Raw genomic sequence first — 113,556 nt, 5'->3', positions numbered from 1 at the left:
ACTTAATCTAAAAGGAATGAGCCCGGTTAAATACCGAGCTCATCATATTATTAATTAAATTAAATTTGTCTAACTTTTCGGGTGCACTTCATTTTTAGAAGCCTTTTGTTTTATGTTACTTTGATTCAACCACTATCTGTCTTATCGTCAAATTGCCGTTGTTTGCATCCTGATTTGATTTAAACATCAAGAATATATTGTGATATTTTCCATCCGAAATAAAATCTATTGGAAGCGATAACTTACCGGGAATGTTCTTGCCAATAATCTTACCATTTTCACTATCCAGCCTCAATTCAATTTCGTAATTCACATCATTTTGTGCCCTGCCAGAAACAATTTCGAATGAACCGATATTTGTCAGATCAATAGCGGATAATTTTAACCAGCCTGTATTTTTAGTCAAATTAAGCGCTCCGTTATCGGCCTTGCTGAAACCGGAAAAACTTTTTATATCAGTGCTATTAATTACATTGTTTCTAAGATTTAGGGTATTTGTAATTGTTAAAGGTCTTAAACCCTTCGATCCAAGATCAGAATAGCTAGCCTTAAGTGTTAAAACTGATTTATTTTTGCTTACGGTTTCTGGTGGCACGATTTTGCCCGAAGTTGGAAGTGAGGCAATTGTGTTCGCCTTGGCAGACAAGCTTAAAATCCATTCAACAATTTGCTTAACCTCTGTTTCTTTCATCGCTGGGTGGGCAGGCATTGGCACCTCACCCCAAACACCACTACTACCTTTAATTACTTTCGATGCAAGGTATTCAACCGCTTTGGGTTCCGTTTGGTATTTAGTTGAAACTTTAGAGAAAGCTGGCCCTATAGATGCTTCAGAAACTTTGTGGCAAGTGCTGCAATCCGATTTCATCATTAACGATTTACCAATTAGCGTTTGCGCAGCTTGCTGATGCCCTAATTGCGCACCGGCCATATCGGTTCCTTCCGTGTAAGAGTTTGATACAAAAACACGATCTTTGTTAACAGTAGCTCCTTTATCTGAAACCAATACCTGATAGCTAACCGGTTTCCCAGGAAAATAGAAGCTTTTGTTTCCTGATACCACAATATCAACTTTTGGATGCTCATTACCTGCAAATACGGGCACGGTTGCGCTTTTAGCAGATGCCTTCGCATTGTCTGTCACCCTAACGCTTACCGGATATTCACCGGCCTTAGTGTAGGTGTAATGTAATTCAGGTACCATTGTCGTTTTTACAATCCCATTGCCTAAATTCCATACATAAGTTAATTTATCACCATCTGGATCTTTAGCCATAACCTTCGCATCCAGCCTGTAAGGAAGTAAGCCGCTTGGCTTATCAATTACAAGGTTTGTTACCATCGGCGGTCTGTTACCTTTAAGATAATCAACCCTGGCGATACCAGCATCAGGATTTTTTGAAAACCAACCTTTGCCGTATTCCAGAACATAGATTTTACCATCGGGACCAAGTTCCATATCAATTGGTGCAGAAAACGATAAATTGGACATTATTGGTTCCATGCTAAGATAATCGCCATTAGGAGCCATTGTCACCGCTTTAACCCAGCCTCTTACCCATTCATAAATAATTAGTTTTCCGTTGTAATAATCCGGGTAAGCTGAGCTGCCCGCTCCACTGTATAAAGTAGGGCCAGCCATGGCTGTTCTGCCGCCAGAGCCCACTTGTGGAAAATCTTTCGATTCACCATAAGGATACCAGATGAATGCCGGATTGGCAGCAGGAATATTTTCTAACCCTGTATTGTTTGGCGAATTGTTCACCGGATTTTGCGGGTCGAAAGCTGGGCCGCTTTTTCCATTGGTAAAATCGTAACTTCTGTAGGCATAATTATTTCCAATAAAATATGGCCAGCCAAAATTTCCGGCTTTTCTTGCCTGGTTTACTTCGTCATAGCCTCTCGGGCCACGTAAAGGGTCATCATTCGATGCATCCGGACCAACTTCTCCCCAATATAAAAAGCCGGTTTTCTGATCAACCGATATTCGATAAGGATTTCTATTTCCCATCACAAAAATTTCCGGACGGGTTTTATCGGTCCCAACGGGAAATAAATTACCTTTCGGAATGGTATAAGTGCCATCTGCTTCAACTTTTATCCGAAGAATTTTGCCTCTCAAATCATTCGTATTTCCGGCAGATCTTCTGGCATCGTATTGTTGTAATCCCTGCCTGTTATCCAACGGTGCATAGCCTTTGTTCACAAAGCTTTGCTTCGGAACGTCGAACGGCGTCGAATTATCACCGGTAGATATGTACAAAAGCCCATCAGGCCCAAAAGCCAAAGAACCACCTGTGTGGCAGCAAATCTCCCGTTGAGCGTAAAATTCTAAAACTACTTTTTCCGAAGACATGCTGAGCATATCGTTTACCATTTTAAATCTTGATAAGCGGTTAACCGACTTTCCAGCCGGGCTGTAGAATAAATATACATATTGGTTTGCCGCATATTTCGGGTCGATTGTTAAGCCGAGCAAACCTTCTTCTGCGTTAACATCTGCAACACTGGTTTTAAAATATACATCGAGTTTTGCAGATTGAATAAGCTTTTTAGTTGAATTTTTGTACATCAAAAGTTCTCCCCTGCGCTGTGCTACTAAAATATCGAGATTTGGCAACACGGACATCTCGGTTGGCTCGGTAAACTGTCCCTGAACAAGATTTACTTTTACAAACCTATCCTGGTCGGGCGTGTCAATTTTTAGTTCTTTAATTTTAGATTTCTCCAGATTGCTAGAAAAGCTAAACTTATTAACTTGTTTTGCAGATAAGAAAACTGTAAGGCCAATGCCCGAAAGTAGTATTGCAGAGGTGATTTTCATTTTTTGGTAAGATGATTATTTTCACTAAATATAGATGAATGTTTCAAAAATTGGTAGCAGTGACAGCATAAAAGTTTTTGAGCCATCTACTAAGTTTTAATTTTAATTATTCAGAAAGTTAATCTGCAGCACTTATCTTTGTAATATAAAAGCGGTGTGGTTCGTATTGTATCGTTTGTAAATTATCCTAATAATGAAGAAGTTTTATATTTTAATCTGTTTCGTTTTACTAGCTTTCTTTGCCAAAAGTCAGACTTTGATATTAGCGAAAGATGCCGCACAGTATGTAGGAAAAACCGTTACCGTTTGCGATTCTGTGTATGGTACGAAAGCTTTAGAGAAGTTAAGTCTGATTAATATTGGCGGCGTTTATCCGAAAGAACTCCTAACGATTGTAATCAATAAAGAAGATTTTCAAAAGTTCCCCTCCGACCCTTCCAGTGTTTATTTGGGTAATAAAATATGCATCACCGGAACAATTTCTGAGTTTAAAGGAAAGTATCAAATTGTAGTAACCGAACCGAAACAAATTGTTGTTAAATAATTTCAGTTTAACAAGCTGTCCGTTAACAAAACACCTTTTTCGCCACTTGTCGTTTCAATAGTATGAATGTGCTTGTACGAATGTGAAAAATTATCGTAGGCCCGCTTAACTGCATTTACCTGCACATCTTGTACGGGGAAACTCCTGTTCGTTTGCATGCAAACCAGTATTTTATTATCTAGCAAAAGGAAGTCGCAATCGTAACCCTTGTCATGCAATTCGATAACTTTTTCGGTTATAGAACCGTTCATCTCTAATTTTCCTTTTATCATAACATTTAACTTTATGGTTTTTAACAAACTTGTTGAAGCGAATTACAAAATACAGATTGTAAGTGTTTTACATATTTAATTACAATAATAAAGATTAAGCGTTTCAATAGTCTGTTCTTTTTGTTCATACAAACGATACGCTGTTTGCAGGCCCTAAACTGATAACAAACCTATTCTTCAATTGGATTCCATAAATCGTTAAATTTTTCTGGATGCCTTTTAAATTGTAAATGCACATATGGGCATAAGGGTACAACTTTTAACTTATTCTCTCTGGCATAGCTTGCCATTGCATCCAGCAATTTTCCCGCAAAGCCTTTCGTTTCGGGTTTCTGAACCACCTCGGTATGGTAAACAGTTAAATTGCCTGGCGATAAGCTGAAAATCATTTCGCCAACTTGCTCATCGCCATCCATAATAAAAAATTTGCCTTCCTGGTTTTCGTTTATCAATAGCTGAACATCATTCATAATGTATTTTTTTCGGGATAATTTTATTTTAAAGCTAAATAATAAAAAGCGAAAAAACCATTTGTACCCTTCCTTTTAACGGGAAGGGCTAAATGATGAGCTAGATAGATGTATGGGTCTTTTTGAAATTTAATTCGACATTGGGGCTTTGGCAGCCGGCAAAGAGGTAGCCTTGCCGACTGTTTAAGCGTAGATTTCCTATAATCTGTTTCGAAGATGCTAATTGGTGTTTATAAATGCTAATTAGTTATACAGAAAGCCAAAAATCCGTGATAGACAGCTAAAAATCCGTTATGAGTTTTCTGGTTGATTTAATAATTGCTTCAACCTTTTAAGATATTATTTGTTTATGGAAAAATCACATATCTAAATGGCTAGAGCCAACAAATCAATATTTAGTGCCTTGGCGGCAAATCTTTTAATTGCGGTTACAAAATTCATTGCAGGTGCATTTACAAATAGTTCATCAATGATAGCTGAAGGTATACATTCTACTGTTGATACCAGTAACCAGTTGCTATTGCTTTATGGCTTGAAACGAAGTACCAAAGCGCCCGATGAACTTAGGCCTTTTGGCTATGGCAAGGAACTATACTTCTGGTCGTTCATTGTTTCAATAATGATTTTTGGATTGGGAGGCGTTCTTTCCATCTCGCAAGGGATTGAACATATTCGCCATCCGGAAAAGCTGGAGAACCCCGGTTGGAATTACCTCGTATTGGTTTTATCGCTGATTTTCGAAGGCGCTTCTCTGTTTATCGCAATAAAAGAATTTAACAAAACACGAAACGGTGTTACATGGTGGAAAGCCATTATCAAAAGTAAAGATCCTTCAGGTTTTTTGGTACTATTTGAAGATGGTGCGGCCGTGCTTGGGTTGCTCATTGTATTTGTGCTGATGGTTTTTAGCCATAAATTTAACTTACCATTTCTTGATGGACTAGCGTCTGTTCTGGTCGGCTTGTTATTAGTTTTTGTATCATTTATTCTCGCCCGGGAAAGCAGGAGTTTGCTTATGGGCGAAGGCTTTTCAAAAGAAACGCAAGTTAAAATTAAAGAATATATTGAAAAAGACCCTGATGTTATAAGCCTGATCAGTCAGCTATCAACTTATCAGTCTCCGAAAGAAGTTGTTTTAATGCTTATCATTGAATTTGAAGACGAGCTAAATACAAAAGATATTACAACTGCAATTGAACGACTACGAGAACATGTGAAGAAGGAGTTTCCCTTGGTTAAGTTTGTGATTATTCAGCCCCAACAACTAACAAAACTGTAATATTTCTATGCGTTTTAAACAGGTTGAAATTTAAGTTTTATCTTGTCTGGCCAGTACCCAAATCATTATTCCCATGAGCCATAAAACTTACTTTAGCACACGATCATTATCTTTTAGGTTTTTATTCCTTATATTATTCAGTTCCCTGCTTGCAGTTTCAAAAAGTGATGCACAATCAAAATTGAATGTAGCCATTGCAGGCTTAAATCACGATCATATTTTCTTGATCATGAACAGCTATCAGAAAGGCGAAGTAAACATTATTGGAATCGCCGAGCCAAATGCGGAACTGATTGAGCGTTTCAAAAAACGCTACAAACTTAGTGACAGCCTTTTCTTTCCAGATCTCAAGACCCTACTGGCGAAACGGAAACCGGATGCTGTGTTAGCTTATAATGCAATTAGCGACCATTTAGCTGTAGTTGAAGCTGCCGCCCCACTTGGCATATCTGTTATGGTTGAGAAACCACTTGCGGTAAGCGTTAAGCAGGCAGAAAGAATGGTTGAACTAGCTACGAGATATAAAATTCACTTGTTAACTAATTATGAAACTACCTGGTATCCGAGTAATCAGGAAGCATTTTTGAACATTAAAGAACAAAATCGGATTGGCGATATCCGGAAAATGATTGTTCACGATGGGCATCAGGGACCGAAAGAAATTGGTGTAAGCAAAGAATTTTTAACCTGGTTAACTGATCCAGAAAAAAATGGTGCCGGCGCTTTAGTAGATTTTGGATGTTATGGTGCCAACCTAATGACCTGGCTTATGAATGGTAAAGCACCAATTTCGGTTTCCGCAATTACACACCAGATTAAACCCGAAATTTATCCAAAGGTTGATGACGACGCGACCATCTTACTGGAATATCCAGATGCAACAGGCATTATCGAAGCTTCATGGAATTGGCCTTTCAGCATTAAGGATATGGAAGTATTCGGTAAAACAGGCTACATCCAGGCAGTAAATGATAATAGTTTAAGGGTAAAGGAAAATGGCAAATCAGAGTACAAAATTTATAAAGCACAACCACTTGCACCGAAATATTCAAGTAGTCTGGCCTATCTTTCTGCAGTGTTAAAGAATGAAATCCAACCGCTTAACGACCTATCTTCGTTGCAAAATAATTTAGTGGTCGTAAAGATTTTAGAGGCCGCAAAACTTTCAGCAAAAACAGGAAAGAAGGTGCTGATAAAGTAGATTTGTAGCCAAAGCAGAATTATAAAAAGATTATTTTTGATAGCTTTGGTTTTTTTTAACGTCAAAAGTTATCATGCCGAAAAATCGAAAGCTCCTCATTTTAATATTAAGCATCTTAATAATCTGCTTCCTGGCGTTGAGCATTTTCATCGCTCAAAATCCAATTCTTCCGTTTGACATTGATTTCTCGCTCGCGATTCAAAAATATCAGGCTAAATGGCTTGATTACACTATGCTTGCCGTAAGCTTTTTTGGAGAATTGCCTTGGTCGCTTCTTTCGGTGCTGGTGGTTGCGGCTATTTTTTACTTCAATAAATTTAAACGAGAAAGCTACTTTATAACGTTGGTGCTATTCTCCGGATTGATAATTTTGGGGATAAAAAACACCATTAACAGGCCGCGTCCGACGAGTTTCTATGTTCGTTTGGTGGAAGTGAACCGATTCCAGAGTTATCCAAGCGGGCACGTTTTGTCGTACGTTTTATTCTTTGGCTTTTTAATTTTCCTGATGACTCAGTTAAAAACCATTGCTGAACTCTGGAGAAAAGCAATAATAACCATATCCGCTTTCCTGATTTTTGCCATTGCACCCTCCAGAATTTACCTCGGCGCCCATTGGTTTACCGACACTTTGGGAGGCGCTCTATTAGGGCTAATTTGCCTATTTCCCCTTTGTTATTTCTACTTGCAAAAAAAACGGACAAACAATTAGCTTACCGTTTAGTAGCAGCACCAAAAACTTACTTTGGCAAATCTGCTTCTCCTCCTTAAAAAGTGGTATGTAGGGCTTCCTGAAACGCATGATACCATAAAGCTATGCGCTAAAAAGCGGGCTTGCAATACCATATTCACGGTATTTATAAATCAGGTTATCACTTTTCCCCGAATTCTTGACAGGGTTTCCATCCTCATCCCCAAAAACGAAGCAACATATTTTAAAGGAATTCTATCTATTAAATTTGGGTATGATTGCAAAAACCGCGAATATTTTCGCTCTGCAGATTGTAAACGGCATAAAAACCCTCTTTCATAAGCCTGGGCATAATACATTTCAGTCATTTTACGGCCAACATAATTAGCGATTGGAAAGTTTTCGTACAGTTCTTTAGACATATGATGAGGAATGGCAATCGCCTCAATAGGTTCCAGCGCCTGAATGTATTCTTCGGTTTCCTCATCTTCCCATAAATTTCTTATCGTACCCACAAGTTCGTTCTCAATGGCTATCCAGGTAGTAATTTCTTTATTTCCATGCCGCATAAACCCTCGCACTACGCCTTTAAGTAATAAAAAAATATATTTATTTCGATGGAGCGGCGATGATATAAACTTACCTTTTTTAAATACTACCGGGAACGTAGCTTCATTAATAATGTGTTCGATTTCTGGATTTAGCGGATGAAAATGTTTGAAAACATTAACTAAGGGAGAAAAACCGTTGTAGGCAGCCCACTTGTTTTCGGCATAATTTTTCTGAGGATTCACAGCAAGTAAAAAATTTAGAGATGATTTGCAAAGAATATTAAAAATTTTAAAAAGGCGTAATTTCGTCGGTAAATTATTTAATGCAATGCATTTTTTTTGTGTGTTGTTACCACTTCGTTCTGATGTTGATTACTTATTAATACACAACGCAGGCTATACTAAAACCATTTAATACGGAAACTTTGGGTATTTGTACGCAATCTTTTCAGCAAAATTAATCAAGCCCGGAAATTAATGGCGAAATGGGGACCGTTACATGCATTTATAGACTATTATTGAATTTGGTTAAGTTAAAGTCGGTAGCTTAATGGTATATATTTTGATGAATTCGAAGTACATCTAACCCTATTAATCATGACTACATTCGAATTTAACCATTTGGTAAATGCGCACTCAGTATCTCTTAAATCTCACGCATTGAAATTTACAAACGATGTTGAAGACGCAAATGATCTTGTTCAGGATACCTTAGTTAAGGCCATTAGATTTTACGAGAATTTTCAGGAAGGCACGAATTTAAAAGGTTGGCTATTTGTAATTATGAGGAATACCTTTATCAATAATTACAGGCGTATTGCAAAAACGAGATCGGTAATCACACAAACTGATGAAATTTCTTCTGCTAATCTGGCGCATAGTGCAACAAGAAATAATGCTGAAGGAAAATTTATTGTGGGTGATATTAACAAGGCGCTCGAAAGTCTGCCCGAAGCATATCACACGCCATTCGTTCGCTATTTTGAAGGCTACAAGTATCATGAAATAGCAGAAATGCTTCAAATTCCATTGGGAACGGTAAAAACCCGGATATTTGTTGCCAGAGAAATGCTTAAAAAATTCTTGAAAACTTATGCAAAGGATCAACGAGAAGATTAACGGTCTTCTAAATCTATAGCGTTCAGGTTGCAAGCGCAACAAATCTTGTCTGTGGATCATCCCTATTTTATGATACAACCATTAGCTCAATCCCCGAAAGTTAGTCTTTCGGGGATTTTGCGTTAAGGACCTCAAACCCATTCTAATCTTCAAGCTTAGTTTAAAAGCTGAATTTAATTACAGGTAATTTTGAAAATTCCGGTAGTTTTTTACCTTTGCTTCACATCAAAAGAAACATGCAATTTAAGCCCAAAGCCCTTCTATTCGACCTCAACGGTACCATGATCGACGACATGGAATTTCACAATAAAGCCTGGTTTACAATCTTGAACGACCATTTAGGTGGGGATATCAGCTATGCTGAAGTTAAGAAGCAGATGTACGGGAAAAATGATGAATTGCTGAAACGGGTTTTTGGCGACGATTATTTCACTCAGCAGCAGATGGATGAAATTTCCATGAAAAAAGAAAAGATCTACCAACAAGACTATCAGCCGCATTTGCATTTGATTGCCGGTTTAGACGACGTTCTAAAACGTGCAAATTCGCTTGGAATTTTGATGGCGATAGGCTCTGCCGCAATTCCATTCAACATTAATTTCGTTTTAGATGGTCTAAATATCCGCCATTACTTTAAAACAATCGTTAGTGCAGATGATGTTGAGAAAAGTAAGCCAAACCCTGAAACCTTTTTAAAAGGCGCCAAGAACCTGGGGATTGCGCCAAAGGATTGCTTGGTTTTAGAAGATGCACCTAAGGGTGTTGAGGCGGCGCTTAATGCGGGAATGGAATGTGTTGTTTTAAGCACTGCCCATAGCGCAAAAGATTTTGAGCAATACCCAAATGTTCTAAAGATTGTGAGCGATTATAACGACCCGATATTTGGAGAGTTGATTCGTTAAATTTTCAATTGTAAAGGGTTAATGACAATATTTTAAATTGAAAAAAGCCGATTACCTTTGCCGAAATTCAATTAATATGAAATCTCGTCATTCGTTTTCGCTCATTATTTTAACGCTGAGCCTATTTTTAATTTCCTGGGGCTACACTGGTCACAGAACAATTGGCAAATTAACTGAAAATTATTTAACACCTACCGCAAAAAAAGCGGTACAGGATTTATTGGGAGATGAAAGTATTGCCGATGCCTGCACCTGGGCAGATGAAGCAAGAAAATACCCTGAACTGAAAGAAACGGCTAACTGGCATTTTTTAAACTTACCACTTGGCTTAAGCTTCAGGGAATTTAAACAAACGCTGGATACATTGAAGCAGGCTAATGTTTACAGTGCATTGATTAATGCCAAAGAAAATTTGCAAAAACCTGAGCTTTCGAGAAAACAAAAAACTGATGCTTTAAAATTTTTGCTTCATTTTGTTGGTGATATTCACCAGCCGATGCATATTTCCCGTGCCGAAGACAAAGGAGGAAATACGATCCAGCTCAATTTTGATGGCAAAGGAACCAACCTTCATAGCTTGATTGATACTAAATTGCTGGAGCGTGGCGGCTTAAAATATGATAGTCTGGCCCTTGAATTAAGCCATATTCCAAAAAGAAAGATAAGGAGATGGCAGAGAGAACCAATAATTGAATGGGCTTGGGAAAGTTATCAGATTAGTTCGAAGCTTTATAAGGAAGTTGATGAAATGAAAACGAGAAATATTGGCGATGAATATTATCAGGAACACATCGGCATGGTTAAAAAACGAATTCAGCAAACGTCGGTCAGACTGGCGGGTTTATTAAATGAGGTATTCCCTGAAGGTTATGTCGCTCCACCCAATCAATAAACATTCCAGCGTAGCAAAGCAATCAGGCATCAAAGTTATTAACAGTTTTCAACAGGTGTTTATAATTATTTTAGGTTGCAAACCTTTCAATGCATAACTTGTTATTGTAAAAGAAAACAACCGAAAATAAGTCCTGTGAGCGGGGTATCCGCGAAGGGCAGGCACACCATAACAACAAAACAAAGCATTGAACCAAACAAAAAGCCCCGCATTTGCGGGGCTTTTTGTTAAAAAAGATATGATTACTTCGCGATAAATACTGTTCCATCATGGCGTAATTTATAAAAGTATTGTTTCTGCCCTTTGTTACATACCACCTGTATTTTAACAACTTCGTCCGATTTTCCGTTACGCAGTACAATCCTGTCACCTTCACGAATACTTTCCAAATCGCGAACAGGTGTATGTTGATTAAGTTGTATCATGGTAATTGAGTTAATACAAATCTTAAAACCGGCCAACGAATAATTTAAAGAAAAAATTGCAGGTTACGTAGCAACCTGCAATCCTCTAAATTAATCATTGCTTCCAATCCTGATAAGCTTTGTAATGATTTAACTCCAAAGTAGAAATTTTGTTAAATTTTTTCCGGGTTTGAATAAAGTGAATAAAATAAGGCTTTTGAATTTAATATGAATTCTATGTGAATGAATAGCAACAATGTCGATTTAACAGATGCTGCTGTAGCAAATGTTACTTTGAAAGCAAGAAAACGGATTCTTAGACCATTATTGATACGCTCTTTTTAATCTTTGATATTCTGGCAGAAAACTCAATCACTGAATAACAAAAAGAACATTGCGATTTATACTCTACTTTGGAATTTCGATGTAAAAACTGCTTCCAACATTCTCTTCGCTTTTAAACCAAATTTTTCCGTTGTGCATCTCAACAATTGTTTTAATTATCGCCATGCCCAGTCCCCACGATTCTTCTCCATGTAAGCCATTTCTCATCGCAATACTGAAGCGTTCGAATAGATAAGGCTGTAAATGTTGTGGAATGCCAATTCCATTATCGGTTACACACACCAGAACAAAGTCTCCCCTGTCTTCAATCTCAACTTTAATGGAACCATTTATTTCGGTAAACTTAATGGAATTTGATATGAGGTTATTTATTACCTGCATAAATTTCATGCTGTCGGCACGTGCATACAGTTTGGTCTGCCTGCTTACAAATTGGAAATTTCTGAAGAGATTCACCTCAGCCTGCTGATAAAAGCCAATAACGGCTTTAATTTCGTGCACCAAATCAACCCGTTCCTTTCTAATTTCAACTTCCGACGAGGTTAAGAATTCATGATTTATCAAATTTCTGATTAAAAGAATATTCCGTTCGCACATATCTTTGATAAACGTAAGCGATTTCAAAACCCTTTCCTGGCCTTCAAAAAGCTTGTTATGCAATAAATCAGAAACGGCGAGACTAATCATTGCAAGCGGTTCTTTCAAATCGTGAGAAACAATTTCCAATGCTGTATTTTTACGGGCATTAATTTTTTCGATGTGAAAGTTATTGCGCTTAGAAACGGTAACATCCTCTGCCAAGCCTGAAATTTGAGTTAATTTGCCATTTAAAAAAACGGAATACGGACTCACCCTTATAAACTTTTCCTGTTCTCCAATAAGAACCCTGAACTCATATTTCCGCGAAACATTTTTTTCCAAACATTCTTCAAAACAATCTATAACGTGTTTTTTATCTTCAGGATGGACCAATTCCAGCAATAACATTGGATTGTTCTTTACATCATCTGCAGCGGTTTCGAAAATGGTTTCAAACGCTTTATTAAGGTATGAGAAGCAATTTGTTTCTACCTCGAAAATAAAAAACACATCTCTTGATGCATCGCCCAAATGGCAAAAAAGTTCTGAATTTAACTCAGGCATTGATTATTTTTTTTATGATTAGTTAGTGATTACTTATCGTTATTTACTTCAAGCCAATGTCCGTCGGGGTCTTTAAAATAGATTTGTTTAACACCGTCTACTCTTGTCGTAAACTCGCCCATTGCACCAGCCCAGCTTTCGAAGGCTATATTTCTCGACTGCAATTTTTTTATGAAATCGTCGATAGATAAAACACTGAAACATAAATGTTCATTTTTATCGTGATTTTCTGAGCTTTTTGCGCCTTGTATTAAATGTAACTGACCAGCACTACCAAGAGTAAACCAGGTATGCCGCCCATCATGAAAAGGTTCGGGTATTTGAGGTAAGTCGAAAACATTTTCATAAAAATCTGTTGCCGTTTTCAAATCTTTAACGTAAACAGCAATATGGTTTAAAACGGCGGCAGGCTGCTTTTTCTCTGTCTGTGCCATAACTTTATGCAATGGATTTAAAATAATAAATGCAAAAAAAATTGGTGCAAGAAATTTCATAGGGTAAAATTTGTCCAAACAAAGTGGTTAGAATTCCTCAATATACGGTGTAATAATTTCGAAAGCGAATTTCTGTAATTATAAGATAATTTAAAAATATTATTAGTCACTTTATCAGTGATAAAAAACAAAAAAAATATCCAGAAAAAGGGTCTTCCCCAGTTAAAATAATTCGCTGAAACTTCGCTTAGCAACTTAAAGCGTTGCCATTTAAAACGTAATTCCAACTCGTTGGTTTCAATTTATTAAAACGCGAAGCACAGCTATTCTGCCAGCAAAGTCATTTTAGTTTCGGCTAATTTGTTTTGCTCTTCTTCCTCTAAAACGGGGAATTTAAGATCTAAACTTTTCAATTTGTCTTCGATGATTTCACTTATCGCCAAACGGGCAAACCATTTTTTATCAGCAGGAATTACATACCATGGTGCGTCTGAAGTGGATGTTTCATTAATCGCTTCTTCGTAAGCTTTCATGTACTGGTCCCACAAAGCTCGTTCTTTAATATCTCCTGATGAAAACTTCCAGTTTTTTGTAGGGTCTTCTATCCTATCTAAAAAGCGCTGTTTTTGTTCATCTTTACTAACATTTAAAAAAAACTTTAGTATTACCGTTCCGTTGGCAATTAAATGTTCTTCAAAATTTCGTATACTTTGATAGCGTTGCTTCCAAAAATCTTTATTTACTTTTTTAACATCTTGATAACCCGGAATATGCTCACTCAAAATGTATTCAGGATGCACCTTGCACACCAAAACATTCTCGTAGTGCGATCGGTTGTGTATTCCGATACGGCCCCGCTCGGGCAAGGCTTTGTAATGTCGCCACAAAAAATCGTGCTCATATTCTTCTGTTGTTGGCACTTTGAAGCTAAACACCTGACAACCCTGAGGATTTAACCCACTCATTACATGCTCAATAGCGCTGTCTTTCCCTGCGGCATCCATTGCCTGAAATATTATAAGCAAAGAACGGGTACCTGCAGCGTAAAGTTTTTCCTGAAGCTCATTTACTTCAATCTTGGATTTTACCAAAGCATCTTTAGCTTTTTCTTTATTATAACCTCCCGTATAATCGGTTTCGGCACTTTTTATAGAGAATTTTTTCTCTCCGGTTACGGTTAGGTTTTTAAATTCGTTCTTCATATATGTATGGTAAAAATCAAAAAATGTCAATCATTTATTTAAATATAGACTAAAAAATAAGTAAATTAAATACGTTAATTTGCATTTAGAGTTTTTTATATTTAACGCCAAAGCTTTTACCAAATACATCATCTTAACCAATATGTTTAAAGAGATAAAAAACAAGTACTTACGTTATTCGGCAATTTGTGTTTTTTTTATAATAATATTTTTCTCTGCACTTCAACTAAATTTTTTATGGCTATTTGGTTACTCGCCAAGTTATCATGACATCAAAATCCCGACGCTGCGTGTGGGTTCAGAACTTTACACAGCAGACGGCAAACTTATCGGAAGGTATTTTAAAGAAAACAGAACGCCTGTAAATTACAATGAAATTGCGCCAAGTGTGTTAAATGCCCTGGTTGCTACGGAAGATGTGCGCTTTTATAAACATTGGGGTATCGATGTTCTGGCAGTTGGGCGAGCTGTAATCGGTTTTGGTAAAGATGGTGGTGCAAGTACCATTACACAACAATTAGCAAAGAATTTATACCGTACGCGTTACAACAAGTCGCAAGGCTTTTTATCAAAGATTCCTTTGGTTAGAACCATTGTATTTAAACTGAAGGAATGGATGACCGCTGTAAAACTGGAATCCAACTACTCGAAAAATGACATCATTACGATGTACCTGAATACGGTATCATTCGGCAATAATACCTACGGAATAAAAACTGCGAGTCGTATTTATTTTGATAAGGAAGCTAAAGAATTATCGACTAATGAATCTGCCTTACTTGTTGGAATGTTGAAAGGAACATCTTTTTACAACCCGACAAAAAATCCTGAACGGGCTTTAGTAAGGCGTAATACGGTGTTAAGCCAAATGAACAAGTACAAATACTTAAGTAAGGATAGCCTGGCAGAATTTTCAAAATTACCGATTAAATTGAAAGAGGGTAAAATGGAAGATGGCAGCGATGGCGACTCTTATTTACGTGCTGCCGTTGCAAAATACCTCGAAAAATGGTGCAAGGATAACGGCTATGATTTGTACGAAGACGGATTGAAAATTTATACAACCATCGATTCAAAACTCCAGAAATATGCAGAAGAAGCAGTTCAGGAACAAATGAAAACACTGCAACGCAGGTTTTATAGCGTTTGGGGTAACGAAGACCCGTGGTATGATTCTGAGAAACAAAAGGTTGATTATCCCGATAGGGCAATGAAGAACTTGCCTGTGTATGCTTTGCTTCAAAAGAAATTTCCAAACAACCCAGATTCTGTTACCGCCTATTTTAATAAAAAGAAAAAGATGCAAATCTTTACTTATAAGGGCGATAGAGATACATTATTTTCAACGCTCGATTCAATTCGGTATTACGGAAAAATAATGAATACTGGTATGATGACCATGGAGCCAGCCAGCGGAAAAATAAAGGTTTGGGTTGGCGGAATCGACCATAAATTCTTCAAATATGACCACGTTAACCAGGCTAAGCGACAAGCCGGCTCTACCTTTAAACCCTTTGCATATTTAACTGCGCTGGAACAAGGCATGAATCCCTGCGATAAATTTACCGACAAGCCTGTTAAAATTGCTTATCAGGATAAAGGTGAAACAAAATACTGGGAACCTAAAAATGCCGATTACAGCGTTACCTACCGGGAGATGAGTTTAAGGTGGGCTATGGCAAAATCGGTGAATACCATTACCGCACAAGTTACTGAGAAAGTTGGTTGGGATAATGTGGTAAAGTGGGCGCATGAGTGTGGCATCGATAGCCACCTCGAATCTGTACCGTCAGTGAGCCTCGGCTCCAACGATGTTTCTGTTTACGAAATGGTAAAAGCCTACAGCACATTTTTGAATAAAGGCCTTAAAACCGACCCGATTTTAGTCGAAAAGATAACCGACCAGGATAACAATGTAATTGATGACTTTAAACCGAAAACAAAAAGGGTTTTAACGGAAGAGATTGCGTGGTTGATGTTATATATGTTCCGCGGGGGCATGGAAGAACCTGGAGGAACGTCTCAAGCGCTCTGGGAGTGGGATTTATGGAAAAAGAACAATCAAATTGGTGGTAAAACCGGAACCTCTTCCGATTATGTAGATGCCTGGTATATGGGCATTACTAAGGATTTGGTAACCGGCGTTTGGGTGGGTTGCGATGAGCGCACTGCTCATTTTAAGAATGGCGAGCAAGGAGAAGGTTCGCGAACCGCTTTGCCTATTTTTGCCAAGTTTATGGAAAAGGTTTACCACGACCCTACTTCAGGATATACTTACGGCCCCTTCCCTAAAGCAACTGTAGATATTACGCGGACAATTAACTGTCCAAGTCCACGCATTGTAGAAGATACAACCTCTACAGATAGCGTTGTGGTTGATTCGACCGATTTTGCGGTACCTGAAAACCAGGAGCCGACTGCGCCAACGCCAACTACAGAAACAGAAATTAAAAAAGAAGAGAAAAAGCCAGACCCTGCTCCCATTCAACCTGCGGCTGTTGTACCCTTAACAAAAAAAGAAGAGCGTGAATTAAAACGGAAACAACGACAGGAAGAACGTGAAAAAAAGAAAAACGGAAATAATTAAGTTTTATTCCCATTCTAAAAACTTTTGAGATAAAAATAGTGATTCTAAGAATCGCTATTTTTATTTTTGGGTAAAATTCGAAAACTTAGTCCTTAAATATACTGCACACATTAAACCAAAACGTATGAAAATAAGCGCTACTATTTTAAAGCAATTTATACTGGCGTTGCTCCTGACCACTTTGTCTTTATCGGTTCAGGCACAATATTTTGGTCAGAACAAGGTGAGGTACAAAAACCTTGATTTTAAGGTTTTACAGACTCCACACTTTGAAATTTATTATTACCTGAAGAATGAAAGCTTGCTGAAAAAGTTTTCTCAGGATGCCGAGACTTGGTACAAAATGCATCAGGAGGTTTTTAGAGATACTTTTTTGAAAAAGAATCCTGTAATTCTTTATAACAACCACCCAGATTTTCAACAAACTACAGCGCTTAATGGCGAAATTGGTGTAGGCACAGGTGGCGTTACGGAAGCCTTAAAAAACCGGGTAATTATGCCGGTAATGGAACTAAACAGTCAAACAAGGCATGTTTTGGGCCATGAACTTGTTCATGCTTTCCAATATCATTTATTACTCGAAAAGGATTCCATAAGTCTGGAAAATGTTGGGCAAACTCCTTTGTGGATGGTTGAAGGAATGGCTGAGTATCTGTCTATCGGAAAGCGTGATGCATTTACATCGATGTGGATGCGCGACGCAATGTTAAACCGTGATATTCCTTCGCTAAAGGATTTAACAAATTCGAATAAATACTTTCCATATCGCTACGGACAAGCATTTTGGACTTACATTGGTTCACAATACGGTGATACAACCATTGTTCCATTATTTAAAAATACGGCGAAGTACGGATATGAAAATGCAATTCGATACACTTTCGGCTATGATGATAAAACACTATCTGGCTTGTGGAAAAACGCAATTGATGCGCACTACAAACCGATGTTAAAGGCAGATAGTTCGCAGATAAAAATCACCGGGACTAAAATTATCGACAATAAAAACGCTGGAAATATGAACGTTGCTCCTGCGATTAGTCCTGATGGAAAATACCTTGCTTTCATGTCTGAAAAAGACTTGTTTGGGATAGACCTATTCCTGGCCGACGCAAAAACCGGCAGGATAATAAGGAAATTAACAAGCCAGATTTCGAATGGCCACATAGACGATTTCAATTTTATTGAATCTGCCGGTGCGTGGTCGCCGGATAGTAAACAGTTCGCATTCAGCATTTTTAGTCACGGCAAAAATGAAATGATGATTATCAACGTTGATAATGGCTCGACGGTTTCTCAGACTGCAATGGGCGCTGTAGCACAGTTTGGCAACCTAACTTGGTCGCCAAATGGAAAAGATATTGCTTTTTCGGGCATGGTTGAAGGACAAAGCGATATTTTTTCTTACAATTTAGATAGCAAACAGGTTACGCAGATTACCAATGATGTATATTCAGACTACGCCCCGAGTTATTCGCCCGATGGCAGAAAACTCGTTTTTTCTTCGGATAGAGCAGCGATTCAGAATAATAATATTGCCGCTGTTAACCCAATAAATCTTGCCGTTTTCGATATTGAATCCAAAACGGTAAGCAACCTAAATGTTTTTGCCGGGGCAAATAATTTAAATGCACAATTTTCTCCGGACAGCAAATTTGTTTATTTCTTATCGAACAGGGATGGCTTCAGGAACCTCTACAAATATAGCTTCGCCGATAACGCTGTAGACCAGCTAACTGATTACTTTACAGGTATAAGTGGGATTACAGAATTTTCTCCGGCAATCTCCATTTCGAAAACTAATGACATTGTTTATAGCTACTATCGCTACCAACGGTATACGTTATACAATGCCAACCTCGATAAATTTAAGCCTAAAAGGATAAACAACCAGGAAGAAAACTTTGATGCCGCAATCCTCCCTCCAATGGAAAATATCGGCGTAAACATCATCAATTCAAATCTAAATAACTTCGATAGGTTTGAAAAGATTGTAGCCGATTCGATGAAAACTGTTCCATACAAACCTAAATTTAAGTTAGATTATCTCGCAAACAGCGGTGTCGGCGTGTCAACCAGCAGATTTGGAACAGGTGTTCAGGGTGGAATAATTGGTATGTTTAGCGATATACTTGGGACAAACCAAATCGTTGCAAACTTATCTGTAAATGGCGAAATTTATGATTTTGGAGGACTTGTTGGCTATATAAATCAGAAAAGCAGAATAAACTGGGGTGCTGCCGTGTCTCACATTCCATACGTTTCAGGTTTTAGTTCTTACGGATTTGAGCAATTGCCAACCGGCAGCACCACTACCGATGCAATTAATTACCGAACCGATATTATCCGAACTTTCGAAGACCAGGTTCAGTTGTTTGGTTCGTACCCTTTTAGCAAAATTCACAGGTTCGAATTAGGAGGTGCTTTTTCACATTACAGTTATCGAATTGATAGATATAGCAATTACTACAGCACAGATGGCTATTATTTAGGTTCAGATAGAGGGAAGGTTTCGAATGAAGAGGCATCTAAAGATTACGGAGTACCTTTTAATTCTTTCACACTTTACCAGTTAAACGCAGGATTTATTGGAGACAACTCCATTTTTGGCCTCACTGCCCCACTCGATGGTTTCAGATACCGCGTAAGTGGCGAACTCTATTTCGGCACTTATCGTTTTTCAGGCATCACAGCAGACTTACGTAAATACTGGAGAATCAAACCAGTTACACTTGCCGTTCGCTCTTATAACACCTTGAGAATTGGTGGTGATGCCGACAGGCTTTACCCAATGTATGTTGGTTATCCTTATCTAATTCGTGGTTACGAGGCCAATTCAATTTATAAAAACAACACCTCAACCATTGGCAACAACTACGACATAAATCAGCTAAGCGGAAGTAAGCTAGCTGTGTTTAATTTCGAAGTTCGGTTACCTTTCACCGGGCCGAAAAAACTTACCGCAATACCTTCTAAGTTCTTATTTACGGATCTGAACTTATTTTTTGATGCCGGCGTTGCCTGGACAAATGATACCAAAGTTGTATTTAAAAAAGAGCCCGCTTACACTACCACCCCAATTTTTGACGAAAACGGGCAAATCGTTGGTGCAAATCAGAGCTCAAATGAGCGGGTTCCGGTTATGAGCGTTGGTATCTCACTACGAGTAAACGTGTTTGGTTACTTTGTACTTGAACCTTATTACGCCATTCCCTTTCAAAGGAAAGATGTTAAAACCGGTGTATTTGGCTTAACCTTTGCACCCGGTTGGTAGCCTTGAGTAGATAAAAAAAGGCTTTGATATTTACAAAGCCTTTTTTTTTGTTTTATACTATGACATACTGCTGAATGACAATTTTACCTGATTGGTAACGTTTCTGTGCAGCAGGATATTTTCAAAATCTAAGCCAAGCGTAAGGTCTATCCAATCCGGGTTACAAGCTCTTACCAACCGCTCTTTTTGCATACGGGTAAATCTGCTAACCAATTTAAAGCGGCTTAAAGCTTGCGCTTCCGTTTTAAATTCTTCAAAATATACCAAACGGGTTAGTTGCTTTCCATTATCAAAAAACAGGTTTGGCATCTGCTTGTAGAAATCCAGTGTCTTGATCAAATCAGAACTCATGCCTACGTGCATACTTGTACGATTTCTGTCGGTAACGATGTAAACAAACTTTTTCATAATAACGTGTTTAAAATTAAAACTAAACTATTTAGTATACCTTCTTGCAAATCAAAATAATATTACTAACTTTATGAGCATAAAATTACTAACTATTTTAGTATTTCCAAATTTATTTTAAAATTTATTTTTATGTCGAATATTTCAAACAACTTAAAGTACCTAAGGAAGAAAAAAGGCCATACACAGCAAGGATTCGCTGATATTATGGAGATAAAGCGATCGCTTATTGGTGCGTATGAAGAAGACAGGGCTGAACCAAAATATGATTTACTAAAGAAAATAGCTGAATATTTTGATTTAACGATAGATGAATTCATCAATGAAAAGATATCAGACAGCTGGAAACCCAAACCAAAAAGTTCGGGTTCTAACTTGAGGGTACTCAGTATTTCGGTTGATGCGAACGATAATGAAAATATCGAACTTGTACCTGTGAAAGCGAGCGCAGGTTATTTAAATGGTTTTTCTGATCCTCAATATATAAGCGACCTTCCAAAGTTTCAGCTGCCAATTGCTGCTTTACGCCAGGGAACTTTTCGTGCTTTTGAAATAATGGGTGATAGTATGTTACCGGTACAACCAGGGAGCGTTATTATTGGTGAGTATTTGGATAACTGGAATGAAGTTAAAACTGGCGAAACCTACATAATTATTAGTAAAAACGAAGGTGTTGTTTATAAAAGAGCCGGTAATCGTTTCAGGGAAAATAAAGATTTAAAATTAATTTCTGACAATAAAGTATACGATGCTTATACAATAGCGGCAGATGATATTTTAGAAATCTGGCGGGCTAAAGCATACATATCAACTTCTTTACCCGAGCCAGCACCGGATCCAACCATCGAAACATTAACGCAGATGATGTCTCAAATGCAAAAATCTATTTCTCAGTTAAACAAGAATTAACATCTTTTAACAGGTTGAGATTAAACCGTTGTGCGTTTTTTATATCTATTAGTTTAAAACACATAGAGATGAAAAAACTAATTTTAACAATGGCAATTGCGGTAATGGGATTTACGGCAACTTTTGCACAAGATTCTGCCAAACGGGCAAAAAGACCAATGGCTAAATTAACTGTCGAGCAACGTGCCGAAAAAAGCACAAGCATGATGGAAAAAAGATTAAGCCTGACCGCCGATCAAAAGCAGAAAGTATATGCGATTGAATTGGACAGGGCAAAGAAAATGGAGGCTTTCAGAACCGAAGATAAGGCGGCAATAAAAGGAAAAATGAAAGAACGCAAAGCCGAATTAGAAAAAAGCAAAGCCGATTTAGATCAGATTTTAACCAACGACCAAAAATCAAAATTGGATGCCTTCAGGGCAGAGGCTAAAGAAAAAGCCGGGAAAATGAGAAGAGGAATGGGACGAGGAAGAGATAAAGCACCAGTTGTTTCAAGTCCGCCGGCTCAAGGCTAAAAATAAATTTTAAACAGAAAAAGCGCCCGAATATCGAGCGCTTTTTCTGTTTTATAATAAACTGCAATGGTAACTATTTCAGATAATCGTTTGCGTTGAGGTAGTCGGCCCAAACTTTATACCCTTCCGGAAGCAGGTGCAAACCATCTTTGGTAAGCTCGGGTTTTAGTTTTTTATCATCAGTTACAAAAACCGGGTATAAATCAACAACGGTAACTTTTTTCGAAGCAAATTTTCTTATCTCGTCATTCAGCCAAAGGATGTGATTATCCTTTCCATAATGATTCTTGAACTTTTCGAATGATGCATTAACAGGCAAAAGTGTATTAAAATAAATGTGCGTTCGTTTCGACTGACTTTCAACTCTTCTTATCATTGTTTTATAGTTCCGCAAAATAACGCTATCCGGTATATTCCTCGAAATGTCGTTTATCCCGATCAGGATGAATAGCTTAGCTGGTTTTCTGTCGATAACCTCCTGAAGTCTTTCTAAAATACCGAAAGTGATATCGCCAGAAATGCCCCTGTTTTTAGCCTGCGGTAAATTTAAGAGCGTTGCCCAATCCGTGCCTGCGGTAATGCTGTTTCCTAAAAAAATAAATTCCTTTTTCGTTTTTGGTTCTGCTTTAAACTTCTGCACTAATTCTGCGTATTTGCCCGGCCGATATGTACTGTCCCATTTAACAATTTGAGCCTTTAAACCGCCTAACCCAACGCTAAGAAAAAAGCAGGTAGCGAAAATTAATTTGTTTGGAAGCAGTTTCATAAATCATTTTTATTTAAAGATAATTATTTAGATTGAACCAGTAAATCCGGATAGTCAGAAATAATTCCATCAACGCCTAAAGTCCGCAGTGCATTCATGTCTTCAACTTTGTTTACTGTCCATGGGATTACTTTTACGCCGTCGGCATGTGCCTTTTTAATCATTTCGTCGGTTACCATTTGCCAAACCGGGCTTAAAATAAAAGGTTTATAGCCTAAGTCGGTAATGTTTTCTTCGTAAGTTTTTTTGTTTGCAACCAAAAACGAAGTTTTAACATTTGGATATTTCTCGTGAAGGATTTGAATGGTTCGCTTATCGAAAGACTGAATTACAACATACGGCGTTATTTTTTTCTTCTCGATAACATCCATAAGCTTTTTCACAAAAACGGCAGGTTCAGGATTTGTAATACCATCTCCGGCAATATCACATTTGGTTTCAATATTATAAAACACCTGTTTTCTTTTATTCGCTTTGATGTCTTTTTGTACGGCATCAATTAATTCTTCGAGCAAAGGAATGTAGGTTTTAATCTTTTGCTGACGAGGGAAACCAGCCAAAGGTTTTGTACCCAAATCAAACGCTTTTAAATCTTTATAATCCATCTGAAAAATTGGATATTTCTTAGCATCTGTTGCCGGGATATCTTCTCCGCTTGCAGTAAGCATAAAACCAGGACTAAGATAATCATCATGCGTTACCACAACTTTCCCGTCCTTTGTAATGTGTGTATCCATTTCGAGCGTAGTAATGCCATCAATTTTCATCACATTCTGCATGGCGATGATGGTATTTTCTGGCCACAAGCCCCGGCCACCACGGTGTGCCTCTGCACTAAAAGCCGGAAATTGTGCAATCTGGGCACTTGCGTTAACCGAAATACCAGTTATAAGGATTACCGATAGAGATTTCAAAAGTTTCATATTTAAGTTTTTTAAGCAGTAAAATCAGCCTGATATTTTACACCAAATCTATCTGTCGCCACAATCTTAACCTGTTTAACGGAGGGTTCGAAATGGGCTACAAATAAGTGATCAGTTTTACTCGGCTCGGGAAAAGTTCTTCCTGCCGGCAAAGTAGGACCTTTATATAAACTTACCGATAACGGATCGTAACCTTTCTGCTGTTCGAGAACGCCCATTGCCTTTCCATCTAAAAAGTATTCAACCTTCCATTTTGGATCCCAATTCCATACGTTTGCGATAAGCCGCTTTTGGTTGGTAAGTTCATCAACATAAATATGAACCTGTTCCTTTTGTGTAGAACCGGTTGGCTGATAGTACCATTTTAAATCCGTTCCATCAACCTCGTAAACGCCATAACCACGAGGTGTTCCGTCTTCGCAAATCGGGCCAGTCCACCATGCGCCACAAACCGCACCATGGTTGTGTTCAAAAATGCCGTTGGTTATCACGTTACGGTTGTAATGCGTGTGCCCCGACATAATGTGAACGTTATTAAAGCCAGCTAAAACTGCATAAAAATCGGCATTGTTTTTAACCGCATTGTGCACAGGAATATGAAGATTTATGATGACCAAAGCATCTTTCGATATAAATTTGAGATCTTTAGCCAGCCAGTCCAGCTGTGCCTGCGTAATAAAGCCATCATAAGTTCGCTCTACGCCCAGGTATCTAACATCATCAAGAACTACATAATGCGCCTTACCCCTATTAAAGGAATAATAAGTTGGCCCGTAATGTTCCTGAAAAGTTTTATCGGAGGTTTCATCGCCACCCATCCGGTAGTCCATATCATGATTACCCAGCGCCTGAAAAAACGGAATGCCCATAGCAGCTACTGCTGTATTGTAATCAGCGAATAGCTCATGGTTATCCCACACAATGTCGCCAACGGTAACCCCATGAACAGGGATTTTTGGGTCCATTGCTTTGATGGTTTTGATGGTATCAGGAACAGAGGTTTCCATCATTTGCTGAACGTCTTTTTTATTTTTTACCTGAGGATCGGCCCAGATTATAAAATTATGGCGGTTATCATCCTGCTTTAGTTTGCTAAGCTCGAAGTTTAAGCTGTTTGTACCCAGAGCGCTTTCGTAGTGTTTAGCAATATAACTTTCTGTTTTAAATTCGTATCCGGCCGGTGTACTTATCCAGATAAATTTCGCCATTGGATTTACCTCTATGATGTAATTGCCCGACTTATCAGTTTGTACTACATTAAATCCATCGGACACGACCACGTTTGCTATACCCTTGCCTTTGCTAATTACTTTACCCGAGATTTTACGCTCTGATAAACTTGTAAACGAAAATGATTTAAGGCTAACAAACAACGTGGTGCCTAATATTGCCGATTTCTGAATAAAGGATCTTCTATTCATTTTTTAGGATAAGATGATTTTTATCGGGCTTGCCAAAACATTTCTTTTATTTCGACAAGCCCAATAGAATATTATAACTGTTATGCTGGCTAGTTAACGATGGTGGTAAAGCCGGCCTGAGTTTCAATTGTGGTTAAAGGTGAAGTTGGAGTAAGCTGGATGAACTGTGCGGCCCTTCCCGTACTCCACAAACCTGTTTTGGCATCGTAAACACCTCCAAGCATTGTGAAATAACCTGCGGTAGATGGAAATGCAAATTTACTTGTATTTGTTCCGGCTCCATAAAACGCCACTGCTTTTCTGTTTTGAATCGTACTGTACTTATCTGTATTTGTGATTCGATAACCAGCCTCTGGCGGCCCTGCGGCATAAACCGCCCCGTTACCTCCGTACATAATTACATCCAGCGGGATACTGTTTCCGGTTACCACAAGCCCTTCGAAAACAGCAATGCCGGCAACATTGCCACTGTTCGCCAACAAGTTGGATGTGGCAGTTCCAAAATCAACACTGTTCACAGTAGAATATTGTGTGCTACTAATCCAAACACCAGATGCGATGTTAGTTGTGCCGGCTCCCCAAATATTTTTATTACCTCCTACATAACAAAACTGTCCTTTTTTAACTGAGCCTGTGTTCAGGTTTATTTTATAGGTTCTGATATCACCCAATGCCCATCCAGTGGCCGGAGCAGCTAAAATGCCTGCATTATTGCACACCACAACTGAATATGGTGTTGCGCTGAAATCGATATCTCTGGTTGCTTTAAACTGTATGTACTCGTAATTAGCGTCAGAACCACTTGGATCTGTTAAATAACCCGTAATTACCAGGGCCGATGGCTTAATTACCGCAAGCGGGAAAATATCATCAAAAGTACGTGGCCAAACTTGCGGACCGGTAGCAGTATTAAAAACAATACCAGTAAAATCTGCAAATGGTGTTATGGTTTCATTGGCGAATGTAGAAGTGGCTTCTGTATGAACAACCGCCGTTCCGTAACCATCATTGATGGTCTTATCACCCACAACTTTCGTAGTTGAAGTTGGTACCGGGTCTACATTTCCTTTGCTTATCGTAATTAATGTACTCTCGTAGAACCCAGGTCTGCTTGCCAGCGCTGCAGTATTTACAGCTCTTGTAATAATGGCTCTCCCCGATGCTTTTTTCTCTATGTTCGAGGCAAGCACGCCTGCCAACTGCAACATTCCGCTAACCTTTTTAAGTGTAGCACCTGTTATGCGCACATGCACAGAGTCGCCGGGAATGTATTTTGCTGCGTCGGCGCCAATATTGATTGCGATACCGCGTAACGAATCAATGCCACTGCCGGCAATGCGGCTATTTTGTAAAACCAGCAAGCCACTTGGCGCATTGCTTCCCGTTTGATTTGAAATTACCACACCTTTTATGAAATCGGCGCCGCCAAGATTTTCATTGTTTAACGTAATATCTGAATTTCTAAAAAGCTTCCGCAAATCAAAATTAGAAATATAAGGACTAACGGAAACGCCAATGTAATCGGTTTCACGCTTGCAGCCCATCCAAGTGGCACAAAATAAAATTAGTGCACTGATATAAAATATTGTCTTTTTCATATTAATTTTTGATATGATTAAGGTTTTTGCCACCAAACAAGTGTATTAATGTCATCAGCACCCTGCGATGCCACGGCATTTCTATAACTTGTTGGATTGGTTGATTGTGTAACTAAAGGATAATTTAACCGGGCAGGCATTCTACCACCATTTGCAAGTCCTGTGCCTTTTTGAAGAAACGGATGGCCGGTTCTGCGGTACTCAATCCATTGCTGAAAATCGACTAAAAACATTGCGTAATATTTTTGCAAATGAATCAGCTGCATTTTACTTGATGAGTTAGCTGCCGTATTTTCCAAAGGCAAACTGTTATTCCAGTTTATATCTGCAGCAATAACGTAGTTGGTAAAGGCTGGGTCAGAAACAGTAGTAAAGCGGGTGGGCAACCAATAATTAATTGCATCGGCAATGCCTTTTAAATAATAACTTTCACCGGTTCCGGAAATCCATCCTTTAGCTGCCGCCTCGGCCAGAATAAAATCAACTTCAGCGCAATTCATGATGATGCCGGTATACGGATCGGTTTGTAAGGTAACACCTGCATTTTGTGCGTCAGAATAGAAGTAAGATTGTTTTAGTATAGATGTACCTGCGTCATAACCACTCGGTACGCCAATTAAACCAGCCGGCCCCGGCGAAATGCCAAATCTGCTTACACCATTTACCCCGAAAGTTGTATTTACACGTGGATCTGCCCAATTGGCGAGGTTACCAATAAAAAAGCTGGTTATCGCTGGTGTTCTAAAATCCACCGCCCGTACATTTATCATAAAAGGCGACGAATAGACAGATGTACTGCTATTGGTTCCATTCCATAATATTTTCGCGGTGTGGGTATTGTTTTCCATTATTGGATAAGCTGATTTATTGGTTTCAGCTATTTCTTTAATTTTCGCAATCGCCTGAGCGCTAACCTCGGCTTTGCCGGAAATACGAAGTAACAGCCTTAAGTAAAGAGCGTTTCCGAATCTGCGCCACTTACTTATATCGCCCTGGTAAACCGGATCACTACTTGCGGCAATTCCCTTCCCTTCAGACAATAATTTATTCGCCTCCTCCAGTTTGCTAAACAAGTCTAAGTAAATATCTTTTTGTTTATCGAAAACCGGCTCAAAAACTCCATCCTTTCCTTGATTTGCCTGCGTGTAAGGTACATCGCCATAAACATCTGTTAACAACTGAAATACCCATGCTTGTGTTATTAGGGAAATCCCTTTGTAAGATGCATTTAAGGATTCCGGCCTGTTGGCGATGGTGTAAATATCACGAAGGTTTGTCAATTCAAGATACCAGGAATTCCAGGTATAATCTGCCCAGGTGCGCCTAACATCGTACCTAAAAACTTTTCCCTCTGAATCGCTAATGTCTACTGTAACCTGCATCAACTCATTGTTAAAGTTGCGGTTACGCACCATATTTGCCGATAAAACATTTACCAGCGCCGGTGCCAAAAGCTGACTGGCAGTTACCGATGATTTGCCAATCGGGTCGGTATTTACTTCGTTAAAATCTTTTTTGCAGGAAAGCGCCGTTACGCTGACTGCTGCAAGTAATATATATTTAGTTAGTCTATTTATCGTTTTCATACTATTTTTTTATAAGCCCACAACTAAACGTACACCATAAGTTCTGGTTGCCGGTAGCTGTCCGGTTTCAAAACCTTGAACAATATCGGTTCCCGACAAGGTACCAAACTCAGGATCGAAGGCTGGCCAGGGCGACCAGATAAACAGATTTCTTCCATAAGCGCCAATGGTTAGCTTAGTGAAACCAATTTTCTTCAGAAAAACCTGTCCAAAAGCAAATGTGATATTCGCTTCCCTGAACTTCAAATAATCTGTGCGAAAAACACTTCCTTCCGCCTGGTCTGAACCGTAAAGTGAAGTGTAAAAGCTCTCCAGGTTTGTTGCAACAACATCATTTGGTCGGAAAGTTCCGTTCGCATTCTGCACCACTCCGTCGCCAATAACGCCATTATATCTACCCGGCAAAGTTAAATTCAGTTTACCCAAAGCAGCCATTCTTGAAAATGTAAGGGAGTGTGCGACAGCACCAAGTTGAGCATCGAACAAACCGTTTACGCTGAAACGTCCGTAAGTTAGTGTTGTACCAAAACTGAACCTGAATTTTGGCATCGTATTGCCAAGAAAAACTAAACCAGTTGATGTTTTTGCATTACCGGTATTTGCGTCATAAATAATCTGTCCGTCTGGCGAACGCAAATAGCCATTTCCATATAAATCGCCCATGCTGCCGCCAACGTTTGCAACAATCTGACCACCGCCCAGGGCGCCAGTTCTTAATACAACCGAACTATCTGCAAGTTCTACAATTTTGTTGCGGTTTGCCGTAAAGGTTCCTGTAAGTTCCCACTTAAATTTACCGGCTTGTACCGGCGTACCATTTACCGCTATTTCGATACCCTTGTTCTCTACTTTTCCAACATTGAAAACTGCCACATTGTAACCAGTTGCTCTATCCACAATGCGACTTAAAATCTGGTTTTTCGTATTTCCCAGATAGGCTGCGAAATCAAAGTTCAAGCGATTTTTAAAAAGGCGTAATTCAGTACCTACTTCTATAGTTGTGGTTTTGAGTGGCTTAAGGTTTGGATTTGGCAAAATAGATGGATTAGTCATCGCACTATCCGGATAAATACCGTTTGAAGCAAGATTATAATTGTAAGCAGTACGATATGGTGTTGTACCACCGCTACCAACCTGAGAAATAGAAGCACGAAGTTTAAAGAAACTAATCTGGCTTGGAAGTTTCCAAAAATCTGAAAGGATGAATGATGCACTCGCGGATGGATAGAAAAAGCCAACATTGTCTGTTCTAAATGGCGTGGCTAGTGTACTGCTCCAATCCTGACGGCCTGTCAAATCAAGATAAAGGTAATTTTTATAGCTAAAAGAAATTGCCGCATAAAAACTATTAATTCTATAACGGGCGGTATCAGGAACTGAAACCAATGGATTTGCATTGTTCGTTAAGCTGTAAAGGCCCGGAACAACTAAGCCATCAGCTCGAAGCTCTGATTTACTGTATTGATTACGCATCTGACTTCCGCCAAGGTTTGCAGTCATACGTAAATCCTCCGTGATTTTCTTATCATACTTAAGGAGGAAATCTGCATTGATCTCATAAGAATCAATGTCTTGCAAACGATAAGAACCTTGTGCAAATTTATTTCCTGCAGCGTCCCATGGGCGTTGTGTTTCACGGATGTCATGATTGTAATCAATCGATCCACGAACTAATAAGCTTAACTCGTTGGTGAACTTATAATTCGCTTGCAGGCTACTCAAAATACCATTTCTACGTTGTTTATTGATGTATTGTTCAGAGATTGCGTACGGGCTTTCAGGATTAGTTGTCGTAATGTTTACGAACTGAACATTTTCCTTTCCGGGCGCAAAGTAGTCGCGGTACCAATCTGTATTTACATTTGGCTGTGCAAACATAAACCAATACATTAAAGATTGGTTTCCATATCCGGTGGCCGGCAGGTTGTCGCTATGTCTGTTGTTGTAAGCAGCTTTGAAATTAATATTTAGTTTTTTGGTCACATCTGCATTTGCAGAAAATGAGGCCGATGTGCGTTCTAAGCCGGTATTTGGAACAATCCATTCATTATCTCCATGACTTGCAGAAAAACGCATGCCCACTTTTTTGTAAGTACCATCTAAACTTACAGAGTTTGACGATTCAAAACCGGTTTGGAAAAAGGCATCAACCGGATTATCATAAGCAACCCATGGCGTTCTGGTTAAGCCACGGGTTTTTGTAATTGGATCATATTGGTAATACATCCCCCCATTAGCGAACGGTGCGCCCCAGCTTGCGCTTGTACCATTTGTACTCGGTCCATCTTCTGTTGCACCATAAGAAAAATAAGAAACCCCAAACTGACCCTGGCCGTACTGATTTTGAATGTCCGGACTTTTACTCACCTGCTCCCAGGTACTGTTTGAGGTAAATGTAATGTTAAGCTTTTTGCTGTTTTTACCACCAGATTTTGTAGTGATAATAATTGCGCCATTTGCGCCACGCTGCCCATAGAGTGCAGAAGCACCAGGACCCTTCAAAACGGTAACGCTTTCAATATCATCCGGATTTAAATCGTTTAAAGCCGAGCCAAAATCCGGTGGCATAATGTCGCCCGAAGTTCCGTAAACGCCGCCCGATGACGCCGCCGTACGACGGGCAGAGCTGCTGGCCACAACACCATCGATAACAATCAAGGCTTCATTATCGCCTGTAAGATTATTTTCGCCACGTAAAATTATTTTGTTAGAGGCAGCCGGACCACTATTTCTAACCAAATTTAAACCTGCCACTTTACCCGAAAGTGCGTCTGTCCAGTTACTTGCAACGGCATTTGTAAATGCCGTACTGTCTACTTTGGTTGTTGAATAACCTAACGATTTTTCTTCGCGTTTTATACCCAAAGCCGTTACAACAACATCATTTAACTGACTTGAGGACGATTTTAAACGAATGGTAATGTTAGTCTCGTTTTTTTCAAACACCCGCCTTACCGCTGTAAAACCCAACATATTAAACACAACTGTTGTGCCCTTTGGTACCGATACCGAATAAACACCATCGTTGTTGGTTGAGCCTAATGTTTTCTTATTGCCATCGGTAATGGTAACACCGATTAATGGCTGGTTATCATCCTCGTCGAGCACAGTTCCTTTCACAGTAATATTTTGCTGCGACTGCTGTGCAAAAACGCTGTTTGTGCAAAAGAATGTTATGAAGAGCAAAAAGCTCAGCAACTTAAGCAAGCGTCGATAACTAGTTAATACCTGATGTTTTTTGAGATTGTCGGGCTTGCTTCCAGTTACTGGCCACACGCATTGAAATCTGCATTTCTGTTGGGTAGAAATTTCATTCATAATTGTTAATATCCGGTTAGTATTATAGGAATAGTTAATTAAATTATTTTAAATCCGGACGTCGGCAAAATAACCTCACCAACATTAAATTAATATTAAGCAGTTGTTAAAATTATAAAAGCAATGGCTAAAATATTGCGTTTTATTAGCTTTATATTATTTAATGTTTCGTTAATTAAAATTAATAAAACAAATCGAAACTAAAAACAAATAATTGAAATGGGAAATAACAAATTAAAAAGAGCGGTATTGCTGATGCCAGTCGTGTGATAATAAACATCATAAAAACCAATAGACCGCAATTATAAACTATTATAGCACTATTTTTTAAGAATATCAATTCAAGATCCTAACTTTTATTCGGGTAAAATATTGTTACTGCAATGATTTATATAACGAACAATACGAAAGAACTCGATTGTAACAATTACGTATCGCTATATTTCGAAAGAAGTAGAAATCGCTCTTAGTTGGTGTGCGGATATTTTAACACGTATTTATTATAGAGCGAACGCAGCGCAATTGTGCGTTCGAGTACGATTAGTGCGGCAACTGGAAATATTAAGAAACCGAAGATACCAAAAGTGTAGAATGCGTACGCAAAAACGAAAATCAGCCTGAAACATTCCAGGTAATAAATCCACTTACGTTGCTCTAAAAGTGCACCGATATTTATAAGAGTGAGGATGGTAAATATTAATGCAGCAAATGCATCTAAAGATTTCATCTGCCCGAAAAATAAGGTGGTAAAAGTTAAAAGCGCCACCACTAAAATCATTTGAAAATTTACATAGCCCTTAAATCGAATTTTTGCAGCATTTTTCCGCTGAAAATATTTTGATTCGAGCTTTGGTCTTATTTCCTGATCCATAAGCGCCGGGCTTCCAAAAAGTGTATTCCATTTAGCTTTGAAACCACTTGCTTGTTTATAGGCTTCCAAAATTTCAAGGTAGTAATGAAAATGTTGCCACAAAAAACTATAACTCTTTATTGGATGGGTCAATCCATATTTTGGCAATTCTTCTTCAGTTTGAAATGTTCCAAAAATCTTGTCCCAAAAAACGAAGACATCGCCATAGTTTTTATCCAGGTACTTTTCGTCGGATGCATGATGAACACCGTGCAGTGATGGTGTGATAAAAACGTGTTCTAGCCACCTAATTTTGCCAATTAGCTGGGTGTGCGTAAAAAATGAATAAGCACCATGAGCAAGTAAAATCACAATGATCATATCTGGATGAAAACCCAACAGCGGCAAAATACACCAAAACACGTTTCTGAAAATAGCTTGTATTGTGGTAATTCTGGCTGCAGCAGATAAGTTAAATTCTTCACTCTGGTGATGGACAATATGTGCAGCCCAAAGCAAATTGATTTCATGCCCCAAGCGATGGTACCAGTACCAAACTAAATCTGTTGCAAGCAATAAAAATATCCAGACATACCACTTATCCGAAATTTCGAATAAAGAATAGTTAACATAAATCCAATTGTATAGCTGATAGAAACTTGCAGCAATAAATAAATTAAGCAACCGCTCTGCAATACCAACACTAAAATTAGCTATTGTACTCTGATATTTAAACACTGGGACACCCTTTCTTCGCCAGGCAAGTTTATATTCAATAAAAACAAATAAGAAAAATGCTGGAATTGCAAATGCAAGGTAATTTATGTCTGCCATAGCTTTTTTAGTGATAACGACACAAACTTAAAAATATTCTATTAATCTTATAGACTTAGTAGTTTATTTTATTACACATAAATTACTTCCATTATGGATTTATGTTTGTTGTTTTAATTTATTTGTAGAACTTCGATATCACAAAACGCATAATTATGGCAACAAAAAAACAAGCTGAAAATACCAATGTTTTATCTATAGATATCGGCGGAACCAGTATAAAAACTGTGTTATTAGATGAAAATGGCAACATGTTATCCGAATACCTGAAATTAAAAACACCTGATGGCGCTACGCCGAAAGATATTATTTCAGGGATTATCGAATTAATTAAGCCTTTCCCCGATACGTTTGATAGAGTTTCAGTTGGTTTTCCGGGCTATGTAAAAAACGGCATTGTTAAAACAGCGCCAAATCTTGCCAAAAATAAATGGGAAGATGTAGATTTAGGTCAGCGAATTGCCAATGCGCTAAAAAAATCAGTAAGACTTGTTAATGATGCAGACCAGCAAGGACTCGGCGTTGTTGAAGGAAAAGGCTTTGAGATTGTTTTTACAGTAGGCACCGGTTTCGGAACTGCCTTATTGTTTGATGGAAGCTTACTTCCTCACCTGGAGCTTGCACATTTTCCAATTAATAAAGAGGAAGATTATGACGATTATATTGGCAATAAGGCTTACGAAAAAATCGGCACCGAACGATGGAACAAGCGTTTGAAAAAAGTTATCGATATTTATAAAACAGTTTTTAATTACGATACCTTATATATAGGTGGGGGAAATTCTAAACAAATAGATTTTAAACTGGAAGATAACATCAAAGTAGTTTCGAACAGGGATGGTATTAAAGGTGGCGCGAACCTTTGGAAGTTATCAGATGGAAATAACATTACAACTTTGACCCCCGATAAGTGAGTTTGAGTAGAATGTTTTAAAACCACTAATGAGAATATTAATTTGTAAACCCTAATTTTGGGCATTTATTAAAATATAAAAAATGGCGACTAACGAATCCACACAATATAAACTGGGCATGATAGGTTTAGGCACAATGGGCCGCAACCTTTTGCTAAATATGGCCGATAAAGGCTTTTCGGTTACAGGCTACGATAAAGATCATAAGATGATTGCAAAGCTTGAAGACGAAGGCAAAAGCCACAACCTTAAAGGTTTTGATAATATCGAGAATTTTATTGCCAGCCTGGCTTCGCCGAGAACTTTAATTCTTCTTGTTCCGGCCGGGCCAATTGTAGACAGTGTTATTGCAGAATTAAAACCTTTGTTAAGCAAAGGCGATATCATTATCGATAGCGGAAACTCACACTTTACTGATACCAATCGCCGCGTTGATGAATTGGAAAAAGACGGTCTTCATTTTTTTGGCATGGGAATTTCGGGCGGAGAAGAAGGCGCCCGTTTCGGCCCGAGTATGATGCCGGGCGGCGACAAACAGGCTTACAATGTAGTTAAGGATGTATTTGACGCAATTGCCGCAAAAGTAAATAACGAGCCATGTGTAACTTACATTGGTCCGGGCGCTTCCGGCCACTTTGTTAAAATGGTACACAATGGTATTGAGTACGCAATCATGGAACTTATTGCGGAAGTTTACGGCATTTTAAAAAATGGTTTAGGCTACACAAACGAGGATATTTACAAAGTTTTTAAAAAGTGGAATGAAGGCCGGTTGCAATCATTTTTGCTCGAAATTACGGCAGAGATTTTTGTATTCAAGGATGGTGATACCGACATCGATTTATTAGATCAGATTAAAGACGAAGCCCGTTCTAAAGGTACGGGAAAATGGACTTCTGAGGTTTCAATGGAATTGCAGTTGCCAATACCAACAATTAATGAAGCCGTATCAAACCGCGATTTATCTAAGTTTAAACAACTACGCTTATCATTGGAAAATGATTTTGGAAAAAAAGATACGAAGATTGAGGTAACGGTTGATGAGCTTGAGAATGCCTTCTATTTTTCGATGATAAGTGCGTATGCTCAGGGCATGCATCTCCTGGTACAGGCTTCAAAAGAATACCAGTACGGGTTAAAACTTCAGGAAATTGCGAAAATTTGGCGTGGTGGCTGTATTATAAGGGCTAAATTTTTAGAAGATATTTACCAGGCTTATGAAAAAGACAACAACCTTGAACATTTGTTTGGCGATGGTAACGTTCAAAACGTAATCAAAGGCACGCTAGGCGGAATTCGAAAAACGGTTTCATCTTGTGTAAATTCTGGTTTGGGCATTCCGGCTTTTGCTTCTACCCTAACCTATTTCGATACGATAACAACCGGACGTATGCCTTCAAATTTAATTCAGGCACAAAGAGATTTCTTCGGCGCCCATACTTTTGAGCGTATCGATCAGGAAGGCGTTTTCCATGCCGATTGGAATAAATTATCATAATACTTTCGATTTTAAAAACATCAAAATGAAATCAAATACAGCGTTAAGTCCAACAATATTTGTAATATTTGGCGGAACTGGCGATTTAAATAAGCGTAAGCTTGCTCCTGCCTTATATAACTTGTTTATAGAGGGTTACATGCCCGAAAAGTTTGCCGTGATTGGCACTGGTAGAACTGAATTTACAGACGATAGCTACAAAGCCGCTTTAGAAGAAGCCGTAAATGAATTTTCCCGCTCAGGGAAAGTGGAAAAGGAAAAGTGGAATACTTTTGGGAATACAATTCATTACTGCCCTACCGATTTTGCTCAGCCAAAAACTTTTGAAAATTTAAAAGCCGCTGTAGAAAAGTACCAGAAAGAATATGGTGCGAACACCCAGGTAATTTTTTACCTCGCTGTGGCGCCTAATTTTTTCCCGGTTATTGCAGAATGTTTGCAGAAATACAAGCTTACACAGAACGAAGATAACAGCCGGATTGTAATTGAAAAACCATTTGGCCACGATTTAGAATCGGCAAAAGAGTTGAATAAGTTGTTGAGTACAATCTTTACCGAAAAACAAATCTATCGTATAGATCATTATCTGGGTAAGGAAACCGTTCAGAATATGATGGCTTTCCGATTTGCAAATGCGCTGTTCGAGCCGCTTTGGAACCGTTCGTATATCGACCATGTGCAAATTTCTGTAACCGAACAACTTGGCGTTCAAGACCGTGGTGGCTATTATGAAGGCGCAGGAGCCTTGCGTGATATGATTCAAAATCACCTGCTTCAGCTACTTTGCCTAATCGGTATGGAAGCTCCGATTACATTCGATGCCGACGAAATCAGAAATAGAAAGGTTGAAGTATTAAAAGCTATGCGGCCATTTTCTTCTGAAGATATCCGCTTCGGCACTGTTCGCGGTCAGTACAGTAAAGGTTGGGTAGAAGGTAAAGAAGTACCGGGCTACCGCCAGGAAAAAGGTGTAGATGCGCACTCAAATACTGAAACTTTTGCTGCTGTGAAATTCCACATCGATAACTGGAGATGGCAAGGCATTCCGTTTTATTTAAGAACCGGAAAACGTTTGAATCAGACATCATCATTAATAACTATACAGTTTAGAGACGTTCCACACCAGATATTTTCTTCGGATGTGACTGAAAACTGGCAGCAAAACCGATTGGTGATCAGCATCCAGCCAGAAATGAGTATTCGTATGCAGGTACAGGCAAAACGACCAGGTTTAGATATGGTTTTAAATCCGGTTGATATGGTTTTCGATTATAAGGGAACCTATGAAGGCGATACGCCAGAAGCTTACGAAACGCTGTTACTTGATGCAATGATGGGCGACCAAACCTTATTTATGCGTGGCGATCAGGTTGAAGCTGCCTGGGAGTTGGTTATGCCGATTTTGAATACCTGGGAAAGTAAGAAATCAATCAATTTCCCTAACTACCCTGCAGACAGCTGGGGGCCGGAAGAAGCTGAAGCACTTATTGCCAGGGATGGCTTCCACTGGTTTAACTTGCCTTTGAAAAATAAAGACTAAAATTTAATTTGTGATCACGGGGCGCTAAGCAATCTTATACTGAAAGAGCAATCGATCAAGTTTGCCTGGTGCCCCGAAATTATTTTACCCATAAATCATGAACCTACTTATTTACAAAACCATCGAAGAATTAAACCAGGATTTAGCGGACTATGTTATCAAAATTGCCGAAATGGCTATCGAGGAGAACGACTGTTTCAATTTTGTTTTAACAGGTGGCAACTCTCCAAAAGAATTGTATAGACTTTTATCAACAGATTGCAAAGACCGTATCGATTGGGAAAAGGTTTATTTTTTCTTTGGCGATGAACGTAATGTACCAGCCGATGATGAAAATTACAACGGCTTAATGGCCAAAAAAACTTTTTTCGACAACCTGAATGTTGCTGAAGACCATATTTTTTATGTAAACACGACATTAGCTCCGGAAAAGGCTGCCATTGAATACAAAAAGGAAATTGATAACCACTTTGGTGGAAGTGATATTGTTTTCGACTTAATTTTGCTGGGTATGGGTGATGATGCGCACACTGCGTCAATTTTTCCACACACCAGCCTTGTGAAGGATGAAGAGGTAAATGTGGCATCTGTTTTTGTAGAAAAGTTAAATACCTACCGCATCAGTTTTACTGCTCCACTAATTAACAAAGCTGAGAATGTAGCGTTCTTAGCGTTTGGAGAGAACAAAGCTGAGGCCTTGAAACATGTTATCGGCGATGAACAGAAAGATTTCGATACTTACCCGGCGCAATTGATAAATCCAATCGATGGAAAATTAACGTGGTTTGTAGATGAAGCTGCAACTAAACTGCTCGAAGATTAGTTAATATCATGTCTGAAGGGGAAGATTTATCAGCTTACCTGAACGGGAAAACGGAATACACTTTAGCGTTATTCCGTTTTTTTATAGCCGAGTTTTCCAAACTGGGCGATGTAAATGTGAGACCTCTAAAATCGATGATTGCTATTGAGGGAAATCATAATTATGCCCATATAACCAATTTAGGAAAAAACTACATTCATATTGTTTTCCACTTTAGCCAACCATTTACAGATAACCTTTGCTTTAGTAAAATTGCCCAGGTTCCGGGAACCCGGCAGTTTAATCATCACCTTCGCATTTATCATAAAGATGATCTAAACGAAGAGGTTAAAGCTTATATGAAGATGGCAGTTTTGGGTTTGGAGCGGGCTTAATAAAGTTTTTCTTCAATTAACAGGTTAATTATTCCGTCGGCCATACCAACTTTAGGCACATAAATTTGCTTTATTCCCGTCCACTTCATCAGCGTTAAATAAATTTCGCAGGCAGGAATAATTACGTCGGCCCTATCGGGATTTAATCCTAAAACATGAATCCGCTCCTTTAAAGAATAACTGGTTAACCGGTTATACAAGGAATTTAGTTTTTGTAGTGACATTGGCGCCCCATCTTTTTCTTCAGCCATGCGAAAAATCTTGTTAATATTTCCTCCGGTGCCAATTCCGGCAAGGTGTTTATAAGCTTTGGTATTATCCTTAACCCAGGTCTTCATTTCTTCCCAGGTTTCTTCTTTATCCTGGTTATCAAGCATTCTAATGGTGCCAATGTTAAAAGATTTTGAAGCCTCAGGAACCCCGTTAACAAAAACAGACAATTCGGTACTGCCTCCTCCAACATCAATGTATAGATAAGTTTTGTTCTGGTCTAAATCCTTTTCGATGTGGTTTGCATAAATAATGTTTGCTTCCCGCTGTCCTTCAATTATCTCGAGTGTAAGCGATGTTTCTTCCTTAATAAGCTTCACAATTTCCTGTCCGTTTGCAGCCTCACGCATTGCAGAAGTTGCGCATGCCAGATACTCCGTAACGTGATAAACGTCCATCAGATTTTTAAAGGCTGCCATCGTTTTCACCAAATCACCCGCTTTTTTCGGAGATATATTCTGGTCTAAAAAAGCGTCGTCTCCCAATCTTAAGGGCACACGAATTAGCGTATTTTTTTTGTATTTGTACAGGCCATCCTGTTTACTGATATCTGCGATGAGCAAACGAACTGCATTTGAGCCAATATCAATGGCTGCGTATCTTAACATATTATTGATGCTTGGTTTTCAAATAGTTATAAATATCCACTTGCGCCCTTGTTTTTTTACTTAACCTGTTTTTGTGGTATTTGTTGTTGTTTTGAGCATTTATCTGGCGTGATTTGGTATTGTCCTGCAATTGCAAATCAATCATGTCCTGAATTTCCTGCTTAACATCAGCATCTAATACAGGAAAGCCAACTTCTACCCTATGCTCGAAATTTCTGCTCATCAAATCTGCAGAAGAAAGGTACATATCGTTTTTTCCGTTATTGCTGAAAATATAAACCCTGGCATGCTCCAGAAATTTATCTATAATGCTAATGGCCGAAATGTTTTCGCTAAAACCGACAACGCCTGGCACGAGGCAGCAAATTCCCCTTACTATCAACTGGATTTTAACGCCGGCATTGCTTGCTTCGTAAAGTTTGGTAATAATGCCCTCATCGGCTAAACTATTAACCTTTAGTAAAATATAGGCTAATTTTCCTGCCTTGGCATTTCTAATCTCCCGGTTAATAAAGTTTGTAAGTTTCGAGCGGCTTTCTAAAGGTGATACAATTAAATGTTTGAAACCTTTGGTTACTGTACGTTTGGTTAACGCATCGAAAAGTTTTACCAAATCGTTTGTAATTTCCTTTTTCGCTGTGAAAATGCTGTGGTCACAGTAAAGGCCGGCGGTTTTTTCGTTAAAATTTCCGGTAGCAAGGTTTGCATAGTAAACCGCTTTATCTTTTTCCATGCGTTTAACCAGGCATATTTTGGAATGTACCTTATAATCGGTTAAGCCATAATTAACTTTTACGCCTTCCTCCATTAATCTGCTGGTCCAGAAAATATTTGCCTGTTCATCAAACCTGGCCTTTAACTCGAGTAATACAGAGACATTCTTGCCATTTTTAGCCGCGTTAATCAAAGCATTTATAACCTTTGAATTCTCTGCCAACCGGTATAAGGTGATTTGTATATCTGTAACCTTTGGGTCAATCGCTGCTTCCCTTAAAAATAGAATGATGTAATCATAAGATTGATAAGGCAAATTTACCAGGTAATCTCTCTGGGCAATCTTCGCGAAAACGCTTTCAGTTCGATGTAGTCCGTGTACTTTTAATGGCACATTGGGTGGATATTCCAAATCTTTTCCCCCCACATTCGGGAAGGCAATAAAATCACCAAATTTATGGTACCGGTTTCCGGGAATTAAGCTTTCTGCTTCCAGTTTTAATTTATTTACCAAAACGGTAAGCATATTCAATGGCATTGCAGAATCGTAAAGCAAACGCATTGGTTTACCTTTTTTACGCTTTTCGAGACTACTCTTCAAATCTTCAATAAACTTATCGTTTATGTTTTTATCTATATCCAGTTCGGCATCTCTGGTAAGTTGAATCGAGTAAGCTTCTAAATTATCGTATGTAAAAACATAAAAAATGTCATCGAGGCAATAACGGATAATGTCTTCCGCGAGGATGATAAATTTAAGATCATTGGTTTCTGGCAACACCAAAAAACGAGGCAGATTTGGAGGTATTTCAATCAGTGCATACTTTTCCCTCAGTTTTGTGTCTTGCCTCGATAGTTTTACAAAGAAATATAAGAACCTGTCCTTTAACTCCAGAAAAGGCTTATCCATATCCAGCATTATTGGCACCAGATTAGAGAGGATTTTATCTCTGAAATGGTTTTTCACAAACTCTCCGCGACTAACATTCAGTTGCGTATCGTTTAAAATAAAGATTCTGTTTTGTGCCAATTCATTTATAAGCGTAGCCTGAAAAAGCTGGTCGAATTTACGCTCTTGCCTAACAACAATATTTTTAATTTCGTTTAGAATTTTTTTGGGATTGAAACCCAACAGCGCTTTTGCTTTCTCGTTTAAGTTCGTTAAACGGGTCATCGTAGCAACCCTAACTCTATAAAATTCTTCGAGATTTGATGAGAAGATTGACAAAAACTTGATGCGCTCAATCAAAGGAACTGTTTCATCTGCCGCCTCTTGCAGTACGCGTTCATTAAAATACAACCAACTTATTTCGCGATTAAAAAAAGGTATCTTCTTCTTGCTCATTTAAAAAAATAAAAATCCCTGCCAAAACAGGGACGCTCAAAACTGCAAATTAATTTGTTAAGTGGATGTTAATTCGTAACCATATTAATGTTAACAAACTATTTAGTCGTTGTTGTTTTTGCAACCTTTTTTGCCACCGGCTTTGCTTCAGAAGCAATCTTTTTAGCTGTGGTTGCCGGCTCAGTTTCACTTGCTTTCGACGCAACTTTCTTAACGGCCTGTTTTGCAGCGATAACTCCTTTTGATGCAGAATTATCTGCAGCAGTTTTTACTACCTCCGTTGCGTTCCCGGCAGATTTTTCTGCTGCCGAAACTACCGCCTTAGCACTCGAAACAGCCTTAGCAATTGGCTTTGAAATCGCCTTTTCAGCCTTTTCTTCTGTCGCTATTGCAGCAACTTTTACACTTTGCACAACTGGTTTCGCTTTCGAAACCGCTTTTTTAACCACCTTTTCAGCTTTAGCTGCCGCTTTTTCTACTGGTTTTTTAATATCTTTTTTAACCGTCTTCGCTGAATGGAGTATGTCATCTATTTTATGTCCCACGTCAGCCTTTATAACCGTAAACTTTTTTGTCAGCTTCTTTGCCACTCTTTTGCTCGCTTTTGCAACCTCCGCACTAATCTCCGACGCGTCGTGACCTAAACTTTTAACGACTTCCAAAAACTGAGCCGTTAAAGATTGCTCCAACTGTTTCTTCGCATCTTTTTTTGTTGTTTTTTTTAGCGTCTTCGCTTTAGTGGTTTTCATAATATTTTTCGTTTTTTTGTAGCATCAGTAATGATGTACTAAATCTACTTATTTTTTTACTTTAAAGCTAAAACCATGCCTTCTTTTGATATTGTAAGTAAAGTTGATGCGCAAACACTCGACAACGCAATCAACAATGCTAAAAAAGAAATTTTGAACCGTTTCGATTTCAATGGCTCAAAGAGTACGATAGACCTTGATAAGAAAACCAACATCGTAACCATTGTTACGGAAGATGATATGCGTTTAAAAGCTATTGAAGGGTCGATAATTTCCAGGATGATGAAACAAAACCTCGATCCAAAAAGTCTGGACTTCGGAGATGAACAACAGGCATCAGGAAATATGATTCGTAAAGAAATAAGCATTAAAGAGGGTTTGGATAAAGAAGCTGCGAAGAAAGTTGTGGCTAAAATTAAAGCGAGCGGCCTCAAAGTACAACCGTCAATAATGGATGACCAGGTTAGGGTTACCGCAAAAAAAATCGACGATTTGCAAGCGGTAATTAACCTTTGCCGTAACGAGGATTTTGGCCAGCCACTACAGTATATTAATATGCGCAACTAAGGGTTCGAATTTTAGCGAACTATTTCGCCCTAATCTGTCCATGTATAAATAAAAAACAAGCATCATCCCATATGGAAATTAGTGAACATGGTTTTGTCTTTTCTGATAATAAAGACCTTTTACAACTCGATGCCATCCATCGTTATTTGAGCAAGGAATCTTACTGGGCCAAAAACATACCTAAGGCTACGGTTAAAAAATCATTAGAAAATTCGCTTTGTTTTGGTATTTATAAGGGTGATTTACAAATAGGTTTTTCGAGATGGGTAACGGATAAGGCAACTTTTGCATACCTGTGCGACGTTTACATTGAGCTTGAATACCGTGGACTTGGCCTTTCTAAAAAATTAATGTCTTTCATGATTTTCCATCCTGATTTACAAGGTTTACGACGTTATCAACTTACCACACTAGATGCACACGAGTTATACCGGCAATTTGGATTCTCGGAAATAAAAAATCCCGAGCGCCAGATGGCAATCGTAGTTAACAATGTGTACGACCCGCAGTAAACGCTTCGTTAATTAAAAACCTTTTCAACGCTTTCTTGTTTTTTAAGCAAACAAAAGAAAAAGCAATGAAAAAGATATTTTTAGGTTTAGCCCTTTCTACATTAGTAATTTTACAATCTTGCCAAACTGCTGATAAAAAGTCATCAACTACAAAAGACAGCGTAGGTGGCGATACTACAATGGTTAATGGCGTGCATGTTTCTGGCTCAGAAAGTACCGAAACTACATTGGATGATGATGGAGCGACATTTCTAAAAAAAGCAGCTGTAGGTGGGATAATGGAAGTTGAAGCAGCAAAAATAGCACTCAAAAATGCAAAAAATGGTGAGGTTAAGAATTTCGCCCAGCAAATGATTACAGACCACAGTAAGGCAAATCAGGAGCTTAAAGCGCTTGCTTCTAAAGCAAAAATAATTACTCCTGATGCGTTACCTGCAGATGAGCAAATACATCTGGATGAAATGAAAAAGATGACAGGCGATAATTTTGATAAACACTACATTGCGATGATGGTAGATGACCATGAAAAAACGGTAAAACTTTTTGAGCAGGGCAAACAAAATAAAGACCTTGATTTAAAAGCCTGGGCAACAAAAACCCTGAGCGTTATTGAAGGCCACACTGCAAAAGCAAAAGAAATTGCCTCAGCAATAAAATAACATCACATATATTATTTTAAAAAGCAGGACTTGTTTTGTAACAAATCCTGCTTTTTATTTATAAAATGTTCGGCGAACATCATTTTTATTAATGGGTTTATCTTTTGATGAAAATTAAAGCTATATTTTGCCGTTAAATACAAAAAACAGAAATGAATAAGAGTAAAATTTTTAAAAGGTTATTTAGTTTAGCAGCGATTATATCAGTGCCTTTTCTCGCAAATGCGCAGAAAGCGAACTGGCAAAATCTCGACTTAAAAACTGATTCGGTATTTGGAATCGGTACGGAAAAAGCATATAAAGAATTACTGAAAGGTAAAAAATCGACCAAAGTTATCGTGGCCGTGAATGATGGCGGCGTAGATGCGCAACATGAAGACTTGAAGCGTGTTATGTGGGTGAATACAAAAGAAGTGGCTGGCAATGGGAAAGACGACGATAATAATGGTTATGTCGACGATATTCATGGCTGGAATTTTATCGGAGGCCCAAAAGGTTCTGTAGACCATGAGACCCTGGAACTTACCCGTTTAGTTCGCAGAGACATGAAAAGATTTGCAAACACAACTGACGCAAACGTTACCGAGCAGGACAAAAAAGACTATGAAGCATTTAAAGTTATGCGCTCTGATTTGGAAAAGCAACTTGGTGAAGCAAACGCAAATCTGGCAGGTTTGGCTGGCTTTAAAAATGCTTTAGATGCTGTTGTGAAAAAGATAGGGAAACCGAATCCTACTGCTGAAGATTTTGTTAAGTTTAAACCTGAAACTAACGCTGATGCACGGATTCAGGAAGTTTTGTCTCAAGAATTGAAAAAAGGAAGCTTCAAAGATTTCTATGAGGACCAAATTACGGAAGGCGTAAAATATTATACCGAACAAGCAAATTACAACCTAAACCTTGATTATAATCCACGTGATATTGTTGGTGATGACCCTAACAACGACAACGAGAAAAACTACGGAAATAATGACGTGAAAGGCCCTGATGCGATGCATGGTTCGCACGTTGCCGGTATTATTGGCGCCGACAGAACCAACAAACTTGGCATAAACGGCGTGGCCGATAACGTCTTAATTATGGGTGTTCGGTGTACGCCTAATGGTGATGAACGCGATAAAGACGTTGCCAATGCGATTCGTTACGCGGTTGATAACGGTGCTAAGGTTATTAACATGAGCTTCGGAAAAGCCTACAGCTGGAATAAAGCTGTTGTAAACGAAGCGATGAAATATGCAGCCTCAAAAGATGTATTAATTGTGCAAGCGGCTGGTAACGAAAATAAAGATATCGACACCGAGAATAATTTTCCTAACCACAAAGACTTAGATGAGAAAACAATTGCATCATGGATTACCGTTGGCGCATCAGGGCCAAAAGACGACGAAACCCTGAAAGCGAGTTTCTCCAACTTTGGTAAAACCCAGGTTGATGTTTTCGCTCCCGGCGTTCAGATTTACTCTACAATTCCGGATTCGAAATACAAAAATTTAGATGGGACAAGTATGGCTTCGCCAGTAGTAGCAGGCTTGGCGGCTTTGATTCGCTCATATTATCCAAAACTTAGCGCAGCTCAGGTTAAAGAGATCATCGTAAAATCTGTTGTTAAAGTGAACCACAATGTAGAATACAAAAAAGGCGAAGGCGATGATGCGCCGAAAGCATCCGTTCCATTTGCAGATTTATCTATTAGTGGCGGAATTGTTAATGCTTATAACGCATTGAAATTAGCTGCTACATATGATGGCAAATCAACAGCCAAATAACATTTACATTAAAGAAAAACCAACAAAGGCGAACCAATCGGTTCGCCTTTGTTGGTTAACTGAAAATCATTAAACGCTCGCCAATATTTTGTCGGGTGTAATTGGAAGTGTTCTTATCCGCTTACCGGTAGCGTTGAAAACCGCATTTGCTACGGCCGCAGAAAAACCAATCAAAGCAATTTCACCCATTCCTTTTGCGCCCATCGGATTTATGTAGGGGTCTGGCTTGTTTATAAAATGTACTTCAATTTCAGGGATGTCCGCATTTACCGGCACGTGGTAGTCTGCAAAATTGTTATTAATATACCTGCCATAGCGATGGTCTATTACCGATTCTTCGGTTAACGCCATGCCAACACCACCCACGGCGCCGCCAACCATTTGGCTTCTGGCAGTTTTCGGACTTACTATCGTTCCGGAATCGCCAACTGAAACAATTTTATCTACCTTAACCACACCGGTTAGGCTATTCACTTTAACTTTCACAAAGTGGATGGAAAAAGAATACATGGAATAATCTTCACGTTCCTTGCCCGCCTGACTTTGCCTGATAACCTCAATTGAGGGCAAGCTGTTTTTCTTCAACACATCTACAAAATTTGAAGTGGCATCCATATTCGAGTTTGCGGCAAGCTCTGCTATGGTCGACTTTAAGCTTACGCAAACATCGTTTACAGCAGAACCGACGGTAGATAATGTTGCCGAACCACCCTGGCTAGGCGCAGGTGGTAACGAAGAATCGCCGAGCTCAAACTTTATCTTATCACCCGGAATGCCCAACAGTTTACTCGCGATGAGCGTCATACCGGTTCCCGTACCCGGACCAATATCACTTGTAGCACTTTGTAAAATTAATGTGCCATCGGCTTTTAGAATACCTTTCACGCTTGCCCTGCCCCTGTTCGCATTAAAAACACCGATACTTACGCCGTAGCCGCTTTTCCATTGGCCATCTATCAAACTGCCTGGCTTGTTCTTTCGTTCCGACCAGCCAATTTTTTCGGCGCCTATTTTATAAGCTTCCTTAATGTTTTTATCAGAAAAAGGTTTGTTGCGTTGCTGGTCTTTTTCAGGGTCATTCTTCGTCCGGAATTCCAGCGGATCCATATCTAAAGCATGCGCAAGCTCGTCAATAGCACTTTCGAGGGCGAAGGCACCTGTTGCTTCTCCCGGCCCACGCATCCAGATTGGCACGCCTAAATCTACAGGTACAACGGTGTATTGTGTATTTACATTATCGCATTGATACATAAATTTAGCCATGTTTACGACACCTTCGGTGAAATTTTCATAAGCAGAAGTTTCGCCAAAGGCTCTGTGCGTTATGCCTGTTAAGGTTCCATCCTTATTCGCCCCTAAACCCACGGTTTGCACTGCTGCCGGCCTGTTACCCACCATGGTAAACATTTGCATGCGGGTAATTACAAGCTTTACAGGTTTAGCGATATGCTTTGATGCCATAACCGTTGCTATTTCCAATGGCCAGGTTCTAAGGCCCATTCCAAAGCCACCACCCACAAATTCAGAATTTACCTGGATATTTTCTACCGGAATTTTAAATACGTTTGCAATGGTTCCCTGCGTTGCCTTAACGCCCTGCGTTTTCGCATAAACAGTTACCTGGTTATTTGGGCGCCAGTCTGCTATAATTCCCGCCAACTCCATCGGGTTGTGTGTTTCTATTGGCAGATGATATTGCGATTCGATTTGTACCTCTGCAGTTTTATATGCATTTTCTGTACCTCGTTTATAATCTGGCTGTCCCTGCAGCTTCTTCGATTTTGCATCCTTTACCGCTTTTTCAAAATCGGTATTAAATTCTTCTTTAGAGTAAGTCGCTTTCACCAGCGATGCAGCATATGTTGCTCTTTCGAAAGTGTTAGCAACTACAATCGCAATTGGCTGCCCGTTGAAAAAGATCTTGTCAGTATAGAAAATTTTGAAGGGTGAGCCACCCTCTTGCTCATAAGCCGGAGCAGATGGCTTATTTAAGTGCGATATTACTGCAATAACGCCAGGCGCTTTTTCAGCGGCCTTTGTATCGAGCGCAGTTATCTTGCCTTTTGTAATTGTACTCGTTACTAAAACGCCATAAGTTAAGCCTGGCAATTCATATTCGGCAAAGTATTTAGCTTTTCCCGTCACCTTGTAAATTCCATCTACACGGTCATTTGCATCTTTTGATATTCGATTGTCCATGTTTATGCTTTCGATTTTGCAATGGTTAACGCTTCAATAATTGTGTTAGGAGCCATCTGAAGTTTAAAATCGTTTTCTCCGAAACCTTTTGCACCACTCATGGCCAGTTTGGCAGCTTGCCCAAAATTTCCGAGGGATGGCTCTTTGCCTTTCAGAAAATCTTCTGCCGCAGTTAAACGCCACGGTTTGTGTGCTACCCCGCCCATCGCCAGCCTAACATTAATAATTTTATCATCCACAACCTCCATTCCTGCTGCTACAGAAACTAATGCGAAAGCATAAGATGCCCTGTCTCTCACCTTTAGATAATGAGAATTTTTAGCCATATTATTTGTTGGAATTTCCAATCTGATAATCATTTCATCAGCTTTTAAGTTATTGTCTATCTGAGGCGTATCTCCCGCAAGGCGATGAAAATCTTTAAATAAAACGTTCCGTTCGCCTTTTGCATTCGCGAGCACAACAACCGCATCCAACGCAACTAAAGCAACGCACATATCACTCGGGTGAACGGCAATACATTTGTCAGAAGTTCCAAAAATGGCATGCATCCGGTTGAAACCACCAACAGCCCCGCATCCGGAGCCTGGCTGCCGTTTATTGCAAGGCATTTCGATATCGTAAAAGTAGCCACAACGGGTTCGCTGCATCATGTTTCCACCTACAGTGGCTACATTTCTAAGCTGTGCCGAAGCGCCGGCATTTAAAGCCATCGCCAAAAGTGGCAGTTTTGCATTAACAATTTCGTTGTTTGCTACCGCGGTATTCGATGCCAATGCACCAATAATAATTTTATTGCCTACAAGTTCTATTTCTTTTAAAGGAACATGGTTTATGTCAATCAATTTTTCAGGAGCGGTAACTCCTCTTTTCATCAAATCAATTAGATTGGTACCGCCCGCAATGAACCTGGAATTTTTATCCTTTAGTAGTAAATTAATTGCTGATTTTGCTGAAGTTGTTCTTAAATACTGAAAATTTATCATGCCTTCATTCCTCCTTTCGAAACCTCAACAATTGCATCAACAATGTTTGGGTAAGCACCACATCTACAGATGTTTCCACTCATATATTCACTAATCTCTGCTCTTGACCCGGTATGGCCTTCATTAACGCAGGCTACGGCAGACATGATCTGGCCGGGCGTGCAATAGCCGCATTGAAAACCATCATGCTTAATGAATGCAGCTTGCATAGGATGTAATTCTTCGCCATTCGCCAGGCCCTCAATAGTTGTTATCTTTTTACCTTCGTTCATAACTGCCAAACTCAAGCAAGAATTAACACGTTCGCCATCAACATGAACGGTACAAGCACCACACTGCCCATGGTCGCATCCTTTCTTTGTGCCTGTTAAATGAAGTTCTTCCCGTAAATAATCCAAAAGTGTAACTCTTGGCTCAATTGAAGTCTTAAAGGCTTTGTTATTGACTGTAAGATTAAGGGGAATTTTTTCGAAAAGCTCGGCGAAACGTTCATCGGCCTGGTTTTCTGCCGCCTTTAGTGCTGCAGCTGGTGTTAAGGCGATGGCTGTTATCAAGGAACTTTTTTTGAGAAAATCCCTCCTCGAGTCGCCCGCGGTTGATTCCTTATCTGATGATTGCATAAAATGTGTTTTGAGATGTTGTTGTTTCTAAAGTTCGCTATTCTTAACCTTAAAACACCGCAATTTGGAAATTTAGAATAATTCTAATAAAGCATTGAAGAGTGGCAAAAAAACCTTTCACATTGCAGATTATCCCAGGGTTTTAGTGGTGTTTTTCTTTGGCATGGACATAGCGTTTTGTGAAAATAATTTCGAAAATGTAAACGCTATTTATACTTTTATCAAATGGAAGATATTATAGCCATCCCCAATTTATCTGCAGAAGAACAACGTGTTTTAGGATCATTGATTGAAAAAAGCCGGACTACGCCCGATTATTATCCAATGACATTAAATAGCCTGACCGGTGCCTGCAACCAGAAAAGTTCGAGAAATCCGGTGGTAGAGTATGATGAGGAAACCGTTACCCTAACCCTGAACGCTCTAAAATTGAAAGGCTTAATATCAACTGCTACAGGAGGTTCGAGCCGTGTAATTAAATACAAGCATAATCTCGGCATTGTATTTCCATTAGTTCCATCAGAACTTGCAATTCTTTGTTTGCTGCTTTTACGCGGACCGCTTACACCCGGAGAAATTAATAGCAATTCTGCCAGATTGCACGAATTCGAAAGTATTGAGGATATTGTACTGCAGCTAAAAAAATTGGCTGAAGAAGAACCTGCATTCGTAAAGTTGTTACCTAAAAAAGCTGGACAAAAAGAAGCCAGGTACATACATTTACTTGGTGAACAGGCAGATACAGCAGAAAATGAATCGCTAACTACGCAAACAATTTTCCAACCCAATGAAGCGTTGGAAAATCGTGTGGCAAAGTTGGAGCAAGAACTTGAAGAATTAAAAGAACTTGTTAATTTGTTAATGGATAAATAATTAATCCTGGTATTTTTTGAAAATTGTACTGGCAACGTGACCGCCAAACCCGAAAGTATTGTTTAATACGTAGTTGATTTCTTTTTTTATCGGCTCTGCCAAAACAATATTCAATCCTTGCGGGATCTTCTCGTCGAGTTTTTTAGTATTAATTGTTGGTGGAATAATGCCATCTCTAATTGCAAGGATGCTGATTAGACTTTCTACCGCACCGGCGGCGCCCAATAAATGACCTGTCATAGATTTTGAAGCGCCAATTACTACCGGCAAACCTTCAAACACATTATTAATTGCAATTAATTCGCTCAAATCCCCTAATCCTGTTGAGGTGGCATGAGCATTTATGTAATCGATTTTGTCAGCTGAAATGTTGGCATCCTTGAGCGCTTTCTTCATTCCGAGGGTTGCGCCAATACCATCTGGCGGCGTCCCCGTCAAGTGATAAGCATCTGCAGCCATACCGCCGCCAACAATCTCAGCATAAATGTGAGCACCGCGGGCCACAGCGTATTCCAGTTCTTCCAAAATCAGAGCGCCGGCTCCCTCGCCCATCACAAAGCCATCGCGACTTTCATCAAACGGCCTTGATGCCGTCTCCGGACTATCATTTCGCTTGGATAAGGCCTGGGCAGCATTGAAACCACCAACCGATGCTTCCGTAATGGCTGCTTCTGAGCCACCTGCAACCATAATACTCGCTTTGCCCAATCGAATGGTATCGAACGCACTTATAATGGCGGTATTGGATGAGGCGCAGGCTGAAACTGTACAATAGTTTGGTCCACGTAATTTGTGGCGAATACTAATTGCACCTGCTGCAATATCTACAATCATCTTTGGAATAAAAAAAGGACTAAACCGTGGCGTGCCATCACCCTGATGAAATTCCGCCAATTGTTCCTCAAAGGTGGAAATACCACCGTTACCAGTCGCCCAGATAACGCCAACTTCGGCCAGTTGCTCATCACTCATTGTTGTAAAATCCAACCCAGCATCTGCAATAGCCTGGTCGGTGGATGCAATGGCGTACTGGGTAAAAGTATCGAATTTTCTAGCTTCCTTTTTATCCAAAAAATCCTCTGGATTAAAGTCTTTTACTTCTGCAGCAAAATTTGTTTTAAATTTGCTGGTATCAAATTTAGTAATCGGCCCGACACCACTTTGACCATTTAAAATATTAGTCCACAGCGTTTCTACAGTGTTTCCAAGGGGTGTTATCGCACCCAGGCCAGTTACAACTACTCGTTTCATTTTATTATATTTTATAGTTTTTTCTCAAGGGTATAGTCAGCACAGAGATTCAAATCGACATATTCAGGTTCAAAATCATGTAATCAAAAAGTCGTTCTTCTAACAGCTATTTCAATTCTCGGTGTCCGGTAGTTATGCCCTAATTGCCGCAAAGGTGCCAATTCCAAGTGTGAAATTTGCTATATCAACGACAAAAGTTTTTCAAATCATTTTCTTAATTGGCTATTTAACCGATTCAACCCATTCCTTCCTATCTGCATTTAGTAAGTTAAGCGCATCATCAGGTGATTTCCGGAACAGTTCATAAATTTTAGCCGTGTCGCCCACCCTGATTTCAAACTCATCCTTTGCGAGTGCGGCGATAAAATCATCGGCGACAACAGTCGGCTTAATGCCGTTGTGGCCACCAATTTCTTTCGAAAATTCTGTATCAACCAATGGTGGCATCAATTCAAAAACCTTAACCTTTGTTGCTTCTAGACTTAGCCTTAAGGATGTGGTGTAAGAATGTAGTGCTGCTTTACTTGCTGCATAGGTAGGGAGTGTAATGCCCGGAACGTATGCAACAACTGAAGAAACATTTACAATTGCAGCTTCCGGCTGTTGTTTTAGAATTGGCAATAATTTTTCGTTTATCCTGATGATTGACAGATAATTCGTTAGCATTTCGTCTTCAGCGTTTGCAAAACTGTCCTGGTTAGCATCTCCCAAATTATAATAGATTGCACGACCAGCATTATTGATAACCATGTTTAGCTGTTTAAATTCTGAAGAAATACGTTTGACCAAACTATCTACATCTCCTGCTTTGCTTACGTCAAATTGAATTCCGGTAACATTGTTCAAGCCCGCCAATGCAGTATCGAGGCGCTCCTGGTCTCTACCTGTAACAATTACCCGATTATTTAATGCAGTTAATTGTTTAACAATTTCTAATCCGATTCCGGCAGTTCCGCCGATAATTAATACTGTGTTTTGTGAAGTTTTCATAATTTCTAATTTTTATACCAATCGGTATATTTTAAGTTAAAATTTTTTAGCCGAGGCTGTTTATATATTTTTTTAAAGAATTCATTATCGAATGCCAATGATCAAAGTTATTGGTAAGCCGGGAAATCATGATGGCGCCCTCAATCATAGCGATGAGTGTTAAAGCAACCTGCTCAGGATCTGTGCCGGCTGTAATTTCGCCATTGTTAATACCATCAGTAACCAAACTACTTATACCTTTTTTCCATGATAACACTGCTCGAAGAACTTTTTCCCTGAGCGCCGGGTGTGTATCATCAGCATCAATAGCTGTGTTTAATACCGGGCAACCGCCCACTGTGATCCCATCAACCAGCACACTTTCGTATACAGCTATATAAGCAAGAAGTTTTGATTTTGTAGAACGGCTTTTGCTAACCGCCGCTTCAATTTTCTTTACATTACTATTTAAATTGTAATCAAAAGCGGCCAAAGCAACCTCGTCTTTGTTGGCGAAATTACCGTAAATACTGCCTTTAGTTAACCCAGTTGCAGCTGTGATATCATTTAATGATGTACCTGCGTAGCCTTTCATATTGAAAATCGGCGCTGTTTTCTCAACAATATAATTTTTGGTCTTTTCTGCTTTTGTCATAATCAATAAAATCGACAGGACAAATATATACCGAATGGTATATTAAGTGCAACTATTTTTATCATTTTAAAGTACTTTTATTAGCTGCAATAACCGCCAGATATTGGACGTTTCAGGAGCTGATCTTTTTAATGATAGGTAGTAAATTACGAAAAAATTGCCGGCCAAAATCAGGCGATTAAAAACGAATTCTCAGTCCGGCGGCAATTACATTTTCACTTACAAGTTTGAATTTTGTAACTTTGACCTATGAGCAAATCAGAATCGATAGCAGATTTTTATAAGAACAAGTTTGATTTTTTGCCTGATAACTTACAAAAAGACATTGGCCATTTTAACGTCTTTCGTTTAGAAGATTGTCTCGGCGATGATAAGCCACCAATGAGTTACAGCAGAAGGGATTTTTACAAAATCGCGTTAAACCGTGGTCACAACATATATCACTATGCAGACAAAAGCGTAGAAATTAACGGCACGGCGCTCATGTTTTTTAATCCTCTCGTTCCTTACACCTGGGAACTTGCCAGCGGTAAAATGCAGGATGTAAAGGGCTATTTCTGCATTTTCACGGAAGCTTTTTTCAACGAGAAAATCAGAGGAAATATTGGTGATTTGCCGATGTTTGCCGTTGGCGGTAAGCCAGCTTACGTTTTAAATGAGCAGCAAGACGAGTACGTTTCATCGATTTTTGAAAAGATGCTTAGTGAAATTAACAGTGATTACTTATATAAATATGATTTGCTGAGGAACTATACTACGGAGATTACACATTTTGCATTAAAGACTGAACCGTCGGAAGGCTTGTACAAACACCCTGATGCAAACTCCAGGATTACTGCCGTATTTACTGAACTTCTAGAGCGGCAGTTTCCTATAGAAAATCCCGCTCAAAGGTTTACCATGCGTTCGGCCAAAGATTATGCCGCACAACTTTCTGTACACGTAAACCACTTAAACAGAGCAATTAAAGAGACTACCGGAAAAACAACTACGCATTACATTACCGAACGTTTGCTTAGCGAGGCAATGGCTTTGCTTAAACATACAGACTGGAATATTTCAGAAATTGGGTATTGCCTTGGCTTCGAAGAACCCACTCATTTCAATAATTTTTTTAAGAAATTAACTAACCATACACCAACATCCTACCGGATTGTTTGAATTTCGTAATCATTAGTTTGATTCGCGTAGTTATAAGTTTATACTTCATCCATACTTTTGTATCAACAAAAAGGATAAAATTATGGGACTTAAAAAAGTTTGGTTTATAACTGGCGCGTCCAAAGGACTGGGTTTAAGTTTAGTAAATCAATTATTACAAGCAGGCCAGTCTGTTGCAGCCACTTCCAGAACAGGAAGTGAGTTAAGCCGGGCCGTAAATACGAACTCGGAAAAATTTCTTCCGCTGGAAGTTAATTTAGCAGACGAAATAAGTGTTGAGCAAGCTGTTAATGCAACAATCGCGAAATTCGGGAGAATTGATGTAGTGATTAACAACGCTGGCTACGGCGTTGGCGGGAGTATCGAAGAGCTTAGCGACGAGGAAACTCGTCAGGCTTTTGATGTAAATGTTTTTGGGACTTTAAACGTGATTAGAAAAGCGAGCCCACATTTAAGAAAGCAACGTTCAGGGCACATCATAAACATTGCATCAATAGCGGGAATAGCTGGCGCCACCGGATGGGCAGTTTATTCAGCAGCAAAAGCAGCAGTAATTGCACTTTCGGAAGTGTTAGCAGAGGATGTTAAAGAATTTGGAGTTAAGGTGACAGTTGTGACACCAGGCGCCTTCAGAACAAGCTTCCTTACTCAAGAATCTTTGGTACTGGCGCAGCACCCAATTGATGAGTATGCGGAAGTCCGTAATGTGCATGCGAGATACCTTAAAATGGATGGCGCACAGGCTGGCGACCCCGAAAAGGCCGCCGCTGCAATGATTTCTCTGGCAAGTATGCCAAACCCTCCGCTTCATTTACTGCTGGGAAATGATGCTTTGCTACGGGCAAATGCAAAGCTCGACGCATTGACAAAGGAAATTCAGGATTGGAAGGCAATAACGATTTCAACTGATTATTAGAAGATTATCAGTATAAACCTAATGCAATCCTCGCCGCAAATGCCCTTTTTGTGCGTGGCAAGATTGAAAATTCACAATTTAGAAACAAGAATCATGGAAAATAAAAAAGTTTGGTTCGTTACCGGGGCATCAAAAGGCCTGGGACTAACCTTGGTAAAAAAATTATTGAGTAAAGGTTATGATGTTGCTGCAACATCGAGAAACGTAGAAGACTTATCAAAAGCTGTCGGCTCGTTTAGCAACTTCCTCCCCTTATCTGTTGATTTGATGAGCGAGGAAAGCGTTGAAAAAGCTGTAGGACAAACGATTAGCAAATTTGGACAGTTAGATTTCGTTGTAAATAATGCCGGTTACGGCATGCTTGGCGCTTTAGAAGAACTAAGCGACCAGGAATCTCGCCAGAATTTTGATGTGAACGTTTTCGGCTCGCTAAATGTAATAAGAAAAGTGCTGCCACAAATGAGGAAACAGCAGTCTGGCCACATTTTTAATATCTCGTCTATTGGCGGTTTTTCTGGCAACTTTCCAGGTTTTGGAATCTATTGCGCTACCAAGTTTGCTGTTGCAGGCTTCACAGAATCGCTGGCTGCAGAAGTAAAACCGCTCGGAATTAAAGCTACAGTTGTGGAGCCTGGCTATTTTAGAACATCGTTTTTAAATCCAGACTCCTTGGCAGTTCCTAAAAACCCGATTGATGCATACAAGGAAGTTCGTGATTCGCAGGCTGCGCACCAAAACGACATCAACAACCAACAACCCGGCGACCCGGAGAAAGCCAGTGATGTGATTATTTCCGTTGCGGAAAGCAATAATGCGCCGCTACATCTTTTTCTTGGGCCGGATGCTTATGAGCTTGCAAACGCAAAAATTGCCGATGTGCAAAGAGACATGGAAAGCTGGAAAGCCCTTGCCACCGCGACAAATTTCAGTTAAGGCCCATTAAAAGTGTACATCGCTCATATTAAGTAGCGCGAAAGTAGCAAATGCCATAATTGAAACGGTACTAAACGAAATTACGACAGTTTTCTTAATGAAAAGGGATGAGCGATTATCCCTTTTTCCATTTTATGCTACAACCGACCGCCTTATTTGATGCAGCTGATGTTTTTTTGTTGCAGATAAATCGCTTATTGCATTCTGCACATCGTTAATCTGTTCCTGACTGTCGGCCTTTTGCACTTTTATAATTTGAAAGCGAAACCATTTTTGAGTCAATGTTTTTGAGGAAAATCACTAACAAAATCGCAAAGATTACAACTCTTAGTTTGTGCTTTAACTAATACTGCATTCAGGATAAACCAATTAAAAACAAGTGCTTAATGATGTCTATTTTAGGTTTAACAGCGCATTTTTAAGTTCGGTTTCTGTGAATTCCTTTTCGTAAAATCGCCTTACCTTCTTTTTTACAAACAAAGTAGCCGGTATAGCACCAGACCATTTGCCCTCTATTCGTTCTATGTATTTTTGCTGGTCTGGCTCGTTTAAAAGAAAAACTTCTGTTTTAATGCCATTTTTAGCAACAAACGGATTAACTTCTTTCTGCAGTTTAGATTTAAAATCGAGGCTAATCAGCAAAACTTTAACGGGTTGTTTAGCATGTGCCACCCGGATTTTTTCAAAATTTGGCAATTCTGCCACACATGGCGAACACCAGGTAGCCCAAAAATTTACGATGTAAGTTGTATCCTTTCCCTTTGCAAAACGATTATCTAACTCATCAAGCGTAAGTAGTTTAACCTGTGCGTTTGCAGAGTAAGTAATTATAAATAAGGAAATTATAAAAGAGATACGCATAATTTACCGAGTTTAGTTTGTTAGCTTAAAACCTGATTGGAGATATTGTGTTGGCAAAAGGAACAATAAACAAGCAGTTAAGCGCATTCCGCATAACAGCTTAGTTAATTAACAGAGCCGGATTTTACCAGCACTTTTTGATATGCGGGTAGATTTAAATCATCAACAATTACACCACGGGTTGTGCTCGCGTGAACAAAAAAACCATTATTAAGGTAAACCCCAACATGGTCTACATCGTTACCACCAAAAGAAAAGAACACTAAATCTCCTTCCTGCAAAGCGCCGTAGCTCTTCTTTCTTGCAAAATTAGCCTGGTCGCGGGAAATTCGTGGTAAGCTTACACCATAAATTTCCTTTTCCAACAAAAATGCAAAGCCGGAACAATCAACACCACTTTTATCCAAGCCTCCAAAACGATATTTTACGCCAGTCCATTCGGTAATAAATCTGTAAAGCTGCTGACTTTTGAGGTTTGCCATAGCATCGGCTGCCTTAGAAGCTTTTGAATCACTTTTTACGGCAAGTTTCTTAGAACCACAGGCTGTTAATACCAGTGAAAGAAGCAAAACCAGCCAGAAAGAATATTTCGTTTTTATCATCTCTTTAATTTTTAAATACCCGCTTAACGATGAACAAAATGAGGGCATTTCAGTTCTTTGCCAATTCCTTCCATACTGTTTATGAAAGGGTTAATTCTTTATCAGGCGTTGTATTTCATCCAGCTTCAGCAATGCTTCAACCGGTGTCAGCGCATTTACGTCAAGGTTGTTCAACGTGTCTCTAATTTTAACTAAAACCGGGTCATCAATCGCGAACATTTGCAACTGGTAGGCCTGATTCTGAACTTTTTTTATGCTGTCTTTAATACTTTGTCCCTCAGTCCTGTCAATTTCCAGCTTCTTTAAAATCTCGTTCGCCCTGCCGATTAATTTTGGTGGCATACCAGCCATTTTTGCTACGTGAATCCCGAAACTATGTTCACTTCCGCCAGGAATTAATTTCCTTAAAAAAATAACCTTGTTAGTCATTTCCTTCACAGAAACATTGAAATTTTTGATACGGGGCATGGTATTAGCCAACTCGTTCAACTCGTGATAGTGTGTTGCAAACAACGTTTTCGGCCGGGAAGTTGGGTGTTGGTGCAAAAATTCGGCAATGGCCCAGGCAATTGAAATCCCGTCATAAGTGCTCGTTCCGCGACCAATTTCATCTAATAAAATCAAACTATTGTCTGAAATATTGTTCAATATACTGGCCGTTTCATTCATCTCAACCATAAAGGTACTCTCGCCAGATGAAATATTATCTGAGGCGCCCACACGAGTAAAGATTTTATCAACTAAACCTACATCAGCAGCCTTGGCAGGAACAAAACAGCCCATTTGAGCCATCAAAACTATTAAAGCAGTTTGCCTCAAAATCGCCGACTTACCAGCCATGTTCGGCCCAGTTATCATAATTATTTGTTGCGAATCCGTATCCAGATATACATTATTGGTGATATATTCCTGACCCACAGGCAATTGCTTCTCAATAACCGGGTGGCGACCCCCCTTAATATCAAGAACTTTTTCTTTATTTAAGCTCGGCTTAACGTAATGATTTTTCTCTGCAAGCTGAGCAAAACACAACAAACAATCAAGTTGGGCAATCAAAAATGAATCCAGCTGAATTGGCTTGATATAACTTGCCGTTTCGTACATCAATTCATTATACAAGCGGATTTCTATGGCCTGAATTTTTTCTTCAGCGCCTAATATCTGCTCTTCATATTCTTTAAGTTCGGGTGTGATATAGCGTTCGGCGTTAACCAAAGTTTGCTTCCGAATCCACCCATCAGGAACCTTGTCTTTGTGCGTATGCGTAACCTCCAGGTAGTAGCCAAACACATTATTAAAAGAGATTTTCAAAGATGGAATCCCCGTCGTCTCTGCTTCACGTTTTTGAATTTGAACCAGGTAATCTTTACCACCAAAAGCAATTTTCCGCAATCGATCTAAATCTTCGTCGATACCGTCATTAATTACGTTGCCTTTAGTTAACAAAGCCGGTGGCTCAGCTTGCAGTTCGCGTTCAATTCTTTCGCGAATGGCCAAACAAGGGTTAAGCTGATCTGCAATTTTAACAAGAAAAGGATTTTTTGAACTTGCAGCAAGGTTTTTAACAGCCTCAATATGTACTAATGCTCTTTTTAAAGCAACCAATTCTCTGGGTCCTACGCGTTGTAAACCTACTTTTGAAATCAACCGCTCTATATCGCCAATTTGTTTAATGTGGGTCAAAAACTGTTGCCGGATTTCTTCGTTTTTTACAAAAAAATCGACCATCCCCAGGCGTTCCTCAATAGGTTTGAGTTCCTTAAGTGGCATAATAATCCACTTTTGGAGTAACCTGGCGCCCATGGGTGTGCAAGTGTGGTCGAGAATATCAAAAAGCGTTACCGCATTATCATTTGCAGAACTCACCAACTCTAAATTGCGAATCGTAAAGCGATCCAACCACATGTATCGGTCTTCTTCGATTCTGCTAATTGAGGTAATGTGCTGTAAATTTCGGTGTTCGGTTTCACCCAGATAATGCAAAGCCACGCCTGCGGCAACAATCGCACTTTGCAGGCGCTCAATTCCAAAACCTTTCAACGAGGCAACATCAAAATGTTTGGTTAACGTTTCCTCTGCATAATCCGAAGTATATGGCCATTCGTCTAAACCAAAAGTATAAAACCTATCGCCAAACTGTTCTAAAAATGTCTGTCGCTTGGCTTTCTGAAACAGCACCTCCGATGGTTTGAAACCTTGCAAAAGCTTATCAATATAATCGCTGTTGCCCTGGGCAATCATAAACTCGCCTGTAGAAATGTCTAAAAATGAAACGCCAATTTGCGTTTTATCGAAAAAAACTGAGGCTAAGTAGTTGTTTGATTTTTGATTAATAATGTTGTCGCCATACGCAACACCCGGCGTAACAAGTTCAGTAACGCCACGTTTAACAATAGTTTTAGTTGTTTTCGGGTCTTCTAGCTGGTCGCAAATGGCTACACGCTGCCCTGCCCTAACCAATTTCGATAAATAATTATCTAAAGAATGATGCGGAAAACCTGCAAGTTCAAGCGCACCACCGTTTGGGCCGGTGCCGCGTCTGGTTAGCACAATGCCTAATATCTGTGCTGTTTTTATGGCATCCTCACCAAAGGTTTCGTAAAAGTCTCCAACCCTGAAAAGTAAAAGCGCACCCGGATACTTCGCTTTAATTGCGTTGTATTGCTGCATTAACGGCGTTTCTTTGTTCGTATCTTTAGCCAAAACTGAAATTAATTTGCAAAAGCTATAAAGATAGCACGATTACGCATTCTACAGCTGTTTTGTTGAAAAGTTGAAAAAATGTTTTTCAGTAAATCAGTTAGTTGTTATGCTTAGTAAATGAACAGTTCTCTACTTTTCGGATACTGCAGTCCTGCTATTCACTTTACTTCGTTTCACTTCGTGCTCGTTCCTATCAGGTTTATGAACAAAGTATGCTCGTATGCAGAGGGTTACTAAATTTAATGCTAAAACAAAAACGTTTCTGCATCTCAACTGTTAATCTAATATAATTTAACCTAATATCTTTTATTATGACGATTCAACTTAATACCGACAAAAATCTAACAATACACCAGGAATACGAAGACAAAATTCAAAGTCAGATTAATGATGCTTTAAGCAGGTTTGATGATTTAATCAGCCGTTTAGAAGTGCACCTGTCTGATGAGAATGGCAGCAAAGATGGCTTGGAAGATAAGCGTTGTTTATTAGAGGCCCGTATTTCGGGTAAAGAACCGGTAGCAGTTACCAACTTTGGTAATAATTACGACCTAGCGATTGCCGGTGCACTAACAAAATTAAAAAGTAAGCTGGAAACGATAGCAGGAAAACTGAAATCACACTAAAACAGAAAAAAGGCAATTTGAAAAAATTGCCTTTTTTATTTTAAACCGTTGTTGGTTCAAGCTGATCGATATAAGCTAAAAACATCTTTAATGCCTTAGTCCTCTCTTCGGTAACTTCGAATTGAAGCTTGTTATACAAATAATCCTCTAAATCAAAGTTTTCAGTTGGTTTCAAGGCTTTTAATACATCTTGTCTGTGTGCTAAACCAAGTTTCATTGCCGCGTTAAACTCAGCCTTAAATTCGGGAGAAATGTCTTTGTTCGCCACCCATGCAGCATACATAAAAGGCAGTCCGGTAAAATTTTTCCATTCCTCACCCATATCATATGCGTATGCATAATCGTCCTTTTTACCGAAAGTTCTATCACCAATTAATACAATGGCATCCGTTTTTGCTAATGGATCGGTAGTAAAATCGACTTCCTTTTTCCAATAAAATTTTAGGAGCACTTTGGCAAGGTTGTTCGACGTCCGGGAATGAGAGTCCAATTTCAGGCTTCTGATTTCTTCAACAGGCACATCACTAAAAATGAATACAGAATTCACTGCTCCATCACTTCCTATACAGTAATCGGCAACAATGTTTGCATTTGGCACCATTGCAATTGCAGCTACAGGCATTAAGCCCATATCCACTTCACCACTAATCACTTTCGCAGCACAATCTGATGGAATATCTAAACTTAAATCTATTTTATTGCGGATATCCGAATGTTCGAGTCCGTATATAAATGCTTTGGTGTTGGTGTAAGCAACAGCCGATATTTTAATTTTATCCAATGTATTAAACTGTTATTTTCAATTAAGGCCATCAATTTATGGCACTAATGTTTATCCCGTAACTAAGCCGTCGAGGTGAACAGCACTATTAAATTCGACAACCGAAAATTTACCATCCTCAAAGCCCATTTTATATAAAACGGTATTTTGATGTGGAAACTCAGTCATTTCATTTAACGGCTTTCCAAGCAAAAGACAAAGAAAAACCCGCATTGCTCTGCCATGCATGCAAAGTAAAACTGTTTCTTCCTGCGGTCTGCCTGCCAAAACTTCCATGGGTTGTTTTAGGCGCTCATAAACATCCTTAACGCTTTCGCCCCCTTCAAAATGAGCTGTGTAGTCGCCATCCTGCCACGCCTGTAACATATCACGAAAAGCATCTCTTGAATCTTCAGTATTTGGTTTACCTTCCCAAACACCCCAGGCCAATTCATCCAAACCCGAAAGCTTTTCCCAGGGAATCCCTGAATCAATGAATTTCTGAACGGTTTGCCACGTCCTCTTCAAATCGGAAGTGTAAATTTTATCGAAGGAAACGTCTTTATATTTTTGATAAAAAGCTTCAGCCTGAGCTCTACCCGTATCATTTAAGTCAGAATTTATGCCTCTACCCTGTACTATTCCCTGTCTGTTCAGTTCTGTTTCGCCGTGGCGGATAATATAGATAAGCTTCATTTAATGATTGAATTTGGAATTTAAGAAGGATTAAATTTTGGATAGCTACGAACGTAACTGTCACAAAACCCACCATTCACAATTTAATTTACAACGGGCAACTTATAATAGGCAGGCTTCTTTTCTTCTTCAAAAACAACATGCTCAAAATCCGTAACTACATTGTAAAGTGTATCACGTTCTATCGCTTTACGGCCAACTTGCTTAATTAGGTTAACCAATTCGCGGGTGCTCATCGCTGGTGTCTGCTCTTCGGCGCCAGCCATAGAATAAATTTTCGTGGTATCATCTAATGTGCCGTCAATGTCGTCGACACCATAGTTTAGCGATAATTGCGCAGTTTCCCTACTAATCATCGCCCAGTAAGCTTTGATGTGGTCGAAATTATCCATATAGATACGGGCGATGGCATAATTTCTTAAGTCTTCAATTACAGACGATTCTGGTACATTGCTCATCTGATTATGTTGATTCCGGAATTTCAACGGTATAAAGGTCTGAAAACCACCGGTTTTATCCTGAAGCGTCCTTAGTTTTTCCATATGATCTACGCGATGCCAGAACTGCTCAATATGACCATAAAGCATTGTGGCGTTACTTCTCATACCCAAATTATGCCACTCTTCGTGTATCGCGAGCCATTGTTCACCCGTACACTTATCTTTAGCAATCTGTTCACGAATTTCGGGATGAAAAATTTCTGCACCACCGCCTGGCATAGATTGTAAACCTGCATCTTTCATCAATTTCATACCAGTAGCATAATCAATTTTAGCCTTTTTGAAAATATAATGGTATTCTACAGGCGTTAAGGCTTTTACATGTAAACCAGGGCGATGTTCTCTAATGGCAGTAAATAAAGCTGAGTAAAAAGCAACATCGTATTGGGGCAAAACGCCACCAACAATGTGCACTTCGGTTACAGGCTCATCATCATATTTTTTAACAATATCGAGCATTTGCTCCATTGTTAAAGCCCAACCCTCTTCCTTCTGTTTAATTAAACGCGAATACGAGCAGAATTTACAATCGTAAACACAAAGGTTTGTAGGTTCGAGGTGGAAATTACGATTGAAATAAGTTTTATCGCCATGCTTTTCCTCTCTGATGAAATTAGCTAAAACGCCCAGATAACCAAGCTCAGCGTGTTCGTAGAGGTAAACACCCTCGTCAAAACTAATTCTGTTTCTATTTAGGACTTTGTGCGCAATATTTAATAGTTCAGTTGATAATGATGTATCAGCTAATATTTTTTCAACCTGCTCAGTTGTATTCATTCCTGATTTATTTTCCACAAAAATACGACATTGAGGCGATTCGAAAATCATTTTCTTGTAACAAACAGCCATGATGCCGGAGATTCGGTAACCTTAAACTCTAAATTTCATCTGGTGCATAGTCCAGTTGACTTCAAATTTGCCGGATATCCAGACTTGTAAGGGATATGATTAGATGAAGCGGAATCTTTAGGCATAAAAAAAGCACCTCTGTACAGAAGTGCTTTAATATTAGTTGTTTTGTTAATTTCTAATTTACCGCCGGAGAAAAAGTTAACACGATGTTAGCCGTTTTACCGCCGAATTCAATTGGTGATTTCAGCACCATGTTGCCTTTAGATAGTTGAGAAAGCACCAAACGATAGCCTTCAGTTACATTCTTGGCTTTATCACCTTCAAAAATTTTCTTGAATTGAAAAGTCTCTTCAGCTGGTGTGGCAGACCAGTAAATGGTTTGCATTACAGCGCCACAAGCACTTGATGCAGGCAAAGTGTAAGAGCCATTTCCGCTATTTGTTAATTTCCAGGTACTGCCCTGAAAGCATTTGTAAGATTTTTCGCCAAATAAACCTTGAACAGCCTGATCTGGCAATCCTTCTAAAGTGATATTGTTCAAAACCCAGGTGCCTGTAACGGTACCCCTGCCACCACTAATGCCGCTTGCAGCATTTTTTGTAGACGAACAACTTTGTAACATTACCAAAGTAGAACACGCTATTGCGATAGCTATAAATAATCTTTTCATTTTTGTTTAATTTAATTTTCGGGAAACTGGTTACATAAATCTTGCCAAAACAATTACGAACCTTAAATTAGCGGCAAATTATTAAATTGCATTCCCTTTAACACGACTAAAATTTTACCGATAATGAAACCCGAAACCCTTGCTATCCACGCGTCTAATATTGTAAAAAGTACAACTGGTGATGTTACCTCGCCAATAAATTTATCTACAACTTTTTTCCGCGATGAAAATGGAGGTTATCCCGGCGGGCATATGTATAGTAGGGTGAGTAACCCAAATCGGTCTGCTTTAGAAAACACCGTAGCTAAACTTGAGTATGGAGCAGCTGCTGCCGCCTTCGCTTCTGGTAATAATTGTGGAATGAGTTTGTTTCAGGCGCTAAAACCGGGAAGCCATATTATAGCACCCGACGATATGTACTGGGGCATTAAAAAGCAATTGCTAACCATTTTTAACGAAACGCTAGAATTTGATTTTGTCGACCAAACCAATCTTGCGTTAATCGAAGCAAGCATAAAACCCAACACAGCCTTAATTTGGATTGAAACGCCCTCTAACCCGTTATTAAAAGTTACAGATATTGAGGCAATTTCCAGCATTGCAAAATCCAGAAACATCACTTTGGCGTGCGACAGTACATTTGCTTCGCCAGTTTTACAGAATCCAATTTTGCTTGGTGCAGACATTGTAATGCATAGCAGCACAAAATATTTGGGCGGCCATAGCGATATTTTAGGTGGGATTTTAATCACTGCCAAACAGGATGCACTTTGGGAAAAAATCAGAAACGTTCAGCAAACGGGCGGTGCCGTGCCTTCGCCTTTCGATTGTTTTTTACTTTGCAGAAGCATAAAAACCCTCGCCTATCGTATGAAAGGCCATTGCGAAAATGGAAAACAAGTTGCGCAGTATTTAGCTAAGCATCCAAAAGTTGAAGCGGTGTTTTACCCCGGACTGGAAACCCACCCGCAACATGAAATCGCAAAAAAACAAATGAAAGATTTTGGTGGAATGATGTCTTTTTTGGTTAAAGGCGATGTAGAAGCTACTAGTAAAGTAGTGAATGGTGTGCAACTATTTGCGCAGGCCACAAGTTTGGGTGGTGTAGAAAGTTTAATCGAGCACCGTTTTTCAGTTGAGGGTCCGGATAGCAAAACACCAAAAAATCTTTTACGGATTTCAGTTGGGTTGGAACATCCAGATGATATAATCGCTGATTTGGAGCAGGCACTCGGATAGAATTTGCGTATGCGGATGAGCGCTAGTTAAGCTTGGGCATCCATAAATGCGTAATCGTGAATTGCAAGAGCGCACTTAGCGCACATACAGACAAGAATCTTTGTGTTTAAACCCGATTGTAGCGACAGCCCCCGATTTTTTTTCGGGGCTATAGCAAAAAGCGGGACTGCAATTGCCTAAGAATTACAATCCCGCTCATTTCCAAAACCTATTTTGGATTACAAACCGTTACTAACTTTGCTGAATAATTCGCATTTAATGGCTCGTTTGTTTGTGCCAATCGCTGTGAACCTGTATTCGCCGGGCATGCAATATCGCCTGCTGCATCATAAATCACCTTGTTTCCATTGGCTAACAATTCTTTGGGCACGTAAACCTGTACCTTTGTAACAGAATACCCTGCAGGAAAATAGCGGACATAATAGCCATCAGGATGCTTTGTCCATATGCCGCTCGGTACATCGGCCCTTGGCGGCGCCATGCCGGCAATTATAGCGTATTTTTCCATATCGGCATAGGTGTAGTTACCGGAAGAAACCAATTGGCGAATGTTATTTTCAGCCTCGAAAACGGCCTTGATGCCTGATGGAAGCTGGTCTTTTGCTTTCTCCATCACATCAAACGGTAAAACACCCAAGGCCCCACCTTCTAATTGTGTTAACTGCTTTGGTGTTAAAAGTTTTAGTGCTGTAAGTTTCACGGTTCCGGCATAATCGGCAAATTTTGTTCGGGCTATAATTGTCCACAACAAAATCTGAATGTCATGTTGCTCAACATCCGGATGCTTTTCAGCACTCTTCAAAATTGACACAACAATTTCTTCTTTCGGGCCCAGCACTGGTGCAAACATGTATCCATCGCCTTTTGAAGGCGCATAAGTTCCTGCTTTTAAACAGTAACTTTTATTTGTCATTTCATAAAAGCCTTCGCAAAGTACAAAACCACCCTCAGGATTTTTTGGCAACAGATACAATGGTTGAAATTTAGCGTTCGTGTTAAAGTCTGGCATTTTTTCACCGTCGCGATTTACATCCTCGAATGAGGTTGTGATGGCTGCTGGTTGCTTTAAAAATTTATCGACACCAAGTGCTTTTGCGCCCTGGGCAGTGCCAACTTTTAATAATTTGTCTTTTAAACCGCCGAACTGTGCCTGAGCGGTTAACCCTGAAAACGTAACAAGCAGAGCTAATGAGATAGATTTGATTTTTTCCATAATGATTAGATAGGTGATACAAACATAAAATTTTTAAGGTTAACTTTATGTTAGTTCATTTTATGTTTGTTGGTTAAAATTAATAGAGCTGATTTACAAGTGGTTCATAAAAATTCAAAATTTAATTTTGTTGTTTAAAATATAATTCAGACATTTGAAATATTATTTGGTGTAAGGCAAATAAAAGTCAATTCTTAAATCGGATTGATTTATAAAGAAGTGGCGAGAGACTGGCTCAATGACCCACTGGCAACCCTCAGAGAGAGAAGGTGCCAATTCCTGACCGGCTAACATGGTGTTATACGGAGATATAAATTATAAAGATGAAAACATTTAATCTTCAATCGCAAGGCGAACAAAATCAGAACCTTGAACACGTAGAATATTCTTCTATTTTATTGATTTGCAATGATATGCAAGCGATTACTTGTATGCGCTGTTGCATGCAGTAAGTCAAAAATCTTCCCTTTTTGTTTATTTTTTTCAAACTGGAAGGTCCCGGGAAATCGGGATACGCCCAAGCTAGAATATAGGTTTCTGTAATTAAAAGTTTAACGGAAGCCTGTTAAATTAACTATTTTATCATTTAACATTCAATTAATAAGAAAATGTCAACTACATATAAATTTGAAACTTTACAACTACACGCTGGCCAGGAAATAGACCCAACTACAGGTTCAAGAGCAGTTCCAATCTACCAAACAACATCATACGGCTTTAAAAATGCAGAGCACGGCGCTAATCTATTTGCATTAAAGGAGTTTGGGAACATTTACACCCGGTTAATGAACCCAACAACCGATGTTTTTGAAAAAAGGATTGCGGCATTAGAAGGCGGAATTGCGGCTCTGGCGGTAGCATCTGGGCAGGCAGCCCAATTTATTGCCTTACATAACATATTAGAGGCTGGCGACAGTATCGTATCATCATCGCATATTTATGGTGGAACTTATAACCAGTTTAAAGTTGCCTTTAAACGTTTAGGCATACAGGTGGATTTTGCGAACCCGGATGTTCCTGATGAATTTGAACAAAGAATTACAGGAAAAACTAAAGCAATTTACCTGGAAACGATTGGCAATCCGGCATTTAGTGTTCCCGATTTTGAAAAGATTGCTGCAATTGCCAAGAAATATGATATCCCTTTAATTGTAGACAATACTTTTGGCGCTGGCGGATATTTATTTAAACCCCTTGAGCATGGCGCAAACATTGTGGTAGAATCTGCCACGAAATGGATTGGCGGACATGGAACAAGTATTGGAGGCGTTATTGTTGATGGTGGTAACTACAATTGGGGCAATGGTAAGTTTCCTCAATTTACAGAACCTGCTGAAGGTTACCATGGTTTGGTTTTTAATGATGTTTTTGGAATTGGCGGCCCGTTTGGAAACATTCAGTTTATAATAAGGGCTCGGGTTGAAGGCTTGCGGGATTTAGGGCCGGCGCTTTCACCGTTCAATTCATTTCTTTTATTGCAAGGTTTAGAAACTTTATCACTTCGCGTACAGCGCCATGTAGATAATGCTTTGGAATTGGCCATCTGGCTGGAAAATCATCCTTTGGTTAAAGAGGTTCATTATCCGGGCCTGGCAAGCAGCAAATACAATAGCCTGGCTAAAAAATATTTAAGCAATGGTTTCGGCGGAGTCTTGTCATTCGAATTAAATGGCACCAAAGAAAATGCCACACAGGTTATTGATAATTTAAAACTGGTTTCGCACCTGGCTAACGTGGGTGATGCGAAAACGCTGATCATTCAGCCATCGGCCACTACGCACCAACAGCTAAGTGATACCGAACAATTAGCCGCGGGCGTAAAGCCAAACGCTTTAAGGGTTTCTGTTGGTATAGAGCATATTGATGATATTAAGGCAGATTTCGAACAAGCGTTTGCATCCATTGGCGCTCAAAAAACTGTCGAAAGTTTGCAATCCTAAAATCAATTATTACGAGAATACATATTATAATGAGCACATCAGCTACTTACAGTTATCCCAAACAATTTAAGCTAGAAAACGGAAAAAAAATCCGGAATCTAAAAATTGCCTATCAAACTTTTGGAAAATTAAATGCCGCTAAAGATAATGTGATTTGGGTGTGCCATGCATTAACTGCAAATGCGGATGTTTTTGAATGGTGGGAGGGTTTGTTCGGCCAAAATGCTTTGTTTAACCCGAATGAGCACTTCATCGTTTGTGCAAACGTTCTAGGTTCTCACTATGGCACTACAAATCCATTGAGCACAAATCCGGTTACTGGTTCACCTTACTATTTATCATTCCCACAATTTACCATCCGCGATTTCGTTTCTGCGCATCAGGTGCTGGCTAGTTACCTGGGTATTGAGAACATCAGATTGCTCATTGGCGGTTCATTGGGCGGTCAGCAGGCGGTGGAATGGGGCATTATCGAACCTGCCAGGATTGAAAACCTAATTCTGGTGGCAACCAATGCAGTGCATTCACCGTGGGGAATTGCCTTTAATGAAAGTCAGCGTTTGGCAATTACAACCGATAGAACTTTCTATGCCAATAAAAAAGATGGCGGTAGCAAAGGATTAAAAACTGCAAGAAGTATAGCTCTTTTAAGCTACCGGACCTATCACGCGTATAGCAACACGCAAGTTGAAAGTGATAACGACAAAACGGACAATTTCAGGTCTTCGTCTTACCAAAATTATCAGGGTGAAAAACTGATAAACCGCTTTAATGCTTATAGTTACTATTATTTAACTAAAGCAATGGATAGCCATAATGTTGGCCGAAACAGAAAATCTATTGCGGAGGCACTAAAACTGATTAAAGCAAATACGCTGGTTATCGGCATTGAGAATGATTTACTCTTCCCGATTTCAGAACAGAAATACCTGGCAGATAATATTACAGACGCAGAATTTGCCACCATTCATTCGGAATACGGACATGATGGTTTTTTAATTGAAACAAATGCTTTAACCAACATTATCGGGACGTTTATCAAAGAAAGCAGACATAAAAAAATTATTAAGCTACAACATACTGCCTGATGAGGTTGAGGTTTGGTTTCTGCAAGGTTTATTTAATTACCCGAGTAGCGATAACTGATTATAGCCATAGAAAAGCACATTAAAAATTTGAATTTAAATTACCAACGGGTGTTTTCATAGCACTACAAAATAAAAAACATTTGAATGGCGAGTCTTCAGGCACTCAATTTTAATACCTGAGCCTCGCTACTTGATACAATAAAAATCATGAGTAAAAATTTAAAAATTGGATTATTTGGTTTCGGAGTTGTGGGCCAGGGTTTATTGGACATTATTCAAAGCCAAAACCTGAACCTCGAAATCGTTAAAATAGCAATTAAAGACCCGAGAAAGAAACGGACCCTCAATAAGGAATTGTTTACAACCGATAAAAACGAGATACTAAATAACCCTGAAATCAATACCATTGTGGAGTTGATAAATGATGCAGACGCTGCTTACGATATTGTGACTAGTGCATTAAAAAATGGGAAACACGTGGTTTCGGCCAATAAGAAAATGATTGCCACGCATTTGAAAGAACTGGTAGAACTGCAACAGCAACACGGAACGTCGTTACTATATGAAGGGGCTGTTTGCGGAAGTATTCCTATAATCAGAAACCTGGAAGAATATTACGACAATGAGCTTTTCCATGCATTGAGTGGTATCTTCAATGGTTCTTCAAATTACATCTTATCAAAAGTTTTTAACGAAAACCAGAGTTATGATGCTGCTTTAAAAGAGGCCCAAGACCTGGGTTTTGCCGAAACTGACCCTATTTTAGATGTTGGAGGTTACGATCCGAAATACAAACTAGCCATTGCAACGGCCCATGCGTATGGTTTGTTTGTTAATCCCGATGCCATCTTAAACATTGGTATTCAAAATTTATCTCAACACGATATTAAATATGCACGCGAGAAAAATTTCAAAATTAAGCTTGTACCAACAGCAAGAAAGGTAAATACGAAGGATGTGGTAACTTATGTTTTACCAAAATTAGTGGCGAAAGACGATTTCCTATACAATGTCGAAAACGAATATAACGCAGTAACCGTTCAGGCTGCTTTCGCCGATAAGCAATTCTTTTTTGGCAAAGGTGCCGGTGGCCATCCAACTGGCGCAGCTGTGCTTTCTGATATTGCTGCCCTGCGTTACGATTATCGTTATGAGTATAAAAAATACCATTCCGAAAATGGTGTAAAGCATACAGAAGACATTCTACTGGAAATTTACCTGCGTTACAGCGATGAAGATTTAATAAGCCTTTTGGCTTTTGACAATATTAGCGAGCGTTATGCCGCAAGTGAATACAAGTATGTAATTGGTACTGTAAAATTGCATAATCTTATTACCAACCGAGATTTGCTTTTAGAAAAAGATGTTTTTTTAGCCTACACAGGTAGGCAAATATACAGGCAGGAACAGGTTGCCGAGAACGTTTATGCAGCAGAATTAGCTGCACTTTAAAATTTTTTAAGGTTAATTTTTTTATTTGTTTTGTTGTTAAGCACAAAGGTCGGAGCGATTCCGACCTTTTGCGTTAGTTGTGTTCTTTAACGTATTTCTCGATAATTACCCTGTCGATTCCCTCCTTTTCAACCTGCTCTAAACCAGTCTGGGTTAATGTATCATTTGCTAAAGACAGCTTGAAATTAAAAGATTTGCCTTCCCAGTTTTTATTCTTATAATATTGAAGTTGTTCGGTATAATCATTACCCTTGAGCTTATAAGTTCCACCTCCTGCATCAAAGCCCGAGCTGTCCTTCGGATTTTTGTTATGTTTAAGAAAAGCAAAGTGCGTTTCGTTAATAATCTTAATCATGCTAAAATCCATGGGATAACTGGTCGTTCGTCCTGACTTTTTATCGTTAATTGTTCCTGAAATTAATTTCCAGGTACCCTGAATGGCTGGCTGATTCTCTGCTTCCTGATGACTTTTGTTTTTGCATGAAAACAAAAATACAACCGCAATAAAAATTAAACATTTTGACTTCATATTCCTAAATTAAATTATCCCCGGCCTGCCATCTCCATTAATTTCTTTGCCAAATCTTTTCCAAGATAACCATCAATTATGGCATGTACAAGGTATAGAATGGGCGTCATCAGGATGGCAACAATAAATTTATAAGTGTAATTAACCAGGCCAATGGCCGCAACCATTTGCCAGCTGTAATGGTATTGGGGATTTAGGTAAAAGGCAATAAAAATTACCACAAAGCTGTCAATTAGCTGAGATACAACTGTAGAACCGGTTGCCCGCAACCAAAGCGACTTCTCGCCCGTTATCTTTTTAATTTTGTGAAAGATTAAAACGTCGGCAAGTTGCCCAACAATGAAGGCGATAATTGAGCCAACGATAATCCACATGCCCTGGCCAAAAATACCGGCGAAAGCATTATTCATATTTAAGTCTTCGCCATTAATGTTTTGATGAACCCAAAAATCGGCAGCACTCAAATGCATGGAACCCCAAACCACTAAAAATGCGAAAGCAATTAAAATAGAGGTCATGATAGACAAAAACCGAACTTGTTTAACACCAAAATACTCGTTGATAATATCCGTCATGATGAAGATAATTGGCCAGGTTAGCACGCCTGCAGACATTACAAACGAAAGGTTAGGAACGCCAAACAGGTTAATATCAAACTTCTTAAAACCAAGCGTCTCTTCAACGCTGAATAATTTAACACCAATAAACTCTGATAGTATTGCATTTGCCACAAAAAAACTTCCCAGAACGAGAAGCAAACGGCTTTCTTTAGTTTTAAAAGTCATAGACCATAAATCTAAAGATAAATCGAATCAGATTTACTTTTTAAGCATTAAATTTTAAAAACGTTACTTTTTACAATCCTTCAACCTTAAAAATAGTTTAAGAACTTAAATCTCCCAATCTTTGCGACTTCAAAAAAAAGGGTATTCTTCATGGCCAAAAAACAGCACTTCTATCTTATATTAATTTTGGGTTCTTTAGCGGCACTTGGACCATTCTCTATCGACATGTATTTACCGGGTTTTGTTGATATTGCAAAAGATTTAAAAAGTACAGAATCCACTGTGGCTTTGTCACTATCTAGTTTTTTTATTGGTATTTCTGCCGGTCAATTGCTTTATGGCCCTTTGCTGGATAAGTACGGCCGTAAAAAGCCCCTGTATTTCGGTTTGGTTCTCTATATCTTTGCTTCTTTTTTATGTTTAGCAGTTACCGATGTTAACCAGCTAATTATTTTGCGTTTTGTACAGGCAATTGGTAGTTGCGCAACTGCAGTTGCATCGGTAGCAATGGTTAGAGATTTATTTTCTGTAGATGAGAGTCCGAAAGTATTTGCATCGCTTATGCTTGTTATTGCCGTTTCGCCGATGCTTGCCCCCACTGCCGGCGGTTATTTAATTTCAGCTTTAGGCTGGAAATATGTATTTGTCTTTTTAGGCATTATGGCTATTTTGATGTTACTGGCTTCAGTTTTTAAACTTCCGGAAAGCTATAAACCAGATCCAAACTATTCGCTGAAACCGAAGCCGATTTTAAAAAGCTTCTTAAGTGTTTTGAAAGAACCGCAATTTTCAACCTATGCATTAATCAGTTCTATTACTTTCTCCGGTTTATTTGCCTATGTTTCTTCATCGCCACAGGTTTTTATGAAAATTTATGAGGTGAGCAAAACTGGTTACGGCTGGATTTTCGCGTTACTATCAGTCGCTTTTATTGGCTCAAGTCAGTTAAACAGTTTAATTTTAAGGTGGTTTGGCAGCAAGAAAATCGTTACCTGGGCTTTACTGGCTCAATGTGCATTTAGTTTGCTATTTTTAATTTTCGCATTAAACGATTGGCTTAATCTTTATTCCACAATCGGTTTTATCGCATTATTTCTTTCTTGCCTGGGCTTTATTAACCCAAATGCAGCGGCGCTATCGCTTGCTCCTTTTACAAAAAATGCGGGGAGTGCATCAGCCCTTATGGGCGCTTTGCAAATGGGCTTGGGCGCTTTAGCATCGGTAATGGTTAGTTTGTTTAGTGAGCATTCTGTTGTGCCAATGCCTTTAGTTATGACGGGAGCAGCATTTATCGCTTTAATTTGTTTGCTAATTGGCAGAAAATTTATTAGAACAGAAGTAGAGGCATCTGCAGATGCTGCGATGGTTGGGCACTAAACTCCGCCCTATCATACTATAATTGGTTGAATATTTAACAGCCACCAAAAATTATCTTGACTTAATAGTCCCACTGAATAATGGGATCTGCTTAGGATAAATAAATTTAGATGTAAGCAGCGGCTTTTCGATGCAGAAATCCCGGTATAGTAAATTCGCTTTTTGAAACCGCGAACTGCTGCGCTTTCTGAGCCATATAAACCCGATTGAAATGAAAAGCCCCAATTTTTCATTGGGCTTGCAATGCAAAGCGGGACAAACCCGAACCAGTTAACTACTGTAACTGCTTTTCAAATAACCATTTAGTAAAGCAATTATGGCGCTACCTAAGAAGCAAATTATTCTTTAAAGTTTTTTTGCTATTTTCGCTTAGAACATGTTAAATATACAATCGAAACTTCCTGGCGTAAGTACTACCATTTTCTCGGTAATGTCTAAGCTTGCGGCAGAACACAATGCAATCAATTTATCACAGGGTTTTCCTGATTATTCTTGCGATCCAAAACTTACGGAACTGGTAAATAAGGCTATGGCAGATGGTTTTAACCAATATGCGCCAATGCCGGGCAATGTTTTTTTAAAAGAAACGATCGCTGAAAAGGTTGAAAATTTATACCAGGTAAAATACAATCCTGATACGGAAATTACCATTACCGCCGGTGGAACCCAGGCCATTTTTACGGCTTTGGCTGCCATAATTAATCCTGGCGATGAAGTGATAATTTTTGAACCGGCCTATGACAGTTACGCACCAACCATAAGGCTTTTGGGTGGTTTGGTTAAAACCTATGAGCTTGCGCCACCGAGTTATGGCATTGATTGGGACATGGTAAAGAAGCTTTTTACCTCGAGTACGAGAATGATTATTTTAAATTCTCCACAAAACCCAACGGGAAGCATTTTAACGGAGAATGATATGAAATCGTTAATTAAACTGATTAACGGAACGGATATTTTAATCCTCAGCGATGAAGTTTACGAACATTTAATTTATGACGGTGAGCAACACAGAAGTGTTATGCTTTTTCCCGAATTGAGAGAAAGAAGCTTCGTTATTGCATCATTCGGGAAGCTTTTACATGCTACAGGATGGAAATTAGGCTATTGCCTTGCACCCGAACTGCTCACCAGGGAGTTTAGAAAAGTACACCAATTTAATGTTTTTAGCGTTAATAGTCCGATGCAGCAAGCTATTGCCAATTACATTAAAGAGCCGGGCAACTATACCGGTATCACTTCTTTTTTCGAAAAAAAGCGGAACTACTTTAGAAGCCTTTTGGCCGAAAGCCGGTTTGAGTTGCTACCTTGTAGTGGTTCGTACTTTCAATGTGCAGGCTACCGTAAAATCAGCGACGAGAAAGACACAGATTTCAGCATCAGGCTGATAAAGGAATTCGGAGTTGCCACCATCCCGGTTTCGGCATTTTACCAGAAAGCAACAGACCATAAAATAATAAGATTTTGTTTCGCCAAGGAAGATTCTACACTTGCTTTGGCTGCAGAAAAATTGAGAAATGTTTAATCATCCCGTAATACTAAACATATGGAAGCACCTGTTTATACTCAAATAGAAAACCTGAAAGTAACTGTTTTTCAGGCTTACCTTTTTTGGGAAAACATAGAAAAAAACTTACAAAATCTTGCCCTGCGCCTATCCATGGGTGTTCGGGAAAAAACCGACTTAATTGTTTTACCTGAGATGTTTAACAGTGGCTTTAGTATGAACTCTGAGACCCTGGCCGAAGAAATGGGCGGTTTTACCATGCAATGGATGCAAAAAATGGCGCATCAATACAACTGCGTTATAACCGGAAGCTTAATTATAAAGGAGAATGGAAAGTATTACAACCGTTTAATTTGGATGGAGCAGAACGGGGACTATAAACATTATGATAAGCGACATTTATTCGGTTTAGGTGAAGAAGATAAGAATTTTAGTCCGGGAACAGATAAACTGATCGTTACTTTAAAAGGCTGGAAAATCAGGCTGGCGATTTGCTACGATTTACGTTTTCCAGTTTGGTTGCGCAACGTTAACGAAGAATACGACATTTTACTTTTAGTGGCCAGCTGGCCTGATAAGCGATCTGCACATTGGAAAGCACTAATTCCGGCCCGGGCAATAGAAAACCAAAGTTATGTGATTGCTGTAAACCGTGTAGGCCACGATGGAAACCAGGTTTACCACAGCGGCCATTCGATGTGTATAGACCCCTACGGAAGTACAGTTTACTATAAACCTGAGGACGAAGATTTATATACCTTCAGCATTAACTACGAAGAATTGGTAAAGATTAGACGTCAGTTTCCTTTTTTAAGAGATGCGGATAAATTTACCATAGTTTAGCACCAAATTACAACTCATAAACTTCAAAATAAACCACAGTTAATCCAATATGTTCAATCGTCGTAAATTTATAAAAGCCTCTGCCCTTTCTGCAGGTTTGTTAGCCATTGATAAAGCTGCTATGGCTGATGCGATTCCGCCTGTATCCACTCGTGCTACCAATATTCCTATCGTAATTTCTACCTGGGATTTTGGCATCGCGGCAAATGCCGATGCCTGGAAAGTGCTTTCTAAAGGCGGCAAAGCCCTTGATGCGGTTGAGCAAGGTGTTTGGGTGCCCGAGGCTGATGAAAAAAACCAGTCTGTTGGTTATGGCGGTTTACCAGACCGGGATGGCAAAGTAACCCTCGATGCCTGCATTATGGATGAAAATGGAAACTGCGGCGCTGTTTTGGCGCTTGAACACATTAAGCACCCAATTTCTGTTGCCAGAAAGGTAATGGAGAAAACGCCACATGTTATGCTTGCTGGAGATGGTGCTTTACAATTTGCGCTAGAACAAGGCTTTAAAAAAGAAAATTTGCTTACGCCTGCAAGCGAGAAGGCGTGGAAAGATTGGTTGAAAACGGCTAAGTATGAGCCTGTAATGAATATTGAAAACAAACTTTACGATAAAGCCGCTCCGCAGAAACTGCCAGGAAACCAGTATAATCACGATACAATCGGAATGCTTGCATTAGATAGCAAAGGCAATATTTCTGGCGCATGTACAACGAGTGGCATGGCTTATAAACTTCACGGCAGAATTGGCGACAGTCCGATTATTGGTGCCGGCCTTTATGTAGACAATGAAGTTGGTGGCGCAACATCAACAGGTGTTGGAGAAGAAGTTGTTCGAAATGTGGGTTCATTTTTGGTGGTTGAGCTCATGCGCCAGGGTTATACGCCGGAGGCTGCCTGCAAAGAGGCAGTTATGAGAATTATTAAGAAAAAACCCGAAACGGCAAAAAATATTCAGGTAGGCTTTTTAGCCATTAATAAAAAGGGAGAATATGGTGCTTATGCAATTCAGCAAGGTTTCAGTTATGCCGTTTGCAATGCAGAAAAGCAAGATTTATTAATCAAAGGGAAAAGTTACTATTAGTATCTTTACCCCACTACAAACATTTCCAATTTTTAAGAATCAATTAAGTTAGTTTATGAAAAATGACGCTTCGCCTTTATTCCAAAGGAGTTCAGGTTTGGAGGTTTGTGCAAACGGGTACGAGTCTGCCTTAAATGCCCAGACTGGAGGCGCAATACGGGTGGAGTTTTGTGATAATCTTGCTGAAGGCGGAACGACCCCAAGTTATGGGCAACTTGCCTTGGCGAAGAAAAACTTGTCTATTGAAATCTGGCCAATCATTCGCCCACGCGGCGGTGATTTTCTGTATTCTGAGCTAGAGTTTGAATTGATGAAGGAAGATATAAGTGCTTGCAAATCATTAAACTGTGACGGACTAGTGATTGGAATACTTAAAGCCGATGGAACTATTGATAAACAGCGTTGTGCCGAACTGATTGAGCTGGCAAAGCCGCTACCTGTCGCCTTTCATCGTGCTTTTGATATGAGCAATAATATGGAACAAGCACTCGAAGATTTGATTGAACTTGGAGTTGTTAGGGTGCTATCATCTGGCGGGGCAAAATCGGCCATTACCGGTGCAGATAAATTAGCCGAATTAATTAAACTAGCAAATGGCCGAATTGCGATTATGCCAGGTGCGGGCATCAATAAAGAAAATATTTCTACGCTCATCAGCGCTACCGGCGCTACGCAATTTCATGCATCTGCTAAAAGTTTGGTTGCAAGTAAAATGGAATTTCGAAATGCAGAAACAAAGATGGGCAGCATTGAGGATGAATATCAATATGAGCAAACCTCGGTAGCGCAAGTTAAAGCCTTGGTTGAGGTTATAAGCAAATCTGTTAACAACGGTTAATTTGAGGTAGGTCCCTGATTAAAGAGGCGAAAACCACAATACTTGAAAATTCCATTTCAAAAAGTGGCAATTTTACGATAGTGGAGCGCTTTGACTTTAATTGCAATTAGCGGTTGATATTACCATTGATGCATAAACGCCTTGTTTTTTTCAGGCTTTTTTGGTTTCCCCACTCCCAGGAACATAACCTAATCCCGGCGTTAACCAATGTAATAAAATTACTCTCGAGTAACGATAATTAATTGGCGATAACAGAAGAACGCCGAACAAAATCAAACCAACATAATACCACAGGTTTTCGTAAATAAGTGGCAAACCTAACACATAAGATGCAACCCCGATGGTAATAATTTCCGCAACGTTCATCGCATAGCTAACAAACATAGCAACATAAAAAAAGCCAGGTTCACGCTCGAACTTTAAATTGCAAACCGGACAATTTATGTTTGTCTTTTGTAGTCTGAATGAATAAGCACTCCCCGTAAAGATATCACCTTTGCGACAACGTGGGCATTTACACTGTATAACCGCCTGAAATTTAGAAAGCTCTGCCATAACTATTTTATTGATGAAGCAAATTTACCATTTGAAATGTTGCTAAATTATGATTTGAATCATATTAGCTCAAACATTGCAAACTGCCAAAGGTTCGACTGAAATCAAATCTTCATAATTTTTCCTCCAGCCAGTTGTAATAAGCCTTCGTTGGCAAGTTGCTTCACGCCTCTTATCACAGTCTCAACCCGCAAACCGGTCATATCCGCCAAATCCTGACGGGTAACTTTTAGGCGCTCGCCAGATTGTAAGTCTAGAAATAAATAATTGATAATCGTTTCAAGCCGATGCGCCGCTTTTTCGCTTGCGAGCTCTTCTAACATCATCGATTTATAAAAAAGCCTGTTGCTCAATACTTTTATCAAATTTATACTGAAAGCCGGATCGGTTTCCAACAGACTGAAAAAAGATTTTCTATCAACTTGAATTATTTCAGCGTCCTTATTAACAATTGTATATGCTAAATATGGCCTGTTAAGTATTAGAGCGGGTTCGCCGAAGTACTGGCCAGTTTTAAAAATGCCCTGAATAAATTCTTTCCCCTCATCGTTAACCGTTACCATCCGCACCTCACCTCTCCTTATAAAATAGACAAACCTCGGTTGCATTCCAGGTTCATAAATGATAGAATCTTTCTCGATTTTTTTAACCGGGTAACCTTTATCGATGAGTAGCTGGATGTACATTTAACCTCGTTAAGGAATTAAGCTAAGGTTTCTTTCATCAAATCTGAATAAAATTGCTTTAGGGTTAAGCCCATTGCTGCCACCTGTTGCGGAATAAAACTAGTAGCCGTTTGCCCGGGAATGGTATTAATTTCGATGAAATAGAAATTTCCGGTTTCGTGTTCCAGGAAATAATCAATTCGAACAACTCCCCGGCAATTCAGCTTCTTATAAATATCTTTTATTACCTGATGAACCCGCTCATATTCCTCATCAGACATGTTGCCTGGAGTAATTTCCTGGGTAGCGCCCGGCGTATACTTTGCTTCAAAATCAAAAAATTCATTAGCCGGAATAACTTCTGTGGTCGGTAACACAGTTACAAAACCTTTAGCGCTAAAAACGCCTATAGAAAACTCTCTTCCACTAACAAATTCCTCAATTAATACCTGCGTATCTTCTTTAAAAGCTTTTTCTACCGCAGTTTCCAAATCATCGGCATGCTTTACTTTACTCATGCCAATACTGCTTCCGCCACTATTCGGTTTTACAAAGTACGGCAGCTTTAAATCCTGTTTAATCTGATTTAAGTTGTAGTTACCATCTTTAAAAATTTGGACCGACTTCGCTGTATATAAATGCTCAATTCCATCAACAATCGCTTTTGTATAGCCTTTATTCATTGTAATAGAAGACGTTAGCGCATCGCAGGTGGTATAAGGAATGCCGAGCATATCAAAATAGCCCTGTAGCTTACCATCTTCACCAGGAGAACCATGAATCGCAATAAAAACCCCGTCAAACTTAATTTTTCGGCCATCCAAGGTTAAAGAAAAATCATTTTTATCAATATCTATTTTAACGGAATCAGCAGGCTCGTAGAACCAGCCTTTATCGTTAAGCATAATTTTATATACATCATACAAATCAGCATCGATATTTTGAGCAATGGTTGCTGCGCTTTTTACAGAGACAACCCACTCGCCTGTAGTACCGCCGGTTAATAATGCGATTGTTTTTTTCATTGGAAAAATCCTTAATTATAAATAGAAAGTGAATGTAAATATATCTTCAAAAATATAAATATCTTTGAGCAAAATTTAATTAATGCATAATAGACTTGATAATTGATGGTATTGTATTTGCTTAAATATGGGCATTCAATAATTAAGCAATCGCCGATGCAATTATTAAATTAACTACATTTGAATTGTACGCATAAACCCAGAATTTTAGCTTCATGTCTAAATTTATAGATTATTTAAAAACCAAATCCTTCAGAAAGACGATCTTAGCAGCCATCATTACCGTTTTCGTATTGCTGCTAATCGCATTTTTCAGTTTACGTTTCTACACAAAACACGGCGAGGGACTAAACGTTCCTTCGGTTAAAGGCTTGTCTTTTGCTGATGCTGTTGTAAAACTCGAAGAAGCAGGACTGAAATACGAAGTAGATTCAGTTTTCATATTAGATCAGCCTGCAGGTATTGTAATTGATCAGGACCCTGACCCGAATACTTTTGTTAAGGATAACCGAACGATATACTTAACCATCAATGCAGGCAAAATACCAAATACAAAATTCCCTGATATTGCTTTCAAAACGCTCAGAGAAGCGCAGGCAATTATCGAAAGTTCCAGACTAAAACTTGGCGATACAACTTACAAAGCCGATGTAAGTCGCGATGTAGTTTTAGAAGCTACTTTTGGCGGTCAGCCTATCCAGGCCGGAGAAACTTTGCCCGTTGGTTCAAGAATAAATCTGGTTTTAGGCGATGGCCGCGGAAATCAGGATGTTGATATTCCTCAATTGGTAGGTTTAACGATTGATGAAGCCAAATTTAGTTTAAAAGGATCTGCCTTAACTTTAGGGAATATTATTTACGAAGGTGCGATTACAGACAGTGCAAACGCTGTAATTACCAAACAAGATCCAATGCCTGCAGATTCAGTTACCAAAGTAACTATCGGCACAAAAATTAACATTACCCTATCCAATAAGCAACAATAATTACGCACACTACGATAATGACTGAAATAGAAAACAAGCAAATGGGTAACGGAAAAAAAGCTGCAATAATAATAGCTGCAATAGTTATTTTGATTGCCGGGTATTTCGCTCTTAACTTTTACAAAGTTTACTTTGCGCCAAATGTTACCGAAAATCAAAAATACTTGTACATAAAAACTGGTGCCGATTATGACGCCTTGGTCGAAAACCTGAAAAGTAAAGACATTGTAAAAAGTATTTCGTCTTTTACAACGGCAGCTGGCAAAATGAACTTAAAAACCAATGTTAAGCCGGGGCGCTACTTACTAAAAAAAGGCATGACGAACCGCACCTTGATTAACATGATTAAAGCTGGAAACCAGGAACCGGTAAAGCTTAAATTTCAAAACATCCGCAAGAAAGAAAATTTCGCAGCCTATTTGGCAAGTAATCTTGAGGCCGATTCGCTAAGCTTTATAAATGTATTGGATTCAACTGCGTTGATAACGAAATATGGATTTAATCAAGACAATATTTATGCGATGTTTATTCCGAATACCTACGAAATGTATTGGAACGTTTCCCCTGTAGATTTTCTGGAGCGCATGCATAAAGAGTATGAAAAGTTCTGGAATGCGGAACGCAAACAGAAGGCTGCAAGTCTTAATTTAACTCCAGCCCAGGTTTATACACTCGCATCTATTGTTGATGCAGAAGCGCTGTACGACAAGGAAATGCCCATTATAGCGGGTTTATACCTTAACAGATTAAACAAAGGCATTTTATTGCAGGCAGACCCAACGGTTATTTTCGCGAATAATGATTACACGGTTAAACGCGTTACCGGTAAATTATTGCAGGTGCAATCGCTTTACAACACATACAAATATGCGGGTTTGCCTCCGGGTCCGATTATGATGCCGAGCATAAACGCAATTGACGCTGTTTTAAACCGCGATACTAACAACTACATTTACATGTGCGCCAAAGAAGACTTTTCTGGATACCACAATTTTGCAGAAACGAAGGCCGAACATGAGGTAAATGCCAGAAAATATCGCGAAGCGCTAAACAAAAGAAACATTTTTAAATAATGTATAGCCACACAACCAAGATAAGAGTGCGGTATGGAGAAACCGACCAGATGGGCTATATGTATTACGGCAACTATGCTCAGTATTATGAAGTTGGCCGGGTAGAAATGTTGCGAAGTCTGGGCATGAGTTACAGTTCTATGGAAGCTGATGGAATTATGATGCCTGTTTTGGAATTAAAATGTAAGTATATAAAACCTGCCCTTTACGATCAGGAAATTACCGTTAAAACGACAATAAAAACCCTTCCGGGAATTCGCATTTTTTTTGAATATGAACTTTTTAACGAAAGAGAAGAACTTATCAATCTTGGTGAAACGACATTGGTTTTTGTCGACATGAAAAAAAATAAACCAACCAATCCTCCCGCAAATTTTATGGAAAAATTATCGGCATTTTTTAATTAATCGCAAAAATGGAATGGTTACACAGGCAACTATTAAAACTTAAGGTCTATTCAGATTTTATTGAATGGACGAAACACTGCATTCTTCCCGGGTTTAGTCCACTCCCACTTTATACCGTTGCCACCTTTTTCTTCAAGGAAATTGGGAAAGAATCTTTGGTTAATAAGTCGTCTTCTTTGGCATACAGCTTTATGCTGGCGATATTTCCAAGTATTATCTTTCTCTTTACCTTAATCCCATTTATTCCGATATCGGGTTTTCAGGATAAACTTTTAAGCTTAATCGAGCTCATTTTACCACACAATGCCTTCGAGGCATTTGAAACCACGTTGAAAGACATCGTTAAAAATCAAAACAGAGGTTTGTTGTCTTTTGGTTTTCTATCGGCCATATTTTTTGCTACGAATGGTGTTAAAAACTTAATGAAAGCATTTAATAAGGCATCATTAATAATTGAAACCAGAAGCTGGTTAAAGCAACGGTTGATTGCATTGGTTTTAACGATGATAATCTTTTTATCAGTAGTATTTTGTATAAGTGCCATGGCAATAGGTGAAATATTACTTAATTACATTAAAACAGAACTGCATATAAAAGACAGCCTGGCAATCTATGCCATTCAGCTTACCCGGTGGATACTTTTGACAGCGCTATATTTTATCACGATATCGATTTTATACCGCTATGGTCCTTCTCACGCTAAAAAATGGAAACTTTTCAGTGCCGGTTCATGGCTGGCTACAATACTTGCTTTTCTAACCATTTGGGGTTTTGCGTTCTATATCAATAATTTCGGCTCGTACAACAAGGTGTATGGCTCTATCGGTACTTTAATAGTTGTTATGATTTGGCTTTATTTAAATTCACTAATTCTGTTAATCGGCTTTGAGCTAAATGCAAGTGTTGATGTGAGCAAAAGAAGCGTCAAAATCATCCGGCCAACCTTCAATTTATTTAAGAAAACGGCACCAATTGAGGAAAATATCACCAAGAAATAAAATTTTTCTCCCTCTGTGTTAAGCAATTATCAAGTTTATATAAAAAAAAGTACATCACAGTTTGCAGATTTAAACTGGATTTGTACTTTTGCCGATGGAAAGCTGGCAGAGTGGTCGAATGCGGCAGTCTTGAAAACTGTTGACTGTAATAGGTCCGGGGGTTCGAATCCCTCGCTTTCCGCTCCGAAAAAATAGAAATCCTGCATCGAAAGATGGCAGGATTTTTTCATTTTAACGCGTTTCAATCAAAAAGTCTAGTATCTGTATTTCCTTCCACATCTGGAAAATACCCGCTTGATTTACTTTTATGTCACTCCTTTTAAATTTTTCCAACTATCTTGCCGCAAATTGGTTTAATCAGAATAATTTTCTCCCCTATGACAAAAAACATCTTCATCGCTTCTGCAGAACCTTACACCGGCAAATCGGTCATTGCCTTCGGCATGATTAATATGCTGCTTGCCAAAACCCAGAAAGTAGGTTATTTTAAGCCAATTATCGCTCAAGACGATCTCACAAAAAAAGATGAACATGTTGAGGCAATGTTAGATTATTTCTCGCTTCCTGTAAAATACGAAGATGCTTTCGCGTTTACCCGACAAGATATGTTGCATCAATCGGAAAATAGCGGCGAGATTATAAATACGATTATCAGTAAATACAAAAAACTGGAAGACAATTACGATTTCACTGTTATTGAAGGAAGTGATTTTTTAGGTGAAGGCATGGCATTTGAATTTGAATCGAATGCTTTGATGGCGAAAAACCTTGGCGCACCGGTTTTGATTGTTGTTTCAGGAAAAAATAAAACTGCAAGTCAATTGTTCAAAACTGCGATTAATATCTATCGTAACTTTCTGCTTCGCGATGTACAGGTTTTAGGCGTTGTGGCAAATATGGTAAATCCTGATGAAGCCGAGCGCATAAAACAAGCACTATCTAACCAACTTCCGGCAGAGTTGCTTATTGCCGTAATACCTATAGAAAGTGGTCTGCAAAGCCCAACAATGAAGGAGATTGCAGCTGCTTTAGATGCAGAAATTTTGTTCGGAGCCGATTTAATGGATAACCAGGTTGATAATTTTGTGACCGGGGCAATGATGCTGCCGAATTTTTTGCGGCACATTAAAGACAACCTGCTAATTGTTACTCCTGGCGATAGAGGTGACATTATTATTGGCTCGTTACAGGCAAATCTTTCGGCAAACTACCCGAAAATTGCGGGCATCGTTTTAACTGCAGGTAGCCTCCCCGATGAGCCAATGATTAAACTTATCGAAGGTCTGCAAACCATTATTCCGATTATTTCCGTAAAAAAGGGCACATTTGAAACCACCACCACAATCGGTTCAATACACTCAAAAATCACGATAGATAATAAAAAGAAAATTGCTTTAGCGATAGAACTTTTTGAGAAATACGTAGATATAAAAGCACTTGATGATAAGATAATTACTTTCAGTCATGTGGGTATAACGCCCCATATGTTCCAATACAATCTTGTTAAATGGGCTAAGAGCGAGAAAAAGCATATTGTTTTACCAGAAGGTAATGATGACAGAATTTTAAAGGCTGTTGAAAAGTTAATCACTCAAGATATCGTTAACATTACGCTGCTGGGCGATGCAACTGAAATTGGAACATCGATAAAACGCCTCGGGCTGAATCTCGACATCAACCTTATTAACATCCACAACCCTTCGCAATCTCAACATTATGATGAATATGTGGAAACGTTGTATGAGCTGAGGAAAACAAAAAACGTAAATATGGAAATGGCAAGAGATATGATGACTGATGTTTCATATTTTGGCACAATGATGGTTTATAAAGGCGATGCCGACGGAATGGTTTCCGGAGCAGTACATACAACCCAGCATACAATAAGGCCTGCGCTACAATTTGTAAAAACCAAGCCCGGCGTTTCTGTTGTGTCGTCGATATTTTTTATGTGCCTGCCAGAGCGTGTGGCCATTTTTGGAGATTGTGCTGTAAATCCAAATCCTACTGCACAACAGCTTGCTGAAATTGCTATTTCTTCTGCAGAGAGTAGTGCCAAGTTTGGAATTGAGCCAAGAATTGCGATGCTTTCCTACTCTTCCGGAACTTCTGGCGAGGGCGAAGATGTTGAACGTGTACGTGAAGCCACAGCAATTGTTCGGGCACGACATCCGGAGTTAAAAATTGAAGGCCCGATACAATATGATGCAGCAGTTGACCCGCTTGTTGGCCAGCAGAAGTTGCCGGGTTCTGAAGTTGCCGGTAGAGCAAGCGTGCTAATTTTTCCCGATTTAAACACGGGCAACAATACATATAAGGCAGTTCAGCGGGAAACCGGCGCACTGGCAATCGGGCCAATGTTGCAAGGATTAAACAAGCCGATTAACGATTTAAGCAGAGGTTGTACGGTTGATGATATTTTCAACACCGTTGTAATTACAGCCATTCAATGTCAGGATATTAAATAATTTATGAATATTTTAGTTATCAATTCAGGAAGCAGTTCAATTAAATACCAATTATTTAGAATGCCTTCCAACCTACCCGTTTGCAGTGGCCTGGTTGAAAGGATAGGCATAGAAGGGTCTTTTATCAAACACTCGGTATTTCCTGATGGGGCAAAATTAAGTATCGAGAAGGATGCTTTTATTTCAAATCATGGGGAAGGCTTGAAACAGGTTTTAGCATTGCTGACCGAGGGAGAGCACGCCGTAATCTCTAGTCCTGAAGATATTGCCGCCGTGGGCCATAGAGTTGTACATGGCGGCGAGCACTTTTCGGGCGCTACTTTAATAACCGAAGGCGTTAAACAACAGATTAAAAAATTGTTTTCTTTGGCTCCCTTACACAACCCGGTTAATTATAAATGCATAGAGTTTGCTGAGCAAACCTTTCCGCAGGCAAAGCAAATCGCAGTTTTCGATACCGCTTTCCATCAATCTATTCCAGAAAAAGCATTTCGTTTTGCAATTCCAGAATGGTATTATAAGGAAAACGGGATTCGGGTTTATGGTTTTCATGGCACAAGCCACAAGTATGTGAGCGAAAAAGCGATCAACTGGTTTAACAAACCTAAATCAAAAATAATTAGCATTCACCTTGGCAATGGTTGCAGCATTACGGCTATAAATGATGGTAAATCAATAGATACCAGCATGGGTTTTGGTCCTTTAAGCGGATTGATGATGGGAACGCGTTCGGGTGATATAGACCCTTCGGTTATTTTTCATTTAATGGAACATGCCGGTTATAGCCTGGAGCAATTAAGCACATTGTTAAATAAACAGTCGGGTTTGCTTGGTGTTGGTGGCTCGAGCGACATGCGGGACGTAAACAAACTTGCAGCCGAAGGTAACGCGGCTGCGAAACTGGCATTAAGTGTTTACGCCTATCGCATCAAAAAATTTATTGGGGCATATGCGGCAGTTTTAAATGGAATAGACCTAGTAATATTTACCGCAGGCGTTGGTGAAAACGACTCGGAGATGAGGGCAGCCGTTTGCGAACAACTCGACTATTTAGGCATCGAGCTAGACCTCGGCAAAAACCGGAATTACAAAGGTGAATTGACTGATGTGAGCACCGATAGCTCGCCTGTAAAAATCCTTATTATCCCAACCAATGAAGAATTTGAAATTGCTAACCAATCTTTCAATTTGCTGCAATAACCACTGAGGAAAATTAGATCGTGTAACATTCACACAACAAACGATTCAAATCTCAATTTTGTGTTAAATTTATTCTCCCATCCAATATGGTTTGATATTGGCTAACCAGAATAAAAAATATGAAAAAATCAATTAGCGCAGTCATTGCTTTTTTACTGTTATCGCCAATAATTTTGTTGGCTCAAACAGGTAAGGTTTACGATAACCTTGTAGTTCCAAGCAAAATTTTAAAGAGTGATAGAAAATTTGCGATTTATCTGCCACCAGATTACGAAACATCAGGGAGAAGTTATCCCGTATTGTATTTATTGCATGGTGCCGGCGATGACCAGACCGGCTGGGTGCAGTTTGGCGAGGTATTAAACATCACTGATAAGGCAATTGCAAATGGTAGTTCAACATCAATGATAATTGTAATGCCGGATGCAAACACTGGTCGCCGCGGCTATTTTAACGACATTAAAGGAGACTGGAATTATGAAGATTTCTTTTTCAAAGAGTTGATGCCATTTGTTGAAAAGAAATACAGAACCAAAACCGATAAACGCTCAAGAGCGATAGCCGGCTTATCTATGGGTGGTGGCGGAACTTTTGTTTATGCATTACACCATCCAGAACTTTTTTCTTCGGCTTGTCCGCTAAGTGCCTACCTGGGTTTTCTGAGTTTAAGCGACGCACAGACTGCCCTTAAGAAGGCTAACCCAAATATGGATGATGCTGCGATAACAAATTATTATAACACACAAAACGTGTTGCCTTTGCTTAATAATATGCCCGATGCGCAAAAGAAAGCAGTAAACTGGTATATAGATTGCGGCGATGACGATTTCCTCTACGAAGGCAACTCGCTTGCACACATTGCTATGAGAAAGAAAGACATTCCCCACGAGTTTAGAATCCGAAATGGTGGCCATACCTGGACCTACTGGCGTGAGGCGCTGCCGAAGGTTTTGGAATTTGTTACCGATTCTTTTCATCAGCACTAAGCTTTTTAATGGTACAAATTTAACCGTGATTAAGCGATTATAACCCACTTAAAGCAGCAAGCAATTTAAAAATCCTCAAAGTTTTTATCTTAGCAAAAACCTTTTACTTAGCCGAATCAGCCCGAAATGATAAAATTTTCTTTAAGCCTTATTTACTCCTTTTTTATTCTTGGAATTTTAAGTTTTTTAAACCAACCGAAGGTTGCAGTCCCAAACCCGACAGCGCTCACAATTTCTACATTTGCCGGACCAGACATTACCCCTAGTCCTGCCTGCCTTGCTGTAGCCCCTACCGGTGAAGTTTATGTTGGCGTTGATATGATTGGCTCGCTGGGTAAAGACCCTGGAAAGGGTAGAATACTTAAGCTGGTAGATAAAAATAACGACGGCAAACTGGATGAACACATATCTTTTGCCGAAGTTGATAATCCCCGGGGAATTATTGTTCAGGGAAATAAGGTATTCGTTTTGCACACCACTTTTTCATCAGAAACGAAAGCTGCTACCGGAATGAATTTAGTTGTTTTTGAAGATAATGATGGCGATGGAAAGGCCGATGGACCCGAAAAGCCCTTGATAGAACACATCAGCAATGCCAAATACATCCGCGAAAGAGGAACAGACCATGCAACCAACGGAATTCGGATGGGTATTGATGGCTGGATTTATATTTCTGTTGGCGATTTTGGCTTTCATGATGCTGTGGACAGATCTGGAAAAAAATTGACAATGCTTGGTGGTGGAACTGTTCGCGTTCGACCAGACGGAACCGAGATGGAAATATTTACACATGGAACAAGAAATGTTTATGATGTAGCTATTGACCCTTACATGAACATTTTTACCAGAGAAAACACAAATGATGGTGGTGGATGGAACGTACGTTTCTCGCATCATATTCAAACTGGCGAATATGGATATCCTGTTCTATTCCAGCATTTCACTGACGAGATAATACCTGCGCTGGCAGATTTGGGCGGTGGCTCCGGAACTGGTGCATTGTTTATGAACGAGCCGAACTGGCCAGAAGAGTACAATAACGTGCCGATGATGGCCGATTGGGGAAGAAGCATGCTTTACATTCATCGGGTAACACCTGATGGGCCAACCTTCACTCAAAAAGATGAAGAGTTTATCAAAATCCCTCAAATAACGGATTTAGATGTTGACGGTTCCGGCCGACTTTATTTATCTGCCTGGGATGGCGCTGGTTATTCCGGCAGCCCAACAAAAGGCTACATACTCCGAACCGTACCAAACAACTGGGTTTATAAAGCCTTCCCCGATGTAAAAAAATCATCAATTAAGCAATTGTCAGAATTGTTGAAATCAAATAGTGCCGTGGCCCGTGTTTCCGCATCGCAAGAAATGTTAAGCCGGGCTAACAAACAGGCAACTTCGGCAAGTTTAAAAATTGCCGCCGACAAAAACCTTCCGTTATACGCCCGGGTTGCCGGTATTTTTACATACGCACAAATTGCAAAAGAAGCCGGGATAGCGGAATTAGTTGCGTTATCAAAAGATGATTCTGTTCGCGAATTTGCTTTAAAAGCACTGGCAGACCGGAAAGAATTTATCAGTAAAGTTCCATCAGAACCTTTTTTAACTGCCCTAAACGATGCTTCGCCCCGGGTGCGGGCAGCTGCAATAGTCGGCCTCAATCGTTTGGGTAAATCAGACGCAATTGCATCATTGTTAAAAGTGAAAGTTCCGCCGTCTTTTACAGCGCCGGAAAGAGACATTGAAGGGCCGCACGCTACTCCGAATGCTGCCATTATCCTCCCTCACCTTGCAGTGCAGGCGCTGGTTAATTTAAATGCTACTGACGCATGCTTGGCAGCTGTTGGATCCGACAATTCGGAACTTGCGCTATGGGCTTTGCGCTATATGCACAACCAGCAAGCTGTAAATGGCTTAATTAAAACTTACAATTCCACGTCAGACTTGAAATTAAAAAAACAAATTTTAACAACATTAGCCCGACTATACAAACAGGAAGAAAGTTATGATGCGAGTTGGTGGTGGGGAACCAGACCAGATTCTCATGGTCCGTACTACAAAGCCGTTACCTGGTCTGCCTCTCCTGTTATCGAAAAATTTCTTAAAGGCGAATGGGCAAAAGCAAACACGCAGGAGAAACAATTTTTTGTGGATTTAGATGCCCGGCACCGAATGGAAATTAAAGAGTTTGCTGCTGAAGAAAAATTAGCGGCAACAGAAGAGCCGAAAATAGATTTAGAAAAGATAAAAAATAACAAAGGTCAGGTTGGAAAATCATCTATCGAAGATGTGCTTTTAGCCATTAATAAGCTCCAGGGTGATCCGCTGAAAGGCAGAACGATTTTTAATAATCAAGGCTGTATTGCTTGCCATAGTTTAAGCAGAACAGAGAAAATGAAAGGTCCGTTTATGGGACAAATCGGGTCTATTATGAATCGGGAACAAATTGCCGAATCAATTCTTAAGCCTGATGCATCTATATCACAAGGGTTTGCTACCGTGATGATTACGGCAAAAGGCGACAAAACATATATGGGTTTTATAACCGAAGAAACGGCATCAAAAATCGTAATGCGCAATATTGCCGGCGAAGTTTTCAATATCAAAACGAGTGACGTGCTCTCGCGTAAGGAAATGGAAAATTCGATGATGCCCCAAGGTTTGGCTAATTCCTTATCATACGATGAGTTAGCTTCGCTTGTTACATTCTTGTCTCAGCAGAAAAAATAATGTAATACCTGAATATTGTTTTGGAAGTTGACGAGCATCAACCAAAAAACTTTTTCGACTTTCAAAAATATGACTTTCAGCGTTGCTTACATACGCCGGAAGAATTTAATAAAGCGGTTAGGCTTGATGACATTAGTGTTCATCTGCGAAACTTAAAAGGCAAGGTTGCCGAAAATTTAACATAAAAAAAGGAGGTAAAATTACCTCCTTTTTTTTATGCTCGTTTGCGAGTTAAGCTTTTTCAGCTTTTGCTGCCCGGCTTTTATCAATCAATGTATTTATCGTTTTCAAAACCTCATAAATATCAAATGGTTTGCTAATGTACGCATCCGCAAATGCATCAATCGCTTTCTGTTCACTATTATTTTGAGCAGACATCACAATTATTGGGATGTGTTTTGTAAAAATATCGGTTTTCAAATCCTCACAAATCTCGGCACCGTTTCCATCAGGTAGCATTACATCTAAAAGAAATAAATCCGGCATCGCATCCTGAATGTTCTTTTTTAGCTCTGAAAATGTTGATGATAATTGAAGTTCAAATCCTTCTTCTTTCAAAAGAATTTCAATCACGTTTCTGATTTCCTGATCATCTTCTAAAATGTGTATTCGCTTTTTTAACATAATTCAAATTATTGTTTTGGTTTTAATCGGGTAATTGTTCTATACGATAGTTACAGTAACACCTAAACTTTCCAAATGTTTTACTATTTGCTCAGAAATTCCCTTATCCGTTATGATGTGGTCAATTTCTTCCAGTCCACATATCTTCCCGAAACCCCTTTTGCCGAATTTTGATGAATCGGCAAGTACGATGGTTTTCTGAGAGGCACTGATCATTTTTCGGTTTAAGTGCGCTTCCATGGCGTTTGTAGTCGTTAATCCGAAATCAAGATCGATACCATCAACACCTAAAAACAGCTTATTAAAGTAAAAATCGCCAAGCACCTGTTCTGCGTAACTTCCCATAACAGATGATGAGCTCTTTCTTAAAATGCCGCCCAACTGTATAACTTCAATCGTGGGCTGTCTCATTAACTCCAGCGCCACATTTAAAGCCGAGGTTACGACCGTTAAATTTGATGCCGGCTGAATGTTTTTGGCAAAATAAAGTACTGTGGTGCCAGAGGCTATAACGATGGAATCGTTATCATTTAAAAGTTCGGCAGCGGCCGCCCCTATTTTGTTCTTTTCTGATGACTGAATTTTCTCCTTTTCATTAACTGGCCTATCCACCGTATAAGGGTTGTTCATTGTGGCACCGCCGTGTGTTCGAAAAAGTAAACTTTTATCTTCGAGCAGTTTTAAATCCTTTCTTATCGTAACTGATGAAACTTTCAATTCCTTACATAAGTCGACCACGTTGATGTATTGATCTCTTTGTAAACGGCTTAAAATTAATTGGTGCCTTTCAGCTAAATTCATCATAATATATTCTGCTTTTTTGCAATGCGACAAATTAAACAATTTGTTAAATGATTTGGATAAATAAAATAATAATTTTTTAACCTGGATATTATATTATTTCGATAATGATTACTTATAATTGCGTATTGTTTCGTTTTATTATCTTTTGACCCAAATGAACAGAATCCGTAACCTAGAACTTAACGAAAATACCATTTACGATATCGTAATCATTGGTGGTGGGGCAACCGGTCTCGGCACAGCTTTAGATGCAGCAAGCCGTGGTTACAAAACCTTACTGGTAGAACAATCAGACTTCGCGAAAGGTACTTCAAGCCGGAGCACAAAATTAGTTCATGGCGGGGTGCGTTATCTTGCGCAAGGGAACATCGGCCTGGTAAGGCATGCTTTGGAGGAACGCGGAATATTGCAAAAAAATGCTGCTCATCTCGTTAATAAAGAAGAATTTATAATTCCATGCTACAACTGGTTTTCTGTTGCGAAATACTTAACAGGGTTAACAATTTATGATTGGCTGGCCGGAAAGTACAGCTTCGGCAAATCGAAATTCCTTTCGGCTAAAGAAACGATAAAGCAAATCCCTGGGATAAAAGCAAAAGGGCTAAAAGGAGCGATTCGCTATTTCGATGGCAAGTTTGACGATGCCCGGTTGGCCATAAACATTGCCCAAACTGCGGTAGAACATGGCGCCACATTATTAACATATACAAAAGTGGTTGGGCTAACAAAAAATGGCGATGTGGTAACAGGCATCGACACAGAAGACATACTAACAGGAAAACGGTTAACTTTTAAAGCTAAGGTTATAATTAATGCAACAGGCGTTTTTGTTGATGACATTCTGAAAATGAATGATCCGAAATCGAAAAACATGGTACGGCCAAGTCAGGGCGTGCACCTGGTTTTGGATAGAAAATTTTTAAACAGCGAATCGGCATTAATGATTCCTAAAACATCAGACGGGAGAGTTCTATTTGCGGTACCATGGCATAAACATCTACTTGTTGGCACAACCGACACGCCTTTGGATGAACACAGTCTGGAACCCCGGGCTTTGAAGGAAGAAGTTAGTTTTATTCTAAATACCGCTTCCGAATACTTTAACCAAAAACCAACTGAGCAAGATATTCTTAGTGTTTTTTCAGGGTTAAGGCCGCTGGCTGCGCCTACAAAATCTGATGGAAACAGTACAAAAGAAATCAGTCGGGACCATAAACTAATCGTATCTGCGCAAGGCCTCATAACCATAACCGGCGGCAAATGGACTACCTATCGCCGAATGGCTGAAGAAACGGTGGATTTGGCGATAAGCCATGCGAACCTAAAACCACAGGCATGCAGAACAAAAAGTTTACAGATACACGGTTCTACTGAATCAACTGCGAACAGCAACCTCGATATCTATGGAAGCGATAAGACTGATATTGAGTCGCTTACCGCAGAACATCCAGAATTAAACGAGAAGCTTCACGCAGATTTTCCTTACAAAAAAGGCGAAGTGCTTTGGGCAATTAGAAATGAAATGGCCGAAACCGTAGAAGATATTTTAAGTAGAAGGCTCAGGGTTTTATTTATAGATGCAAGGGCTGCAATGGAAATGAGTAGAGCAGTTGCATCTATTTTAGCAAAAGAGTTACAAGCAGATAAGGATTGGGAAGATAAGCAAGTCGATATTTTTAATAAATTGGCTTCTGGTTATATTTATAAGCCCAACAATAAGAACTAAAAGCGGCTTAAGCCAAAAATAGCTAACCAAATTTTAAATTATGAGCAAATTTATTTTGTCACTCGATCAGGGAACCACAAGTTCGAGGGCGATTATTTTCAACCACGATGGCGAGATTGTAGCCATTGCACAAAAAGAGTTTACGCAGATTTACCCGCATGCAGGTTGGGTTGAACATGATCCGATGGAAATCTGGACGACTCAGTTATCGGTTTTGGCCGAGGTAATCGTAAAAGCGGGTTTAGCTGCAAGAGATATTGATTCGATTGGCATAACCAACCAAAGAGAAACCACGGTGGTTTGGGATAAAGAAACCGGAATTCCTGTTTATAACGCCATTGTTTGGCAAGATAGAAGAACATCAGCCTATTGTGATGAGATTAAGGCAAAGGGCCTTTCAAAAAAAATACAGGAGAAAACTGGCTTAATCATCGATTCATATTTCTCGGCTACAAAAGCGAAGTGGATTTTGGATAATGTTGATGGCGCAAGGGAAAAAGCCGAAGCCGGAAAGTTAGCATTCGGCACTATCGATAGTTGGTTAATCTGGAAATTAACAGCAGGAAAGAATCACGTTACAGATGTTACCAATGCTTCGCGAACGATGATTTATAACATTAACAGTTTAGAATGGGATGAAGAGTTGCTGGAGTTATTCGGCATTCCAAAACAAATGCTTCCGGAAGTAAAATCTTCAAGCGAGGTTTACGGCGAAACCGCCGGAAATATAATTGCCGCCAAAATACCCATCGCTGGTATTGCCGGCGACCAGCAATCGGCGCTTTTTGGACAGATGTGCACGGAGACTGGTATGGTAAAAAATACCTACGGTACAGGTTGTTTCATGTTGATGAACATTGGCGCAGAGCCAAAAATTTCAGCTAACAATTTGCTTACAACAATTGCATGGAAAATTAAAGATGACGTTCAATATGCGTTAGAAGGCAGTATTTTTATTGGCGGCGCAGTTGTGCAATGGCTTCGCGATGAAATGGGATTGATTTCAAAATCGGCTGATGTAGAAACGCTCGCAAAAAAAGTACCCGACACCGAAGGCGTTTACATTGTGCCTGCCTTCGCCGGGCTTGGCGCCCCGCATTGGGATCAGCATGCCCGCGGAACAATTACGGGTTTAACCAGAGGGACAAACAAATCGCACATTGCAAGGGCAGCTTTGGAAAGTATTGCATACCAAACGATGGATGTTTTAAAGGCCATGGAGGCTGATGCCGGCATAAGTATTGCCGAATTGAGGGTTGATGGTGGTGCGACCGCAAATGATTTGTTAATGCAATTTCAGGCAGATCTGTTAAAGAGCAAAGTTATACGGCCCGAAGTAACTGAAGTTACGGCAATTGGCGCAGCATACCTTGCCGGGCTGGCTACAGGGTTTTGGGATAGCATCGACCAAATCCGTTCGCAGTGGAAAATTAACCGAACCTTTTCTGCGGCAGAAGGTATAGATAACACCGAGCGAATTAAAGGATGGAACAGAGCGGTGAAGGCAGCCCGTGTATGTGCTGAAAACTAATGATTAATTTATCCTATTTGGGGCTTAACTAAATATAAAATGACAGAATTTGTTGCAGAATTTATCGGCACAGCGTTGATAATTCTTCTCGGAAACGGCGTTGTTGCCAATGTGGTACTTAAAGGAACTAAAGGAAATGACAGCGGTTGGATAGTAATCACCACCGCTTGGGCGTTGGCCGTTTTCGTTGGCGTTGTAATTGCGGCACCATATAGTGGCGCACACCTTAACCCTGCGGTAACCATTGCGCTTGCAATCACTCAAAAATTTGCCTGGGTAAAAGTTCCTTATTACATACTCGCACAACTATGCGGGGCTATGACTGGCTCCTTTTTGGTGTGGATTATCTATAAAGACCACTTTAATGTAACGGATGATAAGGGTTTGAAAGCTGCCCCATTCGCAACTTCGCCAGCTATAAGAAATTTAACATCTAACTTAATTTCAGAAATTATCGGAACGTTCGTGCTCATTTTTGTAATTTTCTATTTTACCAATGCAGAGATGGGTACAGACAAAACGCCAATTGGTTTGGGTTCTATCGGAGCTTTACCTGTTGCATTTTTAGTTTGGGTAATTGGTTTAGGACTTGGCGGAACGACAGGTTATGCAATAAATCCGGTGAGAGATTTAGGACCGAGGATTATTCACAGCATCATCCCGATGAAGGGAAAAGGTAGCAGTGATTGGTCTTACGCCTGGGTTCCAATTGTTGGGCCGATTGTAGGCGCAACATTAGCCGCACTACTCTACCTGGCATTAAACTTTAAATATTAAACTCGGTTATATTGATGAGCTAAAGATTTAGGAATAAAAACACATGACTATAAACAAAATGATCTAGTGTTGTAAAATAATACGCACTTGATATTTTTTTACCCAGTCAACATAATCTTGAAACCATTATTTAATACATTTGTTATTAATTAATTCATTCATGTTTGAGCGCATGTTTGGGTTTAGATATGGGATGGGCTTTTAGCCCATCCTTTTTTTTGCCTCTTAAAGATTATTAAATTCGACTTCAAAATTAAATACTGCTTAGTTGCTGAATTTTAGCAGGTTGTAAATAATTGCAAAAATGTTTTTATTACATTTAGCGGATTAATCATCTCCGGCAGATTATGCAAAACCTATTATTTCTTCACATCCGAAGCTCGCTCTGCCTTTTCCTGCTGCTTATTTTTTCAAAGCAAAGCCTCCTGGCTCAAACAAATAAAACGCTGCTCTTTAAACACCTTACTCAAGAAAATGGTTTAAGCGACCCAACCGTCCGGGCCTTGCATTTGGATAAGGATGGTTTTTTATGGATTGGGACAGAGAACGGCCTCAACCGTTTTGATGGAACAAACTGTATAGCGTATAAGAAGCAATCAGCAAAAAACAACACATCACCCGGAAATTACATCACTAAAATAATTGAAGATAAAGACGGAAGCTTAATCATCGGATCGCAAAGCAACCTTGTTAAATACGATAAAAAAACAGATGCTTTTAGCCTGTATAGATTCAAGCTCGACAAACTCAAACAAAATTATTATTCGTTTCCGTTCTACATTGATAACCAGGATGTCCTATGGGTTTACCTGGCCGGTGAAGTGTATAAGTATCACGCTAAAGCAGATAAACTCGTTAAAATAACAGATTACTCTAATGGTTTTCAGTTTGTGAATAAACCTTTTTATCAGGAACTTAAGCAGTTTATTAGCAGGGGCGTAAAGGGAATTTACATTAACAAAATCCAAGGCGGGAGAGAAATTTCAGCGACTGATTTTTTTATGTCGGCCGAAAAATCGCATGTTGTGAGCCACATCGAAGACGTTTACAGCCAATCAGACTCTACACTTTGGTTAGTCGGTGATAAAGGCTTGATGGAACTGAATCCTAAAACAAAGAATTTCAAAATTTTTGAACTTTTTAATGACAAGAAATTTACGGGTACCGCAGTTGCAAAATATCCGGGCAAACCATGGCTTTTGGTCGGTACGAATGGTAGTGGTTTGTTACTGTTTGATTTATCGGCCAGGAAATTTATCAGGCAGTTTAAACATTCGGCGAGCGACCCGAATAGCATCTCGGCCAATTATATCAGGAGAATTTTAATCGACAAGAAAAATAACCTTTTTTTAAGTGTTGATAAATATGGGTTAGATTATACAAATCTTGACCAGGTTATATTTCCAAGGTATGTTTCTAAAGAAGAAAGTCCTGACAATGACATCACATCTATTCTCAATTATTCTAACCTTGAAGTGTGGTGTGGAACAAAAAGCTCAGGAATTAAGGTTTACACAGCCGACCTTTCCAGATTAGCAAGAACAGAATTAACCGGTATTGGCGTAAATAAGCTGATAAAACTAAAAGACCAAAACGTTCTACTGGAGAGCAACAATGGGGAGTACTATTTATTCACAGCGAAAAATAAGAATTTCAAAAGGCTTACCGTAAGTTTCAGTAACCAGTTTAAGGGGAAAGCAAACGTTCATCAATTTATACAATTTGATAAAGATACTTTACTCGCCGCTACCGAATTTGGTGTCGCAAAGGTGACCATAACCGAAAATGGCTTAATTTTTTTCGACCTGATTAGCGAGGTAAACCGTAGCCTGCCCTGGAACAATGTACAGCAGGTTATAAAACTGACTGACGAAAAATTTCTGGTTCAAACCTACTACACAGCGCTATACCTTTACAGTTTCAAAAACAATAAATTTAGCTACGTTAAAGAAGTTGGCAGAGTTCCCTTTGCAACAAACAGTTGTTTAATGCTCGGAAATGACCTGTTCCTGGCCACAAGCTCTGGCCTTTTGAGGTTTAACGTTGGCGGTAGCCGCACAAAAGAAATAACTTTAATAGATGCCAACTGCTCAAGCCTTGTTGCAGACAAAAACCGTAATCTTTGGGTTGGAACAAATAACGGACTGTATTTTTACGATACCCGTACTCAAAAATCCATACGGTATACAGTTGCCGATGGTTTACAAAGTATGGTTTTTAATGTTGGTAGTGTTGCAACTTTGCAAAACAATAAAATTGCTATAGGAGGTTTAAACGGCATTAATGTTATTAACCCGGATAATGCAACCCAATTTAAAAGTGGTAGCTGCCCACAAATTGTCTCACTAAAAGTTAATGACAAAGCTTACAAAAGTGCAGATAATGCGCTGTCAACAAGCCTGCTAAACCTGAGCCACAATCAAAATACGATTACAATTGGCTTTAGCTCTATGGATTTTGTAAATCCTGCTCAAAGGGAGATTACCTACAAAATGACAGGCTACGAAAACAGGGCGGTTACAACAAAAGGAAATGGCGAATTGAGGTTTCCCAACATGCCATCGGGAAATTATACATTTGAACTGACAGATGTATTAAGCAAAAACAAAACCGTTATATCAATACACATCAATGCACCGTTTTGGCAAAAATGGTGGTTCATTACGGTTGCCTGCATCACCATGATTTTGTTGGGAATTATTATACTAATTCTTTATTTACGATGGCTTAAACATATGCAGGCCTTGCAGTTACGGCAAATGATTAGCTTTCAAAAAGATGATCGTAAAAGAATCGCGGATGATTTACATGATGACCTGGGATTGAAATTATCGTCCCTGAAACACTACCTTCTCGCAGGCGACATAAATAAAATGATTTCGGGTGGGGAATTGAGAAGTTTGTCGGTTCAATACATAGACCAGGCGCTGCAGGTTTTGCGTAATACCTTGATAAATCTAAGTCCTAAAACGCTCGATGAAAACGGCTTGATACCAGCCCTGCAGGATTTGGCGAGCACGATTAACCGTTTGGGTATAATTAAAATCCACATAGATAACGTAGGTTTTAGTGCCATCCTTAAAAATGCACAACAGTACGCCATATACAGAATTTGCCAGGAACTCATCAACAATACAGTAAAGCATGCGGAGGCAAAAAATATTTACATTTCTATCGTTAACCGAGATGACAAATTCATTCTGCTGTATGAAGATGATGGAAAAGGATTCGACTACCCCGCCGTGAAAAGAGGCTATGGCTTATCAAATATCGAAGCACACATACAGGCCATAAAGGCTAATATTGATATAGATACCCAACCTGGAAGAGGTGTTGCCGCAACAATTACAATTTACCTTAAACAGAAAAATAAACCAAAAACTGATGGTTAAGATACTCATTGCAGACGATCATAACATGATGATAAATGGCCTGAAACTCATCCTTGCCGTTCGCCCCGATTTCAACATTATCGCCACCGCAAACAACGGATTAGAAGCGCTCGAAGTGGTAAAAAACGACAGACCTGATGTGATTCTGCTCGACATTAATATGCCCATGATGAACGGCTATCAAACTTTGCAAATTTTAAAAAGCGATTTTCCTGAGGTTAAGGTCATTGTGCTCTCAATGTCTGCCGAACGGAAAAGTGTTTTAAACATGCTCGAAGCAGGCGCAAATTCCTATCTTTTTAAAAATACTGACGACAAAACACTTTTCCAGGCCATTGATGAAGTTGTGAAAGGACGATACTTTGTGAGTACCGAAATTGAAGACGTTTTAGAAGAATTTCTGACAAAGGACCGGTTTAATCTGAAAAAGCAATCCCAAAAGGTATTATCAACCAGAGAAATAGAAATAGTAAAATTAATTACCGATGGAAACACCAATGGCGAGATTGCGGATATCCTCTTTTTGAGTGTTAGAACCGTTGATACCCACAGAAAAAATATACTTTATAAGTTAGGGCTCAACAACACTGCATCTCTGGTAAGATATGCAATAGAAAATAAAATTTTCCTGGGTTTAGATTAACGACAAACCATGCATAACTCTTCCCTACGCTATTAACAAAAACGAAAACAGCTGGTACGAAAAAAGGGTAATCAGATGATTACCCTCAATTTTGTAAACTTTAATCTACAGCCGGCTTTATTCAAAATCACGAAGGATAACAAACGGCTTATTTTGAAAGTGCGTCAAAATCCTCATCAGATAACTGAATATCTGCAGCTTTCAAGTTTTCTGATAAATGTTCTACCGATTTTGTTCCCGGAATCAACAAAATATTTTCTGCCCGCCTTAAAAGCCATGCCAGAGCAATCTGTGCAGTGGTTGCATGATGTTTTTCAGCAATCAATTCTATCTTGTCTTCCAACTTCGATGGCCCTGAGGCGAGTGGAAACCAGGGAATGAAAGCCATACCTTGTGCAGTGGTATAGTCTAAAACGTTTTCCCATTGCCGGTTTCCAAGGTTATAAAGGTTTTGTACAGAAGCGACCGGCAAAATTTTTTGAACTTCTTTAATTTGCTCAACAGAAACTTCCGACAAGCCAACATATCGTATTTTACCTACTTCAACTGCTTTTAAAACTGGTTGCAGCGTCTCATGAATATTGATTTTCGGGTCTATTCTATGCAACTGCCACAAATCTATTGTATCAACTTTCAACCGCTCTAAACTTCCATTGATATTCTCTTCTATGTTTTTTGCTGAACCGTTTGGCACCCAATTATTTGGACCGGGGCGGTCAAAACCTCCTTTGGTTGCGATTACCAAATCCTGTTTGTAAGGAAATAACGCCTCAGCGATTAGAGATTCGTTCAGTTTTGGACCATAAGCCTCTGCTGTATCAATAAAGTTTACCCCGCCCGCAACTGCCGCCTGTAAAACTCTAATCGCATTAGTTCTATCGGCTACTTCGCCAAAAACACCATTTCCGGTTAACTGCATGGCACCATATCCTAGGCGATTAATTTCTAAATCGCCAATTTTGAAAGTCTTCTTTATGTTCATCATAACTAAATTATTACTACGACATTTAATTGTACTGCAATAAACGAAGGACTATTGGTATTGTTTAACGCTTAACTTTTTGTGATAAAAATTTAACAAATTCCCTAAGTGTCTGTTAAAGATAACTTTGCAAAACCATATTGCCCCAATGTTTGTTGTAAAAAGAAAAAACGACAAAATCCTATGAAAAAATTATTGTACACAGGCATGCTTGCCACTTCATTATTGGCGTTTCAGGCATGTAACAGCGGTTCTAAAGATGCTAAGGAAAATGCAGATAGCATTAACAAAAGCAAAGACACAACAACCAACACAGCCAGCACAGGCGGAATTGCAGTCGAAGAGGCAGATGCTAAGTTTGCTACCGATGCAGCTAACGGAGGATTGGCAGAAGTGGCTTTGGGAAAACTTGCCCTTGAAAAAACCACAAATGCTTCAGTTAAAGAGTTTGCAAACATGATGGTTAACGACCATGGAAAAGCAAACGAGGAACTAATGTCGATAGCAGCAACAAAAAATATTACATTGCCTGCTGATGTTGATGCTGAGCACAAGAAAAAAGCCGATGATTTAAGTAAGAAAACCGGCAAAGATTTCGACAAAGATTATGTAGACGCAATGGTGGATGGCCATAAAAAAACGCTGAAATTAATGCAGGATGAAGCAAAAGATGGCAAGGACACTGAACTAAAAGCTTTTGCTGCGAAAACAGCACCTATTGTTCAGGCACATTTGGATATGATTAATAAAATTAACGATAGCATGAAATAGTGTTCCGTGAAAAATGCTTAAAAGCCCTTTCTGTTTAGAAAGGGCTTTTCTTTTACCCAAAAATTTGCTTTGCTTTATCAATTGCCTTTTTAAGATCGATACCTTTTCCTAAAACGCCTTTAAACAAATCCCCTTCCGACCGCAAGCGGTCCACTGCGTTAGTAATATTGAAGTCGCTCATTTTTAGTCCAGGTTTAACCTCATCCCAGTGTAGTGGCATAGAAACTGTTGCCCCAGGTTTTGGCCTTAAAGAATACGGCCCCGCAATAGTGGCTCCTGGTCTGTTCTGTAAAAAATCAAGGTACATTTTCCCCTTCCTTGCAGAAATCATCCGCTCAAGCGAAGTGTAATCAGGAATTTGCTTGTTAACCAATGTAACAATAATCTTTGCGAACATCTGGCTTTGGTCGTAGCTGTATTTCGCATCTAAAGGGATGTAAATATGAATCCCCGTAGAACCGGAAGTTTTTGGATAGCAAGGCACATCTATCGCATCCAGCACCTTTTTCACTTCTAATGCCGCTTCTACAACCTCGTCGAAACTCTGCTTGTCGGGGTCAAGGTCGATAACACAATAATCAGGGTTATCCGGGCTTTGCACCCTACTAAACCACGGATTCATTTCAATGCAACCTAGTGAAGCCATCCAAAGTAAACTATCAACATTGGTACCGACCAGGTATTCTTTCTTTTCTCCTTCCCCGTTTTCATATGGAAATGTCTGCGCCCAATCCGGAGCTTTTCCTTTAACATCCTTTTGATAAAAACTCGGTCCGTGTATGCCTCCGGGAAAACGATTTAATGATTGTGGTCTATCTTTTAAATACGGTAATATGTAATCGGCTACCTGATAGTAATAATTAAACATATCACGCTTAGTTACCTTATCTTCAGGCCAGTATATTTTGCTTAGATTCGTAAATTTTAATTCATGCCCATTCAGTTTCCTAACCTGGGTTTCATCTTTCGGGTTAAGCAGGGTTTTTGGTTCTTTACCTTTTGGTGGTTTTATTGCCTGGGCGTGGTTGTCATGTTTCTGCTCATCCTTATCCCCTTCCACTATTGCTTCGGTTTCCACCTCCTGCTCCCTTACAACATCTTTAGCCTTTTTATCTTCACGCATCCCTTGAAATGAAGGGTGTCGAAATACCCCATCGTCTGTCACTTCTGTAAAGGCAACTTCACAAACGAGCTCAGGTTTTAACCAGGTAGCTTTAGCCTTCGGCGGGTTCGGACGAAAGCGAGATGGCTTATTTATGTCTGGAATATCATCAAACGGGCTTTTATCAATTATCAACGGCTTAAACTGAGCCATCATCGTTTTCTGGAGTTTATCAGAAAAACCGGTTCCAACTTTGCCAACATATTGTAGCACTTTATTTTCATAAACGCCAAGCAATAACGAGCTGAATGATTTGGAAGTGTCTTCATTTTTTGTAAAACCGACTATTATTACTTCCTGCCGTTTATGAACCTTAATTTTCAACCAGTCTTTAGAGCGTCGGTTCGGGCTATAAACGCTGTCTGATTTCTTCGCGATAATACCTTCTAAACCCATCTTTTCAGCGGCTGCAAAGAAGTCGATACCGCTTGCTTTGAAAACCTTACTGATTCGTATGCGGTCATCATCAGCTGGCAAAACCTGTTGCAAAATGGCCTGTCGTTCACTTAAAGGCAAATCCATCAAATTTTTACCGTTGTACCAAAGCAAATCAAAAACATAAAATACAAGTTCTCCATCAGCTTCGCTGCGCCAGTTTTGTAAAGCACCAAAATTTGAAACGCCTTTATCATTTAACACCAAAACTTCACCATCAACAACAGCGTCAATTCTCCAAGTTTTGAGCAATTCATAAATGGGATAGAATTTATCGTTGAAGGATTTATTGTTCCGCGACAGCAGGTCAACATTGCCTTTATTTACAAAGGCAAGGGCACGGTAACCATCCCATTTAACTTCGTATTGCCATTCGGGGTTATCGAAAGGTTCATCCACCAAAGTTGCCAGCATTGGCTTCATCCCCTCCGGAATAGCAGACTTCTTTATTTTCTTTAGAGCCGTTTCGATATTGTAATCATCGTCCGGTTCATCTGCTTCAATTTTTTTTTCAAGTTTATCCTGGGTAGTTTCTGTTTTAGCTTTTGATTTTTTCTCAGGCTTTATCTCTTCCTCGTGCCCCTCTTTCCAAACCTTTTCAGATGTGTGTTCCATCGTTTCAATGGTCTTTCCAGACAAAACCGATTTGTCTTCCTTAGTTATATCTTTAACCGAAGCAAATTCATCTTTATGTTTTATCAGCAGCCAGCCATTCTCGCCCATGCCATGCGTTTTAACCAAGGCAAATTCGCCCTTAAGCTTCTTCCCTTTTAGCTTAATTTTCAGCGAACCTTCTTTCAGTTGATGAATTAGATGCTTTTCCTGAGCTTTTTTTCCTTCAATCTCTTCTATCGGCTCATATGTTCCTTCATCCCAAACGATTACGGTTCCACCACCATATTCGCCCTTAGGTATAATACCTTCAAAATCTTTATAATCATATGGATGATCCTCGACCATCATGGCCAGACGTTTTGTTTTTGGATCTGTAGATGGCCCTTTCGGAACAGCCCAGCTTTTTAGAACACCCCGCATTTCGAGCCGGAAATCGTAATGAAGCCTTGAAGCATCATGTTTCTGAATAACGAAATGAAGTTTTTCTTTGTCGACGCTTTTGCCGGTTTTGGGCTCTTTCGTTTTCGAAAAATCTCGTTTGGACACATACTTTTCAAGACTCATAACTGTTCTGTTTTTCTTTGTAAAACAGTATTTTCACAAAAAAGGTTTTGAGCGTGAATTAAAGCGAAGATGTGAAAAAATACGGTCGCTATTATGCAATTACCTTTACCAGATTATGACGCGTTGGAGTATAGAGAAACACCCTCGTAGCTAATATCGTTCATGCAGCTTAAATTACTTGTGTTGTTTGCTGGTAAAAAATGGCCCGAAGCTAACCTGGCGCCCATTACGCGGGCGCCTAAGTGGTTAACAATCATCGCAGCAAACATCAGCAACAGGCACTAATGCAGAGGTTCGATAAATTCGGTACGATCCTAAACCCGTAGTAAGCGGGTTTAGAGGTTGCCTGGCTGCAGCGCTTTCAACCAGGGCACGGTTTTTTGCATCTTCAGTTTGCCACATATTTTCCATAGGAAACATTTCAACGCAAAGCACACTCAAACTGCTTTCAGATGACAAGCCTAATTCTGAAAGCTTTTGTTGTACCTCTTCCAACTTCAAAACTGCAATGCCTGATTTAGTTCCTTCACTTTTTAAGGCAAGTTCATTTTTTCCTAAAACCCTACGTTTCGGCGGAACATATGCCATGTTGCCTGAACTTAATAAAAGGTTGCGGTATGATGCCCCATCTGCCTGACGGACTTGGGTATAAAGCATATACCAAAGCGATGTTTGCGGTGGATTTGCAGTCACATTTTCTCCATTGAGAACAGCAGTTGCAAAGGGTGCGGTGATTACAATTTCATTTAAAAATGTAGTTTTAACCGGAGCAGTTGTCACCAATCTCGATGGAATCTTACTGATCTTTTCGCCTCTGCTGATCAGCACTTTCTCTTTTAGGCTTCTAGAAAAGACTGGTATTTTCCTTCTGAACACGTTACAATTCAAGTTTGGAGCCGGATGTTGCACGCCATTTACTTTCAGGGGTCGGCCGTATCTTGCCTGGGCTGTACTCCATAAATCCTTATTGTGTCCCACCCGAATTTCATAACTGAAAAAACCAAACACTTCATCACTGTCGGCATTTAATCCAGGAGGCAGCGGCAGCATATAAAAATTCGATCTACCGGAAGCATCATCGCCTTTAAGCATTTCCTGCATCGCACCGATACCAGCAAAATCATTATCCATGCCCGCAACAATCGCCCTTACTTTTTCATCGTTGATATTCAATGGCGGGTCAACTGGGTCGTAAGTCATTAACTTCTGCGTAACCAAGCTCAGTAAAGGATCTGGTGCGTTCGAAAGCACCCTGGCAAAATAAGTATCGTTCGGATCAATTGGCGGGGCATCCATTTCCAACCATAAAAACCGCTGCCTCGACTCTGTTGACGCGTATTTCTGTTCGTCGGCGATATAGGGTGAAAGGGCAATCCCTGCTGATATCAGTTTTGGAATCTGCGCAGGAATTATCGTTACCGGCAAATGCAATTCCTGGTCGGTTATATCGAGATCTGCACGTGCCGGACGGCCATCTTTCTTAAAATGAGTTTCAATTCTGTAACTCAAAATAATTTCGGCAGGAAATGGCGTTGCAGCTTCTTTTGGATCAAATGCATCTAAAAACAGCAACCTCGAATAGCTCCGTTCCGGATCGCTTAATGCATTAATAGCCACCGTATTTGAAAAGTTGATTGTTCCGGCGAGCACTTCGTTGCTAAAATTCATATCTCCCTTTCTTTTCCATTTACGAAAAACGGAGAAGCTCTCCCGTTCCAACCCATCCCAGGCCCAATCCCGGTTTAGAGAGAAGTTTACGCCTATCATCCAGTGGTTAAAAAGTTCGCCAAGCGATGAAAATGAAATCGATGAGGAATCGGGAGCCAATGAATGCCGCAACATTTTCGAACATCCAAACTGCAGGCGCTTTCCTTTTTCGCCTTCCAGCGTTAAATTGTGCGCAATCAGGTTAAATGCATCGGCGAGGCGACTCACTTCTACAGGCGTGCTGCTTTTAACCAAATTAAGCGTAACCATTGTCTTGTATATTTTAACCTGATTTTGGTCAACAGCGTTTTCTGGCTGAAGATACAGTGCCTTAAACCCACCGTCAATTTTAGAGAGTAGGTTTAATTCAGTTTTAGATGCCTGATAGGCAGTTAAGATAAGCTTTTTACCTTCCAAAATACTTGAGTCGGCGTAGTCGTTATTGGCAGCAGAAATAATTGGTGTAAAAGTTAAGCGGATGTGTCTGGAAGTTGGCAAAACCAATTCACTTTCGCTTCCTGTATCATCAAATGCCCCGGTAAAATCGACGACATCGTACTCCTTGTAAACAACTGTTACCGGAAACTCCTGGTCGTAGTTATTTTCCGCTGCCTCGAAAGCAAACTTTTTCTCATATAAGATGATGAACGATTCCTTGCCATTTTCTGACCGGCCATTATCCATTTCAAGACTTTTAACCTCTACCCTAACTTTGAAACAATCAACGTCTGGGTCACACAAACCAATGTCGACAGATTTTCTCTCGCCGGGAGGTAAATCGTTTAAGATGGCGCTCAGTTTGCCAACTGCATCAGTATATTTTCCGGTAAATACAACTGCCGGGTAGCCCAACAATGGTCTTTTAATTTTTAAAACCGGACGGTCTGCAGTGATAATATTTTGAAGAATACTGGTGTCGATAATTGGCTTAACTTCTTTTGCAGGAAGTTTGTCAAAAACATCATTAATGTTGAGAATTTTTAAAGCTCCGGCAGCAATATGCCTTTTAAAATGCAAATCTGCTACGGGCTTTTCTCCACCGTTTAATGCTTTTGCAGCCGCTGGTGGGCCGCCACCGGAGATATCCATTAACCTAACCCTAAACTGATAATCATTGCCATAAACAAGGGCCAAAGCGTTAGCGGGGTCGGCAAGGTAAGGATGGAAAGTTCTTTTCGGAATTGAATTTATCGAATTTTTGATTCCCGGGCGGGGTTCAATCATCTTATCCGGCCGGAGCATATTAATATCTTCAGCATCCTTATCGGCAATTGTAACCGGTTTGCCAATCCAACTGCTAAAGTACATTGGCAACCAAAAGCCCGAGCCCTGCGAATCTCCATGTGCAGCAGGGTGTATTTCAATTCCTGGTTCGATAATTTCGCCAGCGTTAGAAATCACTAACTGGCCGTTTTTTAGAGCCGTATTATGTTGAAGCACGAGGCTGTTTTGAGAAAGCCAGAGTTCCTCGCCTTTTTTTCTAACATCTACCTTATAGCCGAAAACGCCTAGCGGCGCATCCACCGGTGCGTCAGTCTGCTCTTCTTTTTTAAGCATTTGCCGATTATACCAAACGGCAATTTGCTCATCGTCCCATCCTAAACGGATTCCGATATCTTTTAAAGGCGGATTTGAATTATCCTTTTCCTGAAGCAAATCCTGGTTTACAGGCTGATTTGCATGAACAATTTTGGCAAATCCATCATCATATACAATTGCATCACGCAAAACTTCATCGTAACCAACGCTATTGTTTGCTACAGCTGAAACCGGGAATTGAACTGCAGAAAACAAAATCCGCTCTTGCAGCCCTTTCAATGCAGGTATTCTTGCTGCATACTGCATGTCGTCAAGCCCTTCAAAAGGGCTGCCCGCAGCAAATCCACAATAAAGCCAACCCCCTTTTTCAAATAATCCCGCAGAATCGTTTACTGCGATGGAGGCTTTATAAATTAAGCCTCCTTTTTGTGCCAAAGCCGGATTGCGCAAACAAAGGGCAATTACTTTCCCCCAGGAAAGTGCATCTCTGTGCGAGCCTGTATCAGTATTTTCTGGATTTTTATTTTTAACAGCGCAACTGTACTCGTCACCTGTTAACGCATACTTACTCCTCGCCCGCACATAATTAAAAGAAGCTCTGTAACTTTCAGGCAAATATTTTTTTATTGATACGTTTTTGTACTTATCAATCGCATGAGCAGACCTTTGTTCGCTTTTCGCCGATTCTGCATCAGTTATTTTCATGCCATCGCTTGCTTCCATCTGCACTTTTAAGGCTTCCCAAACTTCCCGGCTTGATGCAATCTGATCTTCGATGATTAGCGAAGATGATTGAACCGCACTGCCAGACAATGGCAAACCTTCCAAACTGTTTATTACCATAGCCTTGAATAAAATTTTTGCATCTGCAAATGCCGGTAAACCTGCCTGCAGCGGCAATAAAGGATTTAAATTTCTTGGAATGATAACGATATTGAAAGTAATTCTTCCGTTTTTATAGTATTGAGGGAAGGTTAAAATACATAGATTTGGTTCCATAATAATTAAGATAAAGCCTTAAGCAATTTGACGTGTTTCTTCCCAGGTTTCTGAGAAATTGATGTCGATAACCCAAAAAATACTGATGTCAAGTGCGAAGGTGCACATTGCAATACAACTGGTTGGGCCATCATTTAATGGTTTTTGAATTTTACCTGCCGCTTCAATCTGGATGGTTACGGTAACAATGCCACCGAAAATCTCTGCCCGACCTCTAAAATAAATAAATGCGCCTACAACAAGTTCTTCGGTATTTAGCGACATATCGACGCCAACCATATACATTACGGCAACGCTACCGATTACAGGCAAACCAACACACAATTCTACGCCGAAGCCAAATTTAAAATAAAGCGTTGGCGAACTTTTTAAATCGGCAGCTAAGCCAACCTCTGCCCTGCCTGTGGCATAAATTGTTGCCGCCGCTAAAGAAACGCACATAACCCTTAAATCGGCGCCAAGTTCCAGAAAGGCCCCTGCCGAAGGCATTACCTGATCAATTGTTTTTGGAATTTTTATAGGCTGATTAAAGTAACAGCCAATCTTAAAGTATGCATCAAGCTTTAACGGTGTTGTTGGCGAATTATAGTTAATAGGGTCAAACGGAAACTTTACAAAAGGAATCTCCTTCGAAGCTTTAAATTTGTAGTCCCAGCTATCTGCTGCATTACTCATGGCAATCTTTAAGCCTTTTTTAATGGCATCAACAGGCTGAGTTGGGTCGAGATTATCAAGAAACTCCAGAATCTGGTATATTTTCTCGAGCGGCTCTGCAAGCTTTAACTGGGGCGCTGTGCCTGATGCAAAATCAGGGTTTATAGATGCATTCGCTTTAAAATCACCGCTGATTGTCATTAGTGATTTAAATGATGCCAAATCTACCACGATACTCATGTTGCCCAGCTCGTTTTTCCATTTATCTAAAGCGGCTTCTGAGTTCGTCACGTAATCTACCATCGTGTTCGAGCTAGGCCCTGTTTTAGGGTCGCTCTTGTATTTAATGTACATCCTGAAAGGCGAACCTTCAGAACCAATCACATCGAAAGTAAAATTATCTGGCACCTTAAAGCCCAGAATTTCTTTCGCTAAGCCATTGGGAAGAATCTTAGTAACCGCAGTGGTAACATTCTCAATGGTAATCGCATTACTCAAATTCGGAAACGGGCCTTTGCTATTCAGCAGCCTGAAACTGTCTGCCAGTAACGGCGCCTCGGTCAACAATGACCCTATCTTGTTTATATCGTAATTTGGATCGGCCATTAATAGTTTCTGTGTGCCGGTATTTTGTACAAAGCCATATCTTTTGGCGAAAGTTGTTACATTGTTCAGCAAAGCATCTGGGAAAGCAATTTTAGAAATACTTTTCGGTCCGGCAACCTTAAACAGCGGATTTGCCCGGTCGCGTAAACCGTCACGTATCACCGGCACACTTCCTTTATTTGCCAGAGGTAACACATCGCCAGAAGTTTTATCGAGCTCGACTACACTCCAGCTCCCATCGGCAGGTAACTGAACAGAACCTCTTGCGGCAGCCACAAAGATTATTTCATTAGTATTGTTGTTTCTGAAAGAAGCCGATACATCGACACGGTTAACCTGGACAGATTGTTCGCTCGCCCCTAAATTAAGTACGCAATCTACATTGCCGCCAACAGAATTCTGCGCTTTAATCATCAGTTCCCTAAACACCCTTTGCGGAACGGGAACACCTTCAGGACCTAATTGGAGGTAACCTTTAAATTGCTTTCCGGTTTGCAAAACGTAGGTTCCCTTGCCGTCGATATCGAGATTCGCATTGGCGTCGAAAGTAACTGCAATAAATTCAGCACGAACCGGCGTTCCGGCTTGCGTCCGGTGAACAAAATCGGATGGGTTGGATTTCCAGTACTCACCGTTTTGCGGTGTGTAATCTATTTTTATGGTTTCGCCGGCAATTTCTTTGATGTTGTGGACATTAAATAAACCGCCTACCAAACCCGGGTAAAAAAAGTAAGGATTCTCAAACTTAGCGTTATTGCCTGCTGCATCTGCCATGGTTTCGAACGAAAAATCGAAAGTACCTTCACTTTTTGCCTGCCAGCCGCTGTCTTCCCGGTAAATTATTGCATTGTTGCGCCTGAAAAACGTAACGGTTCGCACCACACAAATTCCCCAGGGATAAAGCATGCTCACTGCCTGTACAATTTCGTGCGACAGCCGTCCACGCATAACATCGAACTTTACCTGGGCAATGGATGCAAATTTCGATAGCGGTGCCAACCAGTTGCTAAACATACTCGCTCCATAACCCGAAAAATCTATGTGTGTTAATGGAATTCCGGTTTTAATACTTCCAGATTCGCCAAATCTCCGGTTAAAAATTTTATGTACGCTTTCACCCAAAATACTCTGCGGAAGCGAATTGCCCCATTCATCAACCAGGTTGCGCATTTGCCCGGTCATACCCTGCATCTCTGGCGGGTTTAGTTCTTCCAGTGCTTTATTTGCAGCCAGACGAAATTGCACGCCTCCCGCAAGCTTTACTTCCTTAACCTCAAACTCAGGCATGATGAAATCTAAATGCCGGCTGTTTACCGTTGCCTGTTGCGCATTAAAAGGAACCAGATTTGCAATTGAGAATTTTCCGTTTGGCAAAGCAAATAATATAGAGCTTCTCAGGTTGCCGTCCTTTTCCAGGGGATTAAGGGGAGTTACATTTGCATTTGCAACTACATCATCAGGCTTCAGGTTTCTCCTGAAACGCTGAATGTATTTTAAAGGGTCAATGTCAATTGCCCTGCTATCCAACTGCGTAAATACAGTTGCCGGACCCTGATCGCTAAAGCCTAATACGCCAAGTTTTGGATATGTTCCATCGTCCGGTGGGGCAAGGTTAATTAAGGGTTCCCAGGTAATGTGTGGCAGCGTAAAGCCGTTTAACATTGCCATTGGCGAACGCAAATTCATTTTTTCGATGGTAACCACCTGCTCCGCCGTTTGTTTTACTTTTGCATAGCCTTCGGCGACAACCCTTACCTGATTAAACGACATTGAAATGCCGAGCAGATCATAATTGGTACTCAAATCCAGTAAAGAAAAAATCCGTGGTGTTCTAAGCATCGCAGAATTATTCATCCTGTCGAGATGCATTATACCGGTTGAAACCATTGCAGATGCGGCTTGTACATTCGCCCCGCTGTTGGCAGGCGTTTGTATAATTGGCGGAATGGTTTGAGCGGTATTGTAGGTCAATTTAAAATCGACTTGTACAGGAGCGAAACCAGATTCGTTTTGCACCCACTCGCAGGTTGAGGTTAACAAACCTGCCATATTCTGGTTGTAAGTTGCGGCATCGCGAAAAGTGGCCGCCGCACGACTTGGTTGATACAAAAATTCTGAAGTATAGGGATGCGGCAAAGTTGGAATGAGGTCGGTTAAGCCGTAGAGAATTGTCAGGTTGCCTTTAGTTATAACATTTTCAGCATCCCAGCTTCCCATAAGCATCAGCGCTGCAGGCGGCGTGCACAACAAATAGGCATTCTCCAAAGCAAATCGATATCTTAAATCTGCCTTTTTTATCTCCTTAAATTTTCCGGGAGAAATCAGATTTTCTGTATTTTCAGTAACCGCATTTTGTTCATAAAGCATATCCTGATCGATAACCATCATTTGCGCCAATGCTTCAGAAATGTATTTGAAGTAAATGCTGTCTTTAGTTTTTGGCGCTACCGCAGTTCCATCCACTTGTAAAGGCTTATCGGCATCTGTGTAAGCATCTGCCTTAGCAACTATCCCCTCAATACCTTCTTCAAAACAGGTATAATCGAACTTTTTCTGGCGATTAAAACTTAGCTTCAAGCCCGCTTTTATTTCTCGCTCGGCTGATA

The 113,556-nt window shown here is 39.6% G+C and carries 92 protein-coding genes, 1 tRNA gene and 1 riboswitch (1 of these 94 cut by a window edge); of the genes, 49 read left to right on the top strand and 44 right to left on the bottom strand.

Annotated elements, in window-relative coordinates:
• Positions 1-115: 115 nt before the first annotated feature.
• A complete protein-coding gene (locus ASG14_RS17005) occupies positions 116-2,824 on the bottom strand; it encodes a PQQ-dependent sugar dehydrogenase (RefSeq protein ID WP_056872269.1) in 2,709 nt (902 codons plus the stop codon).
• Between the two features lie 193 nt (positions 2,825-3,017).
• Between ASG14_RS17005 and ASG14_RS17000 the strand changes: the two genes are divergently transcribed.
• Complete coding sequence (locus ASG14_RS17000) at positions 3,018-3,368, top strand: hypothetical protein (RefSeq protein ID WP_056872268.1); 351 nt, start codon at positions 3,018-3,020, stop codon at positions 3,366-3,368.
• 2 nt (positions 3,369-3,370) lie between these two features.
• On the opposite strand, the gene ASG14_RS16995 is transcribed toward ASG14_RS17000, so the two are convergent.
• Together ASG14_RS16995 and ASG14_RS16990 are read right to left on the bottom strand one after the other, a co-directional pair.
• Positions 3,371-3,640 carry a hypothetical protein gene (locus ASG14_RS16995; protein WP_157274972.1) on the bottom strand — a complete coding sequence of 90 codons (270 nt, stop codon included), beginning with the start codon at positions 3,638-3,640 and terminating at the stop codon, positions 3,371-3,373.
• Between the two features lie 170 nt (positions 3,641-3,810).
• The gene (locus ASG14_RS16990; protein ID WP_056872266.1) at positions 3,811-4,110 is read right to left on the bottom strand and encodes a GNAT family N-acetyltransferase; all 300 of its coding nucleotides are present in this window, start codon (positions 4,108-4,110) and stop codon (positions 3,811-3,813) included.
• Positions 4,111-4,480: 370 nt separating this feature from the next.
• Between ASG14_RS16990 and ASG14_RS16985 the strand changes: the two genes are divergently transcribed.
• From ASG14_RS16985 to ASG14_RS16975, 3 genes are all read left to right on the top strand, one after another.
• Positions 4,481-5,389, top strand: coding sequence for a cation diffusion facilitator family transporter (locus ASG14_RS16985; RefSeq protein WP_056872265.1), 909 nt, complete (start codon positions 4,481-4,483; stop codon positions 5,387-5,389).
• A gap of 73 nt (positions 5,390-5,462) precedes the next feature.
• Positions 5,463-6,590, top strand: a complete 1,128-nt coding sequence (locus tag ASG14_RS16980; RefSeq protein WP_056872264.1) for a Gfo/Idh/MocA family protein — start codon at positions 5,463-5,465, stop codon at positions 6,588-6,590.
• Between the two features lie 73 nt (positions 6,591-6,663).
• Positions 6,664-7,302 carry a phosphatase PAP2 family protein gene (locus ASG14_RS16975; RefSeq protein ID WP_056872263.1) on the top strand — a complete coding sequence of 213 codons (639 nt, stop codon included), beginning with the start codon at positions 6,664-6,666 and terminating at the stop codon, positions 7,300-7,302.
• A gap of 152 nt (positions 7,303-7,454) precedes the next feature.
• Here ASG14_RS16975 and ASG14_RS16970 read toward each other — a convergent pair whose 3' ends face one another.
• Positions 7,455-8,075, bottom strand: a complete 621-nt coding sequence (locus tag ASG14_RS16970; protein ID WP_056872262.1) for a Crp/Fnr family transcriptional regulator — start codon at positions 8,073-8,075, stop codon at positions 7,455-7,457.
• 354 nt (positions 8,076-8,429) lie between these two features.
• On the opposite strand from ASG14_RS16970, the gene ASG14_RS16965 reads away from it, so the two are divergent.
• The 3 genes from ASG14_RS16965 (at position 8,430) to ASG14_RS16955 (ending at position 10,745) form a co-directional block, all read left to right on the top strand.
• Positions 8,430-8,951, top strand: a complete 522-nt coding sequence (locus ASG14_RS16965; RefSeq protein ID WP_056872261.1) for a sigma-70 family RNA polymerase sigma factor — start codon at positions 8,430-8,432, stop codon at positions 8,949-8,951.
• A gap of 236 nt (positions 8,952-9,187) precedes the next feature.
• Positions 9,188-9,853, top strand: coding sequence for an HAD family phosphatase (locus ASG14_RS16960; protein WP_056872260.1), 666 nt, complete (start codon positions 9,188-9,190; stop codon positions 9,851-9,853).
• 76 nt (positions 9,854-9,929) lie between these two features.
• A complete protein-coding gene (locus ASG14_RS16955; RefSeq protein WP_056872259.1) occupies positions 9,930-10,745 on the top strand; it encodes a S1/P1 nuclease in 816 nt (271 codons plus the stop codon).
• Between the two features lie 242 nt (positions 10,746-10,987).
• On the opposite strand, the gene ASG14_RS16950 is transcribed toward ASG14_RS16955, so the two are convergent.
• The 4 genes from ASG14_RS16950 to ASG14_RS16935 all read right to left on the bottom strand — a co-directional run bounded on the left by ASG14_RS16950 (position 10,988) and on the right by ASG14_RS16935 (position 14,273).
• Positions 10,988-11,170 carry a hypothetical protein gene (locus ASG14_RS16950; protein ID WP_056872258.1) on the bottom strand — a complete coding sequence of 61 codons (183 nt, stop codon included), beginning with the start codon at positions 11,168-11,170 and terminating at the stop codon, positions 10,988-10,990.
• Positions 11,171-11,557: 387 nt separating this feature from the next.
• A complete protein-coding gene (locus ASG14_RS16945; protein WP_082491662.1) occupies positions 11,558-12,637 on the bottom strand; it encodes a PAS domain-containing sensor histidine kinase in 1,080 nt (359 codons plus the stop codon).
• A 29-nt stretch (positions 12,638-12,666) separates the two neighbouring features.
• On the bottom strand, positions 12,667-13,131 hold the full coding sequence (locus ASG14_RS16940) for a VOC family protein (protein WP_235528612.1): 465 nt from the start codon (positions 13,129-13,131) through the stop codon (positions 12,667-12,669).
• A gap of 263 nt (positions 13,132-13,394) precedes the next feature.
• Positions 13,395-14,273, bottom strand: coding sequence for a polyphosphate kinase 2 family protein (locus tag ASG14_RS16935; protein ID WP_056872256.1), 879 nt, complete (start codon positions 14,271-14,273; stop codon positions 13,395-13,397).
• 142 nt (positions 14,274-14,415) lie between these two features.
• Between ASG14_RS16935 and ASG14_RS16930 the strand changes: the two genes are divergently transcribed.
• Both ASG14_RS16930 and ASG14_RS16925 read left to right on the top strand, forming a co-directional pair.
• Positions 14,416-16,860, top strand: a complete 2,445-nt coding sequence (locus tag ASG14_RS16930; protein WP_056872255.1) for a transglycosylase domain-containing protein — start codon at positions 14,416-14,418, stop codon at positions 16,858-16,860.
• 124 nt (positions 16,861-16,984) lie between these two features.
• Complete coding sequence (locus ASG14_RS16925; protein ID WP_056872254.1) at positions 16,985-20,134, top strand: basic secretory protein-like protein; 3,150 nt, start codon at positions 16,985-16,987, stop codon at positions 20,132-20,134.
• A gap of 57 nt (positions 20,135-20,191) precedes the next feature.
• Here ASG14_RS16925 and ASG14_RS16920 read toward each other — a convergent pair whose 3' ends face one another.
• Positions 20,192-20,542 (bottom strand): GIY-YIG nuclease family protein, encoded by a 351-nt coding sequence (locus ASG14_RS16920; protein WP_056872253.1) that lies wholly within the window; start codon positions 20,540-20,542, stop codon positions 20,192-20,194.
• Between the two features lie 132 nt (positions 20,543-20,674).
• Between ASG14_RS16920 and ASG14_RS16915 the strand changes: the two genes are divergently transcribed.
• Both ASG14_RS16915 and ASG14_RS16910 read left to right on the top strand, forming a co-directional pair.
• Positions 20,675-21,451, top strand: coding sequence for a LexA family transcriptional regulator (locus tag ASG14_RS16915; protein ID WP_056872252.1), 777 nt, complete (start codon positions 20,675-20,677; stop codon positions 21,449-21,451).
• Between the two features lie 68 nt (positions 21,452-21,519).
• The gene (locus tag ASG14_RS16910) at positions 21,520-21,966 is read left to right on the top strand and encodes a hypothetical protein (protein ID WP_056872251.1); all 447 of its coding nucleotides are present in this window, start codon (positions 21,520-21,522) and stop codon (positions 21,964-21,966) included.
• Positions 21,967-22,039: 73 nt separating this feature from the next.
• On the opposite strand, the gene ASG14_RS16905 is transcribed toward ASG14_RS16910, so the two are convergent.
• The 7 genes from ASG14_RS16905 to ASG14_RS16875 all read right to left on the bottom strand — a co-directional run bounded on the left by ASG14_RS16905 (position 22,040) and on the right by ASG14_RS16875 (position 33,262).
• The gene (locus ASG14_RS16905; RefSeq protein ID WP_056872250.1) at positions 22,040-22,732 is read right to left on the bottom strand and encodes a GDSL-type esterase/lipase family protein; all 693 of its coding nucleotides are present in this window, start codon (positions 22,730-22,732) and stop codon (positions 22,040-22,042) included.
• Positions 22,733-22,755: 23 nt separating this feature from the next.
• The gene (locus ASG14_RS16900; RefSeq protein WP_056872249.1) at positions 22,756-23,655 is read right to left on the bottom strand and encodes a glycerophosphodiester phosphodiesterase family protein; all 900 of its coding nucleotides are present in this window, start codon (positions 23,653-23,655) and stop codon (positions 22,756-22,758) included.
• A gap of 11 nt (positions 23,656-23,666) precedes the next feature.
• A complete protein-coding gene (locus tag ASG14_RS16895; protein ID WP_056872248.1) occupies positions 23,667-25,076 on the bottom strand; it encodes a calcineurin-like phosphoesterase family protein in 1,410 nt (469 codons plus the stop codon).
• A gap of 89 nt (positions 25,077-25,165) precedes the next feature.
• Positions 25,166-26,674 (bottom strand): DUF5689 domain-containing protein, encoded by a 1,509-nt coding sequence (locus tag ASG14_RS16890; RefSeq protein WP_157274970.1) that lies wholly within the window; start codon positions 26,672-26,674, stop codon positions 25,166-25,168.
• A gap of 17 nt (positions 26,675-26,691) precedes the next feature.
• Complete coding sequence (locus tag ASG14_RS16885) at positions 26,692-28,260, bottom strand: SusD/RagB family nutrient-binding outer membrane lipoprotein (RefSeq protein ID WP_056872246.1); 1,569 nt, start codon at positions 28,258-28,260, stop codon at positions 26,692-26,694.
• A gap of 9 nt (positions 28,261-28,269) precedes the next feature.
• The gene (locus tag ASG14_RS16880) at positions 28,270-31,380 is read right to left on the bottom strand and encodes a SusC/RagA family TonB-linked outer membrane protein (protein WP_235528611.1); all 3,111 of its coding nucleotides are present in this window, start codon (positions 31,378-31,380) and stop codon (positions 28,270-28,272) included.
• A gap of 664 nt (positions 31,381-32,044) precedes the next feature.
• Entirely contained in the window at positions 32,045-33,262 is a 1,218-nt protein-coding gene (locus ASG14_RS16875) for a sterol desaturase family protein (RefSeq protein WP_056872245.1), read from the bottom strand.
• Between the two features lie 155 nt (positions 33,263-33,417).
• On the opposite strand from ASG14_RS16875, the gene ASG14_RS16870 reads away from it, so the two are divergent.
• The 5 genes from ASG14_RS16870 (at position 33,418) to ASG14_RS16850 (ending at position 38,411) form a co-directional block, all read left to right on the top strand.
• Entirely contained in the window at positions 33,418-34,176 is a 759-nt protein-coding gene (locus tag ASG14_RS16870) for an ROK family protein (protein ID WP_056872244.1), read from the top strand.
• 82 nt (positions 34,177-34,258) lie between these two features.
• Entirely contained in the window at positions 34,259-35,674 is a 1,416-nt protein-coding gene (gndA, locus tag ASG14_RS16865; protein ID WP_056872243.1) for an NADP-dependent phosphogluconate dehydrogenase, read from the top strand.
• A 25-nt stretch (positions 35,675-35,699) separates the two neighbouring features.
• Positions 35,700-37,214 (top strand): glucose-6-phosphate dehydrogenase, encoded by a 1,515-nt coding sequence (gene zwf, locus ASG14_RS16860; protein ID WP_056872280.1) that lies wholly within the window; start codon positions 35,700-35,702, stop codon positions 37,212-37,214.
• A 97-nt stretch (positions 37,215-37,311) separates the two neighbouring features.
• The gene (gene pgl / locus ASG14_RS16855; RefSeq protein WP_056872242.1) at positions 37,312-38,037 is read left to right on the top strand and encodes a 6-phosphogluconolactonase; all 726 of its coding nucleotides are present in this window, start codon (positions 37,312-37,314) and stop codon (positions 38,035-38,037) included.
• 8 nt (positions 38,038-38,045) lie between these two features.
• Complete coding sequence (locus tag ASG14_RS16850) at positions 38,046-38,411, top strand: DUF5655 domain-containing protein (RefSeq protein WP_056872241.1); 366 nt, start codon at positions 38,046-38,048, stop codon at positions 38,409-38,411.
• Here ASG14_RS16850 and ASG14_RS16845 read toward each other — a convergent pair.
• The 3 genes from ASG14_RS16845 to ASG14_RS16835 all read right to left on the bottom strand — a co-directional run bounded on the left by ASG14_RS16845 (position 38,408) and on the right by ASG14_RS16835 (position 42,097).
• Positions 38,408-39,289, bottom strand: coding sequence for an exopolyphosphatase (locus ASG14_RS16845; protein WP_056872240.1), 882 nt, complete (start codon positions 39,287-39,289; stop codon positions 38,408-38,410). The two genes, ASG14_RS16850 and ASG14_RS16845, sit on opposite strands and share 4 nt — an antisense overlap.
• A gap of 1 nt (position 39,290) precedes the next feature.
• The gene (ppk1, locus tag ASG14_RS16840; protein ID WP_056872239.1) at positions 39,291-41,348 is read right to left on the bottom strand and encodes a polyphosphate kinase 1; all 2,058 of its coding nucleotides are present in this window, start codon (positions 41,346-41,348) and stop codon (positions 39,291-39,293) included.
• 98 nt (positions 41,349-41,446) lie between these two features.
• Positions 41,447-42,097 carry a hypothetical protein gene (locus ASG14_RS16835; protein WP_056872238.1) on the bottom strand — a complete coding sequence of 217 codons (651 nt, stop codon included), beginning with the start codon at positions 42,095-42,097 and terminating at the stop codon, positions 41,447-41,449.
• 75 nt (positions 42,098-42,172) lie between these two features.
• Between ASG14_RS16835 and ASG14_RS16830 the strand changes: the two genes are divergently transcribed.
• The 4 genes from ASG14_RS16830 (at position 42,173) to ASG14_RS16815 (ending at position 45,601) form a co-directional block, all read left to right on the top strand.
• Complete coding sequence (locus ASG14_RS16830) at positions 42,173-42,664, top strand: YajQ family cyclic di-GMP-binding protein (RefSeq protein WP_056872237.1); 492 nt, start codon at positions 42,173-42,175, stop codon at positions 42,662-42,664.
• Between the two features lie 71 nt (positions 42,665-42,735).
• The gene (locus tag ASG14_RS16825) at positions 42,736-43,176 is read left to right on the top strand and encodes a GNAT family N-acetyltransferase (RefSeq protein ID WP_056872236.1); all 441 of its coding nucleotides are present in this window, start codon (positions 42,736-42,738) and stop codon (positions 43,174-43,176) included.
• A 65-nt stretch (positions 43,177-43,241) separates the two neighbouring features.
• Complete coding sequence (locus tag ASG14_RS16820; protein WP_157274969.1) at positions 43,242-43,835, top strand: DUF4142 domain-containing protein; 594 nt, start codon at positions 43,242-43,244, stop codon at positions 43,833-43,835.
• Between the two features lie 152 nt (positions 43,836-43,987).
• Positions 43,988-45,601, top strand: coding sequence for a S8 family peptidase (locus ASG14_RS16815; RefSeq protein WP_056872234.1), 1,614 nt, complete (start codon positions 43,988-43,990; stop codon positions 45,599-45,601).
• A gap of 69 nt (positions 45,602-45,670) precedes the next feature.
• On the opposite strand, the gene ASG14_RS16810 is transcribed toward ASG14_RS16815, so the two are convergent.
• Genes ASG14_RS16810 through ASG14_RS16800 form a run of 3 tightly spaced genes read right to left on the bottom strand, consistent with a single transcriptional unit; the run spans position 45,671 to position 49,406 of the window.
• A complete protein-coding gene (locus ASG14_RS16810) occupies positions 45,671-47,800 on the bottom strand; it encodes a xanthine dehydrogenase family protein molybdopterin-binding subunit (protein ID WP_056872233.1) in 2,130 nt (709 codons plus the stop codon).
• A gap of 2 nt (positions 47,801-47,802) precedes the next feature.
• Positions 47,803-48,786, bottom strand: coding sequence for a xanthine dehydrogenase family protein subunit M (locus tag ASG14_RS16805; RefSeq protein WP_056872232.1), 984 nt, complete (start codon positions 48,784-48,786; stop codon positions 47,803-47,805).
• Positions 48,783-49,406: a (2Fe-2S)-binding protein gene (locus tag ASG14_RS16800; protein WP_056872231.1), complete on the bottom strand. Its 624-nt coding sequence runs from the start codon at positions 49,404-49,406 to the stop codon at positions 48,783-48,785. Before ASG14_RS16800 ends, ASG14_RS16805 begins: the two co-directional genes overlap by 4 nt.
• Positions 49,407-49,631: 225 nt before the next feature.
• Here ASG14_RS16800 and ASG14_RS16795 point away from each other — a divergent pair, with 225 nt between their 5' ends.
• Positions 49,632-50,279, top strand: a complete 648-nt coding sequence (locus ASG14_RS16795; protein WP_056872230.1) for a YceH family protein — start codon at positions 49,632-49,634, stop codon at positions 50,277-50,279.
• Here the strand turns inward: ASG14_RS16795 and fabF are convergent, their stop codons facing one another.
• The 3 genes from fabF to ASG14_RS16780 form a co-directional block, all read right to left on the bottom strand.
• Positions 50,280-51,530, bottom strand: a complete 1,251-nt coding sequence (fabF, locus tag ASG14_RS16790; protein WP_056872229.1) for a beta-ketoacyl-ACP synthase II — start codon at positions 51,528-51,530, stop codon at positions 50,280-50,282.
• 222 nt (positions 51,531-51,752) lie between these two features.
• Positions 51,753-52,520, bottom strand: coding sequence for an SDR family oxidoreductase (locus ASG14_RS16785; protein ID WP_056872228.1), 768 nt, complete (start codon positions 52,518-52,520; stop codon positions 51,753-51,755).
• A gap of 46 nt (positions 52,521-52,566) precedes the next feature.
• A complete protein-coding gene (locus ASG14_RS16780; RefSeq protein WP_056872227.1) occupies positions 52,567-53,154 on the bottom strand; it encodes a TetR/AcrR family transcriptional regulator in 588 nt (195 codons plus the stop codon).
• A 249-nt stretch (positions 53,155-53,403) separates the two neighbouring features.
• On the opposite strand from ASG14_RS16780, the gene ASG14_RS16775 reads away from it, so the two are divergent.
• From ASG14_RS16775 to ASG14_RS16765, 3 genes are all read left to right on the top strand, one after another.
• On the top strand, positions 53,404-54,315 hold the full coding sequence (locus tag ASG14_RS16775) for an AraC family transcriptional regulator (RefSeq protein WP_056872226.1): 912 nt from the start codon (positions 53,404-53,406) through the stop codon (positions 54,313-54,315).
• An 82-nt stretch (positions 54,316-54,397) separates the two neighbouring features.
• Positions 54,398-55,231 (top strand): SDR family NAD(P)-dependent oxidoreductase, encoded by an 834-nt coding sequence (locus ASG14_RS16770; RefSeq protein WP_056872225.1) that lies wholly within the window; start codon positions 54,398-54,400, stop codon positions 55,229-55,231.
• A 93-nt stretch (positions 55,232-55,324) separates the two neighbouring features.
• Positions 55,325-56,164, top strand: a complete 840-nt coding sequence (locus tag ASG14_RS16765; RefSeq protein WP_056872279.1) for an SDR family NAD(P)-dependent oxidoreductase — start codon at positions 55,325-55,327, stop codon at positions 56,162-56,164.
• Between the two features lie 393 nt (positions 56,165-56,557).
• Here the strand turns inward: ASG14_RS16765 and ASG14_RS16760 are convergent, their stop codons facing one another.
• From ASG14_RS16760 to mutS, 3 genes are all read right to left on the bottom strand, one after another.
• Complete coding sequence (locus tag ASG14_RS16760; RefSeq protein ID WP_056872224.1) at positions 56,558-57,025, bottom strand: TlpA disulfide reductase family protein; 468 nt, start codon at positions 57,023-57,025, stop codon at positions 56,558-56,560.
• 104 nt (positions 57,026-57,129) lie between these two features.
• Positions 57,130-57,627: a C40 family peptidase gene (locus ASG14_RS16755; RefSeq protein ID WP_056872223.1), complete on the bottom strand. Its 498-nt coding sequence runs from the start codon at positions 57,625-57,627 to the stop codon at positions 57,130-57,132.
• 90 nt (positions 57,628-57,717) lie between these two features.
• Positions 57,718-60,330 carry a DNA mismatch repair protein MutS gene (gene mutS / locus ASG14_RS16750; RefSeq protein ID WP_056872222.1) on the bottom strand — a complete coding sequence of 871 codons (2,613 nt, stop codon included), beginning with the start codon at positions 60,328-60,330 and terminating at the stop codon, positions 57,718-57,720.
• 311 nt (positions 60,331-60,641) lie between these two features.
• Between mutS and ASG14_RS16745 the strand changes: the two genes are divergently transcribed.
• Entirely contained in the window at positions 60,642-60,956 is a 315-nt protein-coding gene (locus ASG14_RS16745) for an HPF/RaiA family ribosome-associated protein (RefSeq protein WP_056872221.1), read from the top strand.
• Between the two features lie 40 nt (positions 60,957-60,996).
• Here ASG14_RS16745 and ASG14_RS16740 read toward each other — a convergent pair whose 3' ends face one another.
• The 4 genes from ASG14_RS16740 to ASG14_RS16725 form a co-directional block, all read right to left on the bottom strand.
• Positions 60,997-61,737 (bottom strand): menaquinone biosynthetic enzyme MqnA/MqnD family protein, encoded by a 741-nt coding sequence (locus tag ASG14_RS16740; RefSeq protein ID WP_056872220.1) that lies wholly within the window; start codon positions 61,735-61,737, stop codon positions 60,997-60,999.
• Positions 61,738-61,788: 51 nt separating this feature from the next.
• Positions 61,789-62,412 (bottom strand): histidine phosphatase family protein, encoded by a 624-nt coding sequence (locus tag ASG14_RS16735; RefSeq protein ID WP_056872219.1) that lies wholly within the window; start codon positions 62,410-62,412, stop codon positions 61,789-61,791.
• Between the two features lie 83 nt (positions 62,413-62,495).
• Entirely contained in the window at positions 62,496-63,689 is a 1,194-nt protein-coding gene (gene mqnE, locus ASG14_RS16730) for an aminofutalosine synthase MqnE (RefSeq protein WP_056872278.1), read from the bottom strand.
• 250 nt (positions 63,690-63,939) lie between these two features.
• Positions 63,940-64,434 (bottom strand): lipocalin family protein, encoded by a 495-nt coding sequence (locus ASG14_RS16725; protein WP_056872218.1) that lies wholly within the window; start codon positions 64,432-64,434, stop codon positions 63,940-63,942.
• A 123-nt stretch (positions 64,435-64,557) separates the two neighbouring features.
• Here ASG14_RS16725 and ASG14_RS16720 point away from each other — a divergent pair, with 123 nt between their 5' ends.
• Positions 64,558-65,673 (top strand): PLP-dependent aspartate aminotransferase family protein, encoded by a 1,116-nt coding sequence (locus ASG14_RS16720; protein WP_056872217.1) that lies wholly within the window; start codon positions 64,558-64,560, stop codon positions 65,671-65,673.
• 208 nt (positions 65,674-65,881) lie between these two features.
• Here the strand turns inward: ASG14_RS16720 and ASG14_RS16715 are convergent, their stop codons facing one another.
• Entirely contained in the window at positions 65,882-66,886 is a 1,005-nt protein-coding gene (locus tag ASG14_RS16715; protein ID WP_056872216.1) for a hypothetical protein, read from the bottom strand.
• A 206-nt stretch (positions 66,887-67,092) separates the two neighbouring features.
• Positions 67,093-67,203: riboswitch (SAM riboswitch) on the top strand.
• 291 nt (positions 67,204-67,494) lie between these two features.
• Between ASG14_RS16715 and ASG14_RS16710 the strand changes: the two genes are divergently transcribed.
• From ASG14_RS16710 to ASG14_RS16700, 3 genes are all read left to right on the top strand, one after another.
• Positions 67,495-68,826, top strand: a complete 1,332-nt coding sequence (locus tag ASG14_RS16710; RefSeq protein WP_056872215.1) for an O-acetylhomoserine aminocarboxypropyltransferase/cysteine synthase family protein — start codon at positions 67,495-67,497, stop codon at positions 68,824-68,826.
• Between the two features lie 29 nt (positions 68,827-68,855).
• Positions 68,856-69,914, top strand: coding sequence for a homoserine O-acetyltransferase (gene metX, locus ASG14_RS16705; protein ID WP_056872214.1), 1,059 nt, complete (start codon positions 68,856-68,858; stop codon positions 69,912-69,914).
• Between the two features lie 207 nt (positions 69,915-70,121).
• Positions 70,122-71,366: a homoserine dehydrogenase gene (locus tag ASG14_RS16700; RefSeq protein WP_056872213.1), complete on the top strand. Its 1,245-nt coding sequence runs from the start codon at positions 70,122-70,124 to the stop codon at positions 71,364-71,366.
• Positions 71,367-71,439: 73 nt separating this feature from the next.
• On the opposite strand, the gene ASG14_RS16695 is transcribed toward ASG14_RS16700, so the two are convergent.
• On the bottom strand, positions 71,440-71,895 hold the full coding sequence (locus tag ASG14_RS16695) for a hypothetical protein (RefSeq protein WP_056872212.1): 456 nt from the start codon (positions 71,893-71,895) through the stop codon (positions 71,440-71,442).
• A 14-nt stretch (positions 71,896-71,909) separates the two neighbouring features.
• A complete protein-coding gene (locus tag ASG14_RS16690; RefSeq protein ID WP_056872211.1) occupies positions 71,910-72,680 on the bottom strand; it encodes a queuosine precursor transporter in 771 nt (256 codons plus the stop codon).
• A gap of 150 nt (positions 72,681-72,830) precedes the next feature.
• Here ASG14_RS16690 and ASG14_RS16685 point away from each other — a divergent pair, with 150 nt between their 5' ends.
• The 5 genes from ASG14_RS16685 (at position 72,831) to ASG14_RS16660 (ending at position 78,326) form a co-directional block, all read left to right on the top strand.
• Positions 72,831-74,057, top strand: a complete 1,227-nt coding sequence (locus ASG14_RS16685; protein ID WP_056872210.1) for a multidrug effflux MFS transporter — start codon at positions 72,831-72,833, stop codon at positions 74,055-74,057.
• A 376-nt stretch (positions 74,058-74,433) separates the two neighbouring features.
• On the top strand, positions 74,434-75,579 hold the full coding sequence (locus tag ASG14_RS16675) for a methionine aminotransferase (protein ID WP_056872208.1): 1,146 nt from the start codon (positions 74,434-74,436) through the stop codon (positions 75,577-75,579).
• Positions 75,580-75,600: 21 nt separating this feature from the next.
• A complete protein-coding gene (locus tag ASG14_RS16670) occupies positions 75,601-76,404 on the top strand; it encodes a nitrilase family protein (protein ID WP_200940362.1) in 804 nt (267 codons plus the stop codon).
• A gap of 49 nt (positions 76,405-76,453) precedes the next feature.
• Complete coding sequence (locus tag ASG14_RS16665) at positions 76,454-77,488, top strand: N(4)-(beta-N-acetylglucosaminyl)-L-asparaginase (protein ID WP_056872207.1); 1,035 nt, start codon at positions 76,454-76,456, stop codon at positions 77,486-77,488.
• 55 nt (positions 77,489-77,543) lie between these two features.
• The gene (locus tag ASG14_RS16660; RefSeq protein WP_056872206.1) at positions 77,544-78,326 is read left to right on the top strand and encodes a copper homeostasis protein CutC; all 783 of its coding nucleotides are present in this window, start codon (positions 77,544-77,546) and stop codon (positions 78,324-78,326) included.
• Between the two features lie 150 nt (positions 78,327-78,476).
• Here ASG14_RS16660 and ASG14_RS16655 read toward each other — a convergent pair whose 3' ends face one another.
• From ASG14_RS16655 to ASG14_RS16645, 3 genes are all read right to left on the bottom strand, one after another.
• Positions 78,477-78,881: a hypothetical protein gene (locus ASG14_RS16655; protein WP_056872205.1), complete on the bottom strand. Its 405-nt coding sequence runs from the start codon at positions 78,879-78,881 to the stop codon at positions 78,477-78,479.
• 104 nt (positions 78,882-78,985) lie between these two features.
• Positions 78,986-79,567 carry a Crp/Fnr family transcriptional regulator gene (locus ASG14_RS16650; RefSeq protein ID WP_056872204.1) on the bottom strand — a complete coding sequence of 194 codons (582 nt, stop codon included), beginning with the start codon at positions 79,565-79,567 and terminating at the stop codon, positions 78,986-78,988.
• Between the two features lie 17 nt (positions 79,568-79,584).
• A complete protein-coding gene (locus ASG14_RS16645; protein WP_056872203.1) occupies positions 79,585-80,571 on the bottom strand; it encodes a D-alanine--D-alanine ligase in 987 nt (328 codons plus the stop codon).
• Between the two features lie 215 nt (positions 80,572-80,786).
• Here ASG14_RS16645 and ASG14_RS16640 point away from each other — a divergent pair, with 215 nt between their 5' ends.
• The 9 genes from ASG14_RS16640 (at position 80,787) to ASG14_RS16600 (ending at position 91,419) form a co-directional block, all read left to right on the top strand.
• A complete protein-coding gene (locus ASG14_RS16640) occupies positions 80,787-81,557 on the top strand; it encodes a PASTA domain-containing protein (protein ID WP_056872202.1) in 771 nt (256 codons plus the stop codon).
• A 17-nt stretch (positions 81,558-81,574) separates the two neighbouring features.
• Entirely contained in the window at positions 81,575-82,630 is a 1,056-nt protein-coding gene (mltG, locus tag ASG14_RS16635; protein WP_235528610.1) for an endolytic transglycosylase MltG, read from the top strand.
• Positions 82,630-83,037: a thioesterase family protein gene (locus ASG14_RS16630; protein ID WP_056872201.1), complete on the top strand. Its 408-nt coding sequence runs from the start codon at positions 82,630-82,632 to the stop codon at positions 83,035-83,037. Before mltG ends, ASG14_RS16630 begins: the two co-directional genes overlap by 1 nt.
• A gap of 8 nt (positions 83,038-83,045) precedes the next feature.
• On the top strand, positions 83,046-84,035 hold the full coding sequence (locus tag ASG14_RS16625; protein ID WP_056872200.1) for a YihY/virulence factor BrkB family protein: 990 nt from the start codon (positions 83,046-83,048) through the stop codon (positions 84,033-84,035).
• Positions 84,036-84,131: 96 nt separating this feature from the next.
• Positions 84,132-84,216: transfer RNA gene (locus ASG14_RS16620), tRNA-Ser, on the top strand.
• Positions 84,217-84,412: 196 nt separating this feature from the next.
• Positions 84,413-86,503: a phosphate acetyltransferase gene (gene pta, locus ASG14_RS16615; protein ID WP_056872199.1), complete on the top strand. Its 2,091-nt coding sequence runs from the start codon at positions 84,413-84,415 to the stop codon at positions 86,501-86,503.
• A gap of 3 nt (positions 86,504-86,506) precedes the next feature.
• Positions 86,507-87,703 carry an acetate/propionate family kinase gene (locus ASG14_RS16610; protein WP_056872198.1) on the top strand — a complete coding sequence of 399 codons (1,197 nt, stop codon included), beginning with the start codon at positions 86,507-86,509 and terminating at the stop codon, positions 87,701-87,703.
• A 119-nt stretch (positions 87,704-87,822) separates the two neighbouring features.
• Positions 87,823-88,689 (top strand): esterase family protein, encoded by an 867-nt coding sequence (locus tag ASG14_RS16605; protein WP_056872197.1) that lies wholly within the window; start codon positions 87,823-87,825, stop codon positions 88,687-88,689.
• 126 nt (positions 88,690-88,815) lie between these two features.
• On the top strand, positions 88,816-91,419 hold the full coding sequence (locus ASG14_RS16600) for a HEAT repeat domain-containing protein (protein WP_056872196.1): 2,604 nt from the start codon (positions 88,816-88,818) through the stop codon (positions 91,417-91,419).
• A 231-nt stretch (positions 91,420-91,650) separates the two neighbouring features.
• On the opposite strand, the gene ASG14_RS16595 is transcribed toward ASG14_RS16600, so the two are convergent.
• The gene (locus ASG14_RS16595) at positions 91,651-92,043 is read right to left on the bottom strand and encodes a response regulator transcription factor (RefSeq protein WP_056872195.1); all 393 of its coding nucleotides are present in this window, start codon (positions 92,041-92,043) and stop codon (positions 91,651-91,653) included.
• A gap of 39 nt (positions 92,044-92,082) precedes the next feature.
• Positions 92,083-92,847 (bottom strand): DeoR/GlpR family DNA-binding transcription regulator, encoded by a 765-nt coding sequence (locus ASG14_RS16590; RefSeq protein ID WP_056872194.1) that lies wholly within the window; start codon positions 92,845-92,847, stop codon positions 92,083-92,085.
• A 154-nt stretch (positions 92,848-93,001) separates the two neighbouring features.
• On the opposite strand from ASG14_RS16590, the gene ASG14_RS16585 reads away from it, so the two are divergent.
• The 5 genes from ASG14_RS16585 (at position 93,002) to ASG14_RS16565 (ending at position 100,916) form a co-directional block, all read left to right on the top strand.
• Positions 93,002-94,573 (top strand): glycerol-3-phosphate dehydrogenase/oxidase, encoded by a 1,572-nt coding sequence (locus ASG14_RS16585; RefSeq protein ID WP_056872193.1) that lies wholly within the window; start codon positions 93,002-93,004, stop codon positions 94,571-94,573.
• Positions 94,574-94,613: 40 nt separating this feature from the next.
• A complete protein-coding gene (gene glpK / locus ASG14_RS16580) occupies positions 94,614-96,104 on the top strand; it encodes a glycerol kinase GlpK (RefSeq protein ID WP_056872192.1) in 1,491 nt (496 codons plus the stop codon).
• A gap of 39 nt (positions 96,105-96,143) precedes the next feature.
• Positions 96,144-96,881 (top strand): MIP/aquaporin family protein, encoded by a 738-nt coding sequence (locus ASG14_RS16575; RefSeq protein WP_056872191.1) that lies wholly within the window; start codon positions 96,144-96,146, stop codon positions 96,879-96,881.
• Positions 96,882-97,228: 347 nt separating this feature from the next.
• Positions 97,229-100,273 carry a two-component regulator propeller domain-containing protein gene (locus tag ASG14_RS16570; RefSeq protein WP_056872190.1) on the top strand — a complete coding sequence of 1,015 codons (3,045 nt, stop codon included), beginning with the start codon at positions 97,229-97,231 and terminating at the stop codon, positions 100,271-100,273.
• Positions 100,266-100,916, top strand: a complete 651-nt coding sequence (locus tag ASG14_RS16565) for a response regulator transcription factor (protein ID WP_056872189.1) — start codon at positions 100,266-100,268, stop codon at positions 100,914-100,916. Before ASG14_RS16570 ends, ASG14_RS16565 begins: the two co-directional genes overlap by 8 nt.
• 148 nt (positions 100,917-101,064) lie before the next feature.
• Here the strand turns inward: ASG14_RS16565 and ASG14_RS16560 are convergent, their stop codons facing one another.
• Complete coding sequence (locus ASG14_RS16560) at positions 101,065-101,901, bottom strand: aldo/keto reductase (RefSeq protein ID WP_200940361.1); 837 nt, start codon at positions 101,899-101,901, stop codon at positions 101,065-101,067.
• A 180-nt stretch (positions 101,902-102,081) separates the two neighbouring features.
• On the opposite strand from ASG14_RS16560, the gene ASG14_RS16555 reads away from it, so the two are divergent.
• Positions 102,082-102,669, top strand: a complete 588-nt coding sequence (locus ASG14_RS16555; RefSeq protein ID WP_056872188.1) for a DUF4142 domain-containing protein — start codon at positions 102,082-102,084, stop codon at positions 102,667-102,669.
• Positions 102,670-102,721: 52 nt separating this feature from the next.
• Here ASG14_RS16555 and ligD read toward each other — a convergent pair whose 3' ends face one another.
• The 3 genes from ligD to ASG14_RS16540 all read right to left on the bottom strand — a co-directional run.
• Positions 102,722-105,445 carry a DNA ligase D gene (ligD, locus tag ASG14_RS16550; protein WP_056872187.1) on the bottom strand — a complete coding sequence of 908 codons (2,724 nt, stop codon included), beginning with the start codon at positions 105,443-105,445 and terminating at the stop codon, positions 102,722-102,724.
• A gap of 246 nt (positions 105,446-105,691) precedes the next feature.
• On the bottom strand, positions 105,692-109,690 hold the full coding sequence (locus tag ASG14_RS16545) for a hypothetical protein (RefSeq protein WP_056872186.1): 3,999 nt from the start codon (positions 109,688-109,690) through the stop codon (positions 105,692-105,694).
• 18 nt (positions 109,691-109,708) lie between these two features.
• Positions 109,709-113,556: the 3' portion of a hypothetical protein gene (locus ASG14_RS16540; RefSeq protein ID WP_056872185.1), read on the bottom strand. Its footprint extends 1,249 nt past the window's final position; only the last 3,848 of its 5,097 coding nucleotides appear in the window; its start codon lies beyond the right edge, outside the window — the gene reads right to left on this strand; its stop codon occupies positions 109,709-109,711.

It is taken from the genome of Pedobacter sp. Leaf194 (genome assembly GCF_001423945.1).
Taxonomy (GTDB): Bacteria; Bacteroidota; Bacteroidia; order Sphingobacteriales; family Sphingobacteriaceae; genus Pedobacter.
Note: the sequence above shows the minus strand (reverse complement) of the source record. Positions and strands in the feature narration are given on the sequence as shown.

Bases quoted from the DNA above. Each gene is read 5' to 3' on its own strand.
- ASG14_RS17005 (WP_056872269.1), bottom strand. From the start codon at position 2,824: ATGAAAATCACCTCTGCAATACTACTTTCGGGCATTGGCCTTACAGTT.
- ASG14_RS17000 (WP_056872268.1), top strand. From the start codon at position 3,018: ATGAAGAAGTTTTATATTTTAATCTGTTTCGTTTTACTAGCTTTCTTT.
- ASG14_RS16995 (WP_157274972.1), bottom strand. From the start codon at position 3,640: ATGATAAAAGGAAAATTAGAGATGAACGGTTCTATAACCGAAAAAGTT.
- ASG14_RS16990 (WP_056872266.1), bottom strand. From the start codon at position 4,110: ATGAATGATGTTCAGCTATTGATAAACGAAAACCAGGAAGGCAAATTT.
- ASG14_RS16985 (WP_056872265.1), top strand. From the start codon at position 4,481: ATGGCTAGAGCCAACAAATCAATATTTAGTGCCTTGGCGGCAAATCTT.
- ASG14_RS16980 (WP_056872264.1), top strand. From the start codon at position 5,463: ATGAGCCATAAAACTTACTTTAGCACACGATCATTATCTTTTAGGTTT.
- ASG14_RS16975 (WP_056872263.1), top strand. From the start codon at position 6,664: ATGCCGAAAAATCGAAAGCTCCTCATTTTAATATTAAGCATCTTAATA.
- ASG14_RS16965 (WP_056872261.1), top strand. From the start codon at position 8,430: ATGACTACATTCGAATTTAACCATTTGGTAAATGCGCACTCAGTATCT.
- ASG14_RS16960 (WP_056872260.1), top strand. From the start codon at position 9,188: ATGCAATTTAAGCCCAAAGCCCTTCTATTCGACCTCAACGGTACCATG.
- ASG14_RS16955 (WP_056872259.1), top strand. From the start codon at position 9,930: ATGAAATCTCGTCATTCGTTTTCGCTCATTATTTTAACGCTGAGCCTA.
- ASG14_RS16950 (WP_056872258.1), bottom strand. From the start codon at position 11,170: ATGATACAACTTAATCAACATACACCTGTTCGCGATTTGGAAAGTATT.
- ASG14_RS16945 (WP_082491662.1), bottom strand. From the start codon at position 12,637: ATGCCTGAGTTAAATTCAGAACTTTTTTGCCATTTGGGCGATGCATCA.
- ASG14_RS16940 (WP_235528612.1), bottom strand. From the start codon at position 13,131: ATGAAATTTCTTGCACCAATTTTTTTTGCATTTATTATTTTAAATCCA.
- ASG14_RS16935 (WP_056872256.1), bottom strand. From the start codon at position 14,273: ATGAAGAACGAATTTAAAAACCTAACCGTAACCGGAGAGAAAAAATTC.
- ASG14_RS16930 (WP_056872255.1), top strand. From the start codon at position 14,416: ATGTTTAAAGAGATAAAAAACAAGTACTTACGTTATTCGGCAATTTGT.
- ASG14_RS16925 (WP_056872254.1), top strand. From the start codon at position 16,985: ATGAAAATAAGCGCTACTATTTTAAAGCAATTTATACTGGCGTTGCTC.
- ASG14_RS16920 (WP_056872253.1), bottom strand. From the start codon at position 20,542: ATGAAAAAGTTTGTTTACATCGTTACCGACAGAAATCGTACAAGTATG.
- ASG14_RS16915 (WP_056872252.1), top strand. From the start codon at position 20,675: ATGTCGAATATTTCAAACAACTTAAAGTACCTAAGGAAGAAAAAAGGC.
- ASG14_RS16910 (WP_056872251.1), top strand. From the start codon at position 21,520: ATGAAAAAACTAATTTTAACAATGGCAATTGCGGTAATGGGATTTACG.
- ASG14_RS16905 (WP_056872250.1), bottom strand. From the start codon at position 22,732: ATGAAACTGCTTCCAAACAAATTAATTTTCGCTACCTGCTTTTTTCTT.
- ASG14_RS16900 (WP_056872249.1), bottom strand. From the start codon at position 23,655: ATGAAACTTTTGAAATCTCTATCGGTAATCCTTATAACTGGTATTTCG.
- ASG14_RS16895 (WP_056872248.1), bottom strand. From the start codon at position 25,076: ATGAATAGAAGATCCTTTATTCAGAAATCGGCAATATTAGGCACCACG.
- ASG14_RS16890 (WP_157274970.1), bottom strand. From the start codon at position 26,674: ATGAAAAAGACAATATTTTATATCAGTGCACTAATTTTATTTTGTGCC.
- ASG14_RS16885 (WP_056872246.1), bottom strand. From the start codon at position 28,260: ATGAAAACGATAAATAGACTAACTAAATATATATTACTTGCAGCAGTC.
- ASG14_RS16875 (WP_056872245.1), bottom strand. From the start codon at position 33,262: ATGGCAGACATAAATTACCTTGCATTTGCAATTCCAGCATTTTTCTTA.
- ASG14_RS16870 (WP_056872244.1), top strand. From the start codon at position 33,418: ATGGCAACAAAAAAACAAGCTGAAAATACCAATGTTTTATCTATAGAT.
- gndA (WP_056872243.1), top strand. From the start codon at position 34,259: ATGGCGACTAACGAATCCACACAATATAAACTGGGCATGATAGGTTTA.
- zwf (WP_056872280.1), top strand. From the start codon at position 35,700: ATGAAATCAAATACAGCGTTAAGTCCAACAATATTTGTAATATTTGGC.
- pgl (WP_056872242.1), top strand. From the start codon at position 37,312: ATGAACCTACTTATTTACAAAACCATCGAAGAATTAAACCAGGATTTA.
- ASG14_RS16850 (WP_056872241.1), top strand. From the start codon at position 38,046: ATGTCTGAAGGGGAAGATTTATCAGCTTACCTGAACGGGAAAACGGAA.
- ASG14_RS16845 (WP_056872240.1), bottom strand. From the start codon at position 39,289: ATGTTAAGATACGCAGCCATTGATATTGGCTCAAATGCAGTTCGTTTG.
- ppk1 (WP_056872239.1), bottom strand. From the start codon at position 41,348: ATGAGCAAGAAGAAGATACCTTTTTTTAATCGCGAAATAAGTTGGTTG.
- ASG14_RS16835 (WP_056872238.1), bottom strand. From the start codon at position 42,097: ATGAAAACCACTAAAGCGAAGACGCTAAAAAAAACAACAAAAAAAGAT.
- ASG14_RS16830 (WP_056872237.1), top strand. From the start codon at position 42,173: ATGCCTTCTTTTGATATTGTAAGTAAAGTTGATGCGCAAACACTCGAC.
- ASG14_RS16825 (WP_056872236.1), top strand. From the start codon at position 42,736: ATGGAAATTAGTGAACATGGTTTTGTCTTTTCTGATAATAAAGACCTT.
- ASG14_RS16820 (WP_157274969.1), top strand. From the start codon at position 43,242: ATGAAAAAGATATTTTTAGGTTTAGCCCTTTCTACATTAGTAATTTTA.
- ASG14_RS16815 (WP_056872234.1), top strand. From the start codon at position 43,988: ATGAATAAGAGTAAAATTTTTAAAAGGTTATTTAGTTTAGCAGCGATT.
- ASG14_RS16810 (WP_056872233.1), bottom strand. From the start codon at position 47,800: ATGGACAATCGAATATCAAAAGATGCAAATGACCGTGTAGATGGAATT.
- ASG14_RS16805 (WP_056872232.1), bottom strand. From the start codon at position 48,786: ATGATAAATTTTCAGTATTTAAGAACAACTTCAGCAAAATCAGCAATT.
- ASG14_RS16800 (WP_056872231.1), bottom strand. From the start codon at position 49,406: ATGCAATCATCAGATAAGGAATCAACCGCGGGCGACTCGAGGAGGGAT.
- ASG14_RS16795 (WP_056872230.1), top strand. From the start codon at position 49,632: ATGGAAGATATTATAGCCATCCCCAATTTATCTGCAGAAGAACAACGT.
- fabF (WP_056872229.1), bottom strand. From the start codon at position 51,530: ATGAAACGAGTAGTTGTAACTGGCCTGGGTGCGATAACACCCCTTGGA.
- ASG14_RS16785 (WP_056872228.1), bottom strand. From the start codon at position 52,520: ATGAAAACTTCACAAAACACAGTATTAATTATCGGCGGAACTGCCGGA.
- ASG14_RS16780 (WP_056872227.1), bottom strand. From the start codon at position 53,154: ATGACAAAAGCAGAAAAGACCAAAAATTATATTGTTGAGAAAACAGCG.
- ASG14_RS16775 (WP_056872226.1), top strand. From the start codon at position 53,404: ATGAGCAAATCAGAATCGATAGCAGATTTTTATAAGAACAAGTTTGAT.
- ASG14_RS16770 (WP_056872225.1), top strand. From the start codon at position 54,398: ATGGGACTTAAAAAAGTTTGGTTTATAACTGGCGCGTCCAAAGGACTG.
- ASG14_RS16765 (WP_056872279.1), top strand. From the start codon at position 55,325: ATGGAAAATAAAAAAGTTTGGTTCGTTACCGGGGCATCAAAAGGCCTG.
- ASG14_RS16760 (WP_056872224.1), bottom strand. From the start codon at position 57,025: ATGCGTATCTCTTTTATAATTTCCTTATTTATAATTACTTACTCTGCA.
- ASG14_RS16755 (WP_056872223.1), bottom strand. From the start codon at position 57,627: ATGATAAAAACGAAATATTCTTTCTGGCTGGTTTTGCTTCTTTCACTG.
- ASG14_RS16745 (WP_056872221.1), top strand. From the start codon at position 60,642: ATGACGATTCAACTTAATACCGACAAAAATCTAACAATACACCAGGAA.
- ASG14_RS16735 (WP_056872219.1), bottom strand. From the start codon at position 62,412: ATGAAGCTTATCTATATTATCCGCCACGGCGAAACAGAACTGAACAGA.
- mqnE (WP_056872278.1), bottom strand. From the start codon at position 63,689: ATGAATACAACTGAGCAGGTTGAAAAAATATTAGCTGATACATCATTA.
- ASG14_RS16725 (WP_056872218.1), bottom strand. From the start codon at position 64,434: ATGAAAAGATTATTTATAGCTATCGCAATAGCGTGTTCTACTTTGGTA.
- ASG14_RS16720 (WP_056872217.1), top strand. From the start codon at position 64,558: ATGAAACCCGAAACCCTTGCTATCCACGCGTCTAATATTGTAAAAAGT.
- ASG14_RS16715 (WP_056872216.1), bottom strand. From the start codon at position 66,886: ATGGAAAAAATCAAATCTATCTCATTAGCTCTGCTTGTTACGTTTTCA.
- ASG14_RS16710 (WP_056872215.1), top strand. From the start codon at position 67,495: ATGTCAACTACATATAAATTTGAAACTTTACAACTACACGCTGGCCAG.
- metX (WP_056872214.1), top strand. From the start codon at position 68,856: ATGAGCACATCAGCTACTTACAGTTATCCCAAACAATTTAAGCTAGAA.
- ASG14_RS16700 (WP_056872213.1), top strand. From the start codon at position 70,122: ATGAGTAAAAATTTAAAAATTGGATTATTTGGTTTCGGAGTTGTGGGC.
- ASG14_RS16695 (WP_056872212.1), bottom strand. From the start codon at position 71,895: ATGAAGTCAAAATGTTTAATTTTTATTGCGGTTGTATTTTTGTTTTCA.
- ASG14_RS16690 (WP_056872211.1), bottom strand. From the start codon at position 72,680: ATGACTTTTAAAACTAAAGAAAGCCGTTTGCTTCTCGTTCTGGGAAGT.
- ASG14_RS16685 (WP_056872210.1), top strand. From the start codon at position 72,831: ATGGCCAAAAAACAGCACTTCTATCTTATATTAATTTTGGGTTCTTTA.
- ASG14_RS16675 (WP_056872208.1), top strand. From the start codon at position 74,434: ATGTTAAATATACAATCGAAACTTCCTGGCGTAAGTACTACCATTTTC.
- ASG14_RS16670 (WP_200940362.1), top strand. From the start codon at position 75,601: ATGGAAGCACCTGTTTATACTCAAATAGAAAACCTGAAAGTAACTGTT.
- ASG14_RS16665 (WP_056872207.1), top strand. From the start codon at position 76,454: ATGTTCAATCGTCGTAAATTTATAAAAGCCTCTGCCCTTTCTGCAGGT.
- ASG14_RS16660 (WP_056872206.1), top strand. From the start codon at position 77,544: ATGAAAAATGACGCTTCGCCTTTATTCCAAAGGAGTTCAGGTTTGGAG.
- ASG14_RS16655 (WP_056872205.1), bottom strand. From the start codon at position 78,881: ATGGCAGAGCTTTCTAAATTTCAGGCGGTTATACAGTGTAAATGCCCA.
- ASG14_RS16650 (WP_056872204.1), bottom strand. From the start codon at position 79,567: ATGTACATCCAGCTACTCATCGATAAAGGTTACCCGGTTAAAAAAATC.
- ASG14_RS16645 (WP_056872203.1), bottom strand. From the start codon at position 80,571: ATGAAAAAAACAATCGCATTATTAACCGGCGGTACTACAGGCGAGTGG.
- ASG14_RS16640 (WP_056872202.1), top strand. From the start codon at position 80,787: ATGTCTAAATTTATAGATTATTTAAAAACCAAATCCTTCAGAAAGACG.
- mltG (WP_235528610.1), top strand. From the start codon at position 81,575: ATGACTGAAATAGAAAACAAGCAAATGGGTAACGGAAAAAAAGCTGCA.
- ASG14_RS16630 (WP_056872201.1), top strand. From the start codon at position 82,630: ATGTATAGCCACACAACCAAGATAAGAGTGCGGTATGGAGAAACCGAC.
- ASG14_RS16625 (WP_056872200.1), top strand. From the start codon at position 83,046: ATGGAATGGTTACACAGGCAACTATTAAAACTTAAGGTCTATTCAGAT.
- pta (WP_056872199.1), top strand. From the start codon at position 84,413: ATGACAAAAAACATCTTCATCGCTTCTGCAGAACCTTACACCGGCAAA.
- ASG14_RS16610 (WP_056872198.1), top strand. From the start codon at position 86,507: ATGAATATTTTAGTTATCAATTCAGGAAGCAGTTCAATTAAATACCAA.
- ASG14_RS16605 (WP_056872197.1), top strand. From the start codon at position 87,823: ATGAAAAAATCAATTAGCGCAGTCATTGCTTTTTTACTGTTATCGCCA.
- ASG14_RS16600 (WP_056872196.1), top strand. From the start codon at position 88,816: ATGATAAAATTTTCTTTAAGCCTTATTTACTCCTTTTTTATTCTTGGA.
- ASG14_RS16595 (WP_056872195.1), bottom strand. From the start codon at position 92,043: ATGTTAAAAAAGCGAATACACATTTTAGAAGATGATCAGGAAATCAGA.
- ASG14_RS16590 (WP_056872194.1), bottom strand. From the start codon at position 92,847: ATGATGAATTTAGCTGAAAGGCACCAATTAATTTTAAGCCGTTTACAA.
- ASG14_RS16585 (WP_056872193.1), top strand. From the start codon at position 93,002: ATGAACAGAATCCGTAACCTAGAACTTAACGAAAATACCATTTACGAT.
- glpK (WP_056872192.1), top strand. From the start codon at position 94,614: ATGAGCAAATTTATTTTGTCACTCGATCAGGGAACCACAAGTTCGAGG.
- ASG14_RS16575 (WP_056872191.1), top strand. From the start codon at position 96,144: ATGACAGAATTTGTTGCAGAATTTATCGGCACAGCGTTGATAATTCTT.
- ASG14_RS16570 (WP_056872190.1), top strand. From the start codon at position 97,229: ATGCAAAACCTATTATTTCTTCACATCCGAAGCTCGCTCTGCCTTTTC.
- ASG14_RS16565 (WP_056872189.1), top strand. From the start codon at position 100,266: ATGGTTAAGATACTCATTGCAGACGATCATAACATGATGATAAATGGC.
- ASG14_RS16560 (WP_200940361.1), bottom strand. From the start codon at position 101,901: ATGATGAACATAAAGAAGACTTTCAAAATTGGCGATTTAGAAATTAAT.
- ASG14_RS16555 (WP_056872188.1), top strand. From the start codon at position 102,082: ATGAAAAAATTATTGTACACAGGCATGCTTGCCACTTCATTATTGGCG.
- ligD (WP_056872187.1), bottom strand. From the start codon at position 105,445: ATGAGTCTTGAAAAGTATGTGTCCAAACGAGATTTTTCGAAAACGAAA.
- ASG14_RS16545 (WP_056872186.1), bottom strand. From the start codon at position 109,690: ATGGAACCAAATCTATGTATTTTAACCTTCCCTCAATACTATAAAAAC.